The sequence below is a fragment of the Chryseobacterium scophthalmum genome (assembly GCF_900143185.1).
GTDB lineage: Bacteria > Bacteroidota > Bacteroidia > Flavobacteriales > Weeksellaceae > Chryseobacterium > Chryseobacterium scophthalmum.
On sequence record NZ_FSRQ01000005.1, the window covers coordinates 57,672 to 173,014 of the forward strand.

Below are 115,343 nucleotides of genomic sequence, written 5' to 3' on the forward strand. Positions count from 1 at the left end.
ATAATGTTTTTAATTTTCTGCATATTCAGGCTGTCGTGTTCCGCAACCAATTGCCAGTTTTTCTTTTCAAACTCTTCTTTATCAATATTCAGATCTTTCAGTAATTTATCCTTTTTTTCTGGAGTTATTTCGGAGTCAAAAAGCATTCTGTAGCCCTGATCTACTTTCATGATTTCATCGAGTTCTTTTTTCAAAACTTCGTTTACTTTCTGCTGAGCATTCATCAGAAAAGTTAAAAGCGTGAAAAGCAGTAAAAACATTTTTCTCATATTGTTTAAATTTGATGGTTGGTGCTTTTACAAATCGGTTACTTTTTTTCCGATTTTATAGACTGTTCCGACAAATTTTGCAATCAATTCTTCGTTTTGATTCGTAATTTTAATGTCGTAAACAGCGGTTTTTCTTGTATCGTTTACCAAGATACTTTCTGCTCTGAAAATATCACCCTCTTTTCCTGCTTTCGTAAAATTGATGATACAGTTCAATGCAACAGCTGCATCTCCGGAATTGTTGGACGAAAATGCCAATGCAGAATCCGCAAAAGCAAACGTAACGCCTCCGTGAACGGTTTTCAACCCATTAATCATTTCCTTTTTGATGGGCATTTCGAGTAGACAATAATTTTCTTTTACTTCGATCATCTTGATATTCATCCATTGGGAAAAATAATCCTGATCAAACATATATTCTGCAACCTGTCTTGGATTCATTTTTAATTTCTGCTTGTTATTTCTTCATATAATTCGTCCACCAATTTGTCATAAACACTCATGGTTTTACCGAGAATTATCTGCTCGTATGAAAGGTCTTCTGAATTTGATGGATTTTCAGTTGGATAAGGAGCATTTAAATTTATACCGTCTTCATTGGCAATTCTTTTGATCAGCTCTTTATATTTTTCATTAAATCTACCCAATAACTCAAGCTTTTCTTTATCATCGTCTATTGAAGAAAGTTCCTGAATTAAATATTCTTTTTCAATGAGAAGCCTTGTTTCTAACTCGGCGCGAAATCCATCTATATCCATTTTTTAATGTAATAATTTAACAATGTAGCAGTTTACCAATTGAGATTCTTCGCTTTGCTCAGAATGACAGACAAATTGCGACATTGTTAGATTGGTATATTGTTACATTTTACGAAGTAACGGGCTTTGTCTGTATCTTTCTTCCTGATATTCTTCGTAAAGACTTTGAAGGGTTTCGGAGATCTTTGCATATCCAATTTCTTTTCCCCAAGCCAATAATCCCTTTGGATAATTCACTCCTTTTTGCATTGCCAATTCTAAATCTTCATCATTCGCAACACCTAATCTTTTTGCTTCAACTGCTTCATTGATCAACATCGAAATAATTCTTAAAAATATTTGTTGATAAAGAGCTTCATCTTTTTGAGCAACCGGTTTTACAGCATCTTCACTATAATCGTAGAAACCTTTTCCGGTTTTTCTGCCGTGAAGTTTTGCTTCAGACATTCTTTGCTGAAGGAGAGATGGTTTGTATTTCGGGTCGTAGAAATATTCGTTGTAAACCGTTTTTGTTACTGAGAAATTGACATCAACTCCAATTAAATCCATTAATTCAAAAGGGCCCATTTTGAAGTTTCCAATTATTTTCATAGCATCATCAACCTGTTCTACAGTGGCGATATTTTCTTCAACAATTCTCAAACCTTCACCATAGTAAGGACGAGCAATTCTGTTAACGATAAATCCTGGAATATCCTTTGCAATAACTGGAATTTTACCCCAATCTTTCATCAGATTATAGATTTTTTCCGCTAAAGATTTTTCTGTCAGTAAAGATGGAATAACTTCAACTAAAGGCATCAAAGGAGCCGGATTAAAGAAGTGAATTCCGATGAAACGTTCCGGTTTTTGTAATTCCGCACCAAGAGAGGTGATGGAAATAGAGGATGTATTGGAACCAATTACACAGCTTTCAGAAACGTGTTTCTCTAATTCTGTGAAAACCTTGGTTTTAATTTCTTTGTTTTCAATGATAGCTTCGATTACTAATTCGCAATCTTTGAAGTCTTTCAATTCTGTAGCAATGGAAATGTTAGTTAAAATTTCAGTCATTTTCTCTGCCGAAATTTTTTGTTTATCAACCAATTTGGTTAATGTTTTTTCCAAACCTACAGTTGCCGTTTCTACTTGTTTTGCATTGGCGTCATAGACCCAAACTTTGCATCCGTTCGTTGCGGCTACTTGTGCGATGCCAATTCCCATCGTTCCGGCACCGATAATTCCTACATTCGTCATAATGTAACAGTGTATCAATGTAACAATGCAACAATCACTGTTAAACTGCTACATTGGTACATTGTTATATTAATTCTTATTTTCCTTTATAATTAGGTTTTCTTTTTTCTAAAAATGCTTGTACTCCTTCTTTGAAGTCTTCTGTTTCTGCAGCTTCTTGTTGAAGATCGCCTTCCAATTCCAATTGTTCTTTCAATGTGTTATCGTAAGAATTGGCGAATGCTTTTTTGGTTAATTTTAAACCAACAGTCGGCATATTGGATACTTTTTCTAAAATTTCCATTGATTTTGAATTAAATTCTTCTTCAGTGAAAACCTCAGCTACCAAACCATAAGCTTTTGATTCTTCAGCAGACAGTTTTTTTCCTGTAAATGCTAAGTAATTTGCCAATTGTCTCCCCAATAATTTAGGTAAAAAATATGTACCTCCTGTATCAGGAATTAATCCAATATTTGAAAATGCCTGAGAGAAATACGCTTTATTATTAGCTAAAACAAAGTCACAAATTAAGGCTAACATTGCTCCAGCTCCTACAGCCGGACCGTTTACCAAAGCAACAACCGGTTTTCTGCAACGGGTAATTTCAAGCACCAAAGGATTGTAATAATCTGTTACAATTCTTCTGATGATGTCGTTATCATGATGCTCACTACCCTGAACAAATGCATCATCCAAGTTCTGACCAGAACAAAAAGCTCTTCCTCGCCCTGAAATCGCCACACATCTTACTGTAGGATCATCACTACATTCTTTAATAAAATCTTTTAAATCTCCCAAAGATGGCTTTGTAAGCGCATTCATCGTTTCAGGCTGATTGAGGTAAGCAATTTTAAGCTTTCCGTCAAAATGTGATTCAATATCAAGTTGTGTGTACATAGTTTTTTAATTTAAAGATTAAATTATTTAAAAATTCAAAGATTTAATAATGCACTAATTTAGTCATAATGTAGCAATTTACCAGTCTAACAATGCAACAATTGTAATGTCATGCTGAATATACTGGTAAACTGTTACATTGTTATATTGCGACATTAATTCTAGTGGCATTTAAAATAATCAAAAGGTTCTAAACAGTCTAAACATTGATACGAAGCCTTACATAAAGTAGACCCGAATCGGCTGATCTGTTTTGAATTCATCGAACCACAACGTGGACATTTTTTAGGTTTCCCAATGTGATGTTCGTCGGCTCCTTTTTCGGGAGGTGAAATTCCGTAAACACGAAGTTTTTCTCTCGCTTCATCTGTCAGCCAATCTGTCGTCCAAATCGGAAACATTTTGGTAACTACTTTCGCATCCCAACCGTTTTCTTTCATCAATTTGATGATGTCTTCTTCAATGGTAAACATAGCGGGACAGGCAGAATAAGTCGGCGTAATCGTTACTTCACAAGAATTCTCGCTCGTAATTTTCGCTTCTCTCACAATGCCCAATTCCACAATATTGATTACCGGAATTTCCGGATCGGGAACGAGTTCTAATATTTCTAAAGGATTTTTCAATTTCAAATCTAACAATTTAACAATGTATCAATGTAACAATCATTGCTAGACTGTTAGATTGATATATTGGTACATTTTATTACCAAGTACATCCCGGATATGCTCTCTGCATATATTGCAATTCACAAAGCATAAATCCGAAATATTCTGTATGATATCCTGTTCTTGATTTTGGTTGCATGAAAGGGTTTGCAGGATATTCTAAACCGAAATCTGTAAAATCTTTTTGTGTAATCGCTAAAAACTCTTCGTAAAGAGCATCTGCATTTGGAGCAATATTTAAAGCTACCAAATCATCTTCTCCTTCTGTTTTTGCGAATAAACCTTTTGTGTATTCCCAAATATTTTCAATCGCTTTTTCTAAACGGGATTTACTTTCTTCCGTTCCCTGAGCAAAAATTTTCATCCAAGAAGCAGTATGAGTATAGTGATATCTTACTTCTTTCAAAGACTTCTGAGCAATTGCAGAAAGTTCTTCATTTGTAGAATTTGATAATGCTTCATACATCAACTTTTGATACACCGAAAAAACGTAAACTTTTAAAATCGTCTGAGCATAATCTTCGTTCGGAAGTTCTGTCCAGTGTGCATTTACATATTCGTGTTCGTATCTTAGGAAAGCTAAATCATCTTCGCTTTTTCCGTTGTCAATAACTCTTGAAGCATAAACGTAAAAATTGTTTGCCTGACCTAGTTCATCCAAAGCAATGTTTGTTAATGCAATATCTTCCTCCAAATAAGGACCTTCACCGCACCACGCAGACAAACGCTGTCCCATAATGAAACTGTCGTCTGCAAGTTTTAATAAATAATTATATAATGGGTTCATTTTTATAGAATTTAGAAATTAGAGGTTAGAAATTAGACTAAATTCTAGAATCTAACTTCTAACTTCTTTATTACATATTTTTTACATCGTTTGGAATGTCGTAGAACGTCGGGTGACGGTACAATTTGTCATCAGCAGGATCAAAGAAAGCTTCTTTATCAATTCCTTCTGAAGTCACGATATATTTACTTGGAACAACCCAAACTGAAGTTCCTTCTTTTCTTCTTGTATAAACGTCTCTTGCATTCTGCAAAGCCATTTCTGCTGTTGGTGCCTGTACAATTCCAACGTGTTTGTGAGATAATCCCGGTTTAGTCTGAATAAACACTTCCCACATATCTAAATTTGCCATAAATAAAATTAAATTTAACAATGTATCAATGTACCAGTTTACCAATGAGATGCTTCGACAAGCTCAGCATGACAATGATTGTTACATTTTTACATTGGTATATTGTTATATTGAAATTTTTTCTTGTTTTTCTGCAAAAGCTATCGCTGCCTCTTTTACCCAAAGGTTTTCCTGCTGTGCTTTTACTTTTGTCTGCAATCTTTTCTTATTACAAGGTCCATTTCCTTTTAAGATCTCCATGAACTCATCCCAAGGAAGTTCTCCGAAATCATAATGTTGTCTTTCCTCGTTCCATTTTAAATCTTTATCCGGGACAGTTAATCCTAAGAATTCAGCCTGAGAAACGGTAACGTCGATAAATCTCTGACGAAGACTGTCGTTACTTTCTCTTTTTACTCTGTAATTCATAGAAATTTTTGAGTTTGGTGAACTGTCATCATTTGGACCAAACATCATTAAAGCCGGCCACCAGAAACGATTTAACGAAGCCTGAGCCATTTCTTTCTGTTGCTTTGTACCACGACAAAGTGCCATCAAAATCTCGTAACCTTGTCTTTGGTGGAAAGATTCTTCTTTACAGATTTTCACCATCGCTCTTGAATAAGGACCGTAAGAATTCCCCATCAACATTACCTGATTCATAATTGCAGCACCATCAACCAACCAGCCGATTGCGCCGATATCTGCCCAACTCAATGTCGGATAATTGAAAATACTTGAATATTTCGCTTTTCCTTCTAACATATCGTCGTAGGTAGCATCTCTGTCCGCTCTGATGGTTCCGTTTCCTAGCGTTTCAGTTGCAGAATACAAGTATAAACCATGACCTGCCTCATCCTGAACTTTAGCCAAAAGAGCCATTTTTCTTCTCAAAGAAGGCGCTCTGGAAATCCAGTTGGCTTCCGGCAACATTCCGACAATCTCAGAATGCGCGTGCTGTGAAATCTGACGAACCAATAATTTTCTGTAATCATCAGGCATTACATCTTTTGGTTCTACTTTATTTTCGTCGTGTACGTATTGTACAAATTTTTCTAAATCCATAATTTTTCCAATTTAACAATGTATCAGTCTAACAATGTACCAATGATTGTTACACTGGTAAATTGATATATTGTTACATTAATTTAATTATACATCATAATTAAGCATCACCACATTCGTTGTCGGGTGACATTGACAGGTAAGAACGAAGCCTCTGGCTACTTCTTCTTCGGTAAGCGCGTAGTTTTTTTCCATGAAAACTTCTCCTTCGAGAACTTCGGCTTTACACGTACAACAAACTCCTCCTTTGCAAGCAAAAGGTACAGGAAGATTGTCTTTCAATGCTTTATCTAAGATACTCTCTTTTTTAGAATTAAGGTGGAACGAATATTCATCATCATCGATAATGACCGTTACCATACTTTCGATGTTGGCAATCGCTTTGAATTCATCGCTCATTTCCTCCGAATTTTCTTCGTCAGGAGCAGTAAAATATTCAAATAAAACCTGAATTGCAGGTACTTTTTTATCTTTCTTTAAATAATCTGCGATCCCTTTGATCATTTCTGACGGTCCACAAATGAAGAAAGTTGATTCTTTCACATCGATATCTGCATATCTTTCAAAAAGGTGGTCAAGTTTTTCAGGGGAAATTCTTCCTTCAAAGATCGGGTCTGCATGTGCTTCACGACTTACCAAATAAACAACTTTCAGTCTTCCATTAAAAGTTTCCACCAATTTATCGATCTCAGCCTTTTTCATTACATGATTCATGCTTCTGTTGCTGTAGAACAGATAAGCGTTTGAATTTGGTTCCTGATAAAGACTTTCTTTAATATTTGACAACACTGGAGAAATTCCGCTTCCTGCAGCCAAACCAACGTAAGTTTTCACGTTTGTCGGGTGATAAGACGTATTAAAACCGCCCATTGGAGGCATTACTTCAAGGATTTCATCCATGTGAAGATGCTCATTGAAATAACCGGAAACTTTTCCGTTTTCCAATAATTTCACCAATACTTCCAGCGTGTTGCTTTTTTCACTCGGCGCATTGCAGATAGAATAAGAACGTCTCTCTTCGTTCCCGTCGATCATCATTCGGAAATTAAGATACTGCCCCTGTTTGAATCTGAATTTATCTTTCAGTTCCTCAGGAATTTCAACGGCTACATTTACAGCATCGTTGGTATCTTTCTGAACCCTTACAGTTTTTAATTTATAAAATGAATTCATTTTGTTTTTAGTATTCTATTAATTTTTCCACCTTCGCATTTAGGTAAGCTGTCCTGAGCATGAATTTTCACTTTCGTTGTGATTCCTACTCGCTTTTTTATTTCGTTTTCTATACTTTTTCCAAAGTTTCCGACAAAAATAGCATAATCATCGGTATTTTGATTTAAATTTTTCGAAGCTATTAATTCATCATCAATTTCAACATCAATATCCAATGCCACACACATTTGTTCTTTCTCAATCGGTGTTAAATAATAATTCGGAACTACACCTTCCACATGAGAAAACGCTTCTTCAATCTGACTTGGATATACATTGACACCTCTTACAATCAGCATATCATCGGCTCTTCCAAGAATTGGTTTCATTTTAACCATTGTTCTTTTTGAGTTTTCTTCGTAATAAAGACTTGTAATATCATTCGTCCAATAACGTAAAAGCGGCATTGCTTTTTTAGTTAAAGTCGTAATCACCAAAACTCCTTCTTCACCAAACGGAACAGGTTCTTTTGTAATCGGATCTAAAATTTCAGGATAAAAATGATCTTCCCAAATATAAGAACCTCCTTTTTCCTCAAAATCTTCCATCGAAACTCCCGGTCCGATAATTTCACTTAACCCATAAATATTGGTTGCATGAACGCCCAATCTTTCTTCGATGTGATGTCTGATCAATTCCGTCCAAGGCTCTGAACCTAAAACTGCATATTTTAAACTGATTTCATTTGCTGAGATTCCTCTTTTAGCAAATTCATCAGCGATTGTTAAAGCATAAGAAGGAGAACAACAAATAACTTCAGGTTTAAAATCCATGATTAAATCGACCTGTCTTGCTGTCATTCCTCCAGAAATTGGAAGAACGCTCATTCCTAATTTTTCAGCTCCGTAATGAAGTCCAAGTCCGCCAGTGAAAATTCCGTATCCATAAGCATTATGTAACTGCATTCCCGGTTTTGCTCCCGCTGCATTTAAAGATCTTGCTACGACTTCACTGAATAAATCAATATCTTCTTTTGTATATCCTACAACCGTTGGTTTTCCTGTTGTTCCGCTTGAACAGTGAATTCTTTGTAATTCATCCTTTGGAACCGTAAATAATCCGAACGGATAATTGTCTCTTAAATCTTGTTTGTAAGTAATCGGTAGTTTTGAAATATCTTCAATTGTCCTTATTTCTTGTGGCGATATTCCTAATTCATCAAATTTTCTTTTATAAAAATCTGACTTCTCTTCAAGATAACCCACCAAACTCACCAACCTTTCCGATTGGAGCTGTCTTAATTGGTCGAGTTTTAAGTACTCAACTGAAAAATCCACACCCATAACTAACTAACATTTGTTAGGTGTAAATTTAAAAAGAATTTGGAACGTGACAAAATTTTTATGACTTTCGTCATATTTTGAATGATTCTAAATAGTTGAGGCTAAGATTGAGATTGAGTTTAAGACGAATTTGCATCAAGTTTGTCATTCTAAAAGGAGCACAGCGGATTGAAGAATCTCTAAAGATAAACTTGAGATTCTTCCTTCGTCAGAATGACAAAATATTGTATAAAAAATATCACAAAGTTTGTCATTCAGAGCGTAACGAAGTGGAGCGTGGAATCTATTTATGTCAGTAAAGATTACTTCCAAATAACAAATTTTAAAAACCTGAATGATTTTCTCTCGCTGATTTATGAGATTAAGCAGATTTCTTTTATTTGCTTCATTGAAAATTAGATTTTGGAAACTTCAAGAATTTCCGGTCTTTCTAAATCATCTGAAATTTTTCCACTTTTGGCAAATTCAGTCCAGAGTTTTCTTAATTTTTTTCCGTTCTCATCAATATATTTCCATGGAATGTTTTTTAGAATTCCTGCATTTTTCCAGGCAGATTCGTTACCAAAAATAAAAGGAAGGTCAATAGCATGAGCTCCCAAAAAGTAATTGGAAACTTTAAAACGTGGATAAATTCTAAACAAATAAACATTTCCACCTGCTTTGGAAAAATTTTCCGCAAAATCTGCTGCAGGTTTTCCATAAATGATTTCTGTTGTCGTGCGGATTGCTTTGTTTATAATTTTTGCGGGAAAATATTTATTGATCGTATCAGAAGCTTTCAGGTAGAAAGCCGTTTCTTCATCATTCAAACCAATTAAAACATCAATTTCTTTTGCTTTCTGTTTCCATTTTTCTTCGGCCTCCCATTCATTGCACAATGGTGAAAAACCATATTGAGTTCCGAAAGGCATTGCAGCTTTTAAGCCATATTTTAAAAAAGAGGGAGCATTGTTTTTATAGTTTTCAATAATTTCTAAAACATCTGATTTATTGTTAAACATTCGTGTATTTTCCAGAAACTCTGCTGACATTTTTTGTCGGTTTTTCCTTAAACCTAAAGGAGCGCTGTGAATAATTACTCTTTTAAACAAGTTTTCAGTTCCTTCTGAAATCATTAAATGAGCAATTGCATCTCCGCCTGAAGACTGCCCAAAAAGGGTAATATTTTCTGAATCTCCACCGAAAGAAGCAATATCATTTTTAATCCATTTCAACGCTTCAATCAAATCAAACAGACCTAAATTAGCAGGTTTGTCTTCATTTCCGCCTAAAAAACCAAAAATACCTAAACGGTAAGAGACTGTAACAATAATTACATTATGTTCTTTTACCCAATCTCTGGGATCTGCCGTAAGAATATCACCGCAACCAATCTCATACGAACCACCATGAATCCAAACAATAACAGAAAGTTTTTCGTTTTCCTTAAAATTTTCAGGTCTGAAGACCGAAATATATTGTGGAGATTCATCCACTTCAAAATCATCTAAATTGGTTTTGCCAATCATTTTTTCAAGAAGTGGACTGATATTTTGCGGACAAACCGGAGTTTTTTCAGGGAAAATAATTTCCGAAGCGGAAGGCTCAACAGCAATCGGTTTTTTGAACCTTTCAGAATAAGCATACCGAATGTTTTTAGCTTTTAAAATTCCGTTTTCTCTGAAAGCTAAAATTCTTCCGAAAGGCGTCTGAAAAGTATAAGTATTAGAATTATTTTGATTTGCGGTCATGGTTTCGCAATAAAATTTAAACTTATTTATAACTACAATTTACAAATTTTGTTTTAAAAAAATATGCATATCCGTTTTCCATCATGGTAAAAATTTTAACGCAAAGAGCGCAAAGATTTCTTTAAACAACTCGCTGTTTTTTAAGCTCGCAAAGGCGTTTGACTTCGTTGAATCTTCGATTTCACTAAGCAAAGGATTGTATTAATTTTCAATCATTTACACAGTACGGATACTGGATTTAAAAACTAATCACAAATTTAATTCAGAGATTTAAATTCGCTTGGAGAAACCCCTACTTTACTTTTGAACAATCTTGTAAAATGCTGCGGATATTTAAATCCCAAATCGTAAGAAATTTGACTGATGGATTTTGATGCATCAAAAATCTGATCTTTTGCCACATCGATCAGTTTATTATGAATAAATTCCTGAGCAGAAATTCCGAGCTCTTTTTTAATTAAATCGCCAAAATAGTTCGCTGAAAGATTAAGCTGTTCAGCAAAATAATTAACCATCGGAAAGCCCAGATTTTTAGGTTTATCAGATTTCAAATAATCATCTAAAGATTTCTCAAACTTTCCTATAAAATTCTGATTAACGTGATCTCGTGTAATAAACTGACGGTCGTAAAAACGCATGCAGTAATTCAGAAACAATTCAATATTATTAACAATTAGTGATTTGCTATGTTTATCAATGGCTTGCTCGAGCTCAAGTTTTATATTTTTAAAACATTCTAAAATAATTTCCCTTTCTTTTTCTGAAAGATGCAACGCTTCATGAACATCATAAGAAAAGAAATTGTAGTCTCGGATGTTTCTTCCCAAATTGGTTCCTTTCAATAAATCTGGATGAAAAATTAAGGCAAAACCTGCAGGCTGAATATAAGTTCCTGCATTATAAATCCCATAAGTCTGTCCCGGAGCGATGAAAACCAGAGTTCCTTCCTGATAATCATAGCTGTGTTTTCCGTATTGCATATCACCACACATTACATCTTTCAGAAAAACGGTATAAAAACCAAACTGTCTTGTATGCTGACAAATAGGATCAGATTTAGAAAAATCTACCACACTTACCATCGGGTGCAATGTTTCGTGCTTCAGCATTTTATTGTATTCTGAAACACTGTTGTATATTTCAACTTCCTGATTTTCCATGAAGTAAATTTTTAATTTTAATTCAAAATTACCAATTTCCGACCTACAATTTTGGGTGTAAGTAAAATTGGTAAATGATTCTGTAATTTATATAAGTATTTTTACATTTAAAGTATCGATTTTTGTATCAGAAAATTGATGATCTGTTCTTTAAATTATAATATTTGATTTTAACGCAAAGAGCGCAAAGTTTTTTTTAATGTTTGAAAATATTTTTCGTTCGCAAAGGCGTTTGACTTCGTCGAATCTTCGATTTCACTCAGCAAAGAACACGAACATTTCAAATTATGATTGATTGAAGGTAATCAGTTTAGAAGAAATAGTATAATCAAACTAAATTAAAAAATATGGACACATTTACCGTAAAAGCTTTTGGAGCAGAATCTAAAACTGCTGATTTAGCAGAAATGAGTATTGAGAGAAGAGAAGTAACCGCAAATGATATAGAAATTGAAATTCTGTATTGCGGAGTTTGCCACTCTGATCTTCACACCGCAAGAAACGATTGGGGAGGATCGAAATACCCTTCTGTTCCCGGACATGAAATTATCGGAAAAATTACAAAAGTAGGAAGTGAAGTTTCTAAATTCAAAGTTGGCGATCTTGCAGGAGTTGGTTGTATCGTAGATTCTTGCGGACATTGTAACAGCTGTAAACATGATTTGGAACAATATTGTGAAAACGGATTTACAGGAACTTACAATGGAAATGACAAGCATTTGGGAGGTCATACTTTTGGAGGATATTCTCAAAAAGTAGTTGTGGACGCAGGTCACGTTTTAAAAATCCCGGCAAATCTAGATCTGGCTGCAGTTGCACCACTTCTTTGTGCAGGAATTACAACCTGGTCACCTTTAAGACACTGGAATGTTGGTTCTGATTCTAAAGTTGCCGTTGTTGGTTTAGGCGGATTGGGACATATGGCAATTAAGCTTGCAAAAGGTTTAGGAGCTGAAGTAACTTTATTCTCAAGAACTCCGGGAAAAACTGAAGATGCTAAAAAATTAGGCGCAGATCACGTCATTATTTCGACTGATGAAGAGCAAATGAATTCTGTAAAAGGAAAATTTGATTTAATTATTGACACTGTACCTTACGATCATGATGTAAATCCTTATATCACCACTTTAACGATTAACGGAACTCATGTTTTGGTAGGATTTATCGGTAAAATGGAAGACAGCTTGTTTACTCCACCAATGATCATGGGAAGAAAATCGGTTGCAGGATCTGTGATCGGAGGTATTGCCGAAACTCAGGAAATGCTTGATTTCTGCGGTGAACATAATATTGTTTCTGAAATAGAAATCATCAAAATGCAAGACATCAACGAAGCATATGAAAGAATGCTGAAAAGCGATGTGAGATACCGTTTTGTGATTGATATGAAATCTTTGTAATTTCAAATTTAATTATAAGAAAGACTCTTCATTTTTGGAGAGTCTTTTTTGTTTTATGGGCATAATTGACTTTGTTAGTTTTAAAGTGATAAGTTAACTAGTCCGTCTTTTTGCTTATGCAAAAATCCATTCCTTCAGAGAAGGGGAATTTTATTTGTACTCACCTTCCATTTCTTTGAAAGCCCATTCTGCCATTGAGTGAATGACGGGAATTAATCCTTTTCCGGATTGGCTTAAATTATAGGTAACATGTGGCGGAACAACAGGTTTTGCCGTTCTGATCACTAATCCGTCGTTTTCCAGTTGCTTTAAATGTTGAATAAGCATTTTTTCTGTGATCGCAGGAATTGCACGTTTCAGTTCACTGTATCTTTTGTCACTTGTAGAAAGATGATATAAAATAATAGGTTTCCAGTATCCACCGATTTTCTCCATCACATACGTTACGGGACAAAGATCTAATGCAATTTTTTTATTCTGCTGAATAGTAGAACTTTCTTTAATAGCTGCCATAATACATACTTTAGGGTAAGTACTTGTATAAAAGTATGTACAAATATAACTTTGTTCTCAGAAATAAAAAAATATTTATTATGAAAATTATCATCACAGGTTCATTAGGAAATGTAGCAAAACCACTTGTTCAACAATTAATTGGCGAAGGTCATGATATTACCGTAATCAGCAGTAACGAAACTAAGAAAGACGAAATAGAAACTTTAGGTGCAAAATCAGCAATCGGTTCTATTGCTGATTTAGATTTTTTAGTTAAAACTTTTGAAGGAGCAGATGCAGCATTTTTAATGACTCCGCCAAATATGGGCGGGGGTAATATTGTTGAAAACACCATTAATGCAGGAAAAAATTATGCAGAGGCGATCAAACAAACCGGATTAAAGAGAGTTGTCATGTTAAGCAGTATCGGCGCTGAGTCACCTATTGAAAACGGACCGATTAAAGGGTTACACTTTATTGAAAGATTCTACAATGAACTGGAAAATACTTCTGTCACATTTTTAAGAGCCGGATATTTTTATTTAAACTTCTTTAATGATATTCCTTTGATTAAAAATGCAGGAATTATAGGAGCCAATTTCTCTGGAGAGACAAAAGTTCCGTTGGTACACCCTAAAGATATTGCCAAAGCTGCAGCTGAAGAATTGGTTAAGAACTTTGAAGGCAAAAATGTAAAATATATTGTAAGTGATGAGCGTAAAGCTTCTGAATTCGCTCAAGTTTTTGGAAACGCCATCGGTAAACCCGACCTTCCTTGGATTGAATTTAAAGACGAAGATTCTTTAAATGGAATGCTTCAAGCCGGACTTCCTCAGGAAATGGCTGAATTGTACACCGAAATGGGAAGAGGAATCAGAACGGGTGTTGTACAAAAGGATTTTATTGAACATGGTTCTGTTGTTGATGGAGAGATTAAATTAGAAGAATTTGCAAAGGAATTTGCTGAAAAATTTAATGCTTAATTTCTTTTGGTTAATTTAAAAATTTCGGCGAGCCTTTGGCTCGCCGAAATTTTTAAATATTATAATTGTTTTTTGATAGGGTTTTACTCTATCCTTTGATAAGTCGTCCTTTCGGGACTTAAATTTTATTTCTTTAATGTTTCTTTTAAAACCTTCAATTTTCCATCAATCGGCTGTGTGATATTTAAACCCAAAATTTCAGCCACCAAAGGATAAACATTGATATTCTCAAATTCATCAATTACTAAGTTGTTATTAAGATTCGGTCCCCAAGCGAAGAATGTAGCTTTCGTTTCAGGGACGATTCTAGGATTATAACCGTGTTTTCCGACCGAAGTTCTTTTATCTCTTTCTAAAAATATTTTTGGAGCTTTTGGGATCAATAAAATTTGCCCGATTCTATTGTATCGGTCGTCTTTCGTTGCAAAATGCAAATATTTTGGTAATTTTTTATCCAGATAAACTTCATAATCATCGGTTTTATTGGCTTTTAATTCTTTATAAACTTTCTTAACCTCATCAGAATTTTTCACATAAACTCTTAATAAAGTCTGAGAATTATAATAATCGAATCTGTTTTTATCAAAAAGCATTTGAGGAATTTTGAGAGGATTTCCGCCATCAACTTTTATCATTCCATGATCGGAAACGAAGATAAAATTGACATTTTTTAAACCTAATTGATTTACTTTCTGAACCAACTCTCCTATCGCATTATCCACTAAATGAACAGCCACTTTTGTCTCTTTTGTGTCTGGTCCGAAACGATGTCCTGCACCGTCAACTTCCGGAAAGTATAATGAAATAAAGTGCGGTCTTTTGTCTTCAGGAAGTTTTAGCCAGTTAATTACTTTATCCACTTTTTCAGAAGGTATAAATTTTTCGTGATAGGGATAATAATATGTTGGTCTCATTCCACCTGCATCACTTGCAGAACCTACCCATTGCAAAGAAGCACTGATCGTCCCTTGTTTTTCTGCCAAGCTCCAAAGCGGAGTTCCACCGTACCAACTTCCGTCTTCAGCGTTTTGGCGATTGCTCATTGCGTAAGCTTCTTTACGTTGATAATCGTAGAAAAAATTATCTATTAAACCATGATGAGAAGGATATAATCCAGTGATTAATGTCCAGTGATTTGGGAAAGTAATACTTGGATAACTTGGAGTCATTGCTTTTGCCTGAATCCCTTCATTTGAATATTTTAAAAGATTTTGAGCATTGTATTTTTTAGCATAATCATATCTGAAACCATCTGCAGAGATCATGATGACATATGGTTTTTGCATTGCTTCAGCATTATTTATTCGGTCTGAAACGACAATCTGAGCCGTATCGACAGGGCTATTCTGAGCATAGATCATTAAAGAAAAAAACAGCAGTACAATTTGTATTCCTCGCTTCATTAGTAAATTTTTTGCAAAGTTACAGTCTACCATTCTCTCATAAAAATTAATATGATGAAAAATATATTAAATCTCTTTATTCATTTCAAACTGAGAGAGCCAATTTTTAAGTCCAACTCCTTTTTCTAAAAAAGCTGAAGTATTTTCTGAAGTATCATCTACATTATTCACAGATACAACTTGTCCACCACTCAATTTTTCAATAATTCTGAAAAGTTCTGTTCCAATTCCTTGTCTTCTGTAATTTTTATCAACAGCAATCTGAGACACTTTCCTTGCAACAGGGTTGTAAACAGCATATCCTACAAGTTGTTGATTTTTGTAAGCTCTTAGGATTTTGTATCTCTTTTCTCTATCAGTAAGTATCGCGTTAGAGTTCTGCCACGACGGCGTAATATCCCAAAAAGATTGAAAAACTTCCCACTGAAAGTTATCCATTTCTTCTATCGAAATTTCTCTATTTTTTTCTTTAAGCTCAACAATTCCGTTGAAACAAAGGAGTTTTCTAGCGATTTGAAAGCCTAGATTTTCATAAGCTCTAATGGCTGGATTATTTCTTTCGATGACTTCAAGAGTAAGTACATCTGCATTTTTTTCCTTTAAAACAGGAAGGATGAAATCGTACATTTTTCTGACAAGTCCTTTTCCTCTGTATTCTGGATTGATTCCTGTTCCTGCATTATAAATAATATATTGCCCGTTTTCTTCTTTCCAGGCCTGAAGGATAAATCCCTGCAGTTTATCAGATTCAAAAACACCGACAGACAATTTCATATCGATTTTCTCTAATGCTATTTTCAATTCTAATTGTTCTAATGATAAATGAAAAGGAACTACATAGTCCGAGAAAGAAGTATTAAATACTAATAAAAGCTCTTCTAAATCAACAAGTTCAAGATTTTTAAATTCCATGCATGATATTTATAAAGTAGTAAAGTTATTGACTTAAAAAACATCAATAAAGTTTGAATTTTCACACAATAAAAATACCTCTAAAAATTTAGAGGTATTCAAAAAACATATAATCTTTTCTATTTATTCTTTAATTAGCTTTTGATAAGATGTAGAGCCATCTTTTAAGCTGATTTCAAGATAGTAATTACCAGATTTTAAATCAGAAACATTAATGTTTTCTCCGTCGATTTTTACCGTTTTTACCTTTCTGCCTGTAGATTCATAAATATCAACTGATTGTATTTTATCAGCATTTTTGAAAGATACAGTTTCCTTTGCTGGATTAGGATAGAGACGAACTTTTTTACTTTCAGCAAAAACATCATTCACTCCTAAAGTTCCAGCTTTTGTTAACACTGCATATCCTCTGTTTCCTGTTCCTCCGCCATGATAAGCTAAAGTTGTAGAAGAACCTTTTGCAAAAAAGATATTCATAGTTCCTGCTGCATTGGTAAAGGCTGTATCTCCTGTTCCACCAGAAAGAGAACGTGTTGCTACAATTGTTCTGGTTCCTGAAGCAACGGTATTAGAAGTTATCGTCCAATCTTGTACAGCATCTGTACTTGGCGCTACTCCTACGCCACCAAAAGTATAATCTAAGTTTGCAGTTGTAGTTGAATTTGCATTATAAATAAACCCGTCTACTCCGGTTCCCATACCGCCACTTGTTCCGGTGCCTCCAAATCCTACCCCCAAATAAGAAGTATCAGGTCCTGTAAGCGTTAAAGTTGCTAAAGTTGGAGAAGTATCTAATTTCACAGTCATTCCAGTAGAAAGAGTAACTGTACCTGTCGAAAACTGTGCCCAAGCAAAATTGGCAAGAGCAATACTAAATGTAAGTAAAATTTTTTTCATTTTAATTTTTTAATAAATTGATAAGGTCTTTATTGTTTGTTTGTAAAGCATATTCAAAAGGAGTCATTCCCTGTGAATCTTTTATTGATTTATCGGCTTTGTGCTTCAGCAGCAATTCTGCCAATTCTTTATTACCGAATTTTACCGCCCAAAATAAAGGGGTAGATCCTGAAGAATCTGCAATATTCGGGTTGGCATTTTTCTTTAATAAATGTTCCACCAAGTCTTTATTATATTTCACAGAAAGCCCTGCAAGTGCAGTTCCTTCCTGACTTTTATAATTTACATCTTTCACATTGTCAATAAGAAATTTTGCTACTTCTACATTGCTTCTGTAACAAGCTAAAATCAACGGTGAAAAACCATTTTCATTGGTTTGATTGATCACATCGGGATTCTGTTTCATCAATTCTTTTACTTCAGCTACAGTTCCACTTCTGGCAATATCAAAAATAGATTTTGCTTTTTCCTGAGCCGACATTACCGTAAAGCTCAGAATGAAACTTAGGATAAAAAATATTTTTTTCATTGTTTCAGCATTACATAGTTATATTCAACATTTACATTTTCTGCTACTTTCTTCATGACCATTTTAGGAATGGTCACCTTAAAATCTGCGGGTCTTGCAACAAAAGTTCCCTGCATATAAATCTTTCCATCTTTAGAATAAATTGCAGCACTCGAATTCACTGCTCGATCAACTCCGTGAAAATTCAATGTTCCCTGAACTGTATATTTCTGAGGTGATGCCGTCAGTTTTGTTTTATCAAAGTTTACAATCTTTCCTTTAAAAGTTGTCTTCGGGTATTTTGCAGATTCTGCATAGCTTTCATTAAAATGTTCTTCCATTAATTTTACTTTAAAATGGAAATTTTTCACTGATGAAACTGATGCAAAATCTCCGTTATCTGCATTAATAACAGCAATATTATTATCATCCTGCGCATAAACATCTTCAAATAAAGGGACCGACGCTTCAAAAGTTACTTTGCCGGTTTTGGTTGAATATTTCTGAGCAGAAACAGCATTCGAAAAACTTAACGTGACAATTAATAATAGTAGGTTTTTCATATTAATTTTTTTAATTTTCGGTCAACCCATCGGCTTTCCATTTGGTGATAATTGAGATTTGTGTTGGTGATAAACTCCCGCCTTGAGGCATTTTCTGAGGATCTCCGACTGGTCTGCCAATTCTGTCAATAATTTTGTCGATATTATTTTTCACTTGGTTATAATTTGTCCAAGGCTGAAACGAAGCTGAACCTGTCGGTGAATGACAACCGATACAATTGGCATCAATTATTGGCTTTACATCTTTGTTATAGCTTACCAGTTCTACAACAGGAGTTTTATCTGAAATCTCTTCGTAGGTTCTGCTTTCACAGGCAATGGATATCAAAGCCAGTGAAATAATGTACATCATTTTTTTCATGCCTAAAAAACTCTATAAAGATTAAACCCAAAGAAAATCTGACCTTTCTCCCATTTTCCGGAAGCGTTTGTGAGATACCCAATATCTGAATTCAACTGGGAATTGGTAAATAAAAGCTGGAACACGTGTCCCCCAGTTTCTATATCCATCCCTAAAGAGAGCGGATTTTTATAAAAACTGTGATTATCAAAATTCACAAAATACTCAGCGTTGATCGATATTCTTTTCGAAATTTTATAACGCCCGCCTAAACCTGCTAAGAACTGATTTTTATCTTCAATCATCGGTTCATAAAGGTTTTTGTGAACATAAGAAGGTGTTAACTGCAGAGAAAAATTTTCATTAAACCTTCTAGAAATTAATGCCTGAGTAAGATAAGAAAGTCGATCTCCAAATTGAAGATGTGGATAATTATCTTTGCTGAGGTCTGTATTTACTGCCATCACATTATATCCAACAATATCAACCGGAAAGTTTTCACTTTGCTTAATTAACTTGTATTTCGCACCACCTTCAAAAGTTTTGAGATTGGTTTCTCGCGAAAGACTCAATGAAATATTATCTGTAACGCCATAAATAACACCTAGCTTTGTAGAAGCATCATCTAATCCGAAGAAGTCTTTAAACCCTTTGCTTACATCTCCAAAACGGTGCGCAATTACAATGTACCACTCGTTTTTTGCGGTAAGTTTTGTAGACTGCCCCGTAACAATCTGGAGCGCCTTAAAAGCCGGTGGCGAATTTTCTGTGTTTTTTGTTTGAATGGTGTCAATATCTTTCAAAAGGTCTTCCTGAGCAAAGGCAAAACCTGAAGCAAATATTGACAAAAAAAGGAGAGTTTTTGTCATACACATAATTGTTTATTATTCGTATGACAAACATATACACTTATAATTCTAAAAATAGGTGATAAAAGTCACCGAGTGAATTGTTTTTATCAATCGGAAAGTTAAAAATATTAAATATAATTGATTAGCTCAATCTAACATTCTCATTTACAAGCATTTTTATACCTTCTTTAGTTTGGGTAATTTCGCCTTCGTTTTCCACTTTTTTTAAAACACGACTAACAACTTCTCTTGAGGTTCCCAAATTATTGGCTATTTCTTTGTGGGTAATCTTAATTGGGTTGTTTCCGGTGATAGAAATCTGTTGTTTGATATAGTTTAAAACTCTTTTATCCAGTTTATGAAAAACCGCATCGTTCACCATTTTCATAATGTCAGTAAAACGAAGATCAAATTCGTAGTAAAAAAGCTTATTAATTTGGGGATATTTGATGAGCCACTCGAGCAAAACGGCAGCAGGTATTAAGAGTGCCTCTGTGTCTTCTTCTGAAACAACATATACCCTGCTTACAAAATCATTAAAAATCGTTGAAAAACTCATTAGGCAAGTTTCTCCGGATCTTATATAATTATAAATAAGCTCTCTTCCGTCATTTAGAGCATATACTTTTAAGCTTCCGGTTATTACAAAAGGAATATTTTTTATTTTATTTCCTTCTGCAAGAATCTCAGTTTTTCCTTTTATTTTAGTCCTGGAAGAATGTTTCTGAATTTCTTCTAAAAAGTCATTTCCGAGAAATCCGAATTTTTCGAAGATAAATTGTTCATCTTTCATATTTTATCAACTTTGGCTAACAAATATAATTTAAAATGATTAGGAATGGTACAAAAATCTATTTACTTTATATTATTTAAGTCAATATGTTATAAAAATGAGAATGCCCCAACTTTCGTTGGGGCATTCTATATATTTAAGATAAATCTTAAGCGTTAACGTTGTTTCCTCCTAATACGAAAGGCTCAACTTCTTTGATTTCTCCGAATTGTTGCTCGTAGTTTGTGATGTTTTGCTGAAGTGCAGCTAAAACTCTCTTAGCATGAAGCGGAGCCAAGATTACTCTTGATCTCACGTTAGCTTGTTGTACACCCGGCATAAGCTGGATGAAATCTACTACAAACTCAGATGGAGAGTGGTTTACTAAAGCAAGGTTACAGTAAACTCCTGAAGCTACCATCTCGTTAAGTTGGATGTTGATGTTGTTTGGATCGTTGTTTTGATTTTGATTGTCCATTGTATAAGTTATATTTTTAAAAATGAAATTTGAGATTGTGAAAGTATAAAAATAATTTCAAACCTCAAATTTCAAATCATTAATTTTAGTTAAGGTCTTCGAATTCTTTCTTAGAACCCACAATTACATTTTGATACTCTTTAAGACCTGTACCTGCAGGGATTCTGTGTCCTACAATTACATTTTCTTTAAGACCATTCAAACTGTCTACTTTACCAGCAACTGCTGCTTCGTTTAGAACTTTAGTTGTTTCCTGGAATGATGCTGCAGACATGAATGACTTAGTTTGTAGAGCGGCTCTTGTAATACCTTGCAATACTGGTGTTGCAGTAGCAGGTAAAGCTTCTCTTACTTCAACTAGAGCCTGATCTTCACGCTTCAACTTAGAGTTTTCGTCTCTTAGTTCTCTTGCAGTAATCATTTGTCCTGGTCTGAATTCTTTAGAATCTCCAGCTTCAGTAACCACTTTAAGACCAAATACTCTATTGTTTTCTTCTAAGAAATCAAACTTATGCTCTAAAGCAGCTTCAAGGAACTGAGTATCACCTCCGTCAACGATTGATACTTTTGTCATCATCTGTCTTACGATGATTTCAAAGTGCTTATCGTCGATTTTTACCCCTTGTAGACGGTAAACTTCCTGAATTTCATTTACTAAATATTCCTGAACCGCAGTTGGTCCTTTGATCTTCAAGATATCGTCTGGAGTAACTGAACCGTCAGAAAGTGGCGAACCAGCTCTTACGAAGTCATTCTCCTGTACTAAGATTTGGTTTGATAATTTAACTAAATAAATTTTTCTCTCACCAGTTTTAGCTTCAACGATCAATTCTCGGTTACCTCTCTTGATTTTTCCGTAAGAAACTACCCCGTCGATTTCTGTAACAACCGCTGGGTTTGAAGGGTTTCTTGCTTCGAATAATTCGGTAACTCTCGGAAGACCTCCGGTGATATCCCCTGTCTTTGCAGCTTTTCTTGGGATTTTAATTAAGACTTTACCAGCCTTAATTTTTTCACCATCGTTTACCATTAAGTGGGCTCCTACCGGTAAGTTGTAACCTTTCTGTTCAACACCTTTAGAATCTACCACTTTCAAAGTAGGTACGGCTTTCTTATTTCTAGATTCAGAGATTACTTTCTCTTCGAATCCTGTTTGTTCGTCAATTTCAAGTTGGAATGAAATACCTTGAATAATATCTTCGTATTCTACCTTACCTGAAGTTTCTGCAATAATTACCGCGTTATACGGATCCCATCTACAGATTGTATCTCCTTTGCTTACTTTATCACCTGGTTTTACAGCTAATATAGCACCATAAGGTACGTTAGCAACCATCAATGGAGTTCTTGTTTCGTTATCAGCAACCAATCTAAATTCTGTTGTACGAGAAACTACTACTTCTGCAGTGTTACCGTTTTCGTCTTCAGAAGTAATTGTTCTTACCTCATCCAATTCTACGATACCATCTCTTCTAGCAATAATTGATGGGTTTTCTGAAACGTTTGTAGATACACCCCCTTGGTGGAAAGTTCTCAACGTAAGCTGAGTTCCTGGTTCCCCAATTGATTGTGCAGCAATAACCCCTACAGCTTCACCCATATGGATCATCTTACCTGTTGCTAAGTTTCTACCGTAACATTTAGCACAGATTCCTTTTTTAGTTTCACAAGTAAGTGGTGAACGTACTTCAACAGCTTCTAATCCAGCTTCTTCAATTCTCTTAGCCAACTTCTCAGTAATTACCTGATCAGCTACAACAATCATTTCGTCAGTTTCTGGATCGTACACATTGTGTAACGAAACTCTACCTAAGATTCTTTCAGAGATTTTTTCAACAATCTCGTCATTTTTCTTAAGTGCAGTAACTTCTGTACCTCTTAAAGTTCCACAATCGTCTTGTGTAACAATAACGTCTTGTGCAACGTCTACCAATCTTCTCGTTAAGTAACCCGCATCGGCAGTCTTAAGAGCGGTATCCGCAAGACCTTTACGAGCACCGTGAGTAGAGATAAAGTATTCTAAGATGGAAAGACCTTCTTTAAAGTTTGCAAGAATAGGGTTTTCGATAATTTCCGCACCGGTAGAACCAGCTTTCTGCGGTTTTGCCATCAAACCTCTCATCCCTGATAACTGACGGATCTGTTCCTTAGAACCCCTTGCTCCAGAGTCAAGCATCATGTATACAGAGTTGAACCCACCTTGGTCAGTTTTCATTCTGCTCATGATCATTTCAGTTAATCCAGCGTTGGTGTTTGTCCAAACGTCAATTACCTGGTTATATCTTTCAGTATCAGTAATTAGACCCATGTTATAGTTGGCTCTAATTTCGTCTACAGTTTCAATAGAAGTAGCAATCATCTGCTTTTTCTCAACAGGAACTACGATATCCCCTAATGAGAACGAAAGACCTCCTTTGAATGCGTTTGAGTAACCTAAGTCTTTCATTGCATCCAAGAACTTCACAGTTGTAGGGAAATCTGTATCAGCAAGAATTTTACCGATAACATTTCTTAATGATTTCTTAGTAAGAAGCTCATTAATATATCCTGACTGTTTAGGAACGATCTGGTTGAATAAGATTCTTCCTACAGAAGTTTCAGTTAATTTCGTAGTGATTACTCCATCTTCTTTAATAGGAAGTCTACATCTTACTTTAGCGTTCAATGAAACTCTACCTTCAGCATAAGCGATTTCCGCTTCTTCCGGAGAGTAGAATGCAAGACCTTCACCTTTTACTTTCATTGTCTCGGTAGAGCTCAATTCTTTGGTCATGAAATAAAGACCAAGAACCATGTCTTGAGATGGTACTGTAATTGGAGATCCGTTTGCAGGGTTCAAGATATTTTGAGAACCTAACATTAATAACTGAGCTTCAAGGATCGCTTCTGGTCCTAACGGTAAGTGTACCGCCATCTGGTCACCATCGAAATCGGCGTTGAATGCTGTTGTTACTAACGGGTGTAATTGGATTGCCTTACCTTCGATCATCTTAGGTTGGAAAGCCTGAATACCTAGTCTGTGAAGCGTAGGTGCTCTGTTTAGTAAAACAGGGTGACCTTTCATCACGTTTTCTAGAATATCATAAACTACAGGTTCTTTTCTATCAATAATTCTCTTTGCAGATTTTACTGTTTTTACAATCCCTCTTTCAATTAGTTTTCTAATGATAAACGGTTTGTAAAGCTCAGCTGCCATATCTTTAGGAATACCACATTCGTGAAGCTGCAAGTTTGGGCCTACAACAATTACCGAACGCGCCGAGTAATCTACCCTTTTCCCAAGTAAGTTCTGACGGAAACGACCTTGCTTACCTTTCAATGAATCTGAAAGTGATTTCAATGGTCTGTTTGATTCAGATTTTACTGCAGAAGATTTTCTTGTATTATCGAATAATGAATCTACAGATTCCTGAAGCATACGCTTCTCGTTTCTCAAGATTACTTCAGGAGCTTTGATCTCCAATAATCTCTTCAAACGGTTGTTTCTGATAATAACTCTTCTATAAAGGTCATTTAAGTCAGAAGTTGCGAAACGTCCTCCATCCAATGGAACTAATGGTCTTAATTCTGGTGGAATTACAGGAAGCACACGCATAATCATCCACTCTGGTCTGTTGATCATTCTTGTATTAGCACCTCTCAATGCTTCTACAACGTTCAATCTTTTCAGGGCTTCAGTTCTTCTTTGCTTAGAACCTTCGTTGTGAGCTTTGTGTCTCAAATCGAAAGACAATGCATCAAGATCGATTCTTTTTAATAGTTCCTCAACAGCTTCAGCACCCATTTTAGCGATGAATTTGTTTGGATCTGAATCATCAAGATACTGGTTTTCTACAGGAAGAGTTTCCATGATATCAAGGTATTCTTCTTCTGTAAGGAATTCCATGTGGTCAAAATCAGCACCGTCTAATTTCTTAGCAATACCTTGTTGAATTACCACATATCTTTCGTAATAGATAATCATATCCAATTTCTTGGAAGGAATACCTAAAAGGTAACCAATTTTGTTTGGTAAAGAACGGAAATACCAAATGTGCGCAATAGGAACAACCAAACCAATATGTCCGATTCTTTCTCTACGTACTTTTTTCTCCGTAACCTCTACACCACAACGGTCACAAACGATCCCTTTATAACGAATTCTCTTGTATTTACCACAAGCACATTCGTAATCTTTGATAGGACCGAAGATTTTTTCACAGAACAAACCGTCTCTTTCAGGCTTGTGCGTTCTGTAGTTAATAGTTTCCGGTTTAAGAACCTCTCCTCTTGAGTCCTGTAAAATAGACTCTGGTGAAGCTAAACCGATGGTTATTTTATTAAATCTACTTGATTTATTTTTATTTGACATTTGTTAGATTTTAAATTTTAGATTTTAGATTTTAGATTAATTTTTGAATGTTTCCATTCAACATTTATAATTTAAAATTTAAAATTATTCCTCTAGTCTTACGTCTAATCCAAGACCTTGTAACTCGTGAAGTAGTACGTTGAATGATTCAGGAATACCTGGTTCAGGCATTGCTTCACCTTTCGCAATCGCTTCATAAGTTTTTGCTCTACCAATCACGTCATCTGACTTCACAGTAAGGATCTCTCTCAAGATATTTGATGCTCCAAATGCTTCAAGAGCCCAAACCTCCATCTCTCCGAATCTCTGACCTCCAAACTGAGCTTTACCTCCTAATGGCTGTTGAGTAATCAATGAATAAGGTCCGATAGAACGTGCGTGCATTTTGTCATCAACCATGTGTCCTAATTTCAACATATAGATAATACCTACTGTTGCAGCCTGAGTAAATCTTTCTCCGGTACCACCATCATAAAGGTGAGTGTGACCGAATTTAGGAACTCCTGCTTTCTCAGTGTACTCAGTAATCTGATCAAGAGTAGCACCATCAAAGATAGGCGTAGCAAACTTCAATCCTAATGTTCTACCTGCCCATCCTAAAACGGTTTCGTAGATCTGACCGATGTTCATACGAGAAGGTACCCCAAGTGGATTCAATACGATATCTACTGGTGTTCCATCTTCCAAGAATGGCATATCTTCTTCACGAACGATTCTCGAAACGATACCTTTGTTACCGTGACGACCTGCCATTTTATCTCCAACGTTTAGTTTACGTTTTTTAGCGATATACACTTTAGCCAACTTCATGATACCTGCTGGAAGCTCATCTCCGATAGAAATTGCGAATTTCTCACGGTTTTTAACTCCCTGAATATCGTTGAATTTGATTTTATAGTTGTGAATTAATTGTTTGATTAATTCATTCTTATCGTTGTCAACAGTCCAATCAGCACCGCTTACGTTAACGTAATCTTCAACTGAAGTCAATAATTTATGAGTAAATTTCATACCCTTACCGATGATTTCTTCATCTAAGTCGTTGGTAACTCCCTGAGAAGTTTTACCGCTAACAAGAGTATTTAATTTTTCAATTAAACTATTTCTTAACTCGTCAAACTTAGCCTTGTAAGTGTTTTCAATCTCTTCAAGTTTAAGTTTTTCTTCAGTTCTTTTCTTTTTATCTTTAATGTTTCTAGAGAACAATTTCTTGTTGATAACAACACCTCTTAATGAAGAATCTGCTTTCAATGAAGCATCTTTTACATCACCAGCTTTGTCACCAAAGATTGCTCTAAGAAGTTTCTCTTCAGGAGTTGGGTCAGATTCACCTTTTGGAGTAATCTTACCAATCATGATATCACCAGGCTTCACTTCAGCACCGATTCTGATCATCCCGTTCTCATCAAGATCTTTTGTAGCTTCTTCAGAAACGTTAGGAATATCTGCTGTCAATTCTTCCATACCTAATTTGGTATCACGAACTTCAAGAGAATATTCATCTACGTGGATTGAAGTAAACCAGTCTTCACGTACAACTTTTTCGTTGATTACGATCGCATCCTCAAAGTTGTAACCCTTCCAAGGCATGAACGCAACTACTAAGTTTCTACCAAGAGCCAATTCTCCTTTTTCAGTAGCATAACCGTCGCAAAGTACTTGTCCTTTTTCCACTACATCTCCTACTCTTACGTTTGGTCTTAGGGTAATTGTTGTACTCTGGTTAGTTTTTCTAAACTTCGTAAGGTTATATGTTTTAGTAGCAGATTCGAATGATACTAGATCTTCGTCTTCGCTTCTTTCATATTTAATTGTAATCTTGTCTGCATCAACGTACTCAACAGTACCTGTACCTTCAGCGTTGATCAAAATTCTAGAATCTTTTGCAACTTGCTGTTCCAGACCTGTACCTACGATTGGAGCTTGTGGCTTCAACAAAGGAACTGCCTGACGCATCATGTTTGATCCCATCAATGCACGGTTCGCATCATCATGCTCCAAGAATGGAATTAATGAAGCTGAAATACCAGAAATCTGGTTTGGTGCAACATCGATCAAGTTAACTTCAGAAGGCTCAACTACAGGATAATCACCATCTAGACGAGCAATAATTCTGTCTGTGATAAATGTACCATTGTCATTCAACTCAACGTTTGCCTGAGCAATTACTTTATCTTCTTCGTCTTCCGCGTTTAAGTAAATAGGATCTGCATTTAAATCTACAGTACCTTCGCTTACTTTTCTATATGGAGTTTCGATGAAACCTAAAGTATTGATTTTAGCATAAATACCTAAAGATGAAATCAAACCAATGTTTGGTCCTTCAGGAGTTTCGATAGGACAAATTCTACCATAGTGAGTATGGTGAACGTCACGTACCTCGAAACCTGCTCTTTCTCTTGATAAACCACCAGGTCCTAGAGCAGAAAGTCTACGCTTGTGCGTGATTTCTGATAGAGGGTTGGTTTGGTCCATAAACTGAGAAAGCTGGTTGGTACCAAAGAATGAGTTAATTACTGATGTTAAAGTTTTAGCATTAACAAGATCTAGTGGAGTAAAGATTTCATTATCTCTAACGTTCATTCTCTCCTTAATCGTTCTTGCAATTCTAGAAAGACCTACACCGAACTGTCCTGCTAATTGCTCACCAACAGTTTTAATTCTTCTGTTTGATAAGTGGTCGATATCATCAACCTCAGCTTTAGAGTTTACCAATTCGATCAAGTGTCTTACAATCGCAATGATATCTTCTTTTGTAAGAACCTCAGTTGTAGTCGGGATATTAAGACCTAACTTTTTGTTTAGTCTGTAACGTCCTACTTCACCCAATGAATATCTTTGCTCAGAGAAGAATAATTTTTCGATAATTCCTCTTGCAGTTTCCTCATCTGGTGGATCTGCATTTCTTAACTGACGATAAATATATTCTACCGCTTCTTTTTCAGAGTTGGTAGGGTCTTTTTGTAATGTATTCTGGATGATAGAGAATTCATTTGCATTTTCTTTGTGAATCAAGATAGATTTCACACCTGCATCCAAAATAAGATCTAAATGTTCTTTTTCAAGAATCGTTTCTCTATCTAAGATGATTTCGTTTCTTTCGATAGAAACAACCTCACCAGTATCTTCGTCTACGAAATCTTCGAACCAAGTGTTCAATACTCTCGCAGCCAAAGTTCTACCTTCTACTTTTTTAAGAGCAGCTTTAGAAACTTTCACTTCTTCAGCAAGATCAAAGATCTGAAGGATATCTTTATCAGATTCAAAACCGATTGCTCTTAATAACGTTGTTAAAGGTAATTTTTTCTTACGGTCGATATACGCGTACATTACGCTGTTGATATCGGTAGTAAATTCCATCCAAGATCCTTTGAAAGGGATAATTCTTGAATAATACAATTTTGTTCCGTTTGCGTGGTAAGTCTGTCCGAAGAATACACCCGGAGATCTGTGTAACTGAGTTACAATAACACGCTCTGCTCCGTTGATAATGAAAGAACCACTGTCTGTCATGTAAGGAACCGGACCTAAATACACATCTTGTACAACTGTCTGAAAATCTTCATGTTCAGGATCTGTACAATACAATTTAAGTCTTGCTTTTAGAGGAACTGAATACGTTAAACCTCTTTCCACACATTCATTGATTGAATAACGTGGAGAATCTACCAAATAATCTAAGAATTCCAATACAAATTGGTTTCTAGAATCGGTAATTGGAAAGTTTTCTTGGAAGGTTTTGTGCAAACCTTCTTTCTTTCTGTCCTCAGGAAGTGTGTCTAGTTGGAAAAAATCTTTAAATGACTCTAACTGGATATCTAAGAAATCCGGAGTAATGATTTTTCCTTTAGCCGAAGAGAAATTAATTCTCTCAACTCCCCTAGTTGTTGATGTTGTTTTACTCATAAAACTTTTAAGAAAGGGTTAAAAAATATTTTGTTTTTATTCAAAAATATCAGAAAGAAGAAAGGTAAAAGACAAAAGTGAAAAGGAAGAAGTGTTTTTGGCGCTCACGAAAGACCTTGACTCTTATTACTTTATACATGTCTCTTTCTAACTGCAACACTGGTATATCTTTTCACAGTGTAATGCAAAATATTTTTATTTTTATCTAACGACGAAAAATCGCAATTACAGCAAAAACACAGAAGACCCTTTCAAATTAACGAAAGAGCTGATTTTCAATATTTTACCGTAATATGTTTAATTTTTAGCGCCAAAAGAGACTGCAAATTTACAAAATTTAATTTTCTTACGCAATAAAAAACCACTTCATAATGAAGTGGTTATATAATTTATTTTTAAAAAAAATTATTGAATAGGCTCGAGCACCTGAACCGAAAGCGCAGTTCCTGCCATTTGAGCATTCAAAGTAGGAGATGCAGCTTGATTAATACCTATATGAAGTGTATTACCACTTGGAAGATTACGCGCAATACAAGCAAATTTCACATTATATGTTGTTGGTTGATTGTTTGTCAATGTTAGATTACGTAATGAAGCATTAAAATTCAAAATCCTGTAAGATCCGGATGTTCCGGCTACATTATTCGTTCTCACTAATTTTAATTGATTATTAACGAAGATTCCACATCCAAAAGATCCTACTCCTGTATTCCCCGTAATCTGAGCAACGGTTTGAACAGAAATATTAACAATATTAGATGCCTTAGTTACTTTAACTGCTGGTATTTCAACGCCTGAAATCACAGACCATCCAGTTATACTTGTATTTTCATTATAAGGATCAACAGCACCACCAGTGGTAAAAATAACCCCTGCAGTTGTAGATTTTGTATAATTTGCTGTTAAAATAACACCATCGAGATATCCTGTAGGCAAATCAAATTTTTTCCAAACAGCAACAGTATCAGCTCTTGCAGCCAAAAGATCACCTGCAGTTCCAGAGTTTCCTACAGCAGCATCACTACCACCCAAATTAATTTCATTATTAATATTTATAGAACCATTAACATCCAAAGTACTTCTTGGTGTGGTTGTAGAAACGCCCACATTACCTGTCTGTCCAAAAATCTGGAAAGATATTAATCCGAAGATTATTAAAAAAATATTTGTTTTCATGTATTGTAGTATTTCTAATTATAAACAGGAATTGAGTTTGTTGCTGGCGGTTTTTCATAAGTCTGTATCGTCAAAGAAGATTTTGCCATAAAATCATTAAGGTTAGTAGCATTAGGAATAGCTTTCCCAACACTAAAAATCCCAGTATAATTAATATTTGCTCTTCTTTTACATGCAACTTTTGCTGTGTGATTACCAGCAGATAACCCTGTCGCTGTAGCTATAAGATTATAAGTATAGAAAGGTGATCCGCCTCCTGTTTGGCTTAGTGTGTATACTCGTATTCCTTTCAATTGGTCATCGACAAAAATTCCACACGAAAAATCTACAGCATTATTCACAGTATTAGATCCCGATTGAGCAATAGTTTCTAACGACAGAACTACAATATTATTAGTTGCAACATCTATCTGAAACGTCTTAGCCAAAGCTGTAATTTCATATCCTACTGTATTTGAGCCACTCTGTATGTAAGATGCCAAAGTTTGATTTTCGGCATGAATCTCATTTCCACTAAGAGTTCCCCCTCCCGGTAAATCTACACCTGCTTGTGTTTCGGCACCTTCATTATTAAAGATTGTATAATAGAATGGGTTGAAGTTTGGTCTTCTAATCAATTTCCATTCAGGAGGATTATTAGGGCCTTTTGACACTAATACGGTTCCTGAATTCCCAACAGCTCCATCTGTAGAAAGAGCAGCGTTTGGCGTAGTAACACGTATTAAATTTCTTACACTTAGATTTCCTTGTACGTCAAGAGTTGCGCGGGGAGTGTCAGTATTGATTCCTATTGATTGTGAATGCATCATTGAAACAAATGCGAACGTCACAAATAGATATATAAATTTATTCATTTGATTATTTTAGTAAATTATTTTAACCTGCTCAGTTACATCGTATTTCAAAATTGACTTCATCATGAAATTATTAACGACTTGCGTTCCATCAGTTGTAGGTGCACCAACAGCAAAAAAGTATCCAGTCGTACTAGAAGTAATTCTCCTACAACCCACCTTTACATCATACGTTGGCCTAATGCCATTCACAAGAGGTTTTACAGGTAAATTTTCAACAACGTACTTTAGCGTAAAAATTGCCTGGTTCTTTTGTCCTTTACCTACAACACCATTTATTTGGTCTGCTCTTACAGCTTTCAGTTGGTTGTCGATAAATATCCCACAAGCATATCTTACAAACTGATCTGCCGTTGTACCTGTATTTGACATTTCGACTGCAGTCTGGAAAACGAAATCAACTTTATTTACTGGATTATCAATTTTAAAGGTTGTAGCTGTTGAAGAAGCTGTACTATTTGCCTTCATAGGAAGCTCAGACCAAGCTGGTTTAGGCGTTGCACCTGAAGCTCCACCAAAAGGATCATTAATATCACTCGTTTGATAGACAGGGCTTACTGTTGTATTTGAAAAGTCAATTCCAGTCTCATTAATTTTAGCATCAGACTGAGTAATTCTATACTCGTCTACTTCATAAAACCCTAGCTTAGAAGTTTTCCAAACTGGTGCTACATTATCACCTTGTGAAACCAAAATCTGATTCAAAGTACCGGGGTTACCTGTAGTAGTTTTAGTACCTCCAACTCTTAGTTCATTTCTCAAAGTAATTGTGCCATTAACATCTAATGTAGATTGTGGCGCAGTGGTATTAATACCTACCTGTGCGTTAGCTATTATAAAAAATAGAAAAAAAAGTAATGATTTATATTTAGTATACATTTTAAAAATTATTTAATTAAAAGAAAAACAGCTATTTTAATTTATAAAAAAATAGCTTTTAAGTTTAAAATTAAATAATAGCAGGTGGTGGTCTTGTAGAAAAAACCTCCGAAAAACAAAAATCTAGAGATTTATTGTTGTAATATGTATATTTCTGCTCATGTAAAAAATCTAATGAAGATTTTATTACATATTGATTAAGCGAAACAAGTATTTTTGAAAATTCATGATTATGATAGTTGGGTGCTACATAATCTCTATTGACATGTGTAGAAGTAGTAAACTCTTCAGATGTAGGGAAAAGTAATCTTTTAGTATTAAAAGAATTCTTCTTTGCTTCATCATCATGATTAGTAATTTCTTTTTTTACCTTCTCTAAAGCCTCTTTTTCTTTATTTTCTTCAGCTTTTTTAAGCTCACTTTTAAAATCTTTCTTAGGAATTTGAACTTCCTGAGTTTTGCTTGGTTTTGCTGTTAGAACTTTCCCGTTTTCTAATATTCCTACTGTGGAAACATTGGCATTTTTTACCGTGACTTTTTCAGAATTAATTTGCTTATTAAAGCTGTCATCTTTAGAAAAAATCGTAGCGCCTTGCTTAAGTACGATTGTCGCTTGAGGAGCTTTAATACCAATCCCTTCTTGTGCGGATGTAAAACTGAAAAGAAAAGAAAATATGATTGTAATATAAATGCAAAGATTATTCAAACCCAATCTTGAGTTTAAATTTTTTACATGGATATTGATATTGTGTAAGCTTTTACGCAACTATAGTTTTTATGCTGCAAAATTAAGCAATAAATTCAATTAGAGAATATTATTTAATTGTTAATTAAAATATTTGATATCTATACCATATATTTTAAAAAGAAAAAAATAAACAAAATATTACAAGTAAGTGTAAGTTAATCATGTCATTTCAAATAAACCTTATATCCAAAGTGATTTATTATAAAACCAGTTGAAAAAATAAATTTTTAAAAAATTTTAATATCTTAAAGATAAAATGCATAAAAAAAGCAGCTACAAATATGTAACTGCTTCTTTTATTTTGAAAGTAAATGATTACTTCAATTCTACTTCAGCACCAGCTTCTTCTAATTGCTTCTTAAGAGCTTCAGCTTCGTCTTTAGAGATACCTTCTTTAATAGCAGAAGGAGCTCCGTCTACGATATCTTTAGCTTCTTTAAGACCTGCACCAGTTAAATCTTTTACCAATTTAACGATAGCTAATTTAGAAGCACCTGCAGACTTAAGAATTACGTCGAATTCAGTCTTTTCTTCAGCAGCTTCAGCACCACCTGCAGCAACTACTACAGCAGCAGCAGCTGGCTCGATTCCGTACTCATCCTTAAGGATAGTAGCTAATTCATTTACGTCTTTTACTGTTAAGTTTACTAGCGTTTCAGCTAAATTTTTTAAATCTGACATTGTTGTAATGTTTTTGTTGATTATTGATTGATTTTTTTGAGAGTCTAATTATTCTGCAGCTGGAGCTTCTCCTTCTGCAGCAGCTTCTGGAGTTTCAGTAGCTGGAGTTTCTTCCACAGCAGGTGCAGCAACTTCTTCAGTTGCAGCTTCTACAGCTTCAGATTTGTTTTGAAGAGCAGAAACAACTCTTTGAATTGGAGACTGAAGTAATCCGATGATTTCACCGATCATTTCTTCTCTAGACTTAATGCTTACTAAAGCATCAAGGTTGTTGTCACCAACATAGAAAGTTTCTTGTACGAAAGCTGATTTTAAAGCCGGCTTCTCTTCTTTTTTTCTAAAGTCTTTGATTAATTTTGCTGGAGCGTTAGCTGTTTCAGCAATCATTAATGCAGAGTTACCTTTGAAAGTTTGGAACATTTCAGAGAAATCTACTCCGTCAATTTGTTCCATTGCTTTTTGCAAAAGTGTATTTTTTACAACTTTTACTTTGATGTTTTGCTTGAAAGCCTGTCTTCTGAAGTCAGAAGATTTAGCAGCATTCAAACCGTCTAGATCTGCTACATAAACTACTTTAGCATCCTGAAGCAAATCTTTGATCTCTTGTATCGCTACAACTTTTTGGTCTTTTGTCATTGTCTTAAGGATTATAATTAGTTAACAGATTTAGTATCGATTGCAATACCAGGGCTCATTGTAGAAGACAAATAAATGCTTTTTACGTAAACTCCTTTTGCAGCAGTTGGCTTCATTTTGATCAAAGTAGAGATCAATTCTTGAGCATTTTCCTTGATTTTAGCAGCATCGAAAGATACTTTACCAATACCAGCGTGGATAATACCGTATTTGTCTACTTTAAAGTCAATTTTACCTGCTTTTACTTCAGTTACTGCTTTACCAATTTCCATAGTAACAGTACCTGATTTAGGGTTAGGCATCAAACCTCTTGGTCCTAATACTCTACCCAAAGGTCCTAATTTACCCATAACAGCCGGCATAGTAACGATAACGTCAACGTCAGTCCAACCTTCTTTTATTTTTTGTAAATATTCGTCAAGACCTACATAGTCAGCACCCGCTTCTTTAGCTTCAGCTTCTTTATCTGGAGTTACTAAAGCCAAAACTTTAACATCTTTACCAGTACCGTGAGGAAGAGATACAACACCTCTTACCATTTGGTTTGCTTTTCTTGGATCTACACCCAATCTAACAGCGATATCTACAGAAGCATCAAACTTTGCAGTGTTCACCTCTTTTACAAGAGCAGAACCTTCTTCAAGGTTATAGATTCTTCCTTTTTCTACTTTGCTTAAAGCTTCCTTTTGCTTTTTAGTCAATTTTGCCATTTCTCTAAGTATTAAGCGTTAAAAGTTGGTTTAGTTCCTGTTACTCTTAATCCCATAGATCTAGCAGTACCTGCAACCATAGAAACTGCAGAATCCATTGTAAAGCAGTTAAGGTCAGTCATCTTGTCTTCAGCGATCTTTTGAACCTGAGCCCAAGATACAGCACCTACTTTGTTTCTGTTTGGTTCTCCGGAACCGCCTTTGATTTTAGCCGCATCCATCAACTGGATTGCTGCAGGAGGAGTTTTGATTACGAATTCAAAAGATTTGTCTTCGTACACTGTAATTACTACAGGTAAAACTTGCCCTGGCTTATCTTGGGTTCTTCCGTTAAATTGCTTACAAAACTCCATGATGTTCACACCTGCAGAACCCAAAGCTGGACCTACTGGTGGAGATGGGTTTGCTGCTCCTCCTTTTACTTGGAGCTTAACCATTTTAAAGACTTTTTTAGCCATTTTTTGTTTTTTAAATTTGAATAATTAATGAGTTTGGAAGCATTTATTATTCAGCAGGTTACCGCACTCACATAAAGTAAACCTACTTTTCGGACTGCAAAATTATGAAATATTTTTTAATTAGCAAATACTTAACGTATTAAAATTCAGAAAATAAAATAATAAAAAAACTCTTCATCAATTATTTTAATTATAATATTGGGTACTTATGGGATTCTTTAAAAAATTTCATAGAATTAAAAGCTTTATTATAATAGGAGTTATATTTTTAGTGGCAAAAAAATATGTTTACTTCCTCAAGTTTAAAATAATTAATATTAGTTCAATAAATATTCAGATTTTCTATTGTATGCTAGATTTTAAAAACAAAAAAACCGTTCAAAATCTGAACGGTTTTTATATTTTATAAAAGTATGAGTTATACTTTCTCTACCTGCATATAGCTCAACTCCATTGGAGTTTTTCTTCCGAAGATCAAAACAGATACTTCTACTTTCTTTTTATCTTCAAGAATTTTTTCTACTGTACCGTTGAATCCGTTGAAAGGACCATCGATTACTTTTACATTCTCTCCAACAATGAAAGGAACTTCTGCATCAGTAGCAAATTCTGAAAGTTCATCCATTCTACCAAGCATTCTGTTAACCTCAGATTTTCTCATCGGTACAGGATCTCCTCCTTTTGTTAAACTTAAGAAAGAAATTACCCCTGGAATGTTTTTGATAACGTGAGGAATTTCCCCCATCAGATCTGCTTCTACCATTAGGTAACCTGGATAGTAAGGTCTTTCTTTAGGAACTTTTTTTCCGTTTCTAAGCTGAATCACCTTTTCCATAGGAATAACCACCTGAGTAACATACTGCTCAAACCCTAAACGCTTGATTTCTGTCTCAATATAGTTTTTCACTTTATTTTCCTGTCCGCTAATCGCTTTCAGTACATACCATTTTAATTCGCTCATTATTTAGAAAATAGTTTTTATTAGTTGAAGCTGTTAATTAGTATTCCTAAGATGTTGCTGATTGATTTTGAAAACAATTCATCAACACCGAAAGTAAATAATGCTAAAATGACAGTAGCAACAGTAACTACAATTGTAGAAGACTGTAAGTCTGACCATTTTGGCCATTCAACTTTATGTCTGAATTCGTTATAAGAACCTTTTAAAAAATCGACAAATGAACTCATAATTTATATTTGCACGGGCACAAGGATTCGAACCCTGATCAACGGTGTTGGAGACCGGTATCCTACCATTGGACGATGCCCGTAGATAAAAAGCTTCCGAGAGTTTCCTTTCGGAAGCTTTATTTATTTTAAGATGATTAGTCTAAGATTTCAGTAACCTGACCTGAACCAACTGTTCTACCTCCTTCTCTGATCGCAAATCTAAGACCTACGTTAAGAGCGATTGGTTGTAACAATTCTACAGTGATCTCTAAGTTATCACCAGGCATTACCATTTCTACACCTTCTGGTAAGAAGATCTCACCTGTAACGTCAGTAGTTCTTACGTAGAACTGAGGACGGTACTTGTTGTGGAATGGAGTGTGACGTCCACCTTCTTCCTTAGAAAGGATATAAACAGAAGCTTTGAATTTTTTGTGTGGCTTAACAGAATCTTTCTTAGCGATTACCATACCTCTCTTGATGTCAGTTTTTTCAATACCTCTCAACAATAGACCTACGTTATCTCCAGCTTCACCTCTGTCAAGGATTTTTCTGAACATCTCAACTCCTGTAATAGTAGAAGTTAATTTTTCTTCACCCATACCGATGATATCAACAGGATCTCCTGTATTGATAATACCAGCTTCAATTCTACCAGTCGCAACAGTACCTCTACCTGTAATAGAGAATACGTCTTCGATTGGCATCAAGAATGGCTTATCAGTATCTCTTGGTGGTTGCTCGATCCAGTTATCAACTGCATCCATTAATTCTTCAACAGATTTGAACCATTTATCTTCAGTATCAACTGTAGCAGCAGTAGCAGCAGTAAGAGCTCCTAATGCAGAACCTTGAATTACTGGAGAGTTATCTCCGTCAAATTCGTAAGTAGACAATAAGTCTCTAAGTTCCATTTCAACTAGCTCTAATAATTCAGCATCGTCTACCATGTCAACTTTGTTCATGAAAACAACAATTCTAGGTACGTTTACCTGACGACAAAGCAAGATGTGCTCTCTAGTCTGAGGCATTGGTCCGTCAGTTGCAGCACATACTACGATAGCTCCGTCCATCTGAGCAGCACCAGTTACCATGTTCTTTACGTAATCCGCGTGACCTGGACAGTCAACGTGAGCATAGTGTCTTTTTTCAGTTTCGTACTCGATGTGAGCAGTATTGATAGTAATCCCTCTTTCTTTTTCTTCTGGAGCAGAGTCAATAGCAGAGAAATCTTTTTTCTCAGCAAGACCTTTGCTCGCTAATACAGCAGAAATAGCTGCAGTAAGTGTAGTTTTACCATGGTCAACGTGACCAATAGTACCAATGTTCAAGTGTGGTTTGTTACGATTAAACGTTTCCTTTGCCATGATTTAAATTATTTATTTTATTGTTATTCAAATTTTCGGTGTGCAAATATAATGAATTTTTATATACCAAAATCTTTTTATCAAAAAAAGTTTCATACTAAACCCAGAAAGTCACAAACCAGATTGTTTTTTCTAAACAGAATGCAAATTTAAGCAAAAAAAATCAATAAAAAAAAGGGTTTGCAAAAATCCGTGGCTAATTTTCTTTCGTAAATGATATCAGAAACCCACTTAAAATAAATTATTATGAAAAAAATATCCAATTTTTGCATGGCAATATTTGCTTTTGTCACGGTAATTTCTTGCGATAATAACGAAAATATGATGCCTGAAGAACCTGTTACAACTACTTTACCTAATGCCATGATTTATGGTTTAACAGAAAACAATCAGTTGGTCTATTTTAACACCAACAATTCCTCAACATTTACTTCTACAAAACCCATTATGGGAATTCCATCCGGAGAAAAACTACTAAGTATTGATTTCAGACCGGCAACCGGAGAGCTATATGCTGTTTCCAACGCAAGCAAATTTTATATTATTAATACTTCTACCGCTTCTACAAGAATGGTAAGTACAACGTCTTTTTCACCTGTAATCTCAGGAACCATTGCTTCAATTGATTTTAATCCTACTGTAGACAGAATAAGATTGGTGACCAATACCGGACAAAACCTACGCTTACATCCTGAAACGGGTGCTATTGCAGCAACTGACATGAATATTACAACCGCTTCTTCCATTATGGGAATTGCGTACACCAACAGTGTTTCGGGAGCAACTTCTACCATTTTGTATGATCTTGATGCTACTTCAGGAAAACTTTTTAAACAAGATCCACCCAATAACGGAACTTTAGTAGAAGTAGGAAGTTTAGGAATTACTTTTACAGGACAAGCTGCCTTCGACATCAATCCGGATAATACTTTAGCAGTAATGGCGGCAACAACTGGTACACAAAATACTTTGTATATCGTAAATTTATCAAACGGAAAAGCTACAAACATCGGAAATCTTTCACAAAAAGTAATCGATTTGGCAATTCCTACAAATCCTGTTGCTTATGCAGTTGACAATACTAATTCATTACAAATATTTAACCCTAATAATCCGCAACCTGTAACAAAAGCAATTACCGGACTTCAATCTGGGGAAAATATTTTGGGTATTGATTTCAGACCTTTAAATGGGCAATTGTATGCATTAGGAAGCTCAAGCAGAATTTATACCATCAATCTAGGAAATGGAGCAGCAACCGTAGTAGGATCACAGCTCCCTACTCTATTGGCAGGAACTGAGTTTGGTTTTGATTTTAACCCAACCGTTGATAAAATAAGAGTGGTAAGCAATACCGGACAGAATTTAAGATTAGATCCTGTAACCGGAGGAATTACCGGAACTGATGCCACTATTAATCCCGGAACACCAACTTTAAGCGCTGCAGCTTACACCAGCAATTTTGCAGGTGCAACGAGTACTTCCCTATTTGTAATTGATCATTCTACCGACAAACTTTACCTGCAAAACCCTCCTAATAACGGAACTTTAGTAGAAAGAGGATCTTTAGGGATCAACATTGAAGGAGCCAATGGTTTTGACATCGGAAGTACAAGCGACAAAGCGTATTTAATCGCTACTGTTGCAGGAGCTACAAAAATTTACACCGTGAATACAACCAATGGTTCTGCAACATCATTAGCTAATTATCCCAATTCTGTAAGAGGTTTCACAATTGGTTTAGGATTTTAATGACACAAATTTTACATAGTTTTAATATTTACAAGAAGCGCTGAAAAATTAATTTTTCAGCGCTTCAAACTATATAATGTAAATGAAAGATAATTTCTTAAATAATCTCTTCGGTTTTCTTTGTTCTATTAAAAATCCAGAAGATAATTGGGAAGATCAATAAGGTTAGAATCGTTGCCGTAATCAAGCCACCAATAATTACAATGGCCAAAGGTTTTTGAGATTCAGAACCGATTCCAGTGGATAATGCGGCAGGTAATAATCCGATGGATGCCATTAAAGCCGTCATAATTACAGGTCTTGTTCTGGATTTTACTCCGTTAAATACAGCTTCATCCAACGGTAATCCGTCTTTTACATTCTGATGAAATTCTGTAATCAAAATCACCCCGTTCTGAATACAAATTCCCAATAAAGCAATCATCCCAACTCCCGCAGAAATTCCGAAATTCATTCTGGTTAAATGAAGAGCGATAATTCCTCCAATCAAAGCAAAAGGTACATTCGCCAAAACTAGAAGTGAATCTTTCATGTTTCCAAAAAGGATAAACAACAGGAAGAATATTCCTAAAATACTTATCGGCACCACTTCTGTAAGTCTTGATGTTGCTCTTTGCTGGTTTTCAAACTGACCCGTCCAACCCACTTTATATCCTTCGGGAAGATCAATTTTTGCTACTTCTTTCTGTGCATCTGCAATTGTTCCTCCCAGATCACGGTCACGAATTGAGAATTTAATTCCGATATAACGTTTGATATCATCCCGGTAAATAAACGCAGCTCCATTATTTTTTTCAATATTTCCAACTTCTTTCAGCGGAATCATCGTTCCGTCTTGGGTAGGAATCATCAATGAAGCAATATCATTTTCATCTTTTCTGTATTCGTGAGAATACCTTAGACGAATCGGGAATTTTCTTTCGCCATCATACATTTCTGAAGCCGTTTTTCCACCAAAAGCCATTTCCAGAACAGTTTGCGCATCTTCAGGCATTACACCGTAAGCCGCCATTTTATTTCTGTCCCAAACCACATTTACTTCTGGCTGACCGATATTTTTAATAATTCCGGCATCACGCACTCCATCGACATCTTTTATTGATTTTAAAACTTTATCCGCCAATTCATCCAAAGTCTGAAGATTATCACCATAAATTTTAATTCCGTTTTCAGCTTTAAAACCGGCAACTGCTTCAGCAACGTTATCAGAAATCGGTTGAGAATAATTGAATGTTATTCCCTGATAATTTCTCAATTTTTTATCAATTTCTTCTGTAAGTTCTTCATAGCTGATCTTTCGTTTCCATTCATCTTTAGGTTTAAGATTGACAGCAAACTGCACAAACCCAAATCCATTCGGGTCAGTTCCGTCGTTGCTTCGTCCGGTTTGCGCCAAAACATCGGTTACTTCAGGAACACTCATAATGTCTTTCTTCAAAATGTCGGCAGTTTTTAAAGATTCTTTTAAAGATGAACTCATCGGCATTTCTGCAGTAATCCAAAGTGAACCTTCATTTAGTTGTGGTAAAAATTCTGTTCCTAAAAATTTCCCAGAAAATAAAGCAACTGCCATAAACGAAATCGCTGCAATTAAACTTAGTTTTTTATGTTTAAATGTAAAGCCGAAACCTTTTAGTACAATTCTGTCCCAAAAATTTACAAACGGATTATTTTTCTCTTTTACATTTTTATTTAACAATAAATGCGTTAAAACAGGAACCAAAGTCAGGGTAAAAATCAAAGCACCCAACAATGCAAAACCAAGTGTAAATGCTAAAGGAGAAAACATTTTACCTTCCACTTTCTGGAATGAGAAAATCGGAATTAATGAGGTGATGATAATCAATTTTGAAAAGAAAATCGCTTTCCCTAAACCAGTCCCAGTTTGTTTGATCCAACCTGCTTTTGCCATTTTGTTGAATCTTTCAGGACCGTATTTTTTTGCTTTATGGTCGAGCATTACAAAAATCCCCTCGACCATGACGACGGCTCCGTCAATGATAATTCCGAAATCTACTGCTCCCAATGATAATAAATTGGCGCTCATTCCTGCCATTTTTAAACATAAAAATGCAAAAAGTAGAGACAGAGGGATGATGATGGAAACAATTAAAGTTGTTCGCCAATCTGCCATAAAGATCAAAACAATCACCGTAACAAGGATGATTCCTTCCATCAAGTTGTGCATCACCGTTTCTGTGGTAAAATCCATCAAATTATCACGATCGTAGAAGGTGACCATTTTTACATCTTTGGGAAGAATTTTTTCGTTAAGTTCTTTAATTTTAGCTTTCACACCTACCAAAACTTCACGCGGATTTTCACCTTTTCGCATTACGACAATTCCTTCTACAGTATCATCCTGATTGTTTAATCCAGCCTGCCCTACTCTCGGTCGTGAACTTTCATGAACCTCAGCAACATATTTTACCAAAATTGGGTTTCCGCTGTCATTATGAATGGTAATATTGCCAATATCGTCTATCGACTGCACCAAACCAATCCCTCGTACAACATAGGCTTGTCCGTTTTTTTCGATAACATCTCCACCGACATTCAGATTACTTTTCGTCACGGCTTCATAAACCTGCAACGGCGTTAAGTTGTATTTATCTAAAGCTCTCGGATCGATACTCAACTCAAAAACTTTATCCTGACCTCCGAAAACATTGATGTCTGCAACTCCTGGAACACCACGAAGTGCTCTGTCAATTACCCAATTCTGTAAAGTGAGAAGTTCGCGGGAATCTTTTTTCTTACTTTCTAAAGTATATCTGAAAATTTCTCCTGTTGGCCCGTAAGGAGGTTGCACTTCGGGGTCAATACCTTCAGGAAGGCTTACATTTCGAAGCTGATTGTTGACCATATTTCGGGCAAACATATCATCAACTCCATCGTCAAAAAGAATTTTAACAATAGAAAGTCCAAACATGGTGGTACTTCGAACACTAGTTTTTTTCTGAACCGGGCTCATTGCTAGTTCAATCGGTGTCGTTACAAAACGTTCGACTTCTTCGGCACTTCTACCATCCCACTGTGTAATAATTACAATCTGAGTATTGGTAACATCTGGAAAAGCTTCAATCGGCATGTTTTTGAAACTTATAAATCCTGCAACCGCCAAAATCGCAACCCAAATAAAGGTAAAAGCCTTATTTTTAAGTGAAAACGATATTATATTTTTTATGAATTTATTCATGATAGAAATTAGATGTTAGACTTTAGATATTAGACCAATAACTAAATGTTTAATTTTATCTAAATGATTTAAAAACCATTAAGAAAATGAATGGTAAAGCTGTCTCAAGGCATATCAAAAGATCCCTTAGTTTGGTTAAATAATAGGTTAATTATATAATCGCTTACTATTTCAAATATCTCAATGGTTTAAATCAAATTAATTTTTTAGAGAACGATAGATCAAAAGCTGATTATTGGTAATTACATTTTCACCTTCTTTAAGCCCTTCTGAAATGTATGTGACGTCACCCAGCTGTTTTAAAACCTGAATTTCTTTAATCTTCACATCAGTTCTCGATTTAAAAACAACTACATAACTTCTGTCATCATCAAAGATCACCGCTTTTGAAGGAATAGAAAGCGCCATTTTATTTTCAGATTTTGAAACTTTGATTGTTGCTTTACTATCGGGAATCAACAATCCATTGGCATTATCAAGAACAACTCTTGCCTGCATTGCGTTGGTTTCAGGATCGATAATTTTAAATATTTTATCAATTTTTCCATCAAAAACTTTATCCGGATAAGAAAGTGTGGAAACCTGCGCCGGCATTCCAAGACTTATTTTATCGATATCTGCTTCATTGATGTTCATAATTGCCCAAACATTGGTGGTATTGGCAACATCAAAAATATTTTCACTTCTGTCACTTCTCAGCTGCATATCTTTATTGATGTCTTTATGAACAATATAACCGCTGATTGGTGCTAAAACACTGTAAATATTTCCGTTTTTCACATTGTAAACCGTACTTACTGCAGATGCTCTCTGCATTTGGTCTTCTGCTTTCTGAAGCTGACTTTTTGCTTCCAGAACATCTCTTTCCGTATTCAGTTTTCCTTCATACATTTCTCTTGCAACACGAAGATTGTTTTTAGCAACCTGCAGATCTGTTCTTGCATCGCTTACATCTTTTTGTACTTCTGCCAATTCGGTACTTCTTATCGTCGCTAAAACCTGACCTTTTCTTACATAATCTCCCAGTTCCACATTCACACTCATTACATTTCCTCCGACCAACGGAAAGACGTCGATATAAGAATTTCTGTCGGCAGAGATTTTACCGTAAAAACTATATGAATCTTCTATATTTTTGTTTTCAACTTTTGCTGTTGAAATTGATTCGAGCATTGTATTGCTCAGTTCAAAACCTTTTGGTTCGGGAGTTTTTGCAATTTCTGGCTTTGAGCATGACCATAAAAGCAAAGCTGAAAATAAGGGTATAATTATTTTTTTCATTGTATTGTTAATAGAAGATTTTGGTTTGTACTAATTGATTAAGCTGAATGGCAGATTCCATCAAATCGTTTTTCATATCATAAATCTGCAGTGCGGTTTGACGATAGCTTTCCATGAAATCTGTAAACTCAATTAAACTAATGTTTCCGTTTCTGAAATTTTTAAGCATTCCGTCATAGACAAGATCAAGATTACTTAAGTCGGTAGATTTTATTTCGGCTAATTGATCGTATTGGGTTTTCCAGATTTGAAAAGCAGACTGCACTTTTGTTTCTAAATTGAGTTTTTGGAATTCTGCAGTTTTCTGATTCTGCTTAATAGCGTAATTGGCTTTTTCTACATTTCCTTTATTGCTTTTCCACAATGGAATAGGAATTCCGACCTTCAAATTAATTTCATTATTAAAAGTTCCGGAAGCCTGATCATATTCTGCACCAACATTTAAATCGGGAACATTCAACGATTTTTGCCACTGCGCATATAATTTAGAATTATCAATCAGCTTTAAAATGAATAAATAATCGGCGTTGTTTTCTAGCGCTTTTCTTTTCAGTTCTTCATCATCACCGAAAGGTTGTGCCGTTAAAACCAACTTCGCTTCTTCATCTGAAATCTGAGGCTCGATATTTTCAGTAATTCCGGTAAGAACTTTAAGGTTCTGCTCAAACTCTAAAAGATTTTTATTGATGCCTACTTTGTCATTGTTCAGCTGAATAACGATGCTTTGAAGTCTTACTTCATCTTTCAACGAAACATTTCCTTTTGCAGACTGTACTTTATACGCCTTCAAAAGGTCATTCATATACCCTAATTGCTTGTTGGTATTTTCAAGCTTGAGTTTTTCGTAGTAAAGATTGTAGTAATTGGTATGAAGCTGTGTTCTCAGCTCTACCAAAAGCTGTGAAAACTGTAATTGCGCTAGTTCTTTATTAGATCTTGCAAAAGCGATCTCGTTTTTCTTTTTCCCACCCATATAGATCAGTTGGGTAACTTCGAAACCTTTTGCTCTTCCTGCATCCAAAACTCTTTTGTCTTGGGGATTGTAAGCATTGATATAGCCACTCATCTGCGGAAGTTCCCAGATCTTCGCCTGCAAAATATCTGCATCTGCCATATTGATGCTGTATTGCTCGGCAAGAAGCTGAAGATTGTTTTGCTGAAAGGCATTTTCGCACTCCAAAAGCGACATTTGCTGCTGCGCCGATATCATCGAAGAAATCACCACGAACAGTCCTGCAATTTTGTTCATTCTCTCAATTTTGATGACAAAAGTGCGGCTGCTCGATTAAAACGAACTTAAAGGAGGCTTAAAAAAAAATTAAATTTGGTTTTGGGAGGGAATGAAAATATTTTCTGAACTATTAATTTGGAACCATTAAGGGAATTTAAGAAGTTAAGTTTTATTAAGAAAAATCAAATAGATTTTAAAATGATAAGTACTTAAAGTAAGCTCAGCTTAATATTCTTAACTCCTTAATAAATCTTAATGGTTATAATTTTTCCCACAGATTTCACAGATTTTATTTTAAAATTGAATGATAAAATACTCTCGCAGATTGTGCGAATTAAGCAGATTATTTTAGCATCTCTTAACTATAAAACTAGTTTAATTTTTTGGGGACCTAAATTTTTAAACTGTTTAAACTTTTATATTATAATATTTTGTTGGAAACGCAAAGGCGCAATTTTTTTATTTTTTTCGTTTTTAAGGCGCAAAACACTTCGACTTCGCTCAGTGTGACTAAAAAACTTCATAAAGAATCTAGAAATAAACAGTAAATTTTATCGTAGATAAAATCCTTGCGTCCTAAAACAGTTTATACCATAAATTGCGCCTTTGCGATTACCAACTATTAAAGTTTAAACAAGCTTTTTATTTATTAAAAATAACGCTGAACTTGTTCATGTTTTCAGAAGGAGAATTGTATTGAATATTTGCATTATGATATTCTAAAATTCTTTTTGCAATTCGAAGCCCAAGACCGGAACCGGAAATATTCTGAGAATTGTTTCCGCGCATGAAAGCTTCAAAAAGTTTCGGTTGTTCTTCTTCCGAAATGGTATTCCCTTCTGAAAACACATCTACTGAGAGATGAGTTTCATTTTCAGTGATCAGAATTTTCACATCAGCATTATCAGAATATACCGCAGCGTTTTTCAATAAATTAATAAAGACTATATCTAAAAGTGACTGCACTCCATTGATTGTAAGAAAAGCATTTTCCTGAGTTTCTTCAGAGATCAGGAAATCCATTTTAAGATTGGGATAACTTTTCTGTACACGGTCGAAAGATTCAAAAATTACTTCATCTATTCTTACTTCTTCATAAATACTCTGAATATTCTCTTTATCGAATTTTGTGAGCAACAACAATGAATTTGTAAGATCAGATAATTGGTAAACATCTTTCAACATCTGTTTCAAAGCGGAAAGAGTTTCAGGAGAATGTTGCTCTAGTTTAATTAAATTTTCCAGCTGAAAAGCCATTCTTGTAATCGGAGTCCTGATTTCGTGGGATGCACTTGCCGTAAAATCTTTTTGGGACTGAAAAACATCATTCAATCGTACAATCATTGTATTAAAAGACTGCGCCAAAATACTGATCTCATCATTGGACTGCTCCACTGGAATTTGTGTCGTCAGTTTATGAGCCGTGACCTCCGAGATTTCTTTGTTCAAATCTTCCAAAGGTTGAAGAAATTTTCCCATAAAATAATAACTGAAAAAACCAATCAGCAAAGTACAGGTAATAAAAGCTGTAATTAAAAGGTATTTCAAATACTCAAGCTTCGATTTTCCGTTGGTATCGTAAGCACTGGTGAGAATGTAATAATTCTCTCCGTTGATATTTTTTAAAGCAGCGTAAACTTCAGGAACGGTTTCTTCATTATAAATGTCTTTTTTCTTGTCGAGTTCAATAAGAAGTTCTTTGCTCCAGGTTACTTTCTGATCTTTTATTGTGCTATAAATAAGTTCTTTATCAGCATTAAAAATCAGAATAGTTTCATTAAGAAGGAAGTTATCTGAATTTTCATTAAAAAAGATAGGCGCTTCGTTCTCAAAATTTTTAGATTTTGAAATAAAATTGGTGGTAAACCCTAATCGTCTTACAAATCGGTCTTTAAATTCTTCCCTGCGGAAATCATTAAAAGAAATATAAATAATGATCAAAACCACCCCAAAAAGAAGCGAAAATGAAATACTTAAAGTAAGCGCGATCTTTCTTTTTAAAGACATTCAGATGGTTTTTAGTTGCGTTGTTAGTTACATTATAAAGGATTTAGGTAATAACCAAAACCAGATCTGGTGTGAATCAACTTTACTTTATATTCTTTGTCGATCTTCTTTCTTAAAAAATTGATGTAAACTTCTACCGTATTGGTATTGGTATTAAAATTATGTTCCCAGACATTTTCGGTGATCTGCTGTTTAGAAACCGTTCTTCCCTGCGCTTCTGCAAGATAAACAAGAAGCTGAAACTCTTTTAAGGTCAACGCAATTTCATTACCTGCACGAAATACTTTTTGTTCGGTTTTATTGATAATTAGATCATCGATCCTGATAATATCTAGATCTATATTATCGGAAGGTACTTTTCTTCTTAAAAGTGAGTTCATTCTAAGCAATAATTCTTCAAACTGAAAAGGTTTCACCAAATAATCATCTGCCAATCTCGTAAAAGCATCTTTCTTATCGGAAATATCTCCGTAAGCTGAAATGATAATGATCGGCGTATTTTTATCAAAAGAGCGAATGGTCTGACAAACATCCAAACCATTAACTTTTGGAACATTAATGTCTAAAAGATATAAATCGTACACATTATTCTTTATCTGGCGGAGAAAAGTTTCGCCGTCATAAATTTTATCACATGTAAATTGATTTGATTCTAAAAATTTACTCAACTCTGCGGAGAGAATAAGGTCGTCTTCTAATAAGAGAATGTTCATCAAGAAATATTTATAACGAATTTAATGAAAATTTCAGGATTATTTGATGGAATTGATTTGATACAACCTTTAAGTTTAATTTTCAGGTTTCCTAAAGACTTCTTTCTAAAGTCTTTTAAACTTTATATTATGATTGATTAAAATAATATTAAACTTTAATTTGAAAAAGGTTTTGCTTATTTTAAAAGAATATTAGAAATTGGAATGCTTTTATATCTAAAGTTTAAGGCAAAAAAAATCCCGAAGAAATCGGGATAAAAAGTGAGCCAACTACGGGACTTGAACCCGTGACCTCTTCCTTACCAAGGAAGCACTCTACCGCTGAGCTAAGTCGGCCTAAACAAAAAAATCACACTATAGAGTATGATTTTTGTTGAGCGGAAGACGAGGGTCGAACTCGCGACATTCAGCTTGGAAGGCTGACGCTCTACCAACTGAGCTACTTCCGCAATTTTGTTTCCAAAATTATTGGTAAACGCTGTGCAAATTTAAGGAAAACCTTTAAAAATTGCAAGACTTTTTTTAATATAAAACGTGGGGAGAGCAGGATTCGAACCTACGAAGCCGAAGCAACTGAGTTACAGTCAGTCCCATTTAGCCACTCTGGAATCTCCCCAGATATTTTATATTAAATTGAGCCTCCAGAGGGACTCGAACCCACGACCTGCTGATTACAAATCAGCTGCTCTAGCCAGCTGAGCTACGGAGGCAATTTAAAAATAAAACTGTACGCTTTCAGAGAAATTCTACTCTGCGCTGTGACAGCTGTTAAAAAAATCACGCCTAATATGGTGTGAAATTTGAGCGAAAGACGAGGGTCGAACTCGCGACATTCAGCTTGGAAGGCTGACGCTCTACCAACTGAGCTACTTTCGCAATTTTGTTTCCAAAACTATTGGTTAACGGTGTGCAAATCTAGAAAATTTATTTCGAACCTGCAAGACTTTTTTTTAATTATTTTTAACATAAAATGTGGGGAGAGCAGGATTCGAACCTACGAAGCCGAAGCAACTGAGTTACAGTCAGTCCCATTTAGCCACTCTGGAATCTCCCCAGATATTTTATATTAAATTGAGCCTCCAGAGGGACTCGAACCCACGACCTGCTGATTACAAATCAGCTGCTCTAGCCAACTGAGCTATGGAGGCAAAATTAAAAAGATTTCAAAAGATCGATGTTCTTTTTTGCGATTGCAAATATAGAACAGATTTTTTGAAATCTCAAACTTTTTATCAAAGTTTTTTTACTTTTTTTATTACGCTAGTTCTTTTTTCTTGATTAACAGTTTCTTAGCCGCATCAACACAAAGATCTAAACTTTCTTCAAAACTCGAAGATGTCTTTTTTACTACAATATCATCACCCGGAACGACCAAAATCAATTCGGTGGTTTTATTTATTTTGTCTGCATTATTTTCAACTTTCAAAAACACTTTACATTCCTGAATCTTGTCATAAAATGTACCTAGTTTACTTACTTTTTTGTCTACATGTGACTCTAGTGGTTCGTGTGGAGTTAAGCCGATTGCTTGTACTGAAATCTTCATAATTCTTCTTTTTTAATTGCTCTTGGATGAGACTGATTAAACACTTTTTTCAACTGTTCAATATTGGCATTAGTGTACACTTGTGTGCTTGCAAGACTAGAATGACCCAATATTTTTTTAACTTTTGATATCTCTGCCCCATTGTCTAAAACATGCGTCGCGAAGCTGTGTCTTAAAATATGAGGACTTCTTTTTTGTTTAGAAGTTATAAGACTAAGGTACTTATTAACTACTACATAGACAAATTTTTCGGTCAGTTTTTTTCCCTTTTTATTGATAAAAAAATAAGACTTAAATTCCTCCTGTGGTTTTCGTGTCTTACGATAGCCTTTAAGCAAAGAACTCAAACTCTCAGAAATCGGTATATATCTTTCCTTATTACCTTTTCCTGAAATTTTAAGTTCATTTTCTTCTAAGTTCACTCGTTCAAATATCAAGCCACAAAGTTCAGATTTACGAATTCCTGTTTGATATAAAACTTCGATAATAGATTTTACAAGCAAATCTTCTACTTCAGAAAATATTTCATTTTGTAAAACACCCATTTCATCCTGTGAGAGAGGAATCTGCGGTTCAGGATAAAATTTCAGTGATGATACGCTTTCGACCGGAGAAACTTCAATTTCACCCAATTTTAGAAGAAATAAATAAAAACTTCGAAGCGTAGAAAGCTTCCTGTTAACTGTTCTTTTTGAAATACCATTTTCACTAAGTTCAACAACAAAATTTCTGATTATTTTTTTGTCTACCTTCAGAAGGTCTTCTGAGGATTCGGTTTTGAGATAAAAAGAATAAAAATCGTCAAGATCACGACGATAACTTGTAATGGTATGAGGAGAATACCTCTTTTCGAACTGCAGATAATCTAAAAATCTATCTTGAATCATGGTCATTATAAAAAACAAAAAATCACTTCTCAAATATAACTATTTAAGAAGTGATTTAGTATGTGTTTAAGAAAATTTCTTAAGCTTGCTCTTCCTTGCTTAATCCTCTTTGCTTATAAGCTGCTTTCAGCCTAGATTGTCTAAGAGTTACAGAAGGCTTGATAAAAGCTTGTCTAGATCTTAATTGACGAACTGTACCCGTTTTATCAAATTTTCTTTTATATTTTTTTAACGCTCTGTCGATAGACTCTCCGTCTTTTACTGGAATTATTAACATATATTACATCTCATTTTGGATTGCAAAACTAAAGGTTTTTTATGAAACTACAAAACTTTAGGGTTAAAAAAAATAAAAACATCTATTAAATATTATTTATTTCATTTAATAAACAAGGTGTTTTACACATTTATTAATCTTAATAATTAATAAAAAAATGTAATTTCATTAAAAAAAAGTCCCTAATTAACATTATTTATATAAATTTGTAGCTAATCCAAACAAAACACGATGATGAATAGCTATTTACTCTATCCTGTCACCTCTTACGACAATTAAAAGACTTACACCAACATCACTTTAAAAACTCTTTATTTAACTATATGGAGTTATTGATGGCTTAATACAAAAAAAACACTCTAAATTTTCAGATATGATAAAAAAATTACTCTTTTCTTTATTATTCATCTTCCAAATTTCAGCTTTTGCTCAGGAAGATTGCAACTCTGCAATTACAGTGTGCGGAAATTCAAACATCAACTATACTCCTTCAGGAATAGGAAATATTAATGAAACACTTGGCGGATGTCTTTCTTTTGAAAATCATTCCGTATGGTACAAATTTACTATTGCGACAAGCGGAACTTTAACTTTCGATCTTGTACCAACCGGACCTGTTGATTACGACTGGGCAATTTACGGCCCCAATGTAACCTGCTCAAACAGAGGTACACCAATCAGATGTAATGCTTCGGGAAATTTCACCAATACCGGGATGAACATGACCAATACCAACACTTCATCAGGAGCCGGAAACACCAATCCTTACTGTAGATATATGGATGTTGTAGCTGGTCAAACCTATTATTTATATATTGACAACTGGTCATCAACCGTATACACATTTAATTTAACATGGGGAGGAACAGCAACATTTGTCTCTCCTTTTACCAATTCTACAACTGCTCCGAATCCGTTTATCCCACCAGGAACAGCAGGACCAAACGCAAACTCACCAAGAGAAATTGGAATTTGTGGAAATACCGCAACTTTTAACTTTAATACTCTATCTGCGGGAATTATAAATGGGAATCCTAATTTCACAGTAAATTATTACAACACTGCAAACAATGCAGCAACAGGAACAAATCCGATAACCACTCCAACTACAGTAAATACAACAACAACTTATTACTACAGTATTAGTTATCAAGACCCAAACAATCCAACGAGCACAGCCAGTTCTTGTAAACAGACTAATGCTATTGTTTTCAAAGACAGAAGTTTAACCGCTTCAATATCTTCATCTACAACCAAACTTTGTCCAGGAGGAAGTATTATTCTAACCTCCAACAATGCTATAGGAAACACCTGGTCAACAGGAGAAACTACACCATCCATCACAGTAACAACTCCCGGAACGTATACTTTAACAAGCACTAATGGAGTCTGCACAAGCCCACAAGCTTCAATAAACATTACTCAAGACACCGATGCAAATCCGCAGATTAGCGGTAATTTAGTTTTATGCGAAGCCAGCTCCACTACTCTTACAGCTACCTCAACCGGAACGGGGAATACTTATTTATGGTCAACCGGAGCTACAACAGCTGCCATCAACGTGACAACTCCCGGAACTTACACCGTAACTGTAAAAACTTTAGCAAATTGCCAATACACAAAATCTGCAACTGTGATACAAGGCGTTGTTCCGGTAACTCAAAACGCAACATTAGCAAATTGTTCCAATACAACAACTGCGGTTTTTAATTTAACTACTGCAGAACCAAATATCAGTACAACTCCAGGAGTAACGTTCGACTATTATGTAAATCAGGCAGATGCTATTGCCGGAAATACAAGTACAATAGCTACCCCAACAACTTTTACTTCAGGAAATGCTACAATTTATGTGAGAGTAAAATCGACAACCTGCGCAAAAGTTGTTACATTACAATTAAATGTGACCCAACTTTCTGCGCCAACAATCACAAGCTCATCTCCCACAATCTGCTTTGGAGGAAATGTAACATTAACTTCCAGCGCAGCAACAGGAAACACCTGGTCAAATGGTGCCACAACACAAACCATCACCGTAACAACTGGCGGAACTTATTCAGTAGTTGTTTCTAATGGAATTTGTACAAGCGCACCTACTTCAGTCACTTTAACAATGGAAGCTGATCCCAATCTTCAAATTTCAGGAAATCTGATTAGTTGCGGATCTCCCTCTAACTTAACCGCAACTTCTAATGGAGCAGGAAACACTTATGTATGGTCAACCGGAGCTGCAGGAAATATAATTTCAGTTTCTAGCCCAGGAACCTACACCGTAACTGTAACAACTCCAGCCAACTGTCAGTATACAAAATCTGTGACGGTTACTCAAGGAGCAGTTCCGGTTACGCAAAACACATCTTTAAGTTTGTGTTCCAACTCAAATACAGGAACATTTAATTTAGTTTCAGCTCAACCAAATATCAGCACAAGTCCGGGAGTTACCTTTAGTTATTACCAGAATCAAGCTGATGCTTTAGCAGAAAATGGTAACACAATCCCGGTTCCGACAACTTACACTTCCGGAAATACAATCATTTATGTTTTAGTTAAAACCGGTTCTTGTTCTAGAATTGCAGAATTACAGTTAATTGTTAATTTAAAACCAATTCCTATAATTACAAGTTCATCTAATATAATTTGTAACAACAATCCGGTTACCTTAACATCAAATTTTGCAACAGGAAATACCTGGTCAAATGGCGCAACAACACAAACAATAACCGTTACTACGCCCGGAACATACACTTTAATTTATAATAATGGAATGTGTACAAGTGAACCTGTTTCAATAAATATTACTCAGGGAATAAATCCTAATGTTCAAATTTCTGGAACATTAACATTCTGCGAAGGCACCTCAACAACATTAACAGCTACAGCAAACGGAACAGGAAACACATTTTTATGGTCAAACGGAGCAAACACAGCAACAGCAACAATAAATACTCCGGGAATTCATACCGTAACAGTGACAACTCCAGACGGTTGTCAATACACAAAATCTGTAACAACAATTATGGATCCTGCAATTATTGTCAATATTAATGCACCTGGAGAAATAAACTGTACAAACACACAAATCACTCTAAATGCAACACTTTCTACTTATCAACCCGGAGCTACGTTTTTATGGACAGCAACGGGAGGTGGAAATATTGTTTCAGGAGCAAATACACTAACTCCAATAGTAAATAATGCAGGAACCTATACTTTAACCATTACGAGTGCAACAGTAAATGGATGTACAAAACAAGCTTCTGTAAACGCTATTAAAAACACCACTCCTCCAATAATAAATATTTCAGCAATCAAAACCACAATTTGTAAAGGAGAATCTACTACTCTTACTGCAATTGGAGCAAGTACTTACAACTGGACAGGAATAACTGGCAACGGAAGCACACAAACTGTTTCACCAACCACCACCACAACCTACACCGTAACCGGAATAGGAGCAAATGGGTGTGCAGCAGCAAATCCAGCAACAATTACCATTACTGTAGTACCGGAAATCACTTCAACATTACACAGTATTGAAATCTGCAAAGGCGACAAAGGAGTTTTAGATGCAGGAGCCGGGCCTAACTACACCTACATCTGGAACACAGGAGCAACAACACAAACAATAAATACAACAACAGCCGGAACTTATGCAGTTACCATCAGCAATGGAGTTTGTTCAAAAACTTTCACCGCAACCGTAGGGTATATTGTAACCCCAGAAATTAAAGAAATCACTTACAACAATAATCTATTAACAATCATTATTAAAAACACTGGAAATCTACCCTTAGAATATTCTATAGACAATGGAGTAACCTGGCAAAATTCAAATGTATTCAGTGTAATGAAAAACACTCAATATTCCATAAAGGTAAAATACCAAGGCGCAACGTGTGAAACTTCGACTGAATATTACACGTTCTTTATGGCAAATGTCATTACACCAAATAGCGATGGCAAAAATGATGTCATTGATTTTAGTGAAATCAGCAAATACGGAAATTTTGAAGGAGGCATTTTTGACCGATATGGAAAAACAGTATTCAAAGCATCACCCAAAACACCGATTTGGGATGGTAAATACATTGGCAGACCTCTACCTACAGAAACATACTGGTATAAATTAAGTTGGGAAGATAGAATTACCAAAAAACCAGTACAAATATCTGGTTGGATTTTGTTAAAAAACAGAGATTAATGTTCGGTTTAGGATAAAATTTAATTTAAATACAAGTGTCGGAATTATTTCCGGCACTTTTTTGTTGTACTTGAATAAGATTTTTAAATAAATATAATCGGATTTCACTCAATCCTCCGTTGAATTATTCCTTCGGAACTAATTTTTAAGGAAACCAATCTTTAGTTTTGATAAATTTTTAAAGATTGATGGGGACTTATGTTTTAAAATATCTCGCGAATTTTGCAGATGGCACAGATTTTTTTTGATTTATTCTGTAAAAACAATAATGAATATGTGTTAAAATAATCTATACCAAACTTTGTAGATGCTGCTAAGTATTTAAACTACATACTAATAACTCTAGCCCCGATTGCAATGAAAATCCCGCAATGGAGCGGCGGAACGAAGTGGAGCCGCGTAATGAGGAATTGTAATGAAAAGCGGGATAAAGCTCCAAATAAAAAGTTTAATTGAAAAAGCTTTCATCAATATTAATGGAATTTAAACAAAAACAGTATCTTTGCATTCACTTTAAACATGGGGTTGACTGGTTTCGACAGCAAGACCAATGGGTAAGTAAGCATGCAGAGAACCGTAGCGCGATCTCTTTAATCCCTTGCTACAAAATTTTAACTGGCAACGAAGAGTTCGCTCTTGCAGCTTAATATCGAAGTATAGTAGATCAAGCGTTTTCCCGAAGATTTCAGTAGGGAAGCAAGATATTCCACAAATGCTCTGTTCTGCGGCGTTTGATTCTGGGATATAGTAATGCGGAAATAAGGTTTTAGACGCTTCGGCTAAAACTCGAAAATTTTAGAAGATAAGCTGGAAGTTGGGTGTCTGCTCTCTGCCTCCAGTCGAAAACCAATAGCAGAATAAGCATGTAGAAATCTTATGTATTGCTTGTTTGGACGAGGGTTCGAATCCCTCCAACTCCACTTTTTAAACTAAAGAGAATTTGTAAATTATTGAATTTTAAGTAATTACATTTTCTCTTTTTTTGTTTTTGTACCCAAAATTGTACCCAAACTTTTGAAATGTACTTTTTTAAATCTGTTTGAACTTAATTAAACCTATTTGAATTTTAAAGCATACAAAGGGTTTATAATATTACAAATATACTACGATTTAAAATAATGTCCGTTACTTTCAAAATAATCATCCATGATGTTACGTGCCGTTGCGCTCCAATCAATAACGACAAAGTTAGGTAAATTAAACGGTATATCATTTTCATAGAAATATTCTACAAACTCAATATCGTTTGCAAATTCGCCACAGTAAAAATTATTTACATACTCATAAATGCTTTGAAAATCCATTTTTCCCAGACAATCCACACAAGCCTCGAAAACTTCGAGATCATGCCCTGAATTGTTGATTTGTTCGGCTATTTCGTAAATACCAGGTGATAAATGGCATTCGCTAATCAATCCGAGTTTTTCAAATAGTTCGCAGTTTTCGTAATCGGAAAGCATGAACTCTGGATCTGATTCGTCTTTGTGCAGTTCCCGCATTGTTTCTAAAAGATCTTCATAATCCGAATAGTCTCCGAGATTTAACCACTTGCCGTAAAGGCTTGAATTGTTGTACTTGGCGTACGTTCCTACATAGATACTAGCAGTATCAAGACAATTGCGTAAATTTGTCATGTTGATAAGTTTTAAGCGTGATTTAAAATTTATTGATTCGCCTAGTTGTGTTCCCGCACTTCTAGGCATTTTTTAAGTATATATTGAGATATATTTTTAGTACTAAGTTGCTCTCAAAAGCAGTATAAATGTACAACAAAAAGTCCATAAATACAAGTGTTTCAAGCAGTTTTTAACCAAAAAAGTAATGTTTTTAAAAAGATTTTGACTACTTGGATGACAGGACGACAAAACAGACCACAAAAAAAAAAAAACTTTGACAAGGGGCGTGCCGAAAAAACGCTCGGACGGGGGTGCGTAAAGTGTATAGTAGGTACAGTCCCGATACATATACAAAATTTTTGAGATTTGACATAGGGGGTACTTTTTATACAGAATTTAGGGGTATGGGGTAAATGGGGCAGTATATATTAGCAAAACTCACCTTTTCATAATCAATAATTTTCCATATCTGATAAAATCTGAAAGGTAGTTTACCACTTAGAAAATCTCTGAATTTAAAAAATTTCATATCTTAGTGGCTGAATTTTTAACGAAAAAATAAAGCGTCTGCTTTTATTCTACTGAAAAGAAATCTGGTAAATTTTAAACACCGTAGAATAAACAGTTAGATGCCCCGCCTATGGCGTGGGTAGCTATTCTTGTTTATGGTGTTGGGCTTACCAGAGCCTCTTTTCAATAAATTAAGTAGTAGTTGTCCCACGCTTTCTGCATTAATAACCTTTCACTTTAGGGACTGAGTGATACAACACTACTCATTTATGAAAAAGATTCAGTTACTCCCACTAGCGGTATTATTATTTTACGCCTTATCATGTGAAAATCCAAGACCAAAATTTAAAACGGGAGACGACCCACATATTGACTCTATGATGGCTAAAATTAAAGCTAATCAAAAAGTACAGTTTGATGAGATTGACCGTAAACTAGAAGCGCATCAAAATAAAGAAACTTTAACCAAAACATACATTTTCGTAAGGTTGGTAGTAGTTGAAGATAAGTACACAAGAACACAAGAACTAAATATTGTATCTCAGATACAAGAGCTTCAATCCATTGATGAAGAAACAAAAGCTAGAATTGAAGATAATATTGTAAGTCAATATCTTAACTCTTATGGAGCTCAAGTCTATCAAGGTAAGATCATCAAAAAAGAAATCTTTGTTTTTAACAATTATACTGAAGCGAGTGAAAAAAGAAACAGTTATTTAATCTCGGAAAATTAAAAAATATGCACGTAAAAATTCTTTCAGGCTTAATATTGATTCTTTTTGCTCAAACCGTTTCTGCACAGATAAGAACATTTAATTATAATATGGTTCAGATTGTTGAAAATAACACTCTTACTGAATTACTACCGCAAAAAACAAACATTGTACTTGACAATACGAAGAAAACAGTAACTGTAAAAGATTCAGAATTACTAAAACCTTACATATTTAAAATAGATCCTAAAAGTCATTGTGATAACTTTGGAAAAATAGGAGATACCATAAGCTGTTTTTTAAGAAGTAAGGAAGGAAAGCTATATCTGTTTTCTTATAATAAGGATAAATTAGAGATCATAAATATTGCAGGAACTGGTACACGATATATAAACATTAAATAAAACACGTCAAGTTTTGTCGTATCTCAAATTTACTTTTGTTTCAAATAATAAAAAAATTAACGACAAAAAAAGCTTAAATACATTATCGATAAATTAAGCGATATAATAGCTAAAGAACCTTCAATACAGCAACTCAAGAATTTCTCTATGTTTTAAAATAAGAGTATTACATTATGTATTTAAAATTATGTATGGATTGATTTGTATATTTGAAATCAAAACAATCTAAATATAAATCTTTGAGATTGTAATAACTAAAATTTAAATTATATGACAGGGATTGAAATTTTAAAAGTATTTACTACAGTTTTACTTTTTTTAGTAGCAAGTTATTTTATTTTTTATAAAAGTTGGTTGAAAGCACTCGGTAATGAGGTGGCAAAATTAGTAACTGTAAAGGATTTAACTAAAATTCAAGAAAATATAAAACTTGATTTTAATAAACAACTTGAAGATTATAAAAATAATTTAGATGAAAAATTATCTCATAAGATTGAGCCACTCAAAGCTGAATTGTCTAAAAATAATATTACCCATCAAATACAGTTTTCTTATTTACATCAAGAAAGATCTAAAGTTGTTTTAGACTTATATAGAAAACTTGTAGAACTACAATCTGCAATGGTAAATTGGACAAGTTTCATGCACCCTATAATTCAAGACGCTGAAAGAGAAGCAAAAGAGCGAGTAGAAAGAGCAAACGTTGCTTTTAATGATTTTAGAAACTTTTATTTATTGAATAAGTTATTTTTTCCAAAATCATTTTGTGATACATTCGATATTATCCTTGATGAATATTGGAATAAATTATGGGATTATGGATTTAAAGAGGGTATGATAAAAGAAAATAGATCTATAACAGATGACTTTTATCGTCATTTGATAAAGGATATGAGTGAAATTTCTAAAGAATTGAAAGAAAAAATACCTGAAAAAATAACAGAAATTGAGGACAAGTTCAGAGAAATGTTAAATGTAGGAGAATAGGTAAGAATATGGAAATCGCATACTGATTGAAATTTAGTCATTATTTCTATTAAAAAAATCTCAAATCTTTACAACACAAAACTTTAACTCAACTTATTCAGAGTTCAAGCTTAAATACAACTATTTCTATAAATATCAATAAGCCCATTTCTAAAAATGACCGAATATTTTTTTACAATTATATTTTATTATTGACAAACTTTATCTAAGTTTGCGAATTATAGGTCAAGTTAAAAATACGCAGATATAAAAATGGCAAGTTTTGGACATTTCGTAAGAGAAGAACGTGAAAAGCATGGTTGGACACAAACCGAATTTGGTGCTAAAATTGGCATTAACGCTTTTGCAATTAGTAAAATTGAAAATAATTCTCAAAAATTCAGTAAAAAAAAGCTGAAAGAACTCGCTGAACTTTTTGACATTGAATTTCAGCATGTAAATGATTTATTTTATGCAGATAAATTCGCAGTTGAAGCATATAATAACAATTGTTCTGACAATGTTTTTGCATTTGCCAATAACAATGTCAAATATCTACAAAATACAAACGTTAAACAAGCCAAAATAAATTTTGACTTATGAGTGAAGAATTATTACAAAGAGATTTGATTAACAATTGCCAAAAGCTTGGTAAATGGGATTTCTATAATATAGGTGCAACGACCATAAAATCTTTGAAAGAACATGGAATAATTCGAAATATAAATTATGGAAATGTTGAAAAAAAGAAAATTGATGGACTAATTGTTCAAAAAAAAGATGTGATCGCTGTTATTGAATATAAAAAGCCTGCTACATTTAAGACTGACGCGCAAAAGAAAAAGGCTATTGATCAGGAATTGGAGGTTGCTAAAAAATTAGATGCAAGTATTTTGATTGCAACGGATACAAAACAAACAATTTGGATTAATGTTGCAACTGGCAATACTATTAAAGATGAGACAGGGAAAGAGCTCAAAACTAATTTTTCTATTATTGATGAAAAGTTACCTACTTTAATTGAAAAAATAAAATATTCAATAAACGAAATTAATGATCATATTAAGCCTAAAAACCTTGTAAATCCAACTGACTTAGCAAAGCAAATTTGGCAAGACATATGGTCTGTAAGTGGGGCTACGCCTGAAAATTGCTTATATACTTTTGTTGAATTATTTATTTTTAAATATCTAAGTGATTTAGGTGTTTTACAAGGAATCTATAGTTTTAATACTTTATATAATAGCTTTAGCGGCAATACTGAAGATGAAGTTTTGGAAACATACGCAAATTCAATTCGTCCAAAAATTAAATCATTATTCCCAGAAAATCCTATTGATAAAACAACAATAATTAATGGGACAATATTTGTTAGTAAAGACCAAAATGCTGTAAAGGGTTATAGCACAGTGTTTAAAAAAGTACTAACTAAATTTAAAGACTATGGAAAGTTAGAACATATAGATTATGATTTCAAAAGTCAACTTTTTGAAAGCTTTTTAAAGGAAAGTATCAGTAAAAAAAATTGGGGGCAATTTTTTACACCTTTAAAAGTTGTTCGGGCAGTTGTAGAAATGGTAAAGGACGACATAAAAGAGGGCTACAAGATTTGTGACCCTGCTTGTGGTGTAGGTAAATTCCTACTAGAACCTGTCATAACAAAACTAGATCAGTTTTATGAAGTGAAAAATAATAAACTTCTACCAAAAATTACTTTACATGGTTTTGATAAGGGCTTTGATAAGGATGAGCAAAAAACAATTATATTAGCGAAAGCTAATATGCTTATATACTTTTCCGATTTAATAAAAGAACACCCAAATATTTCGACCGAATTTTCAAAGCTATTTAATGATAGTTTTATTCTTAAAACAAATTCGATCTTAGGTACATTATCTGAGCCTATTTTAGACGAATATGATCTTATTCTTACAAATCCACCATACGTTACAAGTGGAACTAGTAATTTAAAAGAAGAAATAAAGAAAAGCGGCCTGGAATATCATTATAATATAAACTCTATAGGAATTGAAGGATTGTTTTTAGAGTGGATTATTAAATCTTTAAAACCTAATGGTAAAGCATTTATTGTTATACCTGATGGAACATTGAGTAGAACAATGGATAAAGCATTAAGAAAATATATACTTGATGAATGTTTTATTGACTCAATAATATCTTTACCGTCGAAAACATTTTTCACAACACTAAAAAAAACATATATACTTGGTATCACTAAAAAATTTAACAAATCTGACGTTCAAGATTTTCCTGTTTTTACTTATCTAGTATCAGATATTGGCGAAACTTTAGATGTTTATAGATTAGATAAAACTGAAAATGATTTAAACGAAGCGGTAATACTATATAATCAATTTAAAGGTGCAAAAAAACATTTTAAAACTACTGATCCTAGATTTAAATCTATTCCATTTGAATGGTTCAATACAAATTATGAAAAGTCATGGCTAATCGAGCAATTATGGGATGAAGATACTTTAATCAATTTAGGGATTAAAGAAAAGGAATTTGAAATACAAGTTGATGAATTTTATTCATATTTAGAAAGTCTTACACAGACAATTTCCGAATATCAATCACAATTGGATACATTTTCTTCAGTTCCTACAAATAGTACTCAAATAAAATTAACAGATAAAAACTATTTTGAAATACTTTCTGGAAGTTTAGGAATGAAAAGAGACGCGTACGCTAAATTAGATACTAAAAATGAAAATGATATTCCTATTTATACAGCAACTCTTAATCCTGTTGCATATTTCAAAGATAAATCTGTAAAGAAAACTCCGAATATAGCCACCAAAGAAGAACCACACATTTCATTTGCTAGTGATGGAGATGGAACAGCAGGAACAAATATAGTTTTTCATACTGAACCATATTATATTAATACATCCAGATTAGCTTTCAAGATAAATGATGAAAATATTTTTCCAGAGTATATATATTTTGCAATTCAAGATATTAAGAAGAAATATGGTTTCGATTATAAACACAAGGCTACATTAGGAAACATTGATAAAATAGAAATAAACATTCCATTAAACACGGAAGGAAAACTTGATTTGGAAAAGCAGATGGATATAACCAATAAAAGTAAAATGATTAAAGAGTTAAAACAAGAATTAAAATTACAATTTGAAAAAATTGCTTCAGCTAAAATAAATATTGAATAAATTTAAAATCTTGTAATAAATAAAAATCGATAATTAAGTAGCCTTGACATATAAAAGTCAAGGTTATTTTTATTTTATTTTACCGTACAAATTACTCTTAATATATAAACCGATTTTGTCCTTTTTTCACCGCCTCCCAACACGATCCTCAACCAATTCCAAACCAACTGCAACCCTCAACCCTCAATCAAACTTTGGAACTTAGCAACAAGTAAATTCCGTAGCTCCTGCTTTATGGTATAAAGTTGGTACTTTTCAAGTAGCTCAATGTACTTTGATCTTAGGTTATAATAGTAAGTAGATGATTTACTGTTTTTTATTTCCCGCCAATAATGAGGACTTTTACCTAATTCTAAAACTGTTTTTTCTTCCCCGCGGATTTCCTGAGTCGCGAGATTATCAATGATATTTATTTCATCAAAACACGCCAAAAGCCATTTAAACAGCAATTCCAACCGACTTTTTTCAAAAATGTCCCGAACTAAATGGATTCCAAATCTTTTTTTCAGCATTTTGCTATCAGTTATTTTTATTTCCACCCGCAACAGGTTGTAAGGCAGCCTATACTGTAATCCTTTGTCATACATCTTTACATAGTATTCATTGCGGTTATATTGCTTATATGCGCCCTTACCCCCAAAAGCATCTTTTTGATTAAATTCGTCAAAGTTGAACATCAAAAAGTTATTTTCAAGCATTTGCTTAGGACTTAGAGAGGTTCGTATATTCAAACCAAACTCAAGATTAGTTACTTTGTAATCTAATATATCTTCGTTCAGATCGCCCTGAAGCTGCTCAAAGGCTGTCAAAATATCGCCGTAGGAAAAATCTGTATAATTGCCTTCAGCAACACCGTTTTTAAGGTTAAAATAGGTATGTATAGAGTTTCTAACAAATGCTGATTTATCCGTAATTCTAACTTCAATATTTTCAAAATATCTTTTGCATGGATATTTGGGAGTTTTGTTGAAATAATCATACGAGCATTTTGTTTCGCTATCGGGAAAATCGTTCTTAATTCTATTTTCCAAAGATTCTTTTGTATAGGTGTATACTTTTATAAAGTCAATCATAATTTTATTTTTAGTTAAGACACAACAAAGGCTTTTACGGCTGTTTTACCGTGCGTTAAGCAGTTTGTTAATGGAAAAATTTTGAGGTTATTTTTAACGTGTTTGCGTGGCTCTATAGCGTACGCATGGTGTTGTGCGTGGCAATTGTAAAAAGATTCAGTCCCTCGCAGAGAATACAGGATAAAACCGATAATTTAAGGATTTAATCGTGCTAAAACCTCATTTTTAGAATAGTAAACTCTTTTACCGATTTTGGTATTTTTCAATGTACCGTCATTGTTCCAATGAAAGAGCGTTGTTAAACTAACATCTAATAATTTAGCTGTTTCTTCCCGAGTGTAAAACTCTTTTTCGTTTTTTGATACTTGATTATGTTGCATTTTTTCCAATACTTTATAAACAAGCTGTTCAAAGTCCTGCATTAGTTCTTCTTTGGTTATTTGGAATAGTAGTGTGTTATTATTTGTAGTATTCATATTGTAGATTTTTAATTATTAGACATAAAAAAGGGAACCCTTCTGAGGTTCCCGACTGTTTCGCCCGATTTCGGGCATAAAAAAAGACCCAACTTAAAAAGTTAGGTCTGTATATTGTTGATTTAATTTCGTTGATGTTTGGATATAATTATCCTATGGTATTTAATTCGTGCGCTGTTTTTTTTAATTGGTTTGGACTCCATTCTTCAAAGTTGTATTTGCTGTGAAGACGTAATTAACCCTAAAAAAATTAGTCCGTCATTTGGTGAGGTTGAGGTTCCAAAGGGTTTTCGTAAAAAATTTGAATCCAAAGCATAATCCACCCTTAGAAATAAGATTAATTCGCCGTTTGGTAGGTTTGGACTCCTGTCTTCAAAATGTGGCACTTTTTACACAGATATAATCATTTTCTGCGCTCTTGTTTAATTTCGGAGGCTCCCGAAATCATCAAAAAAGTGATAATACAATTTTGGCATCACTGCTAGCATTTCAATACTGAAACGTACAGCTACTTAAATGAATTGTTAAAGATACCTTTGCTGAATGTGGAAATTGATATGATTATACTCTAACTTTCCAATTCGACTACAAATTTACAAGCTTTTGATTAATCACCAAAATTTTAACAAATTTTAACTTTTCAATATCCTAAACTATTAAAAATATTCGCAGTCGATTTGGCTTTCTCAACATCTGTTTTATTTATGTACGCCAATAACTGTCTTTCTGTGGTATGTCCTGTAAAATTCAACAAATAAGCCGTAGGAATTTTTTCATAAAAATTTGAAGCAAAACTCTTACGTCCAATATGAGAAGTAACCAACTCATGTTTTGGGTACTCGCCAAACACCTTTCGAGTAATTTTAGGTTTTCCTTTACGCTCTATTGTCATCACCTTTCCGTTGTAAATCACTTCATCAATTCCCGCAATTTTGCATACTTCTTTTATATAAAGATTAAATTTCACATCCGATATTTTTCGTGGAAACTCTCCATTCCTCTTGTCTAAAACCTCCTGTACTTTCTTTAATAAAGGGATTTTCATTTTTGCCCCTGTTTTTATCTGTATAAATTCCAAATATTTTTGTCCTTCACTGTCTTCCACAATCATCGATGAAGTAAATCTCAAATAATCACTTACACGTTGGGCTGTATAACAGGCAACTAAAAGCCAATCTTTTGCATTATCTAAATAATCGTGAGGCATTTCGGTTTGTTCGATTTTATCAAGTTCTTCAAAGGTTAAGTATATCGATTTAGGATCGTTCCTTGTTGCTTTTTCAACTTCAAATTTCCAATTTTTAACGTGTTTATGAACTTCAATGTCAAAAGATTCTGCTACATTACATACCATTTTTAAGAATTTCAAATTTTTGTAAGTATTTGAAATTTTATAAATTTCATTTTGACAGTATTTTTCAAAATCAATCCTAAAATTATTATCTAAATCTTTAAATTTTAAATTCCTGAAAGTTCTTTTGATTTTACTTTTATCATCCGTATATCGTTGTAATATCTGTTTAACTACATTCGCTTTTTTAATAGTAGATTCGGTAATACTATCCTTTTTGAAAGAAACATAAATATCTATAAAGGAAACGACATCATCAGAATAATTCTCTTTTTCAATTTTTTGACTTTTAGGCTCAATGATTGATTTTAACCATTCCTTCAAATCTAATTCGGGTTTATCTTCTGTATAACTGGAAATAATATTTGCTTCCAACTGTACTAAACGTGTGTTAATAGTTTCTGCATCATCTTTTTGCATTTTTTTAGACGGCATTTTGCATTTGCCATCTTTCCAATCTTTTGGTTTGCAACTTAGGTATGGAACAGGAACACGAATATCAATATCCCGATCTCTGAATTTTGCCCAAACGGTGCTTTCCTTATCTTCTACTTTCCCTCTGATAAAAAAACTTACTGATGCCATAATTAAAGTGATTCAAATTTAAAGTTGTACCCATAGTTGTACCCAAAAAATTCAAATATAGTTTAATTTTAATAAATTCAAATTAATTAAATTCGCTTGAAACACTTTGGTACAAAGCGTTTATGAATTAATCAAGATTTTAACAGATTCAAAAAAGTAGTCCCTCCAACTCCACAAAAAATAAAAAAAACAGAAACATTTAAAATGCTTCTGTTTTTTTTATTTATTTCAATAATTTAAATTCAAGTCTTTAACCCTATCTTTTTTAACGCTGTTTTTGAAAGAAATACAGCATCAAAATTAAGAAGAGATTCTATAGTAATGTAATGCTGAAATTTGCCTTCAACCTTATTGAAGGATAATTCAATATCTTTATTATAAGTCGCTACAATCCTCACAACAGAAAAACCATTGTACGCAACTTCAAAACCATCAAACAAACGCTTGCTTTCGGCTTTATTGTAATATTTATATTCATCAAGCATCGAAGGAGAATCGTTTTCATCCAACTCATTATTATGAGAGAGCGATTTCCAATCTGAATAATTTTTAGGTTCCTTCAAAATATTACCAAGCTGATCTGTTGGCACAAACATTTCCAGCGACAAAAGCATCTTAAGAAAATTAGCATAATTATTCATCACCTTAAGGGTATGAAGATCTGCATATCCTTCATGCGAATAGTATTCAATTACAAAATCCGTCATCGGAACCAGCATATGAGAAGCAGTTGACATTGGTATTAATTTTAAAACGCAAATATAAAATATAGAATCAATGCTTTTTAGTAGTAAAGCTATTTTAAAATCAATCAAAATAACCAGAATGAATAAATTGATTATACATAAATATACAAGAAGGGAGGTTAAAGATATTTTTAAAACTCAATAAAAAACAAAGGAACTATAAAACACTGATTACGAAAACACTACCGCAAAATATAATAAATTATCATCAGTCTACCGACAAAAAAGGTTAAAAAAATGTTTTATCGTAAAGAATTTTATATATTTGCACCATCTAACAATAAAAAAAATAATTTACTATGTCAGACATTGCATCAAGAGTAAAAGCTATCATCGCTGATAAGCTTGACGTTGAAGAAACAGAAGTAACTCCTGAGGCTAGCTTCACAAATGATTTAGGAGCAGACTCACTAGATACAGTTGAGTTAATCATGGAATTTGAAAAAGAATTTAACATTCAAATCCCTGATGACCAAGCTGAAAAAATTACTACTGTAGGGCACGCTATCGCTTATATAGAAGAAGTAGTAAATAAATAATATTCTTCAACAAAGAAAATTTACAAAGTTTATGGAATTAAAAAGAGTAGTTGTAACTGGTTTTGGCGCAATAACACCCGTCGGTAATAATGCGAATGAATACTGGGAAAGTCTTGTAAAAGGCAAGAGCGGTGCCGCTCCTATTACTCTTTTTGATGCCACAAACTTTAAAACCAAGTTCGCTTGCGAGGTGAAAAACTTCAATCCATTAGACCATTTCGATAAGAAAGAAGCTAAAAAAATGGATAGAAACACTCAGCTTGGGCTGGTTGCTGCAAGAGAAGCAGTAAGCCATTCAAGAATCATGGAAGACAATGTTGATAAAAACAGAGTCGGAGTGATTTGGGGATCAGGGATTGGTGGTTTAGAAACTTTCGAAACCGAAGTTTTGGGCTGGGCAAATACAGACATCCCAAGATTTAACCCTTTCTTTATTCCAAAAATGATTGCGGACATTACACCTGGACATATCTCTATTGAATATGGTTTCCACGGTCCCAATTATACTACAGTTTCTGCTTGTGCATCATCTGCAAACGCATTAATTGATTCTAAAATGCTTATTCAGCTTGGCAAAGCAGACGTTATCGTTTGTGGAGGCTCTGAAGCTGCCGTTACGGCAAGTGGTGTTGGAGGATTTAATGCAATGATGGCATTATCTACAAGAAATGACGATCCTACAACGGCATCAAGACCGTTCGACAAAGACAGAGATGGTTTTGTTTTGGGCGAAGGTGCAGGTTCTATTATTCTTGAAGAGTACGAACACGCTGTGAAGCGTGGTGCAACAATTTATGCAGAATTATTGGGTGGCGGTATGAGTGCAGATGCACATCACATGACGGCACCACATCCTGAAGGTTTAGGAGCTTATTTAGTAATGAAAAATTGCTTAGAAGACGCAGGTTTAACTGCTGATGAAGTAGATCACATCAATATGCATGGTACATCTACTCCATTAGGAGATATTGCAGAATCAAACGCAATTTCAAGATTATTGGGTGAGCATGCTTACGACATTCAGATTAATTCTACAAAATCAATGACGGGTCACCTTTTGGGTGCAGCCGGAGTTATTGAAGCAATTGCTGCTTTAGGAACTATTATTCATGGTATTGTACCTCCTACAATCAACCATTTTACTGATGATGAGAACATCGACAGCAGATTAAATTTCACATTTAATGACGCTGTAAAAAAAGATGTAAAAGTAGCCATGAGTAATACTTTTGGATTTGGTGGGCACAATGCTTGTGTTCTGTTTAAAAAAATCTAATTATTACTGAATGGAGTTACAGAAATACTTTTCTAAATTCCTTATCAAAAAAAGAAAAAGACAACTTACGGAAAGAGACTATTTCCTGAGCACAGAACTAAATAAAATTTTAGGGATTGAGATTCAGAATGTCAACTTTTATCGTGAGGCTTTTTCAATTAAAACTTCTTCTAAAAATCAGGAAAGCAATTACGAAAGGCTTGAATTTTTAGGAGATTCTGTATTGGGCACAATTGTTTCGTGTCATTTGTTTCAAACTTATCCTAAAGCTAATGAAGGATACATGACGCAGATGAAATCTAAAATTGTAAACAGAAAGAATCTTAACAAATTAGGAGAAGATTTAAAGCTTACCGATCTTTTACAAAAAAACAATCATGCTGTTGCTTTAGGAGATAACATTTCAGGAAATCTCTTTGAAGCATTAATTGGTGCTGTTTATTTAGACTTCCAATACGAAATTTGCAAAAAAATCGTTCTGGATAGACTGCTTACGCCAACAGAAATCAATAAACTTGAAAATAAAATTGTAAGCTACAAAGGTCTTTTGCTGGAATGGAGCCAGAAAAAGAAACTCAATATAAAGTACGAAACTTGTGAAGAAATTCAGGTAAACAAATCGATCGTCTTCAGATGCCATGTTTGGCTGGGAAATGAAAACATTTCGAATGCCACAGAAACTTCAAAGAAAAAAGCCGAAGAAAAAGCTGCACAAAGAGCATTTTATATTTTAAATAAAAAAGAAAATATACTTGGAAATCCAAAAACTTTATGATCTTGATGATATAGAATTTGAAGATATTACCATCGCTTTGGTAAGATTAGTCAAACATATACCAGATCACGAGTTTTTTTTCAAAATCAATCAAAACAACGATTTAAAGTTTTCAAGAATAAAAGACCTTGTCTATCACGGGTCTCATTATGATTTTCATTTTCCCAGGTTTGAAGCTTATCACAAGTATACAAGAACCTGTTTTACCTTCATCTCCAACAAATCTTCAGAAAGTAATCAAAAAAAATTACAAACTGAACTCTTCGCAGAAGAAGAAAACATTAAATTTTTATTAAATAATCATCCAGAAGTAGAATATATTCTGCACAGTTCGGAACAGTTTCCTGATTTTTCCGTAATTTTGCTGGCTGAAAATCTTGCGTTTCCTATTCAAGATTACAATCTGAGTTCTGAAGAAGAGCTCTATCAAATAATACAGTATTATGAATAAGTATTTAAAGAAGACAAAAATTATTGCAACACTAGGACCTGCTTCATCTTCGAAGGAGGTAATGTTAGGATTGATGAGAGCGGGTGTTGACGTTTTTAGAATAAACTTTTCTCATGCCGACTATGATTTAGTTCGTTCCAATATAAATATCATCAGAGACCTTAATAAAGAATACGGTTATTCCGTAAGTATTTTAGGGGATTTACAGGGTCCAAAACTTAGAGTAGGTGTTGTAAAAGAAGGTTCATACCTTAATCCTGGAGACATTCTTACGTTTACAAACGAAAAAATTGAAGGAGATTCTACGAAGGTTTATATGACTTATCAACAGTTTCCTCAGGATGTAAATGTGGGTGAAAGAATCCTTATTGATGACGGAAAACTAATGTTGGAGGTTATTGAAACCAACAAAATAGACACCGTAAAAGCAAAAACAATTCAAGGGGGACCATTGAGTTCTAAAAAAGGAGTAAACCTTCCGAATACGAACGTTTCTCTTCCTGCTTTGACAGAAAAAGATATTCAGGATGCCAATTTCATGATGGATATGGAGGTTGACTGGATCGCTTTATCATTCATTCGTCACGCTCAAGATATTATCGACTTAAAAGAGCTAATCAAAAATCATCCAAACGGAAAATTCAAAACGCCGATCATTGCTAAAATTGAAAAGCCAGAAGGCGTTAAGAACATCGATGAAATTCTATTGGAATGTGATGGTTTAATGGTTGCTCGTGGAGATCTTGGTGTAGAAGTTCCGATGGAAGAAGTTCCTGCCATTCAGAAAAACTTGGTTGAAAGAGCTAGATTCTTCTCAAAACCGGTAATCATTGCCACTCAAATGATGGAAACAATGATTAACAGCTTAACGCCTACAAGAGCTGAAGTAAATGACGTTGCCAACTCTGTATTAGACGGAGCTGATGCGGTAATGCTTTCAGGAGAAACTTCTGTGGGTAGATATCCTATTCAGGTTGTTGAAAATATGGCGAAAATTGTGAAGAATATAGAAATGACTTCTTTTTATCAGAACAAAAATGAGCCACTGGAAAAAGATTACAACTGTATCGACGAACGTTTTATTACAAACAGAATTTGTCTTGCAGCAGTAAGAATCGCAAAAAGTACCAACGTTGCTGCAATCGTAACTTTAACAAGTTCTGGGTATACAGCGTTCCAATTATCGGCGCACAGACCAAATTCTCACATCATTGTTTATAGTGGAAATAAGAGAGTAATTACGATGCTTAATCTACTTTGGGGAGTTCGTGCTTATTATTACGATATGAACAAACCTACGGATGAAACCATCATTCAGGTAAATATGTTGACGCATAACCACGGTTATATTGAAACCGGAGATTTCGTCATCAACATCAATGCAACGCCGTCTTACGAAGGTGGAAAAACAAATACATTGAGATTAACAACAATTTAATTATTGTTTTTGATATAAGTAAAAACCTCCCGAAAATTTTCGGGAGGTTTTTTTTATGTCTATTTTCCTAAAATTGTTTTCGCCGTCACAAACTCTTTTAAGGCCAATAAAGAAAGCTCAGTTCCATATCCTGAAGATTTGGTTCCACCGAATGGAAAACGGGGATCAGAACTTGTCATTCTGTTGATATTTACCGTTCCGGATTCTAAATTATCAATAAAAAACTGTTGGCGTTCTTCATTTTTCGTCCATACCGAATTGGATAAACCAAACGGAATATTATTGGCAATTTCTAACGCTTCTTGATCGTTATGAGCAATCATCACCATTCCTAAAGGACCAAATAATTCTTCTTGTAAAACAGGATTTCCTTCTTCTACTCTTATTAATCCCGGAATAAATTCGTTTTCAGAAATTCTTTCAAGAGGAATAATAACTTCTGCACCATGATCTAAAGCTTTCTGGTATTGCTTTTCAAGATCATCTGCCAAATCCGGTCTTGCCATTCCGGCCAATTTTGTTTCTTTTAATTTAGGATCAGCTGGAACAAATTTTTTGTATTCTTGAATAAACTTCGGAAGAAAATCAAATTCTACCTCTCTTTGAATAATAAATCTTTTTGCAGCAACACAGGTTTGCCCACAATTTTGCAATCTTGCCAAAGCTCCCACTTTTGCAGCTTCATCCAAATCAGCATCTTCCAAAACAATAAAAGCATCACTTCCGCCTAATTCCAGAAGAGATTTTTTAATATTTTTTCCAGCAGTTGCAGCTACTTCAGCTCCGGCTTTTTCACTTCCGGTAAGGCTTACTCCTTTAATGGTTTTATGTTCTAAAATTTCTTTTACTTCACCATGCCCTACTTCAAGATTTTGGAAAACTCCTTCAGGAAAACCGGCTTCAATAAAAACTTTTTCAATAGCATTTCCACTTCCGAAACAGATGGATGCATGTTTTAAAACGACTGTATTTCCTGCCAAAATTGCAGGCGTTGCAAATCTTAAAACCTGCCAAAACGGAAAATTCCAGGGCATTACTCCTAAAATTACTCCTTTCGGAACATAATGAATTTCTGAAATTTTATATTCAGATTCTATTTTTTCTGGGCTTAAAATATTCTCAGCATCCGCATAATAATTCATCATTAAAGCAGATTTCTCAACCTCTGAAATGGCTTGAGAAATGGGCTTATTCATCTCCTCAGTAATTAATTCACCAAAAACCTCAGCTTTATTTTTAAAAATTTCAGCAGCTTTTGCAATAAGTTTCTGCTTTTCTTCAAACGGAACTTTTTTCCATTCCTGAAAAGCCTGGTCAGCTTTTAACAGCTTGTTTTCTATTAAATTTTCCATGTTAAAAATTCCATTTTTAAAGATTCAAGAATCACGAATCTTCTGCTTTTGGATTAAGCATTTTTAAGGCAACAAATATTGTTCCTTATATCGTATTTAATTAATGATAAATTCTATGAATTGTATTTATTACAGCTAAAAGAATTTCAAATTTAATTCAATAAAACTAAATTGATAATGACTAAAAATATTTCTCTCGCAAATTAAGGAGATTGAGCAGATTTGTTTGATTTATAAAATCTGCTTAATTTGCTCAATCAGCGAGACAACAGATTCTAAATCATAAACCATTCATTAGCCAGACTTGCAGCCAATCTTGCGGTATGATCCTGAATATCAAGACCAGGATTTACTTCCGCAATATCCAAGGCAATTAATTTTTCATTTCTAAGAATATGTCTGTACAAATGCATAAATGCAGCATCTGCAAAAATTCCGTTGTAAGCCGAAGCAGAAACTCCCGGCGCAATTGAAGCATTGAAGACATCCATACAAATCGTCATGTAAAGAAAGTCTACCGACTCTGCCAATTCATTAACTCTTTCATAGATCGAAGGAAGGTTTTCGAAAAACAATTCATCCGCCAGAATATATTTCATGCCAAATTGATGAGCTGTGTCGAAAAGCTTTAACGTATTAGAATTTCTCTGAATTCCGATGTGTAAAGAATTGATCTCACCTTCCTGAGCAATTTGCCAAAAACCGGTTCCAGAACTTGCTCCTACTCCATTTTCTGGTTGTCTGTTATCAAAATGTGCATCAAAATTAACAATCCCAATTTTCTGTTCCTGAAAAGCGGTTTTCACACCGCGGTAATGACCAAAAGTAACTTCATGACCACCGCCAAGAACCAAAGATTTCCCCCCTTTTAGCAAAACTTTAGAAACATTTTTCGCCAGTTCATTTTGGGTATTTTCAAGATTTCCATCCTCACAGGTAATATTTCCAAAATCAAGAAGTGAAAAATCAGGACGAATCACAGGAAAATTAGACATATTTTTTCGAATAACATCAGGAGCGTCTTTTGCACCCTGTCTTCCTTTATTTCTGCGAACGCCTTCGTCAACGGCAAATCCGTGTAAAACGAAATCGTTAGTTGAAATCAAATCGTAATTACTTTCTGCTTTTACTCTCTGAAATATTCTGTGATAAAGTAGTTCTTCACCGTCTAATCTTCCTTGCCAAATCATGATTTTAATTTAATTTTGATTTACATTATAGCGTTCAAAACTCTGCCAATATTTGTCTTTATAAATTTCAAGTGTCATTTTATATTCAGGGTGATCATCCATTACTTTTTTCAAAACTTTTGAAGGTTTCCTGAAATCTTTACTTGCAAAATAACTTTCTTTCATGTTATCTGCATTTTCTCTTCCAATGTATAGATGACCGTCTTCGATTTTCAATTCTTCAATAATCTGCTCTTCGATATTGCTTAATTTTTCATAGTCTTCTTTTTGGGGAAGTCCATTATTATTTTCTCCGTTATACTGAACTTTCAAAATAGAAATCCACGGATAAGAAGCTTTTGAATCGTAAGTTAACAAAGAAGTATTGATCGTCGCAATAAGAGGAGAACCGTTTTGCAGAGTCGCCTCAAAAACAGAAAATTTGTCTTCTTCGCTGAAGTCTTTCACATTTTTATACTTTTCTGTAAACTCTCTTTCGCGCCACGATAAAAAATCTTTCAGTTTCGTAACCGACACCAATTCTTTTTGAGCATTATCTTTTCCAACGACATTAAAAGTATCGATTTGAGTGGCAAAATTAAGTTCGCCTAAAAAGTTATCCAGAAAAACGCAGACTCCGGTTACAACAGCATCTTTATTTTCTTCGTTTAAACCTTCGTAAACAAATGTGATGTCGATTTCGTCGGGATAACCTTCGACTTCATTCTCATAAAAGAAAATATTTTCACCAGAAAATTTTCTGCCATCCATTTCAATTCCGCTTGTAAGGTTCATTTCCGGTTTTAGAGCGGTAAATTTCCAATGATCAAGTTTGGGAGCCATCTCAATTATTTCTTCAGCAAAAGCTATATTTTTAATATCACCTTCTACCGTTAGAATCAATTCTGCAGTAGAATCATCACTCATTCCCGCAAGAAAATAATATCCTCCGTTTAACTCTTTAAGTTTTGGAGCAATAACATCAAAAAAGTTATTTTCTATATTATCGTGGTTTTTTACGACATCAAAAAAATCTTTTTCTTTAGTAAGAAACCAATCCCAAAAATTTTTATAATTTTTAATTTCGGCAGCTTCTTTCTCTTCTTTTTTACTGAAAAATTTATCGAAAATTCCCATATTATTTTACTTTAATCCCATCGATATAAACATTCTCTGCCTTCAAGCTTCCTTGGTTATAAAGAACATTTTGGAAATTGTTGGTTTTATAGGTTACAAAATCTGCTTTTAAACCTTCCTTTAAACTTCCTCTGTCTTCTAAACCTAAAGCAAAAGCTGAACGGAAAGTCATTCCTGCTAAAACTTCTGCGGTTGTTAACTTTTCAAACGTTGCTAAAATAGAAGCTTGCGTAATTAAATTCCCCATCGGTGCAGAACCAGGATTCCAGTCACTTGCAATCGCAACTATTGCTCCTGCATCCAATAACTTTCTTGCTGGAGTAAACTTCTCACCCAATCCTAAACTAGCTCCCGGTAAAGCGGTTGCCACGGTTTCAGACTGTGCTAAAAACTCAATATCTTCATCGATTGTAGCTTCTAAATGATCTGCAGATTTCGCGCCAACTTCTACGGCAATTCTAGAGCTTCCCGGTGTAAACTGATCTGCATGAACCGTAATTTCGAAACCTAAGTCTTTAGTTTTAAGTAAGAAATTTTTACTTTCTTCAGGTTGGAATGCTGATTTCTCAATAAAAATATCAACTCGTTTTGCGAGGTTTTCTTCTTTTACTTTTGGTAAAATTTCGGTTAAAATATAATTTAAATACTCTTCGTTAGTTCCTTCAAAATCTCGTGGCTTTAAATGTGCTGAAAGACAGGTCGGAACTAAAGTTGCTTGAGTCTTTTCCTGTGCTTTTTTAATCATTCGAAGCATTTTCAGCTCGTTTTCAACATCCAAACCGTAACCGCTTTTTACTTCGATGGTTGTAATTCCAAGAGAAATTAAAAAATCAATTCTTTCTAATAAAGTTTTCAACAATTCTTCTTCTGAAGCATTTCTTGTATGTTGTACCGAACTCCATATTCCACCGCCACTTTCGGCAATTTCAAGATACGTTTTTCCTGCATTTCGCATGGCAAAATCGTTGGCTCGATTTCCACCAAAACAAATATGAGTGTGAGAATCTACAAACGCAGGAAGTACGATTTGCTCGCTTTCAATGGTTTCGATTTCTATATTTTGATTTTCAGATTTTAAGGTTTCAAAATTTCCGATTGTATGGATTTTATTTTCATTAACTAAAATTCCGCCATCAACGATAATTTCAATTTGTTCATCAGAAAGTTTTCCTCTTAACGGAAGATTCGCAAGTGTTACAACTTGTTTGAAAGGGCCTATAAGTTTCATTTATTTGGTTTAAAAGCTAAACTTTTCTTTTAATATATTTTGCTTAGATTACTACGGAATGACAAAAAGAACGTGTAATTTGTCATTCCGTAGGAATCTAAACGATATTAGAAGCTAAGTAATTTTTATATTTAAAATTTTCTCTCTCAAAATTACTTAAAATATATCAATCTTGTAAATGATAAAAGGTCGAGCGTACAATCTTAACCTAAACCTTAATCTCTGCCTGAAATTAATCTAAATCTTAACCTAATTTTCCTATCTTTACGGTAAATGAAACTGAATTAATGCCCGATTTTTTACATCCAGATAAAGACAATTATTCGCACGAAGAGCTCATTCAGGAAGAGCAGATTCGTCCGCAGAGTTTTAAGGATTTCGCAGGACAGCGAAAAACCTTAGAAAATCTTGAAGTTTTCGTTACCGCTGCCAAAAGACGTGGTGGTGCGCTCGATCATGTTTTGCTTCACGGTCCTCCCGGATTGGGAAAAACAACTTTGGCAAATATTATTGCGAATGAACTTGGTGTAGGCTGTAAAATCACATCCGGTCCTGTTTTGGATAAACCGGGAAGTCTCGCAGGTTTGCTAACCAATCTGGAAGAAAACGATGTACTTTTCATCGATGAAATCCATCGTCTTTCGCCTGTTGTGGAAGAATATCTGTATTCTGCAATGGAAGATTACAAAATCGATATTATGCTGGAAACCGGTCCAAATGCAAGAAGTGTTCAGATCGGATTAAATCCTTTTACATTGGTGGGAGCAACAACCAGAAGCGGAATGCTGACCAAGCCGATGTTGGCAAGATTTGGTATTCAAAGCAGATTGGAATATTACACCATTGAACTTTTGTCTATGATTATCATCCGAAGTGCAAGAGTTTTGGGGGTGAAAATCTATGAAGATGCAGCCATTGAAATTGCAAGAAGAAGCCGTGGAACTCCGAGAATTGCCAATGCACTTTTAAGAAGAGTCCGTGATTTTGCAGAAATTAAAGGAGATGGCGAAATTGAAATTGAAATCACCAAATATGCTCTAAATTCTTTAAATGTAGATGAATTTGGTTTAGACGAAATGGATAATAAGATCATGCGTGTAATGATTGAAAATTTCAAAGGAAAACCTGTAGGAATTTCAGCTTTGGCAACATCTATTGCAGAAAATCCAGAAACATTGGAAGAGGTTTATGAACCGTTTTTAATTCAGGAAGGATTTATTATCAGAACTCCGAGAGGAAGAGAGGTTACTGAGAAGGCTTATAAACATTTGAATATTGCGATACCGAGAAATCCCGGAGAACTATTTTAATTAATAATTAAAAATGAATAATTAATATCGGAAAATGGAAAGTAGCTTTCAAGAAAAGGATAATATTATTCGAAATAAATCTTTTGATTTTTCAATTAGAATTATCAACTTGTATAAAGTTCTTTACAATGAAAGAAATGAAAAAACTCTTTCAAAGCAATTGCTTAGAAGCGGAACTTCAATTGGAGCAAATATAGAAGAAGGTATTGCCTCGTTTAGTAAAAAAGAATTCATCTATAAACTCCAAATATCCTATAAAGAAGCCTATGAATCTTTTTATTGGATTAAACTTTTACATAAAACAGGGTTCATTAATGATACAGAATTTAATTCTATAAGAATAAATATTGAGGAAATCATAAAATTATTAACTACAATTTTAAAAACTTCCAAACAAAACTCTTAATTATTCATTCTTAATTTTTAATTATAAAATGTTTATTCCTAAATTATATAAAAGTGAAGATTACAATTTGATGAAAGAAATCATCAGAGAAAATTCTTTTGCTTTATTAATTTCCTCGGTGGATAAAATTCGAGCGACTCATTCTATGATGATGCTGAATGAAGATGATCCGGAAAATATTTATATTGAAACTCACATTTCAAGGGCCAATCCGCAAGCGAAAACCCTGACGAACGGAAATGAAGTTCTTTGTGATTTTTTGGGAGCTCACACCTATATTTCGAGCAGTTGGTATGACCACATCAATGTTTCTACATGGAATTATGAAGCGGTACAAATTTATGGAAAAGTTGAGTTGATGAATTCTGAAGAACTGTACAATCATTTAGAAAAATTAACCTACAAATATGAGCAAGCACAGCAATGTCCGATGATGGTGAAAGATATGGGAAAAGAGTTTGTAGAAAAAGAAATGAAAGGTGCTTTTGGTTTAAAAATCATCCCTACAGAGATTTTCATTAAACAAAAATTATCTCAAAACAGAAAAGAAGATGATTTTGAAAATATTATTTTAAATCTTGAAAAAGGTGATGAAAACGGAAGGCAAATTGCCACAAAGATGAAACTACTGAAAAAATAAAGTTATTTTTTACCACAAAAGATGCAAAAGATATTAGTTTTGAAAAATCAGTTATTCAAAAGTTCATAAAAGCTAACTTTTATTTTAAAATACTTTTAGTTTTTTGTATTTTAAACATTAAGAAATTAAGATTTAAAGAATTCGATGCTTAAAAAACTTATGAAAATCAATTTATTGATTCTTAAATGAACAGTAAAAAGATTCTTAAAACCTTAATGTTTAAATAAGAAATAAACTTTGTTTATTTAAATTAAGAAAATTAATTTATAGTTTTAAGACATGCATCAACTTTTATGGTAAAGAATTATAATTAAGATAACAATACATTAAAAAAATAAATATTATATGAAATTATATCCTATCCAATGCGGAAAATTTAAACTGGACGGAGGTGCCATGTTTGGGGTCGTCCCAAAGAGTTTGTGGGAAAAAACAAATCCTGCAGACGAAAGAAATTTAATAGAACTAGGAACTCGCTCTCTTCTTGTGGAAGACGGAAAAAAATTAATTTTAATTGACTGCGGTCTCGGAAATAAGCAGGATGACAAATTTTTCGGTCACTATTCGCTTTGGGGTGACGATAATTTAGATAATAATTTAAAAAAATACGGTTTTGTAAAAGAAGATATTACCGATGTTTTCCTGACTCATCTTCATTTTGACCATTGCGGTGGCGCTATTGAATGGAACGATGATAAATCGGGTTACAGACCGGCTTTTAAAAACGCACAATTCTGGACCAATGAAAATCACTGGCAATGGGCAACTGAACCTAATGCGAGAGAAAAAGCAAGTTTTTTAAAAGAAAATATACTTCCTATTCAAGAGAGTGGACAACTGAACTTTTTACCACTTCCCGCAACCGGAAATTATGGCTTTGCACCTGACTTAAAAATGGATGTCATTTTTGTTGACGGTCACACAGAAAAGCAAATGTTACCCGTGATTCAGTATCAGGAAAAAACAATTGTCTTTGCTGCCGATTTAATTCCTACAGCAGGACATATTCCTCAGGTTTATGTGATGGGCTATGATACAAGACCATTATTGACGATAGAAGAAAAAGCTAAGTTTCTAAAACAATGTGTAGACAATGATTATCTATTGTTTTTTGAGCACGATGCACACAACGAATTGGCAAGTTTAAAAATGACTGAAAAAGGAGTTCGTCTTGATGAGACTTTCAGTTTTAATGATGTTTTTGGATATTAATATTGATTATGGAAGAATTATTGAATTCAGAAAGTCAAAAAAGTGAGCCTGATTCGAAACCTGCGCCCAAAATCATTGGTTTAACAGGAGGAATTGGTTCCGGAAAAACAACCGTTGCAAAATTTATTGAAGACTTCGGATTTCCCGTGTATTATTCGGACGACCGAGCTAAAGATATTGTGAATGATAACGATGATTTAAAGGTTAAAATCAAAGAACTTTTAGGCGATGAATCTTATGATGAAAATGGTCTTTATAATAGGAAATTTGTAGCCGAAAAGGTTTTTAATAATAAAGATTTACTGCAAAGTTTAAATGAAATCATCCACCCTGCTGTTCGCTTAGATTTTGAGGATTGGGTAAAGAAGCAGACCAAGTATTTAATATTTAAAGAAACTGCTTTGCTGTTCGAATTAAAACTTCATAAACAATGTTATCGATCCGTTTTGGTAACTGCAGAAGATAATATCAGAATAAAAAGAGTGATGGATCGGGATGGAAAAACCTACCGTGAAGTACAATCTGTAATGGAAAAGCAAATGTCTGAAAAGGAAAAAATAAAATTAGCAGATTGCATCATCTATAACAACACCAATCTTGATGATCTGAAAGAGCAAACCGAAAAGATTATTTTTGATATTGAATAAATAAAATCCCGCTGGAATTTCTCCAGCGGGATTTTTTGTTTTAAGCTTTCAAAATTTTTTGATGTATAAAAAAAATAAGCTCCCATTTCTGAGAGCTTATTCTATTTAATTAATTGATTATTCTTTAATGAATTTTCTCTGAGCTGTGCCCTGAACATCATCAATGTCAATTACGTATAAACCGTTGATCAATCTGCTTACATCAATCTTATTATTTAAGATGATTCCGCTTGAGATGATCTGACCAGCTGCAGTGTAAATCTTGTACTTAGCTTTTTTGCTAACGTTCTTAACATTCAGAATTGATTTAACTGGGTTTGGATAAATCAGGATATCTGTTTGATTAAGTGTATTAACAGCCGGTAGTTTAGAAATTCTTACAGTGTAATCTTCTACTTCACCATCCGTAAAGCTGATACAGTTTACAGGAATCGCATCTTTAGCCAACGCAACTCTCATAACAACATACTTATCTGTAGATCCTATGAAAGCATCAGCTGGTACAGAGAATGTAGCACTTGCTGTAAGATTCGTATTCGGACCATCCGCTAAAATTCTTTCATCAAGATCGAAAGTTCCGTTTCTGTTGAAGTCAATCCAAACTGCTACTCCCGCTTTAGCTCCCGAACTAAGTGTTTTATCCACTATAATCTGGTTACCTGCAGAGCCTTGAATCATATCAATATACTTTAAAGGAACTGCTGTAAAGTCTGAATAAGCTGAACCTGCTGTAATATTAATCATCTCTGGTTTACCTGCCGGTTTTGCTGTTACTTTTGAAATAAATTCTGAAGCAAAGTTCGTTGAATGCATCGGGCAGTACACTACAGTTGGTGTTGTGAAATAGTATTCAGGTGTGTAATTACCCGGTGTACCAGTACAAACATTGGCTACCTGCATTTCATATTTCGTAAGTTCTAATAATCCTGTTATTGTATAAGTATTAGTACTTACGTTAACAGTCGTCCAACTTGGTAATCCTACCTTTCTGTATCTTAATATGTAATTATTAGTAGCTCCAGTACCAGTATAAGCATCCCAAACTACTTCTGCTGATGTAGGATTCAGCTGAGTAATTGTTAATCCCGGAGGCGGAATTTCACAAACTCTAATAGTAGTAAACACTTGAGATGTAGACCAAGGATTGAAAGTTGTAGACCCAATACATTTATTTCTTACTTGTACTTCATAAGTTTTATAAGAACTTAAACCTGTAAGAAGGTAAGTATTAGCAGGAGGTTGAGGAGTAGTAGGCGCAGCTGCAATCCATGGTGTTGTACCAACTTCTCTCCATTGCAATTCATAACTTGCACCTGCAGCAAGAGGGCTCCAAGTTACTAAAGCTGAGGTTGAAGTAATGTTAGTAATCGTCACGTTTGGAGGCGTAGGATCACATTTGGTTTTAAATACGTTATGTGAGAATACCCCTACATTGGTTGTATTACAAACGGCTGCAACTTCCACTTCATAATCAGTAAATGGTAATAAGTTTTGTGGGAAAGCATAGGTATTTGTAGTTCCAGCTACAGCAGCTACAGTAATAGGACCAGTTGTAGGAAGCCATTGAGTAGAACCTACAGGTCTGTATCTGATTTGATAAGAAGCCCCTCCAATATCTTGTGGCCAAGTAAGAGTTGCTGCATTATGTGTAATAGAAGCAGGTACTACTGTAACAACAGGAGTAACATTACTACAAACTCTTAGTACAATATTATCAATTGCAATCGAAGGCTGAGTACCGCCTCCACCGTCATTTCTCCATTGGAATACTAAACGCATTACAGTATTGGCGAAATTGGTAAGATTTAAATTGGTATTAGAATAAGACTGCCAAGTCCCCTGAAGGTTATACTGTCCTAAAGAAACTCTTCCTGCTCCTGCAGTAATTAACGTCCCTGGAACCGGTAAATATGTAGATGGTACTAACCAAACTTCCAAATAATCATATTTAAATGTTGTTCCTTCACCTTGCCCTTTCCAATCAAAAGAGAATGATGCAAGTGTAGTTCCTACCGGAATCTGAATATCTCTAAATGCATGTACAGTACTTGTTGTATGTGCATACCCGTTTGTTACACCATTGTCATTAGATATATATAATGATTGAGCAGGGTTTCCTGTTACATTTCCTCGTACCCATTTATTGGTCTGTGTTCCGTTTAATAATCCCAAATCATTTCCTCCAGTAAAATTCTGAGTATAAGGAAGCTGCGCAGGAATTTGTGTTGTCATAATAGATACAGGATCTGATAAATCACTCTGATCTGTTGCACTACATATTGCTCTAACCCAAATATAATAGGTAGTACTTGGGTTTAGCCCCGGAATTGTATGGCTAACCGCTGTACCAGGAATACCCGTTACTTGTGGTGTAGGAGGAGGTGTGGTTGTTGTACTATAATAAATTTGATATCCATTTGCAGGTTGTGTTGCTGGCGGATTCCAAGATACAGTAGCTGTATTTCCTGTGGCACTAACTGCTACTACCCCTAACGGCTCTATACAAGTAGGAGCAACTCTTAATCGGAAATCATCAACACCTAAATAATAAGGTACAGAATTAGCAGATGAACTTACAGCAAAATTATATGTTCCCGTAGTTGTAGGTGTGTAATATACTTTATATTGGGTATAATTAGCTGTAGTTTGTGTAGAAGTGATGAATACTCCCAAATTCGTAGCCCCCGTAGAAGATTGGGAAGAATTTACTAAAACATTACCTGAAAATCCAGTATATTCCGGGTTATGATAATAGAATGAAAATTCATAAGTCGTTCCAGCAGTTAGTGTAAATCCTGGTGTCCATAACTGGCTTGCGTTTGTATTACCCCATTGAATCCTAACATAGTTTGGTGTAGATCTTGGTCCGGGAGATGTCGTTGATCCTGCAGCACTTGAAGATGTCCAAGGATTAGTTCCAGTAATTTGCTTCCAACAAGGGGGAACAATTCCAGCACCTAGAGTGGTCATAGCATCAAAGTTTTCTGTCCAAGGAAGCACAGACACTGGTACACACAAAGTCATAAATGACGGCATCGGAGTCCAAGTACTTAAATCAGTACCACTACATTTTGCTCTAACCCAAACATAATATGTTGTAATAGGTGTTAATGGTTGAATAGTCGCAGTTGTAGCTGCAGTTTGTACAGAATTGGTTGCATTTAATGGAGTAGTACCTGTCGGAGCAACACCCGTTGTGTTATAATATACATCATAACCATTTGCAGGAGGTGTAGCTGGTGCTGTCCAAGAAATATTTGCATTCGTAGCTGTTGTATTTACTAAGGTAACTCCAGAAGGTGCCAAACAAGTAGGAGCCGCACCTTGAGTCATTACTACATTATCAAAGTAGTAATAGCTATCGTTTGTACCTGAAGTAATATAAAATCTTACAAATAAATTACCCGCTAACGGACTAAATGTTACAGTTTTTGTTGCACAGGTATTAGCTGTAACGTGATTTGCAGAACTAATAGTAGATGCAGTAATCCATGGTCCCCCTGCGTTGTTTGAATATTGCACAGCAATACCATTTACACCAATTGTTGATGCGGGAGTTGCAACTGTTCCAGCAGACCAGTCGGTGATTTTATAATCAAAAGACATTGTTACAACACCCTGATTATTTCCTGGAATGTTAGGAGAAGTAAAATCTCCTTCATTTCCACTATATCTATTACCTCGTATCGTTCCCCCAGTAGTACCACAAATTTGGTTTGCAGTAGTAATTCTAGAGAAAACAGATCCACCAGATGTCCAGTTATTAAGTCCCGTGGCTGTCCAATCTTGTGTATAGTTCACTTGGGCCATGAGAAATGCGCCAAAAAGTAATTGGCACATAAGTAGAAGTTTTTTCATAAACTAAAATATTAAAATGAAATTGAATACCAATGTAATTTGAATCTATCATTAGATTTTTCTGTATATCTACGTATATTAATTTTCATTAAAAAAAGTATATTTCCTATAGAAAACAGATAAGATGATAATCTATCGAATATTTTAAAAATTGGTTCTTTTATAATACCAAAATTAATAGAACTTCGTAGATTTAATAAAAATGTAGAGAATTTACTCATAGGCTGTATTATTTTATATTAAATACAAATCTAATCATTTTCCATAATTAAAATATAGATAAAATCGTTTTTTTTACAATTACTTCATCAAAACAAAGCTTATGATTTCAAAACAAAAAAATCCTCAGGGTTTTCCTGAGGATTTATTAGTATTAAAAAGAATTTGTTATTTCTTGATAAATTTAGAATTGAAACTTTCTTTTCCTTTATCTTCAATAGATATCACATAAGCTCCTTTTATTAATGATGAAACATTAATTTTTCCGTTGTTAATATTTCCATTACCTACTAATTGCCCAGCTGCGCTGTAAATTTTGTAAGTAGCTTTATCAGAAACTTTAGTAACATTTAGGAAATCAGTGGCAGGGTTTGGATAAATCTGAATACCGTTATTTGCAACAGCTGTTTCAGAAGTACTTAGTGTAGAAGCAACCACAACATTGTAGTCTTCAACCTCTCCATAAAAATTATTTGTTCCACAAGCCCATGTCACAGGACCAACTAGTCCAACATTAGAAGCTCCGGCATATGCATACAATATTCTCATTCTAAATGGTTGACCTTCTATAGCTGAAGCTGGAACTGTAAATGTACCCGTAAATGTAGCTGTATTAGCTACAGGAAAATTAAGAACTCTTTCAGTAGATGCAAAAGTACCATCTAAATTATAATCAATAAATACCATTACAGTATTATAATTTGTAACAGGTCCAGTAACTGTTATTGTATTTGGGGTACCTTTTGCAAGGTTAATTTGCAGAGTAGAATTTGCAGTAAAATCTGTATAAATACCTGACGATGAAGTATTATTGATACCGTTCGTCACGTTAACATTAGAAATATAAATAGGAGAACCTGCAACTCCAGCTACAGCACAATAGGACGCTGCTAATGTTGAAAAATTAGCAGACGCAGAATATGCACTTGGCACACCAGAACAAACAGTTGAAACCTGTACTTCATAAGCTGAAGCAACCATTAAATTTGATAATGTAACAGAATTCGTTGTTGATGTAGTTTGTGACCAAGTAGTTTCAGATACCTTTTTATATCTGATATTGTATGAAGTTGCTCCTGTAATTACAGCCCAGTTTACACTTGCAGTAGTAGAAGTAATATTATTTACAAAAACTCCGTTTGGAGCCGATCCACACACAGCAGAAGTTGTAACATTAACACTTTTCATAGCATAAAAAACATTTCCTATAGCAGAAATTCTCATTTTTATAGTTTGATTATTTAATGCTGTTGGAAACGTAAAGTTTTCTGTTCCATCATTAGGAGTTGAGGCAATCAAAACATTCCAAGTCGTCCCATTGTCTGTAGTATAATCAATCTTAACATTTGCTACATTATAAGGTGCAGCACTTGTATTTGCAACATCCCATACAATAGCTGATGAGGTATTGGTATAACCAAATTGATATTGATCATTGATTTTAAAAGGCCCATCATTCCCAACATTAATTGTCTGAATTTCAGACTCTGTTTGTTGTTGAGGCTGTATACCACCTGCAAGACCTGCGATACTATTATCTCTTACAGTAACTACAAAGTCTGAAGTTCTTGCCACATTAGAAACTGATTCCCATTGACCATTTGAATTATTTAATACCCCGTTCAAAACTGATGAGAGTTTAGGAAAGTAACGAGAAGGACTAGTAGATGGAGCAATAGATCTAAATGATGCACCATACGTAGTATTTCCTAAGTTTGCTGCAGTAATTGTACCTCCAGTAACCTGTCCGTTTACAGGAAGTGTAGCATCATTAAACTGTTCCCAAGTATAAGTAAGTGGATCATTTTCAGGATCTGTTGCAGAAGCAGTAAGAACAAATGCCGTTCCTTTTGGAATACTATATGTAGGCAATGCAGTAATTACTGGTGGATTATTTACAATAGTTGTTTCAACATCACACGTTTTATTAGTCAAATTATTTTGAACTTGTAGAATACTTGCTACATGGAAGTAAGCGTCCGAATTCATCTGTACATTTGCATTTGTAATACCTGCATACCCCATTACAGTTGAACCAGAACCAGGCTCCATATTTACACCTGCACCCTCCAAAGCGTGTGAAAATGTATGATTAGCCCCCAATTGGTGTCCCATTTCATGTGCAACATAATCAATATCAAATGTATCACCTGAAGGAGCTGTACTTTGTGTAAATGCAGAACCTTTTCCTTTTGGAACCGCACCAGTTGGACTTATGCATACACAACCAATACAACCCGCATTTCCGTTTCCTCCTGCAGCATTAAAAACGTGACCAATGTCATAATTACCTTCTCCAACATTCGCTGTAAGAACTTGCTGAACTGATAAATTTAAATCAGAAGTATTTACGTAAGGATCTGTTGCGGCCGTTGTATAGATAACATTTGGATAATTAGCCACATTAAGATGCAAGGCAAAGTCTTTTTCAAAAACAAAGTTCACTCTTGTCATAGTCGCATTAATCTGAGCTAAAGCTGTAGCTAAAGTTCCTCCCGTATAAGCAACATAAGAACTTGTAGCAGAGATTGCTAATCTCATCGTTCTGTATTTCTTATCAGAATTTTTTGAAAAATTACCCGATTGGTTGCTAAACGCTTGACCTTTTTGAGCCATTTTCTCTATCTGACTAACTAATTCTGGGCTTTCTTCGGTACCACAAACAAAACTTTTTCCATTTGTATCTCTACTTTTTGGATGTACACCATAAACAGTTTTATCATTATTTTGAGCATCAATGAATTCATATTGTCCATTATTGCTGATCATCGATTGAAAATCAGAAGGAGAAACTGAGAATCTTACAGATTTATTTGGGTCATCAATACCTACTCCTACATATGATCCCAGCTGATACTGATCTGCCAATTCTTTCGCCATGACCGGAAAGCTATAAACAGCAAACCTTTCCATCTTTCCGAACAATGTAGGTAGGGTAATTTCCACAGCTCTAGCATTTTTGCCGGTTTCTTCTGCATTTTTAAGCTTCGCCTGCAGTTGAGGTAAATCTAATTTATAGTAACCTGTTACATTTGATAGCTCATTTTTTGAACTCCTTTTGGGGTTTGAAGTTGGAGTCCATTGCGCTATCGCTGATCCACCAATCAAACTACAAAATAAAGCAGTAATGAATTTTTTCATAAAATTGAATTATTTTTAGCTGTCAAATATACTTGTTTTCATTTATTTATTATAAAAATAAACGAATATTATTAACAATATCGCAAATAAAAAAACCTCAGGAAGTACACCTGAGGTTTTTTAGCATTAAAAAGAATTTATTATTTCTTGATAAATTTCAAAGTTTCAGATACACCTTTATCACTTACTGTAATAATATATGTACCTCTCACCAATTCAGATACTCTAACTTGGTTATTTTTAATTTCTCCAGCTTTTACAATTTGCCCTACAGCATTATGAATCTCAAATTTAGCTTTATTCGAAACTTTTGTGATATTTAATACATCTGTTGTTGGATTTGGATAAATCGCAAAAGTTTCCTTAATCATTTCACTAGTTCCTAATGCACCTAATCTCAATGCTCTAGTTTGTTTTTTTGAATATGAAGAACCTACAATAACATCAGCTCCTGCTGTAGTTTTAATATTATAGAAGCCTCCATTGTCATAAATACCGTCACCATACACATCATTAATAGTAAATGTATAGCAATCATTAGTGTTTAATGTCCAGTTTTGCGTAATTAAAGCAGGAAGAGGAGTACTAGTAGTAGGATTAGGCACATCCTGATAACCATTACCACTACTATAAACAATTGTACCTGCACTATTTTTCAGATTCCAGTTTACTTCACTACCCCAATAATCTAACTGTAAATTAAATACAAAGTTAGTTGCTGTGTTTGTAGCTATAGCAGGATTATTGAAAGTTCCTGTTAATGTATTATTAGACACTCTCTGATCTGCTACACCATTTACAGATGTAAGATTAACTGTTAATGGTCCATTTGTTGCCGTTGTAGGAATTGGTAATGATACAATTTCGTACTTATCTTGTGCTAAATTACCTGACCAGTTATATGAATAAGCAGTTCCATTTACTGTATATGGTATAACTGCAGCAGTAAGAGCTGCTGTCCCTCTATTCGTAAGAACAATTCTCAAGGTATATCCAGTACAAAGATTATCTAATGAACATGCATTTTCAAATTTTATTTCAGCATCATTAGGAAATAATGGAATTGCTACATCTTTTATAGACGTTTTTAATTCAACTCTTCTAGGAGAGTTATTCATTACAGTTGTAATTCTATCTTTTTGATTCTGCGTAAAAATATTCATACATGTATCGTTTGTGTAATCCATATAATTTCGCACCATCTCTATTTCTCCTGCTGTACATCCCGCTATATTAGTATTACATGTATAATTAGCAGTGTGAGCAGTAGGCGTATCTGCACAATAATCATTTCCGCATGTTGCATCACCCCAAATATGTCTTAATCCTAAAAAGTGACCAACTTCATGAGTCATAGTTCTCCCTTTATCATATGGTGCATTCATAGGAAAAGATCCATAATCTGTACTTCCAAAAGTTGTATAATTTGCCACTACCCCATCTGTATTAGCAGCGCCTCCAGCGGGCATTGGTATTGTAGAATTTGATGGAAATTGTGCATATCCTAATAATGTGTTATCCGAAAAATTCACACTCCACATATTCATATACTCTGTAGGATTCCAAATAGTTAATGGTTTTACATAACCGTTAATATTACCTGTTGACCAATCAGGGTAACACAAATTCACTCTGTCTATCCCGTTCGTAGGATTTCCATTAGCATCAACTTTTGCCAATGCAAATTGTATCATAGTATCTGCACCAACTAAAGTTGTATTGTATCCTGGCGTTCCTGCCATTCTACGAAAATCCTGATTCATCACTGTAATCTGAGACTGAACCTGCTCATCTGTAATGTTTGCTCCCGTACCATATGCTTCACCTGAGTGAATAACGTGTACAACTACTGGAATTGTAACAACACCTCCATTTTGAGATTTGTTTAGTTTTGCCTTTTCAATTAAAGGATTTATCCATGCTTCAAACTGAGCATCAGTCATTCTATTCGGATCAGTTGCTTGAAGATATTTTTCATATCCTGTAGAAGCACAGCGGATAATACCATTCGGATCCTTAAGCTCATCCTTTATATAAGCTTTACCAAAACCTAATTTACTATCTTCTAGTTTTTGTGCACTGACTGTCACAGCAAAAACCATAGAAAACAGAGAAATTACTTTTGAAATTGTAAATTTCTTCATTTTTAAATTAATTTAAATATTTGGCAAATATAATATAAATTACAATTACATTAATATTCTATTAATTTTATTTAAAAAAAACCATTACTTTGTCTACATCACAACCACATATTTACATTTATAAAATATTTAAAAACAATTCATTATGAAAAATTTTATTGTAACAGCAACAATATCAAGTTGCAAAACAAATATGGCTTCTCATGAAAAAACAATATTTAAAACTGAAAAAGTATCACTCTCTGAACGAACGAGAGGCACTATAAGAGATTTCACTTTATCAAATGGTAAACTGGTGTCATCTATTAATGGGAATATTAATACCCAAGAAATATCTGAAAATGATTGGTCTAAAATTGTGGAGTATACAGAACAAATAAATGCAGAAAACATTTCAAAATTAGAAGCTCCGACAACAAAAAGATTCAGCGATGCAGCATTAGCCTCACACATTACGATTACAAAAAATGGAACCGATTATCAATCTTCAACATTTGATTCTGGAAACCCGCCTCTAGAGCTTAAAAATCTTTACACTGAAATTCAAAGAATAATAAAAACAAAAAAGAGCAATTAAACCTGCTCTTTTTTTATTTCTAAAACTTATATGCAATATTCCATGCAAAGCCCATATTAAATTTATTGGAGCTTTTTCCAAAACCGGGAACAATCATTGGAACAACATCATCCTGTTTTGAAGTAACCATTAAATAACGCGGTTGCATACTGACATCGATGTAAAAATTAGATTCAAACAACTGTACTCTTCCGCCTAAATTTCCTTCCAGCCAAAAAGATGACTGTGAAGATGAGGGCATTGAAACCGACGAACTGTTTCCACCAAAACCACGTATAGGAATCGCCATGTATTCTTGAGTGTAAAATGATCCACCAATTTTTCCACCTCCATAAAAACCGTTGAAATCATTCTCACGATCCCTTGCCAACATATAAAAGGCACCGATTTTCATAAAAGGTCCGCTTGCTTTAGCATCGTAGCCATTATTTTGGTAAATATTTTTATCAAAACCTGCTTCTATAATTCCGTGGAGATTATCTTTTACTCTGGAAGAAATAAACCCCTGAAACATCTGTCGGTCTGAGAAAAATGAAACTCCCGCATTCAAGACATCAACACCAACAATAAAATTGGGTTCGTATTTCCATTTTGGTTTTTCAGCTTCCTCTTTTTCCTGTGCAGAAAGAGTCAGCAAACCGAAAACACTAAAAATTAAAGAATAAATTAGTCTTGTCTTCATTTTCTATAAAATTTTGCCCTTGTTCTACACTTTTCAAAGAATTCGGTGTTGATAATACTGAATTTACATTTTCATAATTTCTCTTCACACCACATCCCGGTGAAACGTAAATAGATTTCGTGGTGTAATTTACTCTTACCCTTGTTGAATCTTCAGTATCTATTGTTTTTACATAAATATCTGTATAAGGAGAATCATCTACACGTAATGGCACAAACACAGAATCAACTTTCGAAAAAGTTCCCAAGGTTACAATTTTAGATCCGTAATCTACAAACACTTTTATATTATCAAGCTTTGTAATTTTATTGTCTTTTCTAAATGAAATTTTCATTCGAGGCGTACCTTCACCGCTTTCGCAGATATCATCATCACCTCCACAAGAAATGACCGATGATAATGCAAGAATGAATATGATAAATTTAAAATATTTCATACTTAAATCTTTATTTTGGATCTAAAGCTTTCTCAATACGGAAAACCAAATCTTCATTATGATATTTGCTGACCAAATCATTAGAAGTATTTTTTGCTAAAAGATCTTTTTTAATGGTATTTAAATTTCCTCTTACAATGGCAGAAACATCAGACTTATCAGAATTTTTGTTGTCAATTAATTTTATTAAAGTATCTACATAATTTCTCTGAAGATTTCTTCCGTAAATGTCTGTATTTTCTTTTGTAATAATTGAATTGTTTAAATCTGAGAAAAACTCAATTAATGGATATGAATTTTGATCAACCGCTTCAGATTGATAAAGACTCTGAAGAACCATCGGGCTTAAAACTCTTCCCAAAACAACATTCTGAATTTCTTCAACTGTTTTTACCGGAGTTTTACCTGTCTTCTCAAAAATATCTTTCTTAAGCAACCATTGCGGAGTGGTGAAAACATTTTCAGTTAAAAATTTCATCGCCTCTTTCTGGTCTTTTTTGGCAACAACTTCATAAACCGCACCAGATTGTTCGGCAGTTTTCGGAGTTTCCATTTGTCCACCGATATATTTTGAAACGTGACCTAAATATCTTTTGAACTGTGTCGTCACCTGATCGTACATCATATCGAGATTTTTATAATCTTCGTTTGGTGTCTTCGTCCATTGATCTAAGTTATCCACAATTCTTTGCAGATTTTTGATCCCGTAAGTACTTGCAATCATAGCATTATCACCAACTTGCTCACTTTGAGATCTTGGGTCTAAAGGATTGGTTTCTGTACCAAACCAAAGTCTTTCGTTTTTAAGATTTTTAATTACCCACTGATTCAGATATTGTTTTTCTGCATCAGGAGTTTTAAACTGATTAAATCTTTTATATCCCCATTCGATTGCCCAATCGTCATAATCACCAATTCTTGGGAAAATTCCGGCATCACCAATCTTATCTTCCGGTTGTGCAACATAATTAAATCTTGCATAATCCATAATCGAAGGAGTGTGACCGTTTTTCTCCAACCATTTTTTGTCTCTTAGTTTTTCAACAGGAACTGTAGAACTTGATCCATAGTTATGTCTCAAACCTAAAGTGTGACCAACTTCGTGAGAAGAAACAAAACGGATAAGTTCACCCATCAGTTTCTCATCAAACTCCATTTTTCTTGCTCTTTCATCATTTGGAGAAGCCTGTACAAAATACCAGTTTCTTAGCAATAACATGACGTTGTGATACCAATTGATGTGACTTTCTAAAATCTCACCCGTTCTTGGATCGGCGATTGAAGGTCCTGAAGCATTCGGTACATCCGAAGGTTTATAAACGATTGCAGAAAATCTGGCATCTTCCAAACTCCATTCTGGATCTGCTTTCGGATCTGGGATTTTTGCAACAATTGCATTTTTGAATCCGGCTTTTTCAAAAGCTTTTTGCCAATCATTAACTCCTTGCATTAAATAAGGAACCCATTTTTTTGGAGTCGCAGGATCGATATAGAATACAATTGGTTTTGCAGGCTCTACCAATTCACCTTTATTATATTTTTCTAAATCCTGAGGTTTTGGTTCCAGACGCCATCTTTTTACTAATGAAATCCTTTTTACCCCTTGAGGATCTAAATCGAAATCGGTATACCCCACTGTAAAATATCCAATTCTCGGATCAAAATATCTTGCCTGCATTTTGTTTTCAGGAAGAAGTACGAAAGAAGAGTTAATTTCCACTGTATAATTTCCACTGATTTTTGGTGCAGGTCTTCCCGGAATTGCCGGAGTTACAGGCGCTCCTAAAGTTCTTGCAAAAGTTTTAGTGGTATTAATTTCAATATTTGTAGGGAAAGATTTCACAAAATTCACGAATGACATATCTTTCTGAAAAGTCCCGACTCTGTAAGAATCTTTAGACCAAACCGAAAAAGAAGTCAACTCGTTATCAGAATTCAGAACATCCGTAACTTCAATTACAGAAGAATTGTTCTTTACTCCGTAAGCTTTTACATCAAAAGATTTAATGATAGACTGCACATTATTTCTCGTCACCGAATTATACATTTGCGAAGTAGAATCTTTTGCATAATCTATGTGAGAAATCGAACGCAACAAGATTTTATCTTTCGGACCTTTTTCAAAAGCAATGACTTGCTGCCCGATTTGGTCTCCTGCATAACCGGAAGTTCCTGAACGCATTCCTGCAGCTGCTTTTGTTAATCTTGTTACCAAAAGAAACTCCTTTTTCAGCATTGCATCCGGAATTTCAAAATAATATTTGTCGTCTACTTTATGAACCGTAAAAACTCCCTGATCTGAAACCGCTTTATCGGTAATGATTTCTTTAAATGGTTTGATCAGACTTTTCTTTTTATCATCTTTCTTTACTACGGCAGTATCTTTTTTTACAGCCGTTGTAGAATCTTTCTCTTTTTCCTGAGAAAATAAATTCTGCTGAGTAAAAAATAATGCACCAACTAAGAAAACAGCTTTACAGTTCTTTATCATATTCATTAATTTTTTTGATTTTTTATTTTCAAATTTAAGTAATTATTTCTTGATAAGCAGAGCAATATTCTCCACATGGTGGGTTTGCGGGAACATATCTACCGGTAAAATCTTCACCAAAGTATAATGGTCTTTCATTAAAGCTAAATCTCTAGCCTGCGTTGCAGAATTACAGCTTACATAAACTACTTTTTCCGGAGCCAGTTTCAAAATCTGCTCAACAACTTTTTGGTGCATTCCGTCTCTTGGCGGATCGGTAATCAACACATCAGCTTTTGGATGATTTTCTAAAAACTCGTCATTGAAAACGTTTTTCATATCACCACAATAGAAAGTCGTATTGGTTAAACCATTTAGCTCAGCGTGTTCGATTGCAGCATCAATTGCTTCCTGTACAGACTCGATTCCAATTACATGTTTTGCGTTTCTTGCAACATATTGAGCGATCGTTCCGGTTCCTGTATATAAATCGTAAACAACTTCATCACCTTTTAAATCAGCAAATTCAAGTGTTTTTCTATATAATTCTAAAGCCTGTTTGTAATTAGTCTGAAAGAAAGATTTCGGACCGATTTTAAATTTCAAACCGTCCATTTCTTCCATTAAAAATCCTTCTCCGAAATATACTTTGATATTTTGATCGTAGATTGAATCATTTTGTTTAGGATTAATGGCATAGACCAATGTTTTTATTTGTGGGAATTGCTCCAGCAAGAAGTCAAAAAGTTCTGTACGGTTTTCTTTTTCTTCTCTGTAAAGCTGGAATAAAACCATCCATTCTCCTTTTGAGTTTTGTCTCATCATCAAAGTTCTCAAGAAACCTTCCTGATTTTTAACATCAAAAAAATCTAAACCTTTATTCTCAGCAAATTTTTTCACTGCCAAACGAATCGCATTCGACGGATCTTCCTGAAGGAAACATTCTTTTAGATCTAAAATTTTGCTCCACATTCCCGGAATATGGAAACCTAAAGCGTCTCTGCTTCCAAAGTTTTCCTCAGAACTTATTTCGTAATGACTCAACCATCTTGCATTAGAGAAAGAAAATTCCATTTTATTTCTGTAAAAATACTGCTCTTCTGCACCCAAAATAGGAACGGTTTCAAAATCATCGATTCCGCCAATTCTCTTGATATTGTTATAAACTTCTTCCTGTTTAATATCAAGCTGCTTTTCGTAGCTCATATTTTGCCATTTGCAACCACCACAGGTTCCGAAATGAATACACTTCGGCTCAACTCTGAACGGCGACTTTTCAACAATTTCTTTTACTTCAGCCTCAAAATATTTCGACTTTGATTTTTTTACTCTTGCATTCACCACATCTCCAGGAATTGCTCCGGAAACCAAAACAGTTTTTCCTTCTTCAGTTTTTCCTATCGCAACGCCTTTTGCGCCCGCTGCAAAAAGTTTTATATTCTCAAGAATTACGTCTTTCTTCTTTCTCATATCAATTTCAGTATGATGAAGATAGCTTTCTACCCTATCTTCATCTATTTTCTATTTTTCTAATAATTTTCTCTGAAACCTTTCAGTTTCAATTTTGTCTGCAAAAATACAATAAAAAAAACCTTATCCGAAGACAAGGTTTTTTTATATTTTGTTTAAGCTAATTATTTTGCTTCAACCGGAACTTTCTCAACCTGAGGAGCCGCTTGCTGCTGTAAAGCTGAAGGATCAATCTGCAACTGAGCTGCCGGATCTACCTTTGGAGCTGAAAGACCTGTTTGCTTGTCTAAGATTGTAATCAAATCCTGATCACCTAGATTTACAAAAGATCTGCTTGCTACTTTACCGTTTTTATCAACTACGATGAAGCTAGGTAATTTGAAACCGTATACTCCATATTTTTTAGCAATGTCAGAGTCTAAACCTCCGTCACCATAAACATTAGTTCCAGGAATTCCTTTTAATAAAGCATTGCTTGTTTTTGTAAACTGATCTTTGGTATCATCTAAATTTACAAATACGAAATTCATTTTAGATTTGTAGAAATTCACAACTTCTTTCAAAACAGGCATTGTACCTTCAGCAATGTAAGGATTCCAAGAAGCGTAGAAAACGATCATGTAAGGTTTTCCTTTGTTCTCGCTTAATTTATAAGCTGAACCGTCTTGTTTTACCAAAGAAGCTTCCGGTGCATCATCACCAATTTTGAATCCGTTGATTACGAAAAGCATTTTCTTCAAATCAGCTTTAATAGTAGCGTCTTTAATATCTTCTTCGATAATTTTTTTGATTTTATCGGTTGTAGCAGCAGGAGTTTGTGGATGTACATCAGACTGAGCCATTACGAAAGCTAATAAATAATCTTTCTCTGTTTGAGAAACTTCTTTTTTACCTTTCAAGAATTCATTAAATAACTCTGAAGTTGTAACATCTGTTTTTCCTTGAGCTTTTGCCTGAGCAAATGTTTGGAAATCAGGGCTCATTTTTGTTAAAAGATACTGTCTGTAAAACGGACTTGTTTTAATCATGGTTTCTTTATTCTCCTGAAGTTTAGCTTCATAATCTGTGAATGCCTTACCCAATTTGAATGAAGGATTGTTACCCGACGTTTGCTTTTTAGTCATTTCATAATTTACCAATAAATTAAGAATAGCCGTTTTAGCATCTATTTTTTTCCATTCAACCACTTCTTTTCCAGGATTGAATTTCTTTACGTTTTCTTCGATATTTTTATTGATATCAGCTTCAATTTTCTGCATTGCTTTCACGTACGCAGCCTCATCACCTGAAACCAACTGCTGAATATTCAGAGTCTGACCATAAGTTGTTAGGAATTTTTGGCAAGCCTGAAAAAAGTCGTTATCACTTTTTGCATCACCAGTCACTACATATTCGTTCGGGAAAGTAGCAGAATTACCTGAAATATTAAGTTTCTGACCTCCTTTAAGGAAAATAAGATTCTGTTTTCCGGCATAGTTCATCACATACATTCCGTTTTTTGGAGCTTCAAAAGTTCCTGTAAAGTTTCCGTCTTTATCGATACCAAAGTTAGCCAATGGCAAAGTAGCAACACCGGAAGCTTCTACAAACTCAATTCTCTCTAATGGAGAACTGCCTGCGATTTTTCCTTTTACTTCAACTTTTTTTGAACAAGACATTGCGAATATTGCAATGACAAACAACAAAAGATATTTTTTCATTTTTGATTTTAAATAATTTAGCAAAAATAAGTTTTTCAAATATACTAAATGCAATATTTGAAGGTAATTTATGAAAGATTTAACTAAAAAAATCGTCTCCACAAGGGAAGACGATTTTTTATAATTTATTTTAAAACAGATTATCCTCTGTCTGCATACGCAGCCATGTATTCTCTGTTCATTCTTGCGATATTCTCAAGAGAAATTCCTTTAGGGCATTCTACTTCACAAGCTCCTGTATTTGAACAGTTACCAAATCCTTCTTCGTCCATAGCTTTCACCATGTTTAGAACTCTACGTTTCGCTTCTACTCTACCTTGAGGTAAAAGTGCATACTGAGAAACTTTAGCTCCAACGAACAACATTGCAGAACCGTTTTTACAAGTTGCCACACAAGCTCCACAACCGATACAAGCTGCAGCATCCATTGCTTTGTCTGCATCTTCTTTAGGAACCGGAATTGCATTTGCATCCAAAGTATTTCCTGAAGTATTTACCGAGATAAATCCACCTGCAGCCATTACTCTGTCGAATGCGCTTCTGTCTACCATTAAGTCTTTGATAACAGGGAACGCAGCACTTCTCCAAGGTTCAATAACGATAGTTTCACCATCTTTGAACATTCTCATGTGAAGCTGACATGTTGTAATACCTGTATCCGGACCGTGAGCTCTACCATTGATGTAAAGAGAACACATTCCGCAGATTCCTTCACGACAGTCGTGGTCAAAAGCGATAGGTTCTTTTCCTTCGTTGATCAAGTTTTCGTTCAGGATATCTAACATTTCTAAGAATGAAGAATCTGTAGAAACATCTGATATTTTGTAGGTCTCAAACTGACCTTTAGTTTTTGTATTTTTTTGTCTCCAAATTTTCAGCGTAAGATGAAGGCCTTTTTTTGCACTCATAATTATTTATTTATAGGTTGGAGATTATTTGTAACTTCTCGCTTTAACTTCGATGTTCTCATAGATAAGGTCTTCTTTGTGCAGAACTTCTTGCTTAATATCATCACCCTGATATTCCCAAGCTCCTACATATTTAAAGTTAACATCATCTCTTTCTGCTTCCCCTTCCGGAGTTGCATGGTCTTCTCTGAAATGTCCTCCACAAGATTCGTTTCTATGTAATGCATCGATAGCCATTAATTGACCTAATTCGATAAAATCAGCAACTCTGAATGCTTTTTCAAGCTCGGTGTTCATTCCTTCAGTTTCACCCATTACTTTTACATCTTTCCAGAAGTTCTTTTTCACTTCGTCGATTTCTACGATAGCTTCTCTCAAACCTTCAGGAGTTCTTCCCATCCCCACTTTATTCCACATAATGTGTCCTAATTGCTTATGGAAATAATCTACTGAATGCGTTCCTTTATTATTAACAAAGAAGTTTACTTTGTCTTTAATTTCTTTTTCAGCTGCGTCAAACTCAGCAGAATTTGTAGGAATTTCTCCTGTTCTGATGTCTGCAGAAAGATAATCTGCAATCGTGTAAGGAAGAACGAAATATCCGTCTGCCAAACCTTGCATCAAAGCAGAAGCTCCTAATCTGTTTGCACCGTGGTCTGAGAAGTTTGCTTCCCCAACAACGAAACATCCAGGAATTGTAGATTGTAAGTTGTAATCAACCCAAACACCACCCATTGTATAGTGTACAGCAGGATAGATCTTCATTGGAGTTTTATAAGGATCATCCGCAGTAATCTTTTCGTACATTACGAACAAGTTACCATATTTTTCCTCAATCCAAGCTTTTCCTAGATCATAGATCTGTTGTTCTGTAGGATTGTGAATATGTTTTTCGATAGCAGATTCTTTACCTTTTTTCATGATCTCTGTAGAGAAATCCAGGTAAACACCTTCTTTAGTTTCATTATTTTCGATTCCGAAACCAGCATCACATCTTTCTTTACCAGCTCTAGACGCAACGTCACGAGGAACTAAGTTTCCGAATGCAGGATATCTTCTTTCTAAATAGTAATCTCTATCTTCTTCTTTAATATTTTCAGGTCTCAATTTACCTTCTCTGATGGCAACTGAATCTTCAATTTTCTTAGGAACCCAAATTCTTCCGGAGTTTCTAAGTGATTCAGACATCAAAGTCAGTTTAGACTGCTGTGTTCCGTGAACAGGAATACAAGTTGGGTGAATCTGTACATAACAAGGGTTTGCGAAATACGCTCCTTTTTTGTGGATCTTCCAAGCTGCAGAAACGTTAGAACCCATTGCGTTGGTAGAAAGGAAATATACGTTTCCGTAACCTCCTGAAGCAATTACCACTGCGTGAGCTGAGTGTCTTTCGATCTCACCTGTTACCAGGTTTCTTGCGATAATTCCTCTTGCTTTCCCGTCTACGATTACCAATTCAAGCATTTCGTGACGGTTGTACATTTTTACTCTTCCTTTTCCGATTTGACGGCTTAATGAAGAATATGCACCTAATAATAACTGTTGACCAGTTTGTCCTTTTGCGTAGAAAGTTCTTTTAACCTGAACTCCACCAAATGAACGGTTATCTAATTGTCCGCCGTAATCTCTACCGAATGGAACCCCTTGAGAAACACACTGGTCGATAATATTTGCAGAAACTTCAGCTAATCTGTAAACGTTTGCCTCTCTTGCTCTGTAGTCACCACCTTTAATGGTATCGTAGAACAATCTGTAAGTAGAGTCACCATCACCTTGATAGTTTTTAGCAGCGTTGATACCACCTTGTGCAGCAATAGAGTGTGCTCTTCTTGGTGAATCTTGGTAGCAAAACGCCTTTACATTATATCCTTGCTCAGCCAATGTAGCTGCAGCAGAACCACCTGCCAAACCTGTACCTACAACAATAATATCAATCTTATCTCTGTTGTTTGGTGCAACAAGGTTCATATGGTCTTTATGATTTTTCCATTTATCCTTAAGAGGACCAGCAGGAATTTTTGAATCTAATTTACTCATATTAGTATATTGATATTATTGAGTTACGTAATGAAAAATTGCAATAAAAATAAAACCTGCAGGAATAAGGATTGAATACCAATTTCCGAAAGCTTTAATAACAGGAGTGTACTTTTGGTGTCTAGCTCCGATCGACTGGAAAGAAGACTGGAAACCGTGTGCCAAATGCAGACCTAATAATCCGAAAGCCACAACATAAAGTGCCACTCTCCAAAGATCATGAAACTTGTGGTGAAGCTCTGCCCAATATCTTGTCTCATCTGGTGTATTTGCCTGAATGTACTTGTAATTCATTTCAGGAAAATAAAAATCATAAAAATGCAATACCAAGAAAGCTAAGATCACAGCTCCGGAAATAATCATATTTCTAGACATCCATGTAGAATTAGCCGCTCCGTTGTTGTTCGCATATTTAATCGGACGAGCCTTGTTGTTCTTAATCTCAAGAACGAACCCCATTGCAAAATGGAAAATCACTGCAAACATCAAAATCGGCTGCATCAGATACTGTACCGCCGGATTGTATCCCATAAAATGAGAAGCCTCATTAAAAACATCTTCGCTGAAAACGGATGTCATGTTGGTAGATAGATGCATCACTAAGAATATCAGCAAAAACATTGCTGAAAGTGCCATAGCATATTTTCTACCTATTGTAGAACTTGTTAAACCTGCCATATTAAGTTTAAATTTGAATTTCCACAAAATTATGAAATGTTAACAATACTAAAAAGTGAGAAATCTCACTATTAGACAGTTTGTAATCTTTCTAAATAAGATTCATAAGTATATTAAATACAAGAAAAAGCATTAAAATTTGAGATTACTTTAATTCATGAATTTTACCTTCAAACTTGACCATTTTAGCCGAAGCCGGAATTTTTTTGATTTCTATTTTTTTTATCCTGCGTGAAGAAACATAAGGATTGATAATATATTGTTGAATCTTATCTTTATCATCTGAAGAATTTACCAAAAAAACAACCTTGTTTCCTTTTTTCACGGAAATAACATTTTCTTTTTTATAATGATGAACAAAAAACTCATCTTTCTGATTCTCAAAAAGGTTAAAAGAAATTCTCACGATAAAAAATAGGGTAATGGCTAAAATTACATTTGAAATATTTCTAAAACTGAGTTTATCAAGCATAAATTTCAGGAAGTAAATAATTCCAAACACCAGAAAAACCTCAGCTAAATTCAAAGGAATATTTTCAAAGAAAACGGCATCGAACTCAGCAAACCAATGAATTACTTTCAGCAAAATCTTAATAATATAATCGTAACACCCATTAATTATTTCAAAATCTAAATTAAAACCGAGCAGCGCAGTCATTAAAAAAGAAAATATAATAATGAGTTCAGAAAACGGAACGATTATAAAATTGGCGAGAATCGAAACCAATGAGAATTGATGAAAATAGTACAAGACCAAAGGTAAAGTCGCCAATTGCGCCGCAACAGAGATTGAAATTGTATTATAAATCAGTTTTTTGAAAAAATTATCCTGTCTCGGAAGATATTTTAGAATGGGTTGATTGAGCCAATAAATACCTAAAACCGCCAGAAAACTCAACTGAAAACCTACGTCAAAAATTTGCTGTGTATCAATCATTAAAATAATAAATGCAGAAAGTGCCATTGAATGGAGCAGATCGGGTTTTCTTTGAAGCAATACGTAAATAAAATACACAGAAATCATGATGCAAGACCGCACCACAGAATTTCCAAATCCGATGAAAAATGCAAAAATCCAGATGAATAGTAAACTGAAAATGATAGCATATTTTTTCAGACGAACAGATGAAAACCTCATCATAAGAAAATAAAACATCCCGAAAATTACGACGATATGCGTTCCTGAAATAGCCAAAAAATGCACCAATCCGGAACGGTTAAAATCCTGAACAGTTTCAGCATCAATTTCTGTGCGGTCTGCAAGAATAATTCCTTTTAAAAATTCACGACTGCGGAAAGACATTTCAGAATTATTAATTTTCTGTAAAGTTTCCAGACGTTTCTGTTTTATCTTTTCTATAAAACTCAAATCACTTCTTGCAGCAGAAGAAATTTCTCCGTTAATATAACATTGATATGAAATATTTTTTCGCTTTAAATATTTTGAATAGTCAAACTGAAAATCGTGTTGCGGTGATTTGGGCTGAACGAGATAGGCTTTCGCTTTATAATAATGATTAAAATCTAATTCTTTCCGAGTTTTTTCAACATTGGCAATTGCTTGAAAAGATTCATTTTCAACCTCAGCTAAAATCTCATACTTCTTATATTTTTCGTTTGAATTTAATTTTTTTGAAACTTTAAAAATGATGGTTTCATTAGTTTTTACATTAACCTTTTGAGTCGTAGAGTTATTATAAAAATGAAAAATAATTCCCCATCCGAAAAAGAAAATCATCAAAAGGAAATTCCTGATTTTAAATAGAATATGACTTTTCAGAAAAAACAATCCGAAAATAATGACAGAAAAAAGTAAAATTAGAATGATGGAATTTTGCTCAAGAATCAACTTATCCTGGAAGAAAATCCCAAGAATAAAACAGAGTACAACAATCAAAAGAGGTTGCTTGTTCAAAATCATTTGTGTTTGAACAAACTAAGTTAGAAAATTTTAGAATACAGAAATAGATTTATTTCTATTTTTTGAGATTCAAAATAATATCAGCTGCATTTTCACTTGCGCCTTTTCCACCCAATTTTTCTCTGAGTAATTTAAAATCCTGAAGCATTTCATCTCTTTTTTCACCGCTAATAATGAAATTTAATTCTTTGACAAGATTTTTAGTATTAAGCTCGCTTTGAATTAATTCTTTCACCACTTCCCTATCCATAATCAGATTGACCAAAGAAATATATTTGATGTTTTTGACTAATCTTTTGGCAATAGCGTAAGAAATTTTGCTTCCGCGATAACAAACCACTTCCGGAATATTCAACAGAGCGGTTTCTAAAGTTGCCGTTCCCGAAGTCACCAAAGCTGCTTTTGAACACCTCAGCAAATCATAAGTTTTATTGGAAACGAAATGCACATTTTCATCAACATATTTTTGATAAAATTCTTTTTCAAGACTTGGTGCACCCGCAATCACAAACTGATAATTCTCAAAATGTGGACGAACAGAAAGCATGATTTCAAGCATTTTCTCCACTTCCTGTTTTCTGGAACCCGGCAAAAGTGCAATGATTTCTTTTTTATTTAAACCGTTTTCAGTTTTAAAATCATCAACAGAAATATCCTGAAGTGTAGAAATTGCATCTAATAAAGGATGCCCAACAAAGTGAGATTTTACACCATGTTTGTGATAAAAATCTTCCTCGAAAGGTAAAATCACCATCATTTCATCAACATATTTTTTGATGATCTCAACACGGCCTTCTTTCCAAGCCCAAAGTTGAGGAGAAATATAGTAGACTACTTTTATGCCCAATTCTTTTGCAAACTTGGCAATTCGCAAATTAAAACCTGGATAATCAACCAAGATTAAAACATCAGGTTGGTTGTTTTTAATATCTTCTTTGCAGATTTTAATATTATTTAAAATCGTTCTCAGATTCATTGCAACTTCCAAAAAGCCCATAAAAGCTAAGTCACGGTAATGTTTTACCAAAGTACCACTTTGTTTCTGCATCAAATCTCCGCCCCAAAATCTGAATTCTGCGTTGGAGTCTTTTTCTTTTAAAGCTTTCATTAAATTGCTGCCGTGCAAATCTCCGGAAGCTTCACCTGCGATGATATAATATTTCATAAGCAACGAATGATGAGTGATGATTGATTTTCTGAATCTCAAATATCAAACCTCAAATTTCAAATTAGAAATGAGTAAATTTGCTTCAAAGATAATGATAAAAAAATGTCAGAAGAATTTGAAATAAAAAATAAAGTAGCAGCGAGTGGATTGATCAACTTTGATCTTACCGATCTTGTTCCCAAAGGTGCAAGAAAAGGAATAGATCTGAAAGATTTTCTTTTCATGGAAATGATTTTAAAAGAGAAAGATTTTCGTGAAAAAGTGGCAGCTATCAATACTGAAGAATACAAAGATGCTTTCGTTTACGTTTACAACTCTGCAGATGCAATTGTTCCGCTTTGGGCCTATTTTTTAATCACCGCTAAATTAACTGGTGTTACTAATAAAATTGTTTTCGGAAATTTAGAAAATTTAGAAATAATCTTAATGCATGATGCGATCAACAACCATGATTTCTCTGTAATGGAAGGAAAAAGAGTATTAGTAAAAGGCTGTTCTGACAAGCTAATTCCAGAAAATGCATACGTAGAATTGGTAGAAAAAATTCAGCCGATTGTAAAATCTCTTATGTTTGGTGAGGCTTGTTCGAATGTTCCTATTTTGAAAAACTAATTAAATGAATAAAAAATTTATTCCATTTTTTTTATTCTTGTTCTTCTTAAGCATTTACTACCTTTCAAGTTTCTCGAAAGTTTCTTTTGGGGATGGAATGGGCTTTCTTTTAGATGTTGAAAAAGGATTATTCACAAACCATGTGACCCCATTATCACATTTTCTCTACTTAAATACTGCAGTACTTTTTACAAAATATTGTAATGTAGACAGCATTATGACAATGAGGCTTATGTCTGTCGTTCCTGCCGCTCTAAGTATTACATTACTCTATATTCTTATCAAAGAATTTATTTCTGAAAACTGGATCGCAATAAGTTGCAGTATTATTTTTGGACTAAGCTTTACGTTTTGGCGAAGCGCTTCTACCATTGAAGTTTACACCTTTAATGCCATTTGGATCTTCTTTTTTTTGATATATTCCGTAAGATCTTTAAAAAAACCGTCTCTAAAAAATATACTTCTGTCAGGAATCTTTTTAGGAATAAGCATGTGGGTTCACATCCAAAACATTATGTTGATTCCTGCCTATCTTATACTTCTCTATCAACTTAGAAATTCCAGAAAAAATATTTTTATTTCAGCTTCTTCATTTGTATTGATTTTTTGTTCAATGTTTCTCGTTAATTACGTAGCTGATATTCATATAAAATACACATTTCTTACGGGAACAGGTACTTGGATAGAAGATACTTTTAAGCAAGGCTTTACAGACTTACTAAAAGATATTTTAAAATCTTTTCTTTTTTTACTTTATAACTTCAATATTTTTTTGATTTTTATTCCTTGGGGAATACGTGAAATTTTTAAAAATTACAGAAATTTGTTTCCCTTTATTGCAATTTCTTTTTTATTTACTTTTGGTTTTGCAACATTTTATGCAGTTTCAGACAATTATGTTTTTTTCATACCGAGTTATTTTATTGTTATAATCCTCATTGGTCTTGGAATGAAATCATTGAGCATGAAATATAATTTGAAAAGATTACAATTTGTAACTTTTCTCATTCCGTTATTTTATATCGGATCTCATAGATTAGCTTCCTCATTAGAAGCCACAAAAATATTCCAGCAAGAAAAAGCATATAAAGGTGGACTTACTTATTATATGTTACCTTGGTTGCACAATAATTTGGGATGTATAGAATTTACCCTTGAAAACAAGCCAATTATTGACAATGTAGAACAATTAAGAAAACAATCTTTAGAGTTTGTTGAAATCAGAAAAAAATATCAAAATAGACAAGAGATAATGAAATTATAATCTATAATATTACTTTGTCAATATTTTTGATAACTTTGAGTTTATTAACACTTAAAAAATAAACACAAAAATGAGTTTAATTGATTTACTTACAGGAAACACAGGAAACCAAGTTGCAGAACAGGCTGAAAACAAATTTGGGATCAGTAAAAACCAAATCATCGCACTTTTGGCGGTGGCAACACCTCTTGTAATTTCTTATCTGAGAAACAAATCTCAGGACAATAAAGAAGCTGAAGCTTTAAATAACGCTTTAGATAAAGATCACGACGGAAGTATTCTTGATGACACTTCACAGTTAGAGGCAAGACAAAACGAAGGTGGATCAATCCTTTCTCACGTTTTCGGAAGCGAAAAAGGGAATGTTGAAAATCAATTGTCACAAAATACAGGAATTTCTATTGATAAAATCGGACCTATTTTGGCAATGCTTGCTCCGGTAATCATGGGTTATATTGGTAAAGAAAAACAACAGAATAATGTTGGAGCAGGAGGTCTTGGTGATCTTTTAGGAGGAATTTTAGGCGGCGCACAAACTCAGGCTCAACAGCAACAGTCTAATCCACTGAACGATATTCTTGGAAGTGTTTTAGGAGGTGGACAATCACAGTCTTCTGGAAATCCTTTGAATGATATTTTAGGAAGCGTTCTTGGTGGAAGCGGACAACAAAAGCAACAACAAGGTGGAGGTTTAGGAGATATTCTAGGCGGACTTTTTGGAGGAAAATAATTTCTTACTAGTTATAAATATAAAAAAATACCGAAAGTGATTCTTCGGTATTTTTTAGTTTAATAAAACAAAAAGAATAGATATCATTTGGAACAGCCATATAAAGCAATTTACAATAGGAAAGAAAAAACAACAAACACGAAGTTTTGGAAAAAGCAATGAAATGGATTAATAATTAGCAACATGTATCAAAAAAAATAATTAGATTTGTATATTATTTAGATAAAATTAAGATTTATGAAAAAAATAATTACTACTTCTTTACTATTTGGAATTGCTATTTTTAGTAATGGATTATTTGCACAAGAACTTTCTGGTGAGAAAACAAGAATCTTCCAGACAGACAAAATAGAAGATATAAAAAAGGTTTTCAAGAAAGATGAGCTTACTAAATGTTTCGACATCAAACAAGTTCCATACAATCTCTTGTCTTTAAGTGCAAGATATGAAAGAGTAAATGTGATCAACTATTTGTTTGAAAACAATGTAGACGTTAATAAATCTTGTAGCGATACAACTCCTCTTATGTACGCCGCAAGATATGGCTACACCGATACCGTAAAGTTATTTTTAGAAAAAGGAGCTAAAAAAGAGGTAAAAGATCGTAACGGCAAAACAGCAAAAGATTATGCTTTAGAAAACAAACACCCTGAAACGGCTGCACTTCTTTAGAAAAATTAATAATAATATAGCTTAAAACTTCCTTCGGGGAGTTTTTTTGTTTTAAAAACTTTCAAAAACCTTATCTTTGCCAACGAAAAATTAGACACATTAAAGTCTAATATCTAACGTCTAATATCTAACATCTAAAACAAATGTTTCGATCGCACACCAACGGAGAATTATCTCTAAAAAATCTTAATGAAGAAGTTACACTTTCAGGATGGGTACAAACCATTCGTGATAAAGGATTTATGATTTGGATAGATCTTCGAGATCGTTACGGAATTACTCAGCTGGTTTTCGACCAAGACCGTTCTACAGCGGAATTGATGGAAAATGCAAAAAAATTGGGCCGTGAATTTGTGATTCAGGTTACAGGACGCGTCATCGAGAGAGTAAGCAAAAACCCAAATATTCCAACAGGAGAAATTGAAATTTTAGTTGAAAAATTAGAAGTTCTTAATGAATCTCAGCTTCCGCCTTTCACGATTGAAGACGAAACAGACGGAGGGGAAGAATTAAGAATGAAATACCGTTACCTGGATATCAGAAGAGCTCCGGTAAGAGATAAACTGATTTTCCGTCACAAAATGGCGCAAAAGGTTAGAAATTATCTTTCAGACGAAGGATTTATCGAGGTTGAAACTCCAGTTTTAATCAAATCTACTCCGGAAGGAGCGAGAGACTTCGTTGTACCGAGCAGAATGAATCCGGGACAGTTTTACGCATTGCCACAATCTCCACAGACTTTCAAACAATTGTTGATGGTTGGTGGAATGGATAAATATTTCCAGATCGTGAAATGTTTCCGTGACGAAGATTTAAGAGCCGACAGACAGCCGGAATTTACACAGATCGACTGCGAAATGGCTTTTGTAGAGCAGGAAGATGTAATGAATGTTTTTGAAGGAATGACGAAAACGTTAATCAAAGACATTACAGGTCAGGAATTCGGAACTTTCCCAAGAATGACGTTTGCTGATGCAATGCAGAAATACGGAAACGACAAACCGGATATTCGTTTCGGAATGGAGTTCGTAGAATTAAACGATTTAGTAAAAGGAAAAGATTTCAAAATATTTGATGACGCAGAATTGGTTGTCGGAATCAATGTAGAAGGATGTGCAGATTATACAAGAAAGCAAATCGATGAGCTTGTTGATTGGGTGAAAAGACCACAAATCGGAGCTTCAGGAATGGTTTGGGCTAAATTCCAGAATGACGGAGTGAAAACGTCTTCTGTAAATAAATTTTACAATGAGGAAGATTTAGCAAAAATCATCGAGAAATTTGGCGCAAAAGAAGGCGATTTAATGTTAATCCTTTCTGGAAACGAGCACAAAGTAAGAACTCAGCTTTCTGCGTTAAGAATGGAGCTTGGAAATCGTTTAGGATTAAGAAAAGGAGATGTTTTCGCACCACTTTGGGTAGTTGACTTCCCGTTATTGGAATTTGACGAAGAAAGCGGACGTTACCACGCAATGCACCACCCTTTTACTTCTCCAAAACCTGAAGATATTCATTTATTGGAAACTGACCCAGGAAAAGCAAGAGCAAACGCATACGATATGGTTTTGAACGGAAACGAGATCGGTGGAGGTTCTATCAGAATTTTTGATAAAGATCTTCAATCTAAAATGTTTGATCTTTTAGGATTCTCAAAAGAAGAAGCAGAGGCTCAGTTTGGATTCTTGATGAATGCGTTCAAATACGGAGCTCCGCCTCACGGTGGTTTAGCTTTCGGGTTTGACCGTTTGGTAGCTATTTTGGATGGAAACGAAGTGATCAGAGATTACATTGCATTCCCTAAAAATAATTCTGGACGAGATGTGATGATTGATGCGCCTTCTTCGATTGCTGATGAACAGCTTGATGAATTGGAATTACAATTGAATTTAAAAGCATAAATTAGAAGCGGAGATTTTTTCTCCGCTTTTTTATTATGGATACATTCATCTCATTACTTATTACAATTGGATTTATTTTTGCGATAATTGGAGTTGCATTTTTAATTTTATTAATCATAAAAAAATCGACATATTACCCGCCAAACAAACAAGAACAAGCGTCAGACAAAAAAGCCCGGTTAACATATATTTCATTAACTTTAATTACAATAAGTACTTTTTGTTTTGCCGGAGCGAAAGCAATTATAAAAAAGATTTTAAAAATACTTTAGAAGAAAATAAAATTATGTCGCTTGAATTTGATGATGTATTTTTCAGTCAAGATGATATGAATGGAATCTTTAATAAATTTGAATCTACTGAAGGACGTTTTAGATGTGAAAGCTTTACAGGATTTATTAATTTTGAAAATAAAAAAAGTATTCCGATTGAAATAATCAGACATTGTTATGAGAAGAACAGATATATTATTATTTCTAAAAAATATAATATCGACGTAACAATCGGAGATATAAGAACCTCTAAATTTGATTATATTCAAAAAGACACTATTAATTCTCAGTAAAATTGGAATTACAATTGAATTTAAAAGCATAAATTAGAAGCGGAGATCTTTCTCCGCTTTTTTTATTTGAAACATGAAAGAAAAACATAAATGGAAGCTCTGGGAGATCCCGATTGTTATCCTTTGGTTTGTTGGGTTATTCACTTTCTTCCACGGAATTGGTTATTCAAAACAGACTGGTAATTTCGATTTTAAAGCAGGTTATTTTGTAATCGGAATTCTTATTATTCTTCCCGTATATTTTTATATTCGCTCGCTTACTGACAGCGAAAAAGGGTTTCCCATTGAAAATTTTTATAGAGATATTGTTGTTCAGGATATAAAACGTCATAAGATCTGCAAAAATGTAGATTTGAGCCGTGCCATAATTGAAAGTTACGTTTTCGGTGTTGGAAAAGACCAAAATGATTATGCCAATATTTTCTATAATAAAAGTGATATTGAATTTGTAAAAACCAAACTTACAATTGAATATTATGATAAATCTTTACCAACACTTACAGCATTTACCAACATTGATAAATTGATGCTGAAAGAAATTTTTCAAAAACATACTTCTACAAATGTTTATTTTGACAAATATATTCCTACAAATTATTATCTTGATCTTGAATTTTTAATCGATTTGACGTTGAAATCTAATTTAAAAGCATAAAAAAACGAAAAAAAAATTCAGGTTTCTATATTTTAGTAATAATTTTTATTTACAAATATCCATTCTGAACCAACCAAGCTGTAATTCTTTTCAGAGTAAGCGCATTAGGATCTACTGCAGAAGAAAGAAATTTCACATTATCCTTTTGAGGAATAGAAATCACTTTTCTTACGTTGTCTTTAGCGCTAAACAATTCAAAATTCTGAGCATTATTACCTCCTGCAAAATTTACTTTAGCAACCAAAATTCCTCCTGGAATAAAAAATTCATAAAAATCCTGACCGTTTCTATTTCCTGTAGAATTAAAAAATCCAATCTGTTCTCCGCCTTGTTCTATAGCTTTCGTTTCCTTTAATTCAATTGGCCAGCTTTTGTTACGTGAAACTAAAGTATAATTTACGGCAGTTCTTGGCGAAATACCTTTTGAGGCAATTAATTCAGTAATTTTAGCTTCATTCAAATTATTTCCTTCAACAACACCACTCTTCCCGATAAGATTTACAAAACCTTTTTCCATACCTAAAGTTGATAATTTAAAAATCCCAACCTGATTAGTCGGCAAAAATGTAAAGCGATAATACATACTTGTATTGTCATTTTTATCACCTTCAAACTCAGTACTCAAAACGGCAATTACAAGTTTTTCGCCCTCCATTGAGTAAAGATTAAAATTTTTAGTTAAGCCGAGATTCTGTTTCTGCACTTCGACTTTTGCTATTTTCTGACCATCAACCGTAATAATATTATTCTTGTAATCAACTTTTTGCGCAGACAGAAAAATATTAATTCCTAGCGTACATAAAAAAATAAAAATTGTTTTCATCTGAAAATTATTTAGTAGTATCCAAATTACAAATAATTTCTCACGGCACAATCATTGCAAGTTTTTCTAAAAAAGTAAGACAATGAAAGCAATTTGGAACGGTGCCATTGGTTTTGGCTTAGTCAATATTCCTGTGAAGATATATTCTGCGACAGAAACCAGCAAACTCGATCTTGATATGCTGGATAAATCTGACTTTTCTAATATTAAATTCAAAAGAGTTAACGAAAAAACAGGCAAAGAAGTAAAGTGGGCAAACATTGTAAAAGGTTATCTGATGGACGACAAATATGTTGTTCTGGAAGATGAAGATTACGAGGCCGCAAGTCCTGAAAAAACGAAAATTCTTTCTATTGAACATTTCGTAAAAGAAGTCGAAGTAGATTCTGTTTATTTTGAAACTCCCTACTTTCTTGAGCCACAAAAAAACGGCGAAAACGCTTACAGACTTTTAATAAAAGCTTTACAGCAAACTAAAATGGTCGGCATCGGAACTTTTGTTCTTCGCGACAGCGAAGCGATCGGCATGATTCGCCCTTACAATGATGAGGTTTTGGTTTTAAACCGATTAAGATTTGATCAAGAAATCAGAGATTACAAACAGCTTAAAATTCCTGCCAAAAAAGCTCCCAAACCTGCCGAACTGAAGATGGCAAAAAATCTTATCGAGCAGCTTTCAGAACCTTTTGATCCAACATTTTACAAAAATACTTATTCCGCTGAACTGCTTAAAATCATCAAGAAAAAAGCGAAAGGTAAAACCGTAAAACTAAAAAAATCAGAACCTGCAAAACAAGGCAAAGTAATTGATTTAATGGCACAGCTAAAAGCTAGTTTACAAAGTCCAAAATCTAAAAACGCTTCGTGATTATGGCACTTAAAGATTATAACAATAAGAGAAAGTTCGATGAAACTACCGAACCCAAAGGAAAAACAAAAAAAAGCAAAGACCAACTTATTTTTGTAATTCAGAGACATGCTGCATCAAGACTTCACTATGATTTTCGTTTAGAAATGGAAGGCGTTCTGAAAAGCTGGGCTGTTCCGAAAGGGCCATCTTTAAATCCCGAAGACAGACGTTTGGCGATGATGGTTGAAGATCATCCGTACGATTATAAAGATTTTGAAGGAAATATTCCTGAAGGAAATTACGGAGCCGGACAAGTCGAAATCTGGGACAGCGGAACGTATGAACCTTTAGACGAAACCAGTAAACTTTCTGATGAAAAAGAACTGTTGAAAGAATTGAAAGCAGGTTCTTTAAAATTTATTCTTCACGGCAAAAAACTAAAAGGAGAATTTGCTTTGGTTAAAATGAAAAATGCCGAAAATAACGCTTGGCTTTTGATTAAACATAAAGATAAATTTGCTGAAGAAAAATATGATGCTGAAGAAAATATTGCCAAAAATTCTCAGGTGACAAAATTTTTAGAGGAAAAAAAAAGCCTAAAAAGCAACAAAAAGAAGTCATAACTTCTGAAACAAAACCAAAATTTCAACGATTCAATTCTTTAGGTGATGAAAAAAAACTCGAAAAATTCATCAAACCTATGCTTGCAAAATCTTCTGACGATGCTTTTGATCACGAAGACTGGATTTTCGAGATCAAATGGGATGGTTACCGGGCTGTAGCTGATTTAAGCAAAAAAAATCCACTCTTCTATTCCCGGAACGGCATTTCTTTTCTGTCTAAATTTGACACTATTGCCGAAGATTTCATTCAGCAAAAGCACAAAATGATTCTGGATGGCGAAATTGTCGCTTATGATGAAAATGGAAAACCTAACTTCCAATTATTACAGCAAATTGGCGACAATCCAAATTTGGCTTTAACGTATCAGGTTTTTGATTTGCTTTGGCTCAATGGTCATTCTACCGAAGAACTGCCCTTAATTCAAAGAAAAGAGCTTTTAAAAGATGCTTTAATTGAAACAGACCTGATCAAATTTTGTGATCATGTTCCTGAAAAAGGAATTGCCTTTTTTAATCAGATGAAAAAAATGAAGCTGGAAGGAATGATTGCCAAGAAATCGGACAGCATTTATACCGAAAACAGCAGAAGCTCCGATTGGCTTAAAATAAAATTCACGAACACGGAAGAAGCGATTATTTGTGGTTTCACAGAACCAAAAGGTTTCAGACAAGGTTTTGGAGCTTTGATTTTGGGAAAATACATCAATGGAAAATTAATTTATTCAGGACATACCGGAACCGGATTTAATAATGATTTGTTGAATCAACTCCATCAAAGACTAAAAAAATTAGTGATAAAAACATCACCTTTTGAAATCATTCCTAAAACAAATATGCCTGTAACATGGACAAAACCTGAATTGGTCTGCGAAATAAAATATTCTGAAATCACAAAAGGCGGAATGTTCCGTCATCCTGTTTTTGTGGCAATCAGAGAAGATAAAGATGCAAAAGAAATCAGTAATTCAATAAAAAAATCTAATCAGAAAACTACCAAATCTAAAAATATGACGACTAAAAAATCCACAGAAAAAACAGAAAACGATCTTGAGAAAGACACTGAAATTACCCTGAACCGTCATAAAATAAAGCTCACGAATCAGAATAAAATTTATTTTCCGAAAGATAAAATCAGCAAAGGCGATGTTGTGGAATATTATCAGTCTGTAGCCGAATATATTTTACCGCATCTGAAAAACCGTCCGCTTTCTTTAAACCGCTTTCCAAGCGGAATTGATCATTCAGGGTTTTACCAAAAAGACACTGGAGATTCTTTTCCTGATTGGATCAAAACAACCAAAGTTCATTCAGAATCTACCGATAAATATATCGATTATGCTATTTGTAATGATAAAGCGACCTTAGCTTATCTGAATAATCTGGGCTGCATTGATTTCAATCCGTGGAACTCGTCGCTTCCCGATCTGGAACATCCTGATTATTTGGTTTTGGATCTTGATCCTTCGAAGAAAAATAGTTTTGACGATGTCATTGAGACAGCACAACAGGTGAAAGAAGTTTTAGATTTAATTAAAATAAAAGGGCATTGTAAAACTTCAGGAAGTACAGGAATTCATATTTATATTCCAATGGGTGGAGCGTACGATTATGATCAGGTGAAAGATTTTGCCCACATTCTGATGAAGCAGGTGAATGAAAAACTTCCAAAAATCACAACATTAGAAAGAAGTTTACAAAAAAGAGACGACAAAAAAATCTATCTCGATTATCTTCAAAACCGACAGGGACAAACTTTGGCGAGTGTTTACAGTTTGAGACCAAAAGAAGGAGCATCAGTTTCAATGCCGATTGAATGGATCGAACTAAAAAAAGGCTTGAAGCCTACTGATTTTACTATTGAAAATGCTTTGGAAAGAATAAAGGAAAAAGGAGATTTGTTTAAACCTGTTTTAGGAAAGGGAATTGATATGATGAAGGCGCTGGAATTATTGCAGAATGTGGAGTAAATTGTAAAATTTGACAAAAACAAATATTAAACTCAAGCTAAAATATTTTTTAACGCAAAGTTTTTTAACAAAATAAATATTTAAAAGGAGCAAAGATTAATCAACAAGTTGATTTGATGAAGCGGAAGTTTAGCCTACGGAAGCTTCGCCACCAGACTTTCCGGTAAGATTTTTAAAATAAAATAAATCAATTTCCATTTAAAATCGGGAACAATTGTAAAAGAATTTCCAGCATTCACGATATGTTTTGCGACATAATCAGGTTCCATCAGAAGATTTTTGTTGAGATCTAATCCGGCGTTTATTTTTGTATTGATATATCCGCTAACCAAAACATTAACAGTAATATTTCTCTGCACTAATTCCTGTCTTAAACCTGCTAAATAAGTTGTAAAAGCCGCTTTCGTACTTCCGTAAACAAAATTACTTTTTCGACCACGAACCCCTGAAAGAGAAGAAAGCCCAATGATTCTTTCTAATTTTTTATTGCTTTCGTCCATCGCAATAATGTTCAGAATAGAAACTGCACCCATATAATTAACGGTCATCATTTGTTGAGCACTTTTGAAATCGCTTAACGCTTTCTCATTATCAACTAAAAATCCTGCTGCGTAAACAACAAGATGTGGTTTTGTTGGAAGTTGATCATAAAATTTTTGGTGAGAATCAAAATCTTCAGCATCAAAAGATAAAACCGTAACTGTTGAATTGAGATTATTTTGCTGAATAAAATTTTCTAAAGAATGGGTATTTCTGGAAGCAGCAATTATAGAGAATCCTTTTGCAACATATTGTTTAATACATTGTTTAGCAACATCAGAATTGGCTCCGAGAATGAGAACGGTTTTGTTTTGATTCATTGGGCAAAGATATTTTATTTTAAATTTTAAACACAAATTCCACGAATATTTTCACGAATAAACACAACGCGATTAAACGGTTTGTTATTTCGACGAAGGAGATTTAACCATTAAGTTTTAGTTAAGTGGTTAAGATTATTAAGATAGATCTTCACTCTGCTTTGCTGCGTTCTGAGTGACACAGCGTACA

General features: G+C 34.2%; 98 protein-coding genes, 8 tRNA genes and 1 other RNA gene (1 of these 107 only partly in view). 31 read left to right on the forward strand and 76 right to left on the reverse strand.

The genetic code is table 11. The features are described from left to right. The 13 genes from BUR17_RS18410 to BUR17_RS18470 all read right to left on the reverse strand — a co-directional run. Positions 1-269, reverse strand: the 5' end (the start) of a protein-coding gene (locus BUR17_RS18410; protein WP_074231968.1) for a DUF6624 domain-containing protein. Its footprint begins 427 nt before the window's first position; the window shows 269 of its 696 coding nt (coding positions 1-269); its start codon is at positions 267-269; its stop codon lies off the left edge, out of view. 27 nt (positions 270-296) lie between these two features. Beyond that, complete coding sequence (locus BUR17_RS18415) at positions 297-710, reverse strand: PaaI family thioesterase (RefSeq protein WP_074231969.1); 414 nt, start codon at positions 708-710, stop codon at positions 297-299. A gap of 2 nt (positions 711-712) precedes the next feature. Then, positions 713-1,027 carry a hypothetical protein gene (locus BUR17_RS18420; protein WP_074231970.1) on the reverse strand — a complete coding sequence of 105 codons (315 nt, stop codon included), beginning with the start codon at positions 1,025-1,027 and terminating at the stop codon, positions 713-715. A 102-nt stretch (positions 1,028-1,129) separates the two neighbouring features. Then, complete coding sequence (locus BUR17_RS18425) at positions 1,130-2,263, reverse strand: 3-hydroxyacyl-CoA dehydrogenase NAD-binding domain-containing protein (protein ID WP_074231971.1); 1,134 nt, start codon at positions 2,261-2,263, stop codon at positions 1,130-1,132. Between the two features lie 76 nt (positions 2,264-2,339). Beyond that, the gene (locus BUR17_RS18430) at positions 2,340-3,140 is read right to left on the reverse strand and encodes an enoyl-CoA hydratase/isomerase family protein (RefSeq protein WP_074231972.1); all 801 of its coding nucleotides are present in this window, start codon (positions 3,138-3,140) and stop codon (positions 2,340-2,342) included. Between the two features lie 161 nt (positions 3,141-3,301). Continuing rightward, positions 3,302-3,766 (reverse strand): 1,2-phenylacetyl-CoA epoxidase subunit PaaD, encoded by a 465-nt coding sequence (gene paaD / locus BUR17_RS18435; RefSeq protein WP_074231973.1) that lies wholly within the window; start codon positions 3,764-3,766, stop codon positions 3,302-3,304. Between the two features lie 79 nt (positions 3,767-3,845). Next, positions 3,846-4,595, reverse strand: a complete 750-nt coding sequence (paaC, locus tag BUR17_RS18440) for a 1,2-phenylacetyl-CoA epoxidase subunit PaaC (RefSeq protein WP_074231974.1) — start codon at positions 4,593-4,595, stop codon at positions 3,846-3,848. 70 nt (positions 4,596-4,665) lie between these two features. Beyond that, positions 4,666-4,947 (reverse strand): 1,2-phenylacetyl-CoA epoxidase subunit PaaB, encoded by a 282-nt coding sequence (paaB, locus tag BUR17_RS18445; RefSeq protein WP_034679196.1) that lies wholly within the window; start codon positions 4,945-4,947, stop codon positions 4,666-4,668. A gap of 105 nt (positions 4,948-5,052) precedes the next feature. Continuing rightward, a complete protein-coding gene (paaA, locus tag BUR17_RS18450; RefSeq protein ID WP_074231975.1) occupies positions 5,053-5,991 on the reverse strand; it encodes a 1,2-phenylacetyl-CoA epoxidase subunit PaaA in 939 nt (312 codons plus the stop codon). Between the two features lie 87 nt (positions 5,992-6,078). Further along, a complete protein-coding gene (locus tag BUR17_RS18455) occupies positions 6,079-7,164 on the reverse strand; it encodes a 2Fe-2S iron-sulfur cluster-binding protein (RefSeq protein ID WP_074231976.1) in 1,086 nt (361 codons plus the stop codon). After that, on the reverse strand, positions 7,161-8,480 hold the full coding sequence (locus tag BUR17_RS18460) for a phenylacetate--CoA ligase family protein (protein WP_084550798.1): 1,320 nt from the start codon (positions 8,478-8,480) through the stop codon (positions 7,161-7,163). The genes BUR17_RS18455 and BUR17_RS18460 overlap by 4 nt, the downstream gene beginning before the upstream one ends. Positions 8,481-8,881: 401 nt before the next feature. Then, the gene (locus BUR17_RS18465) at positions 8,882-10,216 is read right to left on the reverse strand and encodes a carboxylesterase family protein (protein WP_074231978.1); all 1,335 of its coding nucleotides are present in this window, start codon (positions 10,214-10,216) and stop codon (positions 8,882-8,884) included. Positions 10,217-10,473: 257 nt separating this feature from the next. Further along, positions 10,474-11,376, reverse strand: a complete 903-nt coding sequence (locus BUR17_RS18470; protein ID WP_074231979.1) for a helix-turn-helix domain-containing protein — start codon at positions 11,374-11,376, stop codon at positions 10,474-10,476. A 347-nt stretch (positions 11,377-11,723) separates the two neighbouring features. On the opposite strand from BUR17_RS18470, the gene BUR17_RS18475 reads away from it, so the two are divergent. Next, entirely contained in the window at positions 11,724-12,776 is a 1,053-nt protein-coding gene (locus BUR17_RS18475) for an NAD(P)-dependent alcohol dehydrogenase (protein WP_074231980.1), read from the forward strand. A 150-nt stretch (positions 12,777-12,926) separates the two neighbouring features. On the opposite strand, the gene BUR17_RS18480 is transcribed toward BUR17_RS18475, so the two are convergent. Beyond that, positions 12,927-13,289 (reverse strand): winged helix-turn-helix transcriptional regulator, encoded by a 363-nt coding sequence (locus tag BUR17_RS18480; protein ID WP_074231981.1) that lies wholly within the window; start codon positions 13,287-13,289, stop codon positions 12,927-12,929. Between the two features lie 80 nt (positions 13,290-13,369). Here BUR17_RS18480 and BUR17_RS18485 point away from each other — a divergent pair, with 80 nt between their 5' ends. After that, entirely contained in the window at positions 13,370-14,254 is an 885-nt protein-coding gene (locus tag BUR17_RS18485) for an NmrA family NAD(P)-binding protein (RefSeq protein WP_074231982.1), read from the forward strand. Between the two features lie 125 nt (positions 14,255-14,379). Here BUR17_RS18485 and BUR17_RS18490 read toward each other — a convergent pair whose 3' ends face one another. The 23 genes from BUR17_RS18490 to tuf all read right to left on the reverse strand — a co-directional run bounded on the left by BUR17_RS18490 (position 14,380) and on the right by tuf (position 37,914). Then, positions 14,380-15,657 carry an alkaline phosphatase family protein gene (locus BUR17_RS18490; RefSeq protein ID WP_074231983.1) on the reverse strand — a complete coding sequence of 426 codons (1,278 nt, stop codon included), beginning with the start codon at positions 15,655-15,657 and terminating at the stop codon, positions 14,380-14,382. Positions 15,658-15,723: 66 nt separating this feature from the next. After that, positions 15,724-16,569 carry a GNAT family N-acetyltransferase gene (locus BUR17_RS18495; RefSeq protein WP_074231984.1) on the reverse strand — a complete coding sequence of 282 codons (846 nt, stop codon included), beginning with the start codon at positions 16,567-16,569 and terminating at the stop codon, positions 15,724-15,726. A gap of 123 nt (positions 16,570-16,692) precedes the next feature. Beyond that, positions 16,693-17,466 (reverse strand): T9SS type A sorting domain-containing protein, encoded by a 774-nt coding sequence (locus BUR17_RS18500; RefSeq protein WP_074231985.1) that lies wholly within the window; start codon positions 17,464-17,466, stop codon positions 16,693-16,695. A gap of 1 nt (position 17,467) precedes the next feature. Continuing rightward, positions 17,468-17,995 (reverse strand): ankyrin repeat domain-containing protein, encoded by a 528-nt coding sequence (locus BUR17_RS18505; RefSeq protein ID WP_074231986.1) that lies wholly within the window; start codon positions 17,993-17,995, stop codon positions 17,468-17,470. Further along, on the reverse strand, positions 17,992-18,537 hold the full coding sequence (locus tag BUR17_RS18510; RefSeq protein WP_074231987.1) for a YceI family protein: 546 nt from the start codon (positions 18,535-18,537) through the stop codon (positions 17,992-17,994). Before BUR17_RS18510 ends, BUR17_RS18505 begins: the two co-directional genes overlap by 4 nt. 10 nt (positions 18,538-18,547) lie before the next feature. Continuing rightward, positions 18,548-18,889 carry a hypothetical protein gene (locus BUR17_RS18515; protein WP_228418852.1) on the reverse strand — a complete coding sequence of 114 codons (342 nt, stop codon included), beginning with the start codon at positions 18,887-18,889 and terminating at the stop codon, positions 18,548-18,550. An 11-nt stretch (positions 18,890-18,900) separates the two neighbouring features. Further along, on the reverse strand, positions 18,901-19,746 hold the full coding sequence (locus BUR17_RS18520; protein WP_074231989.1) for a DUF5777 family beta-barrel protein: 846 nt from the start codon (positions 19,744-19,746) through the stop codon (positions 18,901-18,903). Between the two features lie 124 nt (positions 19,747-19,870). Further along, on the reverse strand, positions 19,871-20,521 hold the full coding sequence (locus tag BUR17_RS18525; RefSeq protein ID WP_074231990.1) for a Crp/Fnr family transcriptional regulator: 651 nt from the start codon (positions 20,519-20,521) through the stop codon (positions 19,871-19,873). A gap of 148 nt (positions 20,522-20,669) precedes the next feature. Continuing rightward, positions 20,670-20,978, reverse strand: coding sequence for a DUF3467 domain-containing protein (locus BUR17_RS18530; protein ID WP_066676059.1), 309 nt, complete (start codon positions 20,976-20,978; stop codon positions 20,670-20,672). 85 nt (positions 20,979-21,063) lie between these two features. Then, positions 21,064-25,329, reverse strand: a complete 4,266-nt coding sequence (rpoC, locus tag BUR17_RS18535; RefSeq protein WP_074231991.1) for a DNA-directed RNA polymerase subunit beta' — start codon at positions 25,327-25,329, stop codon at positions 21,064-21,066. An 84-nt stretch (positions 25,330-25,413) separates the two neighbouring features. Further along, a complete protein-coding gene (rpoB, locus tag BUR17_RS18540; protein ID WP_074231992.1) occupies positions 25,414-29,235 on the reverse strand; it encodes a DNA-directed RNA polymerase subunit beta in 3,822 nt (1,273 codons plus the stop codon). Between the two features lie 405 nt (positions 29,236-29,640). After that, a complete protein-coding gene (locus tag BUR17_RS18545) occupies positions 29,641-30,411 on the reverse strand; it encodes a hypothetical protein (protein WP_074231993.1) in 771 nt (256 codons plus the stop codon). A 14-nt stretch (positions 30,412-30,425) separates the two neighbouring features. Then, positions 30,426-31,265, reverse strand: a complete 840-nt coding sequence (locus BUR17_RS18550; RefSeq protein ID WP_143747622.1) for a hypothetical protein — start codon at positions 31,263-31,265, stop codon at positions 30,426-30,428. A gap of 9 nt (positions 31,266-31,274) precedes the next feature. Next, complete coding sequence (locus tag BUR17_RS18555) at positions 31,275-32,144, reverse strand: hypothetical protein (RefSeq protein ID WP_074231995.1); 870 nt, start codon at positions 32,142-32,144, stop codon at positions 31,275-31,277. A 70-nt stretch (positions 32,145-32,214) separates the two neighbouring features. After that, positions 32,215-32,850, reverse strand: coding sequence for a hypothetical protein (locus BUR17_RS18560; RefSeq protein WP_143747623.1), 636 nt, complete (start codon positions 32,848-32,850; stop codon positions 32,215-32,217). Between the two features lie 357 nt (positions 32,851-33,207). Then, positions 33,208-33,573 carry a 50S ribosomal protein L7/L12 gene (rplL, locus tag BUR17_RS18565; RefSeq protein ID WP_074231997.1) on the reverse strand — a complete coding sequence of 122 codons (366 nt, stop codon included), beginning with the start codon at positions 33,571-33,573 and terminating at the stop codon, positions 33,208-33,210. 48 nt (positions 33,574-33,621) lie between these two features. Further along, positions 33,622-34,209, reverse strand: a complete 588-nt coding sequence (rplJ, locus tag BUR17_RS18570; protein ID WP_074231998.1) for a 50S ribosomal protein L10 — start codon at positions 34,207-34,209, stop codon at positions 33,622-33,624. Between the two features lie 17 nt (positions 34,210-34,226). Further along, positions 34,227-34,919, reverse strand: coding sequence for a 50S ribosomal protein L1 (gene rplA, locus BUR17_RS18575; RefSeq protein WP_074231999.1), 693 nt, complete (start codon positions 34,917-34,919; stop codon positions 34,227-34,229). Positions 34,920-34,930: 11 nt separating this feature from the next. Beyond that, positions 34,931-35,377 carry a 50S ribosomal protein L11 gene (gene rplK / locus BUR17_RS18580; RefSeq protein WP_034679146.1) on the reverse strand — a complete coding sequence of 149 codons (447 nt, stop codon included), beginning with the start codon at positions 35,375-35,377 and terminating at the stop codon, positions 34,931-34,933. Positions 35,378-35,795: 418 nt separating this feature from the next. Beyond that, on the reverse strand, positions 35,796-36,338 hold the full coding sequence (gene nusG, locus BUR17_RS18590; RefSeq protein ID WP_074232001.1) for a transcription termination/antitermination protein NusG: 543 nt from the start codon (positions 36,336-36,338) through the stop codon (positions 35,796-35,798). A gap of 20 nt (positions 36,339-36,358) precedes the next feature. Further along, positions 36,359-36,565 (reverse strand): preprotein translocase subunit SecE, encoded by a 207-nt coding sequence (gene secE, locus BUR17_RS18595; protein ID WP_066678600.1) that lies wholly within the window; start codon positions 36,563-36,565, stop codon positions 36,359-36,361. A 12-nt stretch (positions 36,566-36,577) separates the two neighbouring features. Continuing rightward, positions 36,578-36,648 (reverse strand) — tRNA-Trp (locus BUR17_RS18600). 54 nt (positions 36,649-36,702) lie between these two features. Further along, positions 36,703-37,914, reverse strand: coding sequence for an elongation factor Tu (gene tuf, locus BUR17_RS18605; protein ID WP_074232002.1), 1,212 nt, complete (start codon positions 37,912-37,914; stop codon positions 36,703-36,705). A gap of 246 nt (positions 37,915-38,160) precedes the next feature. Here tuf and BUR17_RS18610 point away from each other — a divergent pair, with 246 nt between their 5' ends. Then, positions 38,161-39,666, forward strand: a complete 1,506-nt coding sequence (locus tag BUR17_RS18610; RefSeq protein WP_074232003.1) for a DUF4394 domain-containing protein — start codon at positions 38,161-38,163, stop codon at positions 39,664-39,666. Between the two features lie 97 nt (positions 39,667-39,763). On the opposite strand, the gene BUR17_RS18615 is transcribed toward BUR17_RS18610, so the two are convergent. From BUR17_RS18615 to rpsU, 15 genes are all read right to left on the reverse strand, one after another. Next, positions 39,764-42,865: an efflux RND transporter permease subunit gene (locus BUR17_RS18615; protein WP_074232004.1), complete on the reverse strand. Its 3,102-nt coding sequence runs from the start codon at positions 42,863-42,865 to the stop codon at positions 39,764-39,766. Between the two features lie 198 nt (positions 42,866-43,063). Next, entirely contained in the window at positions 43,064-44,146 is a 1,083-nt protein-coding gene (locus tag BUR17_RS18620; protein ID WP_074232005.1) for an efflux RND transporter periplasmic adaptor subunit, read from the reverse strand. 7 nt (positions 44,147-44,153) lie between these two features. Next, positions 44,154-45,395, reverse strand: coding sequence for a TolC family protein (locus tag BUR17_RS18625; protein WP_084550785.1), 1,242 nt, complete (start codon positions 45,393-45,395; stop codon positions 44,154-44,156). Positions 45,396-46,019: 624 nt separating this feature from the next. Next, positions 46,020-47,384, reverse strand: coding sequence for a sensor histidine kinase (locus BUR17_RS18630; RefSeq protein WP_074232006.1), 1,365 nt, complete (start codon positions 47,382-47,384; stop codon positions 46,020-46,022). A gap of 32 nt (positions 47,385-47,416) precedes the next feature. Then, the gene (locus BUR17_RS18635; RefSeq protein ID WP_074232007.1) at positions 47,417-48,097 is read right to left on the reverse strand and encodes a response regulator transcription factor; all 681 of its coding nucleotides are present in this window, start codon (positions 48,095-48,097) and stop codon (positions 47,417-47,419) included. Positions 48,098-48,361: 264 nt separating this feature from the next. Further along, positions 48,362-48,433: transfer RNA gene (locus tag BUR17_RS18640), tRNA-Thr, on the reverse strand. A 40-nt stretch (positions 48,434-48,473) separates the two neighbouring features. After that, positions 48,474-48,546, reverse strand: a tRNA-Gly gene (locus BUR17_RS18645). Between the two features lie 86 nt (positions 48,547-48,632). After that, a tRNA-Tyr gene (locus BUR17_RS18650) sits at positions 48,633-48,713 on the reverse strand. A 20-nt stretch (positions 48,714-48,733) separates the two neighbouring features. Then, positions 48,734-48,807: transfer RNA gene (locus BUR17_RS18655), tRNA-Thr, on the reverse strand. 93 nt (positions 48,808-48,900) lie between these two features. After that, positions 48,901-48,973 (reverse strand) — tRNA-Gly (locus tag BUR17_RS18660). Between the two features lie 97 nt (positions 48,974-49,070). Beyond that, a tRNA-Tyr gene (locus BUR17_RS18665) sits at positions 49,071-49,151 on the reverse strand. 20 nt (positions 49,152-49,171) lie between these two features. After that, a tRNA-Thr gene (locus BUR17_RS18670) sits at positions 49,172-49,245 on the reverse strand. 107 nt (positions 49,246-49,352) lie between these two features. Beyond that, positions 49,353-49,643, reverse strand: a complete 291-nt coding sequence (locus BUR17_RS18675; RefSeq protein ID WP_074232008.1) for an HPF/RaiA family ribosome-associated protein — start codon at positions 49,641-49,643, stop codon at positions 49,353-49,355. Further along, positions 49,640-50,527: a tyrosine-type recombinase/integrase gene (locus tag BUR17_RS18680; RefSeq protein WP_074232161.1), complete on the reverse strand. Its 888-nt coding sequence runs from the start codon at positions 50,525-50,527 to the stop codon at positions 49,640-49,642. The genes BUR17_RS18675 and BUR17_RS18680 overlap by 4 nt, the downstream gene beginning before the upstream one ends. 82 nt (positions 50,528-50,609) lie before the next feature. Further along, a complete protein-coding gene (gene rpsU / locus BUR17_RS18685) occupies positions 50,610-50,807 on the reverse strand; it encodes a 30S ribosomal protein S21 (protein ID WP_034723363.1) in 198 nt (65 codons plus the stop codon). A 373-nt stretch (positions 50,808-51,180) separates the two neighbouring features. On the opposite strand from rpsU, the gene BUR17_RS18690 reads away from it, so the two are divergent. Both BUR17_RS18690 and ssrA read left to right on the forward strand, forming a co-directional pair. After that, positions 51,181-55,008, forward strand: coding sequence for a T9SS type B sorting domain-containing protein (locus tag BUR17_RS18690; protein WP_074232009.1), 3,828 nt, complete (start codon positions 51,181-51,183; stop codon positions 55,006-55,008). Positions 55,009-55,529: 521 nt separating this feature from the next. Next, positions 55,530-55,931, forward strand: a transfer-messenger RNA (tmRNA) gene (gene ssrA / locus BUR17_RS18695). A 180-nt stretch (positions 55,932-56,111) separates the two neighbouring features. Here ssrA and BUR17_RS18700 read toward each other — a convergent pair. Beyond that, entirely contained in the window at positions 56,112-56,642 is a 531-nt protein-coding gene (locus BUR17_RS18700; RefSeq protein WP_074232010.1) for an antirestriction protein ArdA, read from the reverse strand. Positions 56,643-57,403: 761 nt separating this feature from the next. On the opposite strand from BUR17_RS18700, the gene BUR17_RS18705 reads away from it, so the two are divergent. The 5 genes from BUR17_RS18705 to BUR17_RS18725 all read left to right on the forward strand — a co-directional run bounded on the left by BUR17_RS18705 (position 57,404) and on the right by BUR17_RS18725 (position 62,414). Beyond that, complete coding sequence (locus tag BUR17_RS18705) at positions 57,404-57,868, forward strand: hypothetical protein (protein WP_143747624.1); 465 nt, start codon at positions 57,404-57,406, stop codon at positions 57,866-57,868. A 5-nt stretch (positions 57,869-57,873) separates the two neighbouring features. Then, positions 57,874-58,251 (forward strand): hypothetical protein, encoded by a 378-nt coding sequence (locus BUR17_RS18710; RefSeq protein WP_074232012.1) that lies wholly within the window; start codon positions 57,874-57,876, stop codon positions 58,249-58,251. 270 nt (positions 58,252-58,521) lie between these two features. Beyond that, entirely contained in the window at positions 58,522-59,238 is a 717-nt protein-coding gene (locus tag BUR17_RS18715; protein WP_074232013.1) for a hypothetical protein, read from the forward strand. A 252-nt stretch (positions 59,239-59,490) separates the two neighbouring features. Beyond that, the gene (locus BUR17_RS18720) at positions 59,491-59,820 is read left to right on the forward strand and encodes a helix-turn-helix domain-containing protein (RefSeq protein WP_074232014.1); all 330 of its coding nucleotides are present in this window, start codon (positions 59,491-59,493) and stop codon (positions 59,818-59,820) included. Then, on the forward strand, positions 59,817-62,414 hold the full coding sequence (locus BUR17_RS18725; RefSeq protein ID WP_074232015.1) for an N-6 DNA methylase: 2,598 nt from the start codon (positions 59,817-59,819) through the stop codon (positions 62,412-62,414). Before BUR17_RS18720 ends, BUR17_RS18725 begins: the two co-directional genes overlap by 4 nt. Before the next feature lie 176 nt (positions 62,415-62,590). Here BUR17_RS18725 and BUR17_RS18730 read toward each other — a convergent pair whose 3' ends face one another. The 4 genes from BUR17_RS18730 to BUR17_RS18745 all read right to left on the reverse strand — a co-directional run bounded on the left by BUR17_RS18730 (position 62,591) and on the right by BUR17_RS18745 (position 66,636). Continuing rightward, positions 62,591-63,487 (reverse strand): hypothetical protein, encoded by an 897-nt coding sequence (locus tag BUR17_RS18730; RefSeq protein WP_074232016.1) that lies wholly within the window; start codon positions 63,485-63,487, stop codon positions 62,591-62,593. Between the two features lie 194 nt (positions 63,488-63,681). Continuing rightward, positions 63,682-63,963 (reverse strand): helix-turn-helix domain-containing protein, encoded by a 282-nt coding sequence (locus BUR17_RS18735; protein WP_084550788.1) that lies wholly within the window; start codon positions 63,961-63,963, stop codon positions 63,682-63,684. A gap of 640 nt (positions 63,964-64,603) precedes the next feature. Beyond that, a complete protein-coding gene (locus BUR17_RS18740) occupies positions 64,604-65,899 on the reverse strand; it encodes a site-specific integrase (RefSeq protein ID WP_074232017.1) in 1,296 nt (431 codons plus the stop codon). A gap of 242 nt (positions 65,900-66,141) precedes the next feature. Further along, positions 66,142-66,636, reverse strand: coding sequence for a hypothetical protein (locus BUR17_RS18745; protein WP_074232018.1), 495 nt, complete (start codon positions 66,634-66,636; stop codon positions 66,142-66,144). Between the two features lie 308 nt (positions 66,637-66,944). Here BUR17_RS18745 and BUR17_RS18750 point away from each other — a divergent pair, with 308 nt between their 5' ends. The 5 genes from BUR17_RS18750 to pyk are packed head-to-tail and all read left to right on the forward strand — an operon-like array spanning position 66,945 to position 71,124. Beyond that, a complete protein-coding gene (locus tag BUR17_RS18750; RefSeq protein ID WP_002976354.1) occupies positions 66,945-67,184 on the forward strand; it encodes an acyl carrier protein in 240 nt (79 codons plus the stop codon). 31 nt (positions 67,185-67,215) lie between these two features. Further along, complete coding sequence (gene fabF, locus BUR17_RS18755; protein WP_074232019.1) at positions 67,216-68,460, forward strand: beta-ketoacyl-ACP synthase II; 1,245 nt, start codon at positions 67,216-67,218, stop codon at positions 68,458-68,460. 10 nt (positions 68,461-68,470) lie between these two features. Continuing rightward, complete coding sequence (rnc, locus tag BUR17_RS18760; protein ID WP_074232020.1) at positions 68,471-69,235, forward strand: ribonuclease III; 765 nt, start codon at positions 68,471-68,473, stop codon at positions 69,233-69,235. Next, positions 69,213-69,686: an IPExxxVDY family protein gene (locus BUR17_RS18765; protein ID WP_074232021.1), complete on the forward strand. Its 474-nt coding sequence runs from the start codon at positions 69,213-69,215 to the stop codon at positions 69,684-69,686. Before rnc ends, BUR17_RS18765 begins: the two co-directional genes overlap by 23 nt. Next, a complete protein-coding gene (gene pyk, locus BUR17_RS18770; RefSeq protein ID WP_074232022.1) occupies positions 69,679-71,124 on the forward strand; it encodes a pyruvate kinase in 1,446 nt (481 codons plus the stop codon). The genes BUR17_RS18765 and pyk overlap by 8 nt, the downstream gene beginning before the upstream one ends. A gap of 59 nt (positions 71,125-71,183) precedes the next feature. On the opposite strand, the gene BUR17_RS18775 is transcribed toward pyk, so the two are convergent. The 4 genes from BUR17_RS18775 to hutI all read right to left on the reverse strand — a co-directional run bounded on the left by BUR17_RS18775 (position 71,184) and on the right by hutI (position 76,010). Beyond that, positions 71,184-72,476 carry an aldehyde dehydrogenase family protein gene (locus BUR17_RS18775; protein ID WP_074232023.1) on the reverse strand — a complete coding sequence of 431 codons (1,293 nt, stop codon included), beginning with the start codon at positions 72,474-72,476 and terminating at the stop codon, positions 71,184-71,186. A gap of 275 nt (positions 72,477-72,751) precedes the next feature. After that, positions 72,752-73,666, reverse strand: a complete 915-nt coding sequence (gene hutG, locus BUR17_RS18780) for a formimidoylglutamase (RefSeq protein ID WP_074232024.1) — start codon at positions 73,664-73,666, stop codon at positions 72,752-72,754. A gap of 9 nt (positions 73,667-73,675) precedes the next feature. Then, a complete protein-coding gene (locus tag BUR17_RS18785) occupies positions 73,676-74,782 on the reverse strand; it encodes a DUF695 domain-containing protein (protein ID WP_074232025.1) in 1,107 nt (368 codons plus the stop codon). A 1-nt stretch (position 74,783) separates the two neighbouring features. Continuing rightward, the gene (hutI, locus tag BUR17_RS18790; protein WP_074232026.1) at positions 74,784-76,010 is read right to left on the reverse strand and encodes an imidazolonepropionase; all 1,227 of its coding nucleotides are present in this window, start codon (positions 76,008-76,010) and stop codon (positions 74,784-74,786) included. A gap of 287 nt (positions 76,011-76,297) precedes the next feature. Between hutI and ruvB the strand changes: the two genes are divergently transcribed. The 5 genes from ruvB to coaE all read left to right on the forward strand — a co-directional run bounded on the left by ruvB (position 76,298) and on the right by coaE (position 80,225). After that, positions 76,298-77,320, forward strand: coding sequence for a Holliday junction branch migration DNA helicase RuvB (ruvB, locus tag BUR17_RS18795; protein WP_074232027.1), 1,023 nt, complete (start codon positions 76,298-76,300; stop codon positions 77,318-77,320). A gap of 34 nt (positions 77,321-77,354) precedes the next feature. Continuing rightward, a complete protein-coding gene (locus tag BUR17_RS18800; RefSeq protein ID WP_074232028.1) occupies positions 77,355-77,726 on the forward strand; it encodes a four helix bundle protein in 372 nt (123 codons plus the stop codon). Positions 77,727-77,754: 28 nt separating this feature from the next. Then, the gene (locus tag BUR17_RS18805) at positions 77,755-78,366 is read left to right on the forward strand and encodes an FMN-binding negative transcriptional regulator (protein ID WP_074232029.1); all 612 of its coding nucleotides are present in this window, start codon (positions 77,755-77,757) and stop codon (positions 78,364-78,366) included. A gap of 345 nt (positions 78,367-78,711) precedes the next feature. Further along, positions 78,712-79,578 carry an MBL fold metallo-hydrolase gene (locus BUR17_RS18810; protein ID WP_074232030.1) on the forward strand — a complete coding sequence of 289 codons (867 nt, stop codon included), beginning with the start codon at positions 78,712-78,714 and terminating at the stop codon, positions 79,576-79,578. Between the two features lie 8 nt (positions 79,579-79,586). Continuing rightward, positions 79,587-80,225 (forward strand): dephospho-CoA kinase, encoded by a 639-nt coding sequence (gene coaE, locus BUR17_RS18815; protein WP_074232031.1) that lies wholly within the window; start codon positions 79,587-79,589, stop codon positions 80,223-80,225. Positions 80,226-80,342: 117 nt separating this feature from the next. Here the strand turns inward: coaE and BUR17_RS18820 are convergent, their stop codons facing one another. From BUR17_RS18820 to BUR17_RS18830, 3 genes are all read right to left on the reverse strand, one after another. Continuing rightward, the gene (locus tag BUR17_RS18820; RefSeq protein WP_084550791.1) at positions 80,343-84,083 is read right to left on the reverse strand and encodes a fibronectin type III domain-containing protein; all 3,741 of its coding nucleotides are present in this window, start codon (positions 84,081-84,083) and stop codon (positions 80,343-80,345) included. Positions 84,084-84,470: 387 nt separating this feature from the next. Then, positions 84,471-87,443 (reverse strand): reprolysin-like metallopeptidase, encoded by a 2,973-nt coding sequence (locus tag BUR17_RS18825; RefSeq protein ID WP_074232033.1) that lies wholly within the window; start codon positions 87,441-87,443, stop codon positions 84,471-84,473. Positions 87,444-87,583: 140 nt separating this feature from the next. Next, positions 87,584-89,587 (reverse strand): M43 family zinc metalloprotease, encoded by a 2,004-nt coding sequence (locus BUR17_RS18830; protein ID WP_074232034.1) that lies wholly within the window; start codon positions 89,585-89,587, stop codon positions 87,584-87,586. Between the two features lie 145 nt (positions 89,588-89,732). Between BUR17_RS18830 and BUR17_RS18835 the strand changes: the two genes are divergently transcribed. Next, the gene (locus tag BUR17_RS18835; RefSeq protein WP_074232035.1) at positions 89,733-90,164 is read left to right on the forward strand and encodes a hypothetical protein; all 432 of its coding nucleotides are present in this window, start codon (positions 89,733-89,735) and stop codon (positions 90,162-90,164) included. Positions 90,165-90,183: 19 nt separating this feature from the next. On the opposite strand, the gene BUR17_RS18840 is transcribed toward BUR17_RS18835, so the two are convergent. The 10 genes from BUR17_RS18840 to lpxB form a co-directional block, all read right to left on the reverse strand. Continuing rightward, entirely contained in the window at positions 90,184-90,846 is a 663-nt protein-coding gene (locus BUR17_RS18840) for a DUF6048 family protein (RefSeq protein ID WP_074232036.1), read from the reverse strand. Further along, positions 90,812-91,282 carry a DUF6452 family protein gene (locus BUR17_RS18845; RefSeq protein ID WP_074232037.1) on the reverse strand — a complete coding sequence of 157 codons (471 nt, stop codon included), beginning with the start codon at positions 91,280-91,282 and terminating at the stop codon, positions 90,812-90,814. Before BUR17_RS18845 ends, BUR17_RS18840 begins: the two co-directional genes overlap by 35 nt. 10 nt (positions 91,283-91,292) lie before the next feature. Further along, positions 91,293-93,773, reverse strand: a complete 2,481-nt coding sequence (locus BUR17_RS18850; protein ID WP_074232163.1) for a zinc-dependent metalloprotease — start codon at positions 93,771-93,773, stop codon at positions 91,293-91,295. Between the two features lie 42 nt (positions 93,774-93,815). Next, entirely contained in the window at positions 93,816-95,222 is a 1,407-nt protein-coding gene (gene rlmD, locus BUR17_RS18855; RefSeq protein ID WP_074232038.1) for a 23S rRNA (uracil(1939)-C(5))-methyltransferase RlmD, read from the reverse strand. Positions 95,223-95,386: 164 nt separating this feature from the next. Beyond that, complete coding sequence (locus tag BUR17_RS18860) at positions 95,387-96,922, reverse strand: TlpA family protein disulfide reductase (protein ID WP_074232039.1); 1,536 nt, start codon at positions 96,920-96,922, stop codon at positions 95,387-95,389. A 140-nt stretch (positions 96,923-97,062) separates the two neighbouring features. Further along, complete coding sequence (locus tag BUR17_RS18865; RefSeq protein ID WP_074232040.1) at positions 97,063-97,830, reverse strand: succinate dehydrogenase/fumarate reductase iron-sulfur subunit; 768 nt, start codon at positions 97,828-97,830, stop codon at positions 97,063-97,065. Between the two features lie 24 nt (positions 97,831-97,854). Next, positions 97,855-99,867 (reverse strand): fumarate reductase/succinate dehydrogenase flavoprotein subunit, encoded by a 2,013-nt coding sequence (locus BUR17_RS18870; RefSeq protein ID WP_074232041.1) that lies wholly within the window; start codon positions 99,865-99,867, stop codon positions 97,855-97,857. 15 nt (positions 99,868-99,882) lie between these two features. Continuing rightward, on the reverse strand, positions 99,883-100,545 hold the full coding sequence (locus BUR17_RS18875) for a succinate dehydrogenase cytochrome b subunit (protein WP_066674590.1): 663 nt from the start codon (positions 100,543-100,545) through the stop codon (positions 99,883-99,885). A gap of 145 nt (positions 100,546-100,690) precedes the next feature. After that, a complete protein-coding gene (locus tag BUR17_RS18880; protein ID WP_074232042.1) occupies positions 100,691-102,466 on the reverse strand; it encodes a ComEC/Rec2 family competence protein in 1,776 nt (591 codons plus the stop codon). 55 nt (positions 102,467-102,521) lie between these two features. After that, complete coding sequence (gene lpxB / locus BUR17_RS18885; RefSeq protein WP_074232164.1) at positions 102,522-103,631, reverse strand: lipid-A-disaccharide synthase; 1,110 nt, start codon at positions 103,629-103,631, stop codon at positions 102,522-102,524. Positions 103,632-103,736: 105 nt separating this feature from the next. Between lpxB and BUR17_RS18890 the strand changes: the two genes are divergently transcribed. The 7 genes from BUR17_RS18890 (at position 103,737) to BUR17_RS18925 (ending at position 110,030) form a co-directional block, all read left to right on the forward strand. Further along, a complete protein-coding gene (locus BUR17_RS18890; protein WP_074232043.1) occupies positions 103,737-104,246 on the forward strand; it encodes a DUF2480 family protein in 510 nt (169 codons plus the stop codon). 4 nt (positions 104,247-104,250) lie between these two features. Then, complete coding sequence (locus BUR17_RS18895; protein WP_074232044.1) at positions 104,251-105,510, forward strand: protein O-mannosyl-transferase family; 1,260 nt, start codon at positions 104,251-104,253, stop codon at positions 105,508-105,510. Positions 105,511-105,580: 70 nt separating this feature from the next. Next, a complete protein-coding gene (locus BUR17_RS18900) occupies positions 105,581-106,240 on the forward strand; it encodes a DUF937 domain-containing protein (protein WP_074232045.1) in 660 nt (219 codons plus the stop codon). A 237-nt stretch (positions 106,241-106,477) separates the two neighbouring features. Next, a complete protein-coding gene (locus BUR17_RS18905) occupies positions 106,478-106,912 on the forward strand; it encodes an ankyrin repeat domain-containing protein (RefSeq protein WP_074232046.1) in 435 nt (144 codons plus the stop codon). A gap of 143 nt (positions 106,913-107,055) precedes the next feature. Further along, complete coding sequence (aspS, locus tag BUR17_RS18910; RefSeq protein ID WP_074232047.1) at positions 107,056-108,810, forward strand: aspartate--tRNA ligase; 1,755 nt, start codon at positions 107,056-107,058, stop codon at positions 108,808-108,810. Positions 108,811-109,096: 286 nt separating this feature from the next. Then, positions 109,097-109,375 (forward strand): hypothetical protein, encoded by a 279-nt coding sequence (locus tag BUR17_RS18920; RefSeq protein WP_074232049.1) that lies wholly within the window; start codon positions 109,097-109,099, stop codon positions 109,373-109,375. Between the two features lie 73 nt (positions 109,376-109,448). After that, on the forward strand, positions 109,449-110,030 hold the full coding sequence (locus BUR17_RS18925; protein WP_074232050.1) for a hypothetical protein: 582 nt from the start codon (positions 109,449-109,451) through the stop codon (positions 110,028-110,030). A 49-nt stretch (positions 110,031-110,079) separates the two neighbouring features. On the opposite strand, the gene BUR17_RS18930 is transcribed toward BUR17_RS18925, so the two are convergent. Next, positions 110,080-110,853 (reverse strand): hypothetical protein, encoded by a 774-nt coding sequence (locus BUR17_RS18930; protein ID WP_074232051.1) that lies wholly within the window; start codon positions 110,851-110,853, stop codon positions 110,080-110,082. 82 nt (positions 110,854-110,935) lie between these two features. Between BUR17_RS18930 and ku the strand changes: the two genes are divergently transcribed. From ku to ligD, 3 genes are all read left to right on the forward strand, one after another. Continuing rightward, entirely contained in the window at positions 110,936-111,721 is a 786-nt protein-coding gene (ku, locus tag BUR17_RS18935) for a non-homologous end joining protein Ku (protein WP_074232052.1), read from the forward strand. A gap of 2 nt (positions 111,722-111,723) precedes the next feature. Beyond that, entirely contained in the window at positions 111,724-112,326 is a 603-nt protein-coding gene (locus BUR17_RS18940; RefSeq protein WP_074232053.1) for a DNA polymerase ligase N-terminal domain-containing protein, read from the forward strand. Positions 112,327-112,403: 77 nt separating this feature from the next. Then, the gene (ligD, locus tag BUR17_RS18945) at positions 112,404-114,293 is read left to right on the forward strand and encodes a DNA ligase D (protein WP_074232054.1); all 1,890 of its coding nucleotides are present in this window, start codon (positions 112,404-112,406) and stop codon (positions 114,291-114,293) included. Positions 114,294-114,427: 134 nt separating this feature from the next. Here ligD and BUR17_RS18950 read toward each other — a convergent pair whose 3' ends face one another. After that, entirely contained in the window at positions 114,428-115,153 is a 726-nt protein-coding gene (locus tag BUR17_RS18950) for an SDR family NAD(P)-dependent oxidoreductase (RefSeq protein ID WP_074232055.1), read from the reverse strand. Positions 115,154-115,343: the final 190 nt, after the last annotated feature.

Bases quoted from the DNA above. Each gene is read 5' to 3' on its own strand.
- BUR17_RS18415 (WP_074231969.1), bottom strand. From the start codon at position 710: ATGAATCCAAGACAGGTTGCAGAATATATGTTTGATCAGGATTATTTT.
- BUR17_RS18420 (WP_074231970.1), bottom strand. From the start codon at position 1,027: ATGGATATAGATGGATTTCGCGCCGAGTTAGAAACAAGGCTTCTCATT.
- BUR17_RS18425 (WP_074231971.1), bottom strand. From the start codon at position 2,263: ATGACGAATGTAGGAATTATCGGTGCCGGAACGATGGGAATTGGCATC.
- BUR17_RS18430 (WP_074231972.1), bottom strand. From the start codon at position 3,140: ATGTACACACAACTTGATATTGAATCACATTTTGACGGAAAGCTTAAA.
- paaC (WP_074231974.1), bottom strand. From the start codon at position 4,595: ATGAACCCATTATATAATTATTTATTAAAACTTGCAGACGACAGTTTC.
- paaB (WP_034679196.1), bottom strand. From the start codon at position 4,947: ATGGCAAATTTAGATATGTGGGAAGTGTTTATTCAGACTAAACCGGGA.
- paaA (WP_074231975.1), bottom strand. From the start codon at position 5,991: ATGGATTTAGAAAAATTTGTACAATACGTACACGACGAAAATAAAGTA.
- BUR17_RS18455 (WP_074231976.1), bottom strand. From the start codon at position 7,164: ATGAATTCATTTTATAAATTAAAAACTGTAAGGGTTCAGAAAGATACC.
- BUR17_RS18465 (WP_074231978.1), bottom strand. From the start codon at position 10,216: ATGACCGCAAATCAAAATAATTCTAATACTTATACTTTTCAGACGCCT.
- BUR17_RS18470 (WP_074231979.1), bottom strand. From the start codon at position 11,376: ATGGAAAATCAGGAAGTTGAAATATACAACAGTGTTTCAGAATACAAT.
- BUR17_RS18475 (WP_074231980.1), top strand. From the start codon at position 11,724: ATGGACACATTTACCGTAAAAGCTTTTGGAGCAGAATCTAAAACTGCT.
- BUR17_RS18480 (WP_074231981.1), bottom strand. From the start codon at position 13,289: ATGGCAGCTATTAAAGAAAGTTCTACTATTCAGCAGAATAAAAAAATT.
- BUR17_RS18485 (WP_074231982.1), top strand. From the start codon at position 13,370: ATGAAAATTATCATCACAGGTTCATTAGGAAATGTAGCAAAACCACTT.
- BUR17_RS18490 (WP_074231983.1), bottom strand. From the start codon at position 15,657: ATGAAGCGAGGAATACAAATTGTACTGCTGTTTTTTTCTTTAATGATC.
- BUR17_RS18495 (WP_074231984.1), bottom strand. From the start codon at position 16,569: ATGGAATTTAAAAATCTTGAACTTGTTGATTTAGAAGAGCTTTTATTA.
- BUR17_RS18500 (WP_074231985.1), bottom strand. From the start codon at position 17,466: ATGAAAAAAATTTTACTTACATTTAGTATTGCTCTTGCCAATTTTGCT.
- BUR17_RS18505 (WP_074231986.1), bottom strand. From the start codon at position 17,995: ATGAAAAAAATATTTTTTATCCTAAGTTTCATTCTGAGCTTTACGGTA.
- BUR17_RS18510 (WP_074231987.1), bottom strand. From the start codon at position 18,537: ATGAAAAACCTACTATTATTAATTGTCACGTTAAGTTTTTCGAATGCT.
- BUR17_RS18515 (WP_228418852.1), bottom strand. From the start codon at position 18,889: ATGATGTACATTATTTCACTGGCTTTGATATCCATTGCCTGTGAAAGC.
- BUR17_RS18520 (WP_074231989.1), bottom strand. From the start codon at position 19,746: ATGACAAAAACTCTCCTTTTTTTGTCAATATTTGCTTCAGGTTTTGCC.
- BUR17_RS18525 (WP_074231990.1), bottom strand. From the start codon at position 20,521: ATGAAAGATGAACAATTTATCTTCGAAAAATTCGGATTTCTCGGAAAT.
- BUR17_RS18530 (WP_066676059.1), bottom strand. From the start codon at position 20,978: ATGGACAATCAAAATCAAAACAACGATCCAAACAACATCAACATCCAA.
- rpoC (WP_074231991.1), bottom strand. From the start codon at position 25,329: ATGTCAAATAAAAATAAATCAAGTAGATTTAATAAAATAACCATCGGT.
- rpoB (WP_074231992.1), bottom strand. From the start codon at position 29,235: ATGAGTAAAACAACATCAACAACTAGGGGAGTTGAGAGAATTAATTTC.
- BUR17_RS18545 (WP_074231993.1), bottom strand. From the start codon at position 30,411: ATGAAAACAAATATTTTTTTAATAATCTTCGGATTAATATCTTTCCAG.
- BUR17_RS18550 (WP_143747622.1), bottom strand. From the start codon at position 31,265: ATGAATAAATTTATATATCTATTTGTGACGTTCGCATTTGTTTCAATG.
- BUR17_RS18555 (WP_074231995.1), bottom strand. From the start codon at position 32,144: ATGTATACTAAATATAAATCATTACTTTTTTTTCTATTTTTTATAATA.
- rplL (WP_074231997.1), bottom strand. From the start codon at position 33,573: ATGTCAGATTTAAAAAATTTAGCTGAAACGCTAGTAAACTTAACAGTA.
- rplJ (WP_074231998.1), bottom strand. From the start codon at position 34,209: ATGACAAAAGACCAAAAAGTTGTAGCGATACAAGAGATCAAAGATTTG.
- rplA (WP_074231999.1), bottom strand. From the start codon at position 34,919: ATGGCAAAATTGACTAAAAAGCAAAAGGAAGCTTTAAGCAAAGTAGAA.
- rplK (WP_034679146.1), bottom strand. From the start codon at position 35,377: ATGGCTAAAAAAGTCTTTAAAATGGTTAAGCTCCAAGTAAAAGGAGGA.
- nusG (WP_074232001.1), bottom strand. From the start codon at position 36,338: ATGAGCGAATTAAAATGGTATGTACTGAAAGCGATTAGCGGACAGGAA.
- secE (WP_066678600.1), bottom strand. From the start codon at position 36,565: ATGAGTTCATTTGTCGATTTTTTAAAAGGTTCTTATAACGAATTCAGA.
- tuf (WP_074232002.1), bottom strand. From the start codon at position 37,914: ATGGCAAAGGAAACGTTTAATCGTAACAAACCACACTTGAACATTGGT.
- BUR17_RS18610 (WP_074232003.1), top strand. From the start codon at position 38,161: ATGAAAAAAATATCCAATTTTTGCATGGCAATATTTGCTTTTGTCACG.
- BUR17_RS18615 (WP_074232004.1), bottom strand. From the start codon at position 42,865: ATGAATAAATTCATAAAAAATATAATATCGTTTTCACTTAAAAATAAG.
- BUR17_RS18620 (WP_074232005.1), bottom strand. From the start codon at position 44,146: ATGAAAAAAATAATTATACCCTTATTTTCAGCTTTGCTTTTATGGTCA.
- BUR17_RS18625 (WP_084550785.1), bottom strand. From the start codon at position 45,395: ATGAACAAAATTGCAGGACTGTTCGTGGTGATTTCTTCGATGATATCG.
- BUR17_RS18630 (WP_074232006.1), bottom strand. From the start codon at position 47,384: ATGTCTTTAAAAAGAAAGATCGCGCTTACTTTAAGTATTTCATTTTCG.
- BUR17_RS18635 (WP_074232007.1), bottom strand. From the start codon at position 48,097: ATGAACATTCTCTTATTAGAAGACGACCTTATTCTCTCCGCAGAGTTG.
- BUR17_RS18675 (WP_074232008.1), bottom strand. From the start codon at position 49,643: ATGAAGATTTCAGTACAAGCAATCGGCTTAACTCCACACGAACCACTA.
- rpsU (WP_034723363.1), bottom strand. From the start codon at position 50,807: ATGTTAATAATTCCAGTAAAAGACGGAGAGTCTATCGACAGAGCGTTA.
- BUR17_RS18690 (WP_074232009.1), top strand. From the start codon at position 51,181: ATGATAAAAAAATTACTCTTTTCTTTATTATTCATCTTCCAAATTTCA.
- BUR17_RS18700 (WP_074232010.1), bottom strand. From the start codon at position 56,642: ATGACAAATTTACGCAATTGTCTTGATACTGCTAGTATCTATGTAGGA.
- BUR17_RS18705 (WP_143747624.1), top strand. From the start codon at position 57,404: ATGAAAAAGATTCAGTTACTCCCACTAGCGGTATTATTATTTTACGCC.
- BUR17_RS18710 (WP_074232012.1), top strand. From the start codon at position 57,874: ATGCACGTAAAAATTCTTTCAGGCTTAATATTGATTCTTTTTGCTCAA.
- BUR17_RS18715 (WP_074232013.1), top strand. From the start codon at position 58,522: ATGACAGGGATTGAAATTTTAAAAGTATTTACTACAGTTTTACTTTTT.
- BUR17_RS18720 (WP_074232014.1), top strand. From the start codon at position 59,491: ATGGCAAGTTTTGGACATTTCGTAAGAGAAGAACGTGAAAAGCATGGT.
- BUR17_RS18725 (WP_074232015.1), top strand. From the start codon at position 59,817: ATGAGTGAAGAATTATTACAAAGAGATTTGATTAACAATTGCCAAAAG.
- BUR17_RS18730 (WP_074232016.1), bottom strand. From the start codon at position 63,487: ATGATTGACTTTATAAAAGTATACACCTATACAAAAGAATCTTTGGAA.
- BUR17_RS18735 (WP_084550788.1), bottom strand. From the start codon at position 63,963: ATGAATACTACAAATAATAACACACTACTATTCCAAATAACCAAAGAA.
- BUR17_RS18740 (WP_074232017.1), bottom strand. From the start codon at position 65,899: ATGGCATCAGTAAGTTTTTTTATCAGAGGGAAAGTAGAAGATAAGGAA.
- BUR17_RS18745 (WP_074232018.1), bottom strand. From the start codon at position 66,636: ATGTCAACTGCTTCTCATATGCTGGTTCCGATGACGGATTTTGTAATT.
- BUR17_RS18750 (WP_002976354.1), top strand. From the start codon at position 66,945: ATGTCAGACATTGCATCAAGAGTAAAAGCTATCATCGCTGATAAGCTT.
- fabF (WP_074232019.1), top strand. From the start codon at position 67,216: ATGGAATTAAAAAGAGTAGTTGTAACTGGTTTTGGCGCAATAACACCC.
- rnc (WP_074232020.1), top strand. From the start codon at position 68,471: ATGGAGTTACAGAAATACTTTTCTAAATTCCTTATCAAAAAAAGAAAA.
- pyk (WP_074232022.1), top strand. From the start codon at position 69,679: ATGAATAAGTATTTAAAGAAGACAAAAATTATTGCAACACTAGGACCT.
- BUR17_RS18775 (WP_074232023.1), bottom strand. From the start codon at position 72,476: ATGGAAAATTTAATAGAAAACAAGCTGTTAAAAGCTGACCAGGCTTTT.
- hutG (WP_074232024.1), bottom strand. From the start codon at position 73,666: ATGATTTGGCAAGGAAGATTAGACGGTGAAGAACTACTTTATCACAGA.
- BUR17_RS18785 (WP_074232025.1), bottom strand. From the start codon at position 74,782: ATGGGAATTTTCGATAAATTTTTCAGTAAAAAAGAAGAGAAAGAAGCT.
- hutI (WP_074232026.1), bottom strand. From the start codon at position 76,010: ATGAAACTTATAGGCCCTTTCAAACAAGTTGTAACACTTGCGAATCTT.
- ruvB (WP_074232027.1), top strand. From the start codon at position 76,298: ATGCCCGATTTTTTACATCCAGATAAAGACAATTATTCGCACGAAGAG.
- BUR17_RS18800 (WP_074232028.1), top strand. From the start codon at position 77,355: ATGGAAAGTAGCTTTCAAGAAAAGGATAATATTATTCGAAATAAATCT.
- BUR17_RS18805 (WP_074232029.1), top strand. From the start codon at position 77,755: ATGTTTATTCCTAAATTATATAAAAGTGAAGATTACAATTTGATGAAA.
- BUR17_RS18810 (WP_074232030.1), top strand. From the start codon at position 78,712: ATGAAATTATATCCTATCCAATGCGGAAAATTTAAACTGGACGGAGGT.
- coaE (WP_074232031.1), top strand. From the start codon at position 79,587: ATGGAAGAATTATTGAATTCAGAAAGTCAAAAAAGTGAGCCTGATTCG.
- BUR17_RS18820 (WP_084550791.1), bottom strand. From the start codon at position 84,083: ATGAAAAAACTTCTACTTATGTGCCAATTACTTTTTGGCGCATTTCTC.
- BUR17_RS18825 (WP_074232033.1), bottom strand. From the start codon at position 87,443: ATGAAAAAATTCATTACTGCTTTATTTTGTAGTTTGATTGGTGGATCA.
- BUR17_RS18830 (WP_074232034.1), bottom strand. From the start codon at position 89,587: ATGAAGAAATTTACAATTTCAAAAGTAATTTCTCTGTTTTCTATGGTT.
- BUR17_RS18835 (WP_074232035.1), top strand. From the start codon at position 89,733: ATGAAAAATTTTATTGTAACAGCAACAATATCAAGTTGCAAAACAAAT.
- BUR17_RS18840 (WP_074232036.1), bottom strand. From the start codon at position 90,846: ATGAAGACAAGACTAATTTATTCTTTAATTTTTAGTGTTTTCGGTTTG.
- BUR17_RS18845 (WP_074232037.1), bottom strand. From the start codon at position 91,282: ATGAAATATTTTAAATTTATCATATTCATTCTTGCATTATCATCGGTC.
- BUR17_RS18850 (WP_074232163.1), bottom strand. From the start codon at position 93,773: ATGATAAAGAACTGTAAAGCTGTTTTCTTAGTTGGTGCATTATTTTTT.
- rlmD (WP_074232038.1), bottom strand. From the start codon at position 95,222: ATGAGAAAGAAGAAAGACGTAATTCTTGAGAATATAAAACTTTTTGCA.
- BUR17_RS18860 (WP_074232039.1), bottom strand. From the start codon at position 96,922: ATGAAAAAATATCTTTTGTTGTTTGTCATTGCAATATTCGCAATGTCT.
- BUR17_RS18865 (WP_074232040.1), bottom strand. From the start codon at position 97,830: ATGAGTGCAAAAAAAGGCCTTCATCTTACGCTGAAAATTTGGAGACAA.
- BUR17_RS18870 (WP_074232041.1), bottom strand. From the start codon at position 99,867: ATGAGTAAATTAGATTCAAAAATTCCTGCTGGTCCTCTTAAGGATAAA.
- BUR17_RS18875 (WP_066674590.1), bottom strand. From the start codon at position 100,545: ATGGCAGGTTTAACAAGTTCTACAATAGGTAGAAAATATGCTATGGCA.
- BUR17_RS18880 (WP_074232042.1), bottom strand. From the start codon at position 102,466: ATGATTTTGAACAAGCAACCTCTTTTGATTGTTGTACTCTGTTTTATT.
- lpxB (WP_074232164.1), bottom strand. From the start codon at position 103,631: ATGAAATATTATATCATCGCAGGTGAAGCTTCCGGAGATTTGCACGGC.
- BUR17_RS18890 (WP_074232043.1), top strand. From the start codon at position 103,737: ATGTCAGAAGAATTTGAAATAAAAAATAAAGTAGCAGCGAGTGGATTG.
- BUR17_RS18895 (WP_074232044.1), top strand. From the start codon at position 104,251: ATGAATAAAAAATTTATTCCATTTTTTTTATTCTTGTTCTTCTTAAGC.
- BUR17_RS18900 (WP_074232045.1), top strand. From the start codon at position 105,581: ATGAGTTTAATTGATTTACTTACAGGAAACACAGGAAACCAAGTTGCA.
- BUR17_RS18905 (WP_074232046.1), top strand. From the start codon at position 106,478: ATGAAAAAAATAATTACTACTTCTTTACTATTTGGAATTGCTATTTTT.
- aspS (WP_074232047.1), top strand. From the start codon at position 107,056: ATGTTTCGATCGCACACCAACGGAGAATTATCTCTAAAAAATCTTAAT.
- BUR17_RS18920 (WP_074232049.1), top strand. From the start codon at position 109,097: ATGTCGCTTGAATTTGATGATGTATTTTTCAGTCAAGATGATATGAAT.
- BUR17_RS18925 (WP_074232050.1), top strand. From the start codon at position 109,449: ATGAAAGAAAAACATAAATGGAAGCTCTGGGAGATCCCGATTGTTATC.
- BUR17_RS18930 (WP_074232051.1), bottom strand. From the start codon at position 110,853: ATGAAAACAATTTTTATTTTTTTATGTACGCTAGGAATTAATATTTTT.
- ku (WP_074232052.1), top strand. From the start codon at position 110,936: ATGAAAGCAATTTGGAACGGTGCCATTGGTTTTGGCTTAGTCAATATT.
- BUR17_RS18940 (WP_074232053.1), top strand. From the start codon at position 111,724: ATGGCACTTAAAGATTATAACAATAAGAGAAAGTTCGATGAAACTACC.
- ligD (WP_074232054.1), top strand. From the start codon at position 112,404: ATGCTTGCAAAATCTTCTGACGATGCTTTTGATCACGAAGACTGGATT.
- BUR17_RS18950 (WP_074232055.1), bottom strand. From the start codon at position 115,153: ATGAATCAAAACAAAACCGTTCTCATTCTCGGAGCCAATTCTGATGTT.